The 115,343-nt window shown below is 39.7% G+C and carries 91 protein-coding genes and 4 tRNA genes (2 of these 95 running past the window's edge); 49 read left to right on the forward strand and 46 right to left on the reverse strand.

Annotated elements, in window-relative coordinates:
• From C9J42_RS03300 to udp, 3 genes are all read left to right on the forward strand, one after another.
• A protein-coding gene (locus C9J42_RS03300; protein WP_107206220.1) for a response regulator crosses the window boundary here: on the forward strand, window positions 1–95 show its final stretch. 379 nt of this gene lie to the left of the window's left edge; the window shows 95 of its 474 coding nt (coding positions 380–474); its start codon lies beyond the left edge, outside the window; the stop codon is at window positions 93–95.
• A gap of 125 nt (window positions 96–220) precedes the next feature.
• Complete coding sequence (locus tag C9J42_RS03305) at window positions 221–2,800, forward strand: zinc/cadmium/mercury/lead-transporting ATPase (protein ID WP_107259645.1); 2,580 nt, start codon at window positions 221–223, stop codon at window positions 2,798–2,800.
• Window positions 2,801–3,202: 402 nt separating this feature from the next.
• On the forward strand, window positions 3,203–3,970 hold the full coding sequence (gene udp, locus C9J42_RS03310; protein ID WP_005368660.1) for a uridine phosphorylase: 768 nt from the start codon (window positions 3,203–3,205) through the stop codon (window positions 3,968–3,970).
• 130 nt (window positions 3,971–4,100) lie between these two features.
• Here udp and C9J42_RS03315 read toward each other — a convergent pair whose 3' ends face one another.
• Entirely contained in the window at window positions 4,101–4,580 is a 480-nt protein-coding gene (locus tag C9J42_RS03315) for an outer membrane beta-barrel protein (RefSeq protein ID WP_107259643.1), read from the reverse strand.
• A gap of 282 nt (window positions 4,581–4,862) precedes the next feature.
• Between C9J42_RS03315 and C9J42_RS03320 the strand changes: the two genes are divergently transcribed.
• From C9J42_RS03320 to C9J42_RS03335, 4 genes are all read left to right on the forward strand, one after another.
• Entirely contained in the window at window positions 4,863–5,726 is an 864-nt protein-coding gene (locus C9J42_RS03320; RefSeq protein WP_107294244.1) for a hypothetical protein, read from the forward strand.
• Between the two features lie 102 nt (window positions 5,727–5,828).
• A complete protein-coding gene (locus tag C9J42_RS03325; protein ID WP_107206224.1) occupies window positions 5,829–6,083 on the forward strand; it encodes a hypothetical protein in 255 nt (84 codons plus the stop codon).
• 113 nt (window positions 6,084–6,196) lie between these two features.
• Window positions 6,197–6,856: a hypothetical protein gene (locus C9J42_RS03330; protein ID WP_107206225.1), complete on the forward strand. Its 660-nt coding sequence runs from the start codon at window positions 6,197–6,199 to the stop codon at window positions 6,854–6,856.
• 170 nt (window positions 6,857–7,026) lie between these two features.
• Window positions 7,027–7,935, forward strand: coding sequence for an aldo/keto reductase family oxidoreductase (locus C9J42_RS03335; RefSeq protein ID WP_107206226.1), 909 nt, complete (start codon window positions 7,027–7,029; stop codon window positions 7,933–7,935).
• A 65-nt stretch (window positions 7,936–8,000) separates the two neighbouring features.
• Here C9J42_RS03335 and C9J42_RS03340 read toward each other — a convergent pair whose 3' ends face one another.
• Together C9J42_RS03340 and C9J42_RS03345 are read right to left on the reverse strand one after the other, a co-directional pair.
• Window positions 8,001–9,173, reverse strand: coding sequence for a Card1-like endonuclease domain-containing protein (locus C9J42_RS03340; RefSeq protein WP_107301651.1), 1,173 nt, complete (start codon window positions 9,171–9,173; stop codon window positions 8,001–8,003).
• Window positions 9,174–9,450: 277 nt separating this feature from the next.
• Complete coding sequence (locus tag C9J42_RS03345) at window positions 9,451–10,101, reverse strand: LysE family translocator (RefSeq protein WP_107206228.1); 651 nt, start codon at window positions 10,099–10,101, stop codon at window positions 9,451–9,453.
• 272 nt (window positions 10,102–10,373) lie between these two features.
• On the opposite strand from C9J42_RS03345, the gene C9J42_RS03350 reads away from it, so the two are divergent.
• Window positions 10,374–23,489 (forward strand): retention module-containing protein, encoded by a 13,116-nt coding sequence (locus C9J42_RS03350; protein WP_146144295.1) that lies wholly within the window; start codon window positions 10,374–10,376, stop codon window positions 23,487–23,489.
• Window positions 23,490–23,575: 86 nt separating this feature from the next.
• Here C9J42_RS03350 and C9J42_RS03355 read toward each other — a convergent pair whose 3' ends face one another.
• A complete protein-coding gene (locus C9J42_RS03355; RefSeq protein ID WP_107206230.1) occupies window positions 23,576–23,770 on the reverse strand; it encodes a hypothetical protein in 195 nt (64 codons plus the stop codon).
• A 260-nt stretch (window positions 23,771–24,030) separates the two neighbouring features.
• Here C9J42_RS03355 and C9J42_RS03360 point away from each other — a divergent pair, with 260 nt between their 5' ends.
• Both C9J42_RS03360 and C9J42_RS03365 read left to right on the forward strand, forming a co-directional pair.
• Window positions 24,031–26,304 carry a peptidase U32 family protein gene (locus tag C9J42_RS03360; RefSeq protein WP_107245947.1) on the forward strand — a complete coding sequence of 758 codons (2,274 nt, stop codon included), beginning with the start codon at window positions 24,031–24,033 and terminating at the stop codon, window positions 26,302–26,304.
• 21 nt (window positions 26,305–26,325) lie between these two features.
• A complete protein-coding gene (locus C9J42_RS03365) occupies window positions 26,326–26,754 on the forward strand; it encodes a GNAT family N-acetyltransferase (protein WP_107206232.1) in 429 nt (142 codons plus the stop codon).
• A 68-nt stretch (window positions 26,755–26,822) separates the two neighbouring features.
• Here C9J42_RS03365 and C9J42_RS03370 read toward each other — a convergent pair whose 3' ends face one another.
• Both C9J42_RS03370 and C9J42_RS03375 read right to left on the reverse strand, forming a co-directional pair.
• Window positions 26,823–27,593 (reverse strand): hypothetical protein, encoded by a 771-nt coding sequence (locus C9J42_RS03370; protein ID WP_107206233.1) that lies wholly within the window; start codon window positions 27,591–27,593, stop codon window positions 26,823–26,825.
• A gap of 11 nt (window positions 27,594–27,604) precedes the next feature.
• Complete coding sequence (locus C9J42_RS03375; protein ID WP_107206234.1) at window positions 27,605–27,901, reverse strand: hypothetical protein; 297 nt, start codon at window positions 27,899–27,901, stop codon at window positions 27,605–27,607.
• 332 nt (window positions 27,902–28,233) lie between these two features.
• On the opposite strand from C9J42_RS03375, the gene C9J42_RS03380 reads away from it, so the two are divergent.
• Window positions 28,234–29,328 carry an efflux RND transporter periplasmic adaptor subunit gene (locus C9J42_RS03380; protein ID WP_107245952.1) on the forward strand — a complete coding sequence of 365 codons (1,095 nt, stop codon included), beginning with the start codon at window positions 28,234–28,236 and terminating at the stop codon, window positions 29,326–29,328.
• On the forward strand, window positions 29,325–32,402 hold the full coding sequence (locus C9J42_RS03385) for an efflux RND transporter permease subunit (RefSeq protein WP_107206236.1): 3,078 nt from the start codon (window positions 29,325–29,327) through the stop codon (window positions 32,400–32,402). Before C9J42_RS03380 ends, C9J42_RS03385 begins: the two co-directional genes overlap by 4 nt.
• Window positions 32,403–32,512: 110 nt before the next feature.
• On the opposite strand, the gene C9J42_RS03390 is transcribed toward C9J42_RS03385, so the two are convergent.
• Complete coding sequence (locus C9J42_RS03390) at window positions 32,513–35,155, reverse strand: molybdopterin-dependent oxidoreductase (RefSeq protein ID WP_107206237.1); 2,643 nt, start codon at window positions 35,153–35,155, stop codon at window positions 32,513–32,515.
• A 575-nt stretch (window positions 35,156–35,730) separates the two neighbouring features.
• Between C9J42_RS03390 and torC the strand changes: the two genes are divergently transcribed.
• Complete coding sequence (gene torC, locus C9J42_RS03395) at window positions 35,731–36,909, forward strand: pentaheme c-type cytochrome TorC (protein WP_107206238.1); 1,179 nt, start codon at window positions 35,731–35,733, stop codon at window positions 36,907–36,909.
• 311 nt (window positions 36,910–37,220) lie between these two features.
• Here torC and yccS read toward each other — a convergent pair whose 3' ends face one another.
• Window positions 37,221–39,404, reverse strand: a complete 2,184-nt coding sequence (gene yccS / locus C9J42_RS03400) for a YccS family putative transporter (RefSeq protein WP_107301653.1) — start codon at window positions 39,402–39,404, stop codon at window positions 37,221–37,223.
• A gap of 470 nt (window positions 39,405–39,874) precedes the next feature.
• On the opposite strand from yccS, the gene helD reads away from it, so the two are divergent.
• Window positions 39,875–41,956 carry a DNA helicase IV gene (helD, locus tag C9J42_RS03405; RefSeq protein ID WP_107287127.1) on the forward strand — a complete coding sequence of 694 codons (2,082 nt, stop codon included), beginning with the start codon at window positions 39,875–39,877 and terminating at the stop codon, window positions 41,954–41,956.
• Between the two features lie 72 nt (window positions 41,957–42,028).
• On the opposite strand, the gene glpD is transcribed toward helD, so the two are convergent.
• The 7 genes from glpD to torT form a co-directional block, all read right to left on the reverse strand.
• The gene (gene glpD / locus C9J42_RS03410) at window positions 42,029–43,573 is read right to left on the reverse strand and encodes a glycerol-3-phosphate dehydrogenase (RefSeq protein WP_107301654.1); all 1,545 of its coding nucleotides are present in this window, start codon (window positions 43,571–43,573) and stop codon (window positions 42,029–42,031) included.
• Between the two features lie 175 nt (window positions 43,574–43,748).
• Window positions 43,749–44,531, reverse strand: coding sequence for a DeoR/GlpR family transcriptional regulator (locus C9J42_RS03415; protein ID WP_107259625.1), 783 nt, complete (start codon window positions 44,529–44,531; stop codon window positions 43,749–43,751).
• A gap of 173 nt (window positions 44,532–44,704) precedes the next feature.
• The gene (gene glpK / locus C9J42_RS03420; protein WP_107206243.1) at window positions 44,705–46,222 is read right to left on the reverse strand and encodes a glycerol kinase GlpK; all 1,518 of its coding nucleotides are present in this window, start codon (window positions 46,220–46,222) and stop codon (window positions 44,705–44,707) included.
• A 49-nt stretch (window positions 46,223–46,271) separates the two neighbouring features.
• Window positions 46,272–47,129 (reverse strand): MIP/aquaporin family protein, encoded by an 858-nt coding sequence (locus tag C9J42_RS03425; RefSeq protein ID WP_107245958.1) that lies wholly within the window; start codon window positions 47,127–47,129, stop codon window positions 46,272–46,274.
• Window positions 47,130–47,441: 312 nt separating this feature from the next.
• Complete coding sequence (locus C9J42_RS03430) at window positions 47,442–48,422, reverse strand: zinc-binding dehydrogenase (protein ID WP_107206245.1); 981 nt, start codon at window positions 48,420–48,422, stop codon at window positions 47,442–47,444.
• Between the two features lie 181 nt (window positions 48,423–48,603).
• A complete protein-coding gene (locus C9J42_RS03435; RefSeq protein WP_107206246.1) occupies window positions 48,604–49,062 on the reverse strand; it encodes a methylglyoxal synthase in 459 nt (152 codons plus the stop codon).
• A gap of 164 nt (window positions 49,063–49,226) precedes the next feature.
• Window positions 49,227–50,297 carry a TMAO reductase system periplasmic protein TorT gene (gene torT / locus C9J42_RS03440; protein ID WP_107259621.1) on the reverse strand — a complete coding sequence of 357 codons (1,071 nt, stop codon included), beginning with the start codon at window positions 50,295–50,297 and terminating at the stop codon, window positions 49,227–49,229.
• A gap of 221 nt (window positions 50,298–50,518) precedes the next feature.
• Between torT and torS the strand changes: the two genes are divergently transcribed.
• Entirely contained in the window at window positions 50,519–53,434 is a 2,916-nt protein-coding gene (gene torS / locus C9J42_RS03445; protein ID WP_107206248.1) for a TMAO reductase system sensor histidine kinase/response regulator TorS, read from the forward strand.
• Between the two features lie 466 nt (window positions 53,435–53,900).
• Here the strand turns inward: torS and fusA are convergent, their stop codons facing one another.
• Window positions 53,901–55,988, reverse strand: coding sequence for an elongation factor G (fusA, locus tag C9J42_RS03450; protein ID WP_107206249.1), 2,088 nt, complete (start codon window positions 55,986–55,988; stop codon window positions 53,901–53,903).
• Between the two features lie 416 nt (window positions 55,989–56,404).
• Between fusA and C9J42_RS03455 the strand changes: the two genes are divergently transcribed.
• Together C9J42_RS03455 and C9J42_RS03460 are read left to right on the forward strand one after the other, a co-directional pair.
• Window positions 56,405–56,854, forward strand: coding sequence for an RNA-binding S4 domain-containing protein (locus C9J42_RS03455; RefSeq protein ID WP_107259619.1), 450 nt, complete (start codon window positions 56,405–56,407; stop codon window positions 56,852–56,854).
• A gap of 67 nt (window positions 56,855–56,921) precedes the next feature.
• Window positions 56,922–57,842, forward strand: coding sequence for a M15 family metallopeptidase (locus C9J42_RS03460; RefSeq protein ID WP_107287124.1), 921 nt, complete (start codon window positions 56,922–56,924; stop codon window positions 57,840–57,842).
• Here C9J42_RS03460 and C9J42_RS03465 read toward each other — a convergent pair.
• The 3 genes from C9J42_RS03465 to C9J42_RS03475 form a co-directional block, all read right to left on the reverse strand.
• Window positions 57,832–58,050, reverse strand: a complete 219-nt coding sequence (locus C9J42_RS03465; RefSeq protein ID WP_107245966.1) for a hypothetical protein — start codon at window positions 58,048–58,050, stop codon at window positions 57,832–57,834. The two genes, C9J42_RS03460 and C9J42_RS03465, sit on opposite strands and share 11 nt — an antisense overlap.
• Before the next feature lie 219 nt (window positions 58,051–58,269).
• Window positions 58,270–59,538, reverse strand: coding sequence for a rhodanese-like domain-containing protein (locus C9J42_RS03470; protein WP_233217673.1), 1,269 nt, complete (start codon window positions 59,536–59,538; stop codon window positions 58,270–58,272).
• A 243-nt stretch (window positions 59,539–59,781) separates the two neighbouring features.
• On the reverse strand, window positions 59,782–61,572 hold the full coding sequence (locus C9J42_RS03475; RefSeq protein WP_107206254.1) for an amidohydrolase: 1,791 nt from the start codon (window positions 61,570–61,572) through the stop codon (window positions 59,782–59,784).
• Between the two features lie 212 nt (window positions 61,573–61,784).
• Between C9J42_RS03475 and C9J42_RS03480 the strand changes: the two genes are divergently transcribed.
• Entirely contained in the window at window positions 61,785–63,002 is a 1,218-nt protein-coding gene (locus C9J42_RS03480) for an META domain-containing protein (protein WP_233220720.1), read from the forward strand.
• A gap of 62 nt (window positions 63,003–63,064) precedes the next feature.
• Here C9J42_RS03480 and C9J42_RS03485 read toward each other — a convergent pair whose 3' ends face one another.
• Together C9J42_RS03485 and mobB are read right to left on the reverse strand one after the other, a co-directional pair.
• Complete coding sequence (locus C9J42_RS03485; RefSeq protein WP_107287122.1) at window positions 63,065–63,577, reverse strand: NUDIX domain-containing protein; 513 nt, start codon at window positions 63,575–63,577, stop codon at window positions 63,065–63,067.
• A 4-nt stretch (window positions 63,578–63,581) separates the two neighbouring features.
• Window positions 63,582–64,112 (reverse strand): molybdopterin-guanine dinucleotide biosynthesis protein B, encoded by a 531-nt coding sequence (gene mobB, locus C9J42_RS03490; protein ID WP_107245969.1) that lies wholly within the window; start codon window positions 64,110–64,112, stop codon window positions 63,582–63,584.
• 279 nt (window positions 64,113–64,391) lie between these two features.
• Here mobB and C9J42_RS03495 point away from each other — a divergent pair, with 279 nt between their 5' ends.
• From C9J42_RS03495 to C9J42_RS03505, 3 genes are all read left to right on the forward strand, one after another.
• A complete protein-coding gene (locus C9J42_RS03495) occupies window positions 64,392–64,883 on the forward strand; it encodes a hypothetical protein (protein ID WP_107206258.1) in 492 nt (163 codons plus the stop codon).
• A gap of 103 nt (window positions 64,884–64,986) precedes the next feature.
• On the forward strand, window positions 64,987–66,126 hold the full coding sequence (locus C9J42_RS03500; protein ID WP_107206259.1) for an endonuclease/exonuclease/phosphatase family protein: 1,140 nt from the start codon (window positions 64,987–64,989) through the stop codon (window positions 66,124–66,126).
• Window positions 66,127–66,246: 120 nt separating this feature from the next.
• A complete protein-coding gene (locus C9J42_RS03505; protein WP_107301655.1) occupies window positions 66,247–67,326 on the forward strand; it encodes a DUF3541 domain-containing protein in 1,080 nt (359 codons plus the stop codon).
• Window positions 67,327–67,462: 136 nt separating this feature from the next.
• On the opposite strand, the gene amrA is transcribed toward C9J42_RS03505, so the two are convergent.
• On the reverse strand, window positions 67,463–68,080 hold the full coding sequence (gene amrA, locus C9J42_RS03510) for an AmmeMemoRadiSam system protein A (RefSeq protein WP_107206261.1): 618 nt from the start codon (window positions 68,078–68,080) through the stop codon (window positions 67,463–67,465).
• Between the two features lie 444 nt (window positions 68,081–68,524).
• Between amrA and C9J42_RS03515 the strand changes: the two genes are divergently transcribed.
• The 3 genes from C9J42_RS03515 to C9J42_RS03525 all read left to right on the forward strand — a co-directional run bounded on the left by C9J42_RS03515 (window position 68,525) and on the right by C9J42_RS03525 (window position 71,232).
• Window positions 68,525–68,842: a glutaredoxin domain-containing protein gene (locus C9J42_RS03515; protein WP_107206262.1), complete on the forward strand. Its 318-nt coding sequence runs from the start codon at window positions 68,525–68,527 to the stop codon at window positions 68,840–68,842.
• 58 nt (window positions 68,843–68,900) lie between these two features.
• On the forward strand, window positions 68,901–69,107 hold the full coding sequence (locus C9J42_RS03520; RefSeq protein WP_105059910.1) for a hypothetical protein: 207 nt from the start codon (window positions 68,901–68,903) through the stop codon (window positions 69,105–69,107).
• Window positions 69,108–69,657: 550 nt separating this feature from the next.
• Window positions 69,658–71,232: a BCCT family transporter gene (locus C9J42_RS03525; protein ID WP_107206263.1), complete on the forward strand. Its 1,575-nt coding sequence runs from the start codon at window positions 69,658–69,660 to the stop codon at window positions 71,230–71,232.
• A gap of 64 nt (window positions 71,233–71,296) precedes the next feature.
• Here the strand turns inward: C9J42_RS03525 and C9J42_RS03530 are convergent, their stop codons facing one another.
• On the reverse strand, window positions 71,297–72,046 hold the full coding sequence (locus C9J42_RS03530; protein WP_107287120.1) for a 3'-5' exonuclease: 750 nt from the start codon (window positions 72,044–72,046) through the stop codon (window positions 71,297–71,299).
• Between the two features lie 12 nt (window positions 72,047–72,058).
• On the reverse strand, window positions 72,059–73,936 hold the full coding sequence (locus tag C9J42_RS03535; RefSeq protein ID WP_107206265.1) for a DUF294 nucleotidyltransferase-like domain-containing protein: 1,878 nt from the start codon (window positions 73,934–73,936) through the stop codon (window positions 72,059–72,061).
• A 733-nt stretch (window positions 73,937–74,669) separates the two neighbouring features.
• Between C9J42_RS03535 and C9J42_RS03545 the strand changes: the two genes are divergently transcribed.
• From C9J42_RS03545 to C9J42_RS03565, 5 genes are all read left to right on the forward strand, one after another.
• Window positions 74,670–75,584 (forward strand): PfkB family carbohydrate kinase, encoded by a 915-nt coding sequence (locus tag C9J42_RS03545; protein WP_107206266.1) that lies wholly within the window; start codon window positions 74,670–74,672, stop codon window positions 75,582–75,584.
• Between the two features lie 173 nt (window positions 75,585–75,757).
• Window positions 75,758–75,831, forward strand: a tRNA-Cys gene (locus C9J42_RS03550).
• Window positions 75,832–75,851: 20 nt separating this feature from the next.
• A tRNA-Gly gene (locus tag C9J42_RS03555) sits at window positions 75,852–75,927 on the forward strand.
• A 66-nt stretch (window positions 75,928–75,993) separates the two neighbouring features.
• Window positions 75,994–76,080 (forward strand) — tRNA-Leu (locus C9J42_RS03560).
• 103 nt (window positions 76,081–76,183) lie between these two features.
• Window positions 76,184–76,270, forward strand: a tRNA-Leu gene (locus tag C9J42_RS03565).
• 90 nt (window positions 76,271–76,360) lie between these two features.
• Here the strand turns inward: C9J42_RS03565 and C9J42_RS03570 are convergent.
• On the reverse strand, window positions 76,361–76,543 hold the full coding sequence (locus C9J42_RS03570; protein ID WP_005368573.1) for a DUF3012 domain-containing protein: 183 nt from the start codon (window positions 76,541–76,543) through the stop codon (window positions 76,361–76,363).
• A gap of 246 nt (window positions 76,544–76,789) precedes the next feature.
• Here C9J42_RS03570 and C9J42_RS03575 point away from each other — a divergent pair, with 246 nt between their 5' ends.
• From C9J42_RS03575 to C9J42_RS03595, 5 genes are read left to right on the forward strand one after another with little or no spacing between them, the layout of a single operon-like run.
• A complete protein-coding gene (locus tag C9J42_RS03575) occupies window positions 76,790–77,545 on the forward strand; it encodes a 5-oxoprolinase subunit PxpA (protein WP_107245978.1) in 756 nt (251 codons plus the stop codon).
• Between the two features lie 9 nt (window positions 77,546–77,554).
• Window positions 77,555–78,253 carry a 5-oxoprolinase subunit PxpB gene (gene pxpB / locus C9J42_RS03580; protein ID WP_107245979.1) on the forward strand — a complete coding sequence of 233 codons (699 nt, stop codon included), beginning with the start codon at window positions 77,555–77,557 and terminating at the stop codon, window positions 78,251–78,253.
• On the forward strand, window positions 78,241–79,206 hold the full coding sequence (locus C9J42_RS03585; protein ID WP_107287119.1) for a biotin-dependent carboxyltransferase family protein: 966 nt from the start codon (window positions 78,241–78,243) through the stop codon (window positions 79,204–79,206). Before pxpB ends, C9J42_RS03585 begins: the two co-directional genes overlap by 13 nt.
• 4 nt (window positions 79,207–79,210) lie before the next feature.
• A complete protein-coding gene (locus tag C9J42_RS03590; RefSeq protein WP_107287118.1) occupies window positions 79,211–79,777 on the forward strand; it encodes a gamma-glutamylcyclotransferase family protein in 567 nt (188 codons plus the stop codon).
• Between the two features lie 37 nt (window positions 79,778–79,814).
• Window positions 79,815–80,066: a hypothetical protein gene (locus tag C9J42_RS03595; RefSeq protein ID WP_107206271.1), complete on the forward strand. Its 252-nt coding sequence runs from the start codon at window positions 79,815–79,817 to the stop codon at window positions 80,064–80,066.
• 49 nt (window positions 80,067–80,115) lie between these two features.
• On the opposite strand, the gene C9J42_RS03600 is transcribed toward C9J42_RS03595, so the two are convergent.
• Window positions 80,116–80,910, reverse strand: coding sequence for a DUF3108 domain-containing protein (locus C9J42_RS03600; RefSeq protein WP_107206272.1), 795 nt, complete (start codon window positions 80,908–80,910; stop codon window positions 80,116–80,118).
• A 400-nt stretch (window positions 80,911–81,310) separates the two neighbouring features.
• Here C9J42_RS03600 and C9J42_RS03605 point away from each other — a divergent pair, with 400 nt between their 5' ends.
• The gene (locus tag C9J42_RS03605; RefSeq protein WP_107206273.1) at window positions 81,311–81,532 is read left to right on the forward strand and encodes a hypothetical protein; all 222 of its coding nucleotides are present in this window, start codon (window positions 81,311–81,313) and stop codon (window positions 81,530–81,532) included.
• 168 nt (window positions 81,533–81,700) lie between these two features.
• Window positions 81,701–82,177, forward strand: coding sequence for a DUF2947 domain-containing protein (locus C9J42_RS03610; RefSeq protein ID WP_107287116.1), 477 nt, complete (start codon window positions 81,701–81,703; stop codon window positions 82,175–82,177).
• 53 nt (window positions 82,178–82,230) lie between these two features.
• Here the strand turns inward: C9J42_RS03610 and C9J42_RS03615 are convergent, their stop codons facing one another.
• Window positions 82,231–83,070 (reverse strand): pirin family protein, encoded by an 840-nt coding sequence (locus tag C9J42_RS03615; protein WP_107245984.1) that lies wholly within the window; start codon window positions 83,068–83,070, stop codon window positions 82,231–82,233.
• 239 nt (window positions 83,071–83,309) lie between these two features.
• Here C9J42_RS03615 and C9J42_RS03620 point away from each other — a divergent pair, with 239 nt between their 5' ends.
• The 3 genes from C9J42_RS03620 (at window position 83,310) to C9J42_RS03630 (ending at window position 89,644) form a co-directional block, all read left to right on the forward strand.
• Window positions 83,310–84,758 (forward strand): NAD-dependent succinate-semialdehyde dehydrogenase, encoded by a 1,449-nt coding sequence (locus C9J42_RS03620; protein WP_107245986.1) that lies wholly within the window; start codon window positions 83,310–83,312, stop codon window positions 84,756–84,758.
• Between the two features lie 94 nt (window positions 84,759–84,852).
• The gene (locus C9J42_RS03625) at window positions 84,853–86,367 is read left to right on the forward strand and encodes a phosphatase PAP2 family protein (protein ID WP_107287115.1); all 1,515 of its coding nucleotides are present in this window, start codon (window positions 84,853–84,855) and stop codon (window positions 86,365–86,367) included.
• 214 nt (window positions 86,368–86,581) lie between these two features.
• The gene (locus C9J42_RS03630) at window positions 86,582–89,644 is read left to right on the forward strand and encodes an FAD-binding and (Fe-S)-binding domain-containing protein (RefSeq protein WP_107287114.1); all 3,063 of its coding nucleotides are present in this window, start codon (window positions 86,582–86,584) and stop codon (window positions 89,642–89,644) included.
• Between the two features lie 70 nt (window positions 89,645–89,714).
• On the opposite strand, the gene aqpZ is transcribed toward C9J42_RS03630, so the two are convergent.
• From aqpZ to C9J42_RS03645, 3 genes are all read right to left on the reverse strand, one after another.
• Entirely contained in the window at window positions 89,715–90,404 is a 690-nt protein-coding gene (aqpZ, locus tag C9J42_RS03635) for an aquaporin Z (RefSeq protein WP_199187019.1), read from the reverse strand.
• A gap of 217 nt (window positions 90,405–90,621) precedes the next feature.
• Complete coding sequence (locus C9J42_RS03640; RefSeq protein ID WP_233219349.1) at window positions 90,622–91,293, reverse strand: UDP-2,3-diacylglucosamine diphosphatase; 672 nt, start codon at window positions 91,291–91,293, stop codon at window positions 90,622–90,624.
• A 211-nt stretch (window positions 91,294–91,504) separates the two neighbouring features.
• Window positions 91,505–92,389, reverse strand: coding sequence for a LysR family transcriptional regulator (locus C9J42_RS03645; RefSeq protein ID WP_107206280.1), 885 nt, complete (start codon window positions 92,387–92,389; stop codon window positions 91,505–91,507).
• Between the two features lie 158 nt (window positions 92,390–92,547).
• Between C9J42_RS03645 and C9J42_RS03650 the strand changes: the two genes are divergently transcribed.
• A complete protein-coding gene (locus tag C9J42_RS03650) occupies window positions 92,548–93,228 on the forward strand; it encodes a cation transporter (protein WP_107206281.1) in 681 nt (226 codons plus the stop codon).
• Between the two features lie 71 nt (window positions 93,229–93,299).
• Here the strand turns inward: C9J42_RS03650 and C9J42_RS03655 are convergent, their stop codons facing one another.
• Window positions 93,300–93,779 carry an NYN domain-containing protein gene (locus tag C9J42_RS03655; RefSeq protein ID WP_005368538.1) on the reverse strand — a complete coding sequence of 160 codons (480 nt, stop codon included), beginning with the start codon at window positions 93,777–93,779 and terminating at the stop codon, window positions 93,300–93,302.
• 221 nt (window positions 93,780–94,000) lie between these two features.
• Here C9J42_RS03655 and C9J42_RS03660 point away from each other — a divergent pair, with 221 nt between their 5' ends.
• Complete coding sequence (locus C9J42_RS03660) at window positions 94,001–94,744, forward strand: YggN family protein (protein ID WP_233217620.1); 744 nt, start codon at window positions 94,001–94,003, stop codon at window positions 94,742–94,744.
• Window positions 94,745–94,920: 176 nt separating this feature from the next.
• On the forward strand, window positions 94,921–95,076 hold the full coding sequence (locus C9J42_RS21590; protein ID WP_198038405.1) for a hypothetical protein: 156 nt from the start codon (window positions 94,921–94,923) through the stop codon (window positions 95,074–95,076).
• A gap of 61 nt (window positions 95,077–95,137) precedes the next feature.
• Here C9J42_RS21590 and C9J42_RS03665 read toward each other — a convergent pair whose 3' ends face one another.
• Together C9J42_RS03665 and C9J42_RS03670 are read right to left on the reverse strand one after the other, a co-directional pair.
• Window positions 95,138–96,103: a phospholipase A gene (locus C9J42_RS03665; RefSeq protein WP_107287210.1), complete on the reverse strand. Its 966-nt coding sequence runs from the start codon at window positions 96,101–96,103 to the stop codon at window positions 95,138–95,140.
• Window positions 96,104–96,314: 211 nt separating this feature from the next.
• Entirely contained in the window at window positions 96,315–98,681 is a 2,367-nt protein-coding gene (locus C9J42_RS03670) for a YgiQ family radical SAM protein (protein ID WP_107287112.1), read from the reverse strand.
• Window positions 98,682–98,917: 236 nt separating this feature from the next.
• On the opposite strand from C9J42_RS03670, the gene C9J42_RS03675 reads away from it, so the two are divergent.
• Complete coding sequence (locus C9J42_RS03675) at window positions 98,918–99,142, forward strand: YhfG family protein (RefSeq protein WP_233217621.1); 225 nt, start codon at window positions 98,918–98,920, stop codon at window positions 99,140–99,142.
• A gap of 2 nt (window positions 99,143–99,144) precedes the next feature.
• Complete coding sequence (locus C9J42_RS03680; protein ID WP_107245991.1) at window positions 99,145–99,735, forward strand: putative adenosine monophosphate-protein transferase Fic; 591 nt, start codon at window positions 99,145–99,147, stop codon at window positions 99,733–99,735.
• Window positions 99,736–99,821: 86 nt separating this feature from the next.
• Here C9J42_RS03680 and C9J42_RS03685 read toward each other — a convergent pair whose 3' ends face one another.
• Entirely contained in the window at window positions 99,822–101,081 is a 1,260-nt protein-coding gene (locus C9J42_RS03685; protein ID WP_107206284.1) for a mechanosensitive ion channel family protein, read from the reverse strand.
• A gap of 118 nt (window positions 101,082–101,199) precedes the next feature.
• Here C9J42_RS03685 and C9J42_RS03690 point away from each other — a divergent pair, with 118 nt between their 5' ends.
• Window positions 101,200–101,967 (forward strand): ribonuclease H family protein, encoded by a 768-nt coding sequence (locus C9J42_RS03690; protein ID WP_107287111.1) that lies wholly within the window; start codon window positions 101,200–101,202, stop codon window positions 101,965–101,967.
• Between the two features lie 13 nt (window positions 101,968–101,980).
• Here C9J42_RS03690 and C9J42_RS03695 read toward each other — a convergent pair whose 3' ends face one another.
• The 3 genes from C9J42_RS03695 to C9J42_RS03705 all read right to left on the reverse strand — a co-directional run bounded on the left by C9J42_RS03695 (window position 101,981) and on the right by C9J42_RS03705 (window position 104,995).
• Entirely contained in the window at window positions 101,981–102,319 is a 339-nt protein-coding gene (locus tag C9J42_RS03695) for a hypothetical protein (RefSeq protein ID WP_107206286.1), read from the reverse strand.
• A 109-nt stretch (window positions 102,320–102,428) separates the two neighbouring features.
• The gene (gene dcuC, locus C9J42_RS03700) at window positions 102,429–103,796 is read right to left on the reverse strand and encodes an anaerobic C4-dicarboxylate transporter DcuC (RefSeq protein ID WP_107206287.1); all 1,368 of its coding nucleotides are present in this window, start codon (window positions 103,794–103,796) and stop codon (window positions 102,429–102,431) included.
• 320 nt (window positions 103,797–104,116) lie between these two features.
• Complete coding sequence (locus C9J42_RS03705) at window positions 104,117–104,995, reverse strand: LysR family transcriptional regulator (RefSeq protein WP_107287110.1); 879 nt, start codon at window positions 104,993–104,995, stop codon at window positions 104,117–104,119.
• A gap of 158 nt (window positions 104,996–105,153) precedes the next feature.
• Between C9J42_RS03705 and C9J42_RS03710 the strand changes: the two genes are divergently transcribed.
• Entirely contained in the window at window positions 105,154–106,362 is a 1,209-nt protein-coding gene (locus C9J42_RS03710; protein ID WP_107290536.1) for an MFS transporter, read from the forward strand.
• 54 nt (window positions 106,363–106,416) lie between these two features.
• Here C9J42_RS03710 and C9J42_RS03715 read toward each other — a convergent pair whose 3' ends face one another.
• Window positions 106,417–106,833 carry a hypothetical protein gene (locus tag C9J42_RS03715; protein WP_107206290.1) on the reverse strand — a complete coding sequence of 139 codons (417 nt, stop codon included), beginning with the start codon at window positions 106,831–106,833 and terminating at the stop codon, window positions 106,417–106,419.
• Window positions 106,834–107,011: 178 nt separating this feature from the next.
• Here C9J42_RS03715 and C9J42_RS03720 point away from each other — a divergent pair, with 178 nt between their 5' ends.
• Window positions 107,012–107,194, forward strand: coding sequence for a hypothetical protein (locus C9J42_RS03720; RefSeq protein WP_107206473.1), 183 nt, complete (start codon window positions 107,012–107,014; stop codon window positions 107,192–107,194).
• A 6-nt stretch (window positions 107,195–107,200) separates the two neighbouring features.
• Here the strand turns inward: C9J42_RS03720 and C9J42_RS03725 are convergent, their stop codons facing one another.
• Window positions 107,201–107,557, reverse strand: a complete 357-nt coding sequence (locus tag C9J42_RS03725; protein ID WP_107301656.1) for a hypothetical protein — start codon at window positions 107,555–107,557, stop codon at window positions 107,201–107,203.
• Window positions 107,558–107,846: 289 nt separating this feature from the next.
• On the opposite strand from C9J42_RS03725, the gene C9J42_RS03730 reads away from it, so the two are divergent.
• Together C9J42_RS03730 and C9J42_RS03735 are read left to right on the forward strand one after the other, a co-directional pair.
• Window positions 107,847–108,515 carry a hypothetical protein gene (locus C9J42_RS03730; RefSeq protein WP_107290537.1) on the forward strand — a complete coding sequence of 223 codons (669 nt, stop codon included), beginning with the start codon at window positions 107,847–107,849 and terminating at the stop codon, window positions 108,513–108,515.
• A 134-nt stretch (window positions 108,516–108,649) separates the two neighbouring features.
• Window positions 108,650–108,838, forward strand: coding sequence for a DUF4250 domain-containing protein (locus C9J42_RS03735; protein WP_005368511.1), 189 nt, complete (start codon window positions 108,650–108,652; stop codon window positions 108,836–108,838).
• Between the two features lie 52 nt (window positions 108,839–108,890).
• Here the strand turns inward: C9J42_RS03735 and metR are convergent, their stop codons facing one another.
• The 7 genes from metR to pstA form a co-directional block, all read right to left on the reverse strand.
• Entirely contained in the window at window positions 108,891–109,802 is a 912-nt protein-coding gene (gene metR / locus C9J42_RS03740; RefSeq protein ID WP_107290538.1) for an HTH-type transcriptional regulator MetR, read from the reverse strand.
• A 380-nt stretch (window positions 109,803–110,182) separates the two neighbouring features.
• Window positions 110,183–110,632: an META domain-containing protein gene (locus C9J42_RS03745; RefSeq protein ID WP_107206294.1), complete on the reverse strand. Its 450-nt coding sequence runs from the start codon at window positions 110,630–110,632 to the stop codon at window positions 110,183–110,185.
• A gap of 335 nt (window positions 110,633–110,967) precedes the next feature.
• On the reverse strand, window positions 110,968–112,620 hold the full coding sequence (locus C9J42_RS03750; RefSeq protein ID WP_107290539.1) for a mechanosensitive ion channel family protein: 1,653 nt from the start codon (window positions 112,618–112,620) through the stop codon (window positions 110,968–110,970).
• A gap of 244 nt (window positions 112,621–112,864) precedes the next feature.
• Window positions 112,865–113,200, reverse strand: coding sequence for a DUF1971 domain-containing protein (locus tag C9J42_RS03755; protein WP_045084364.1), 336 nt, complete (start codon window positions 113,198–113,200; stop codon window positions 112,865–112,867).
• A gap of 25 nt (window positions 113,201–113,225) precedes the next feature.
• Window positions 113,226–113,861 carry an alternative oxidase gene (locus C9J42_RS03760; RefSeq protein WP_105059943.1) on the reverse strand — a complete coding sequence of 212 codons (636 nt, stop codon included), beginning with the start codon at window positions 113,859–113,861 and terminating at the stop codon, window positions 113,226–113,228.
• Window positions 113,862–114,038: 177 nt separating this feature from the next.
• Window positions 114,039–114,788, reverse strand: a complete 750-nt coding sequence (gene pstB / locus C9J42_RS03765; protein ID WP_107206297.1) for a phosphate ABC transporter ATP-binding protein PstB — start codon at window positions 114,786–114,788, stop codon at window positions 114,039–114,041.
• Window positions 114,789–114,804: 16 nt separating this feature from the next.
• Window positions 114,805–115,343, reverse strand: the 3' portion of a protein-coding gene (gene pstA, locus C9J42_RS03770; RefSeq protein WP_107206298.1) for a phosphate ABC transporter permease PstA. It continues 349 nt past the right edge of the window; 539 of the gene's 888 nt are visible here — the last part of the coding sequence; its start codon lies off the right edge, out of view; its stop codon occupies window positions 114,805–114,807.

Below are 115,343 nucleotides of genomic sequence, written 5' to 3' on the forward strand. Positions count from 1 at the left end.
CATTGCTTACGGAATACATTTTCGATATGGGGTTCGATTACCAAGCCTGGGGTGAGGTGTTAGACAACACAACGGTACTACGTCGATTACGTTAGGTATGCGTAGTAGAAATTGATTGCCAAAGCCAAACGATAAAAGTTTGGCTTTTTTTATTGACCTTAGACATTACTCCAAGGTTTATATTAGTTACAGATAATCAAAGCACTCAAGGAGAATGATTATGTGTGCTCAATGTAATAATAAAAAAATGCATGTTCATGCTGCAAAACCAACGGCAGTAACCAAAGCCACAGTGACAGTTGAATCTTGTGAGTCAGCGACATGCTGTTCATCAACCCCTTCTGAGAGTGTGCAAAAACACACCGAAGGGTGTGGTGAATCTGATACCGACGGCCCTGCTTCCTGCTGCTCATCTAAAAGTGACACAGCACTTAACGCTGCAAAACTATCAGCAATAGATGCCATCCATCCAAATAAAAAACCATCAACCTTTACAGTATCTTCTATTGGTCCATCAGACACTGAAATCGCTTCTCAACACGCGCACGTAGAGTCAGAGCACCAGCATTCAGGACATGACGACTCAAGTCATTCATCTTCAGTAAAAAGTTGTTGTTCAACGTCAACCTCATCAAAAGAACAAGATCAAGCGATTGAAGCGTCTTTAGCACAATCGGCTCATGGTCAAACATTTAGCTGGAAAGTGATTGGCATGGATTGTCCAAGCTGCGCGGCTAAATTGGAAAAATCAATTTCAAGTCTTGCTGAAGTTGAAACGGCAAAAGTGATGTTTGCGACGGAAAAGCTCATCGTCAACATGCAAGCCAATCAGCAAGCTGATAACAATAAATTAAAAAAACAGATTGAAGATAAAGCACAGGCAACGGGTTTTACCTTAGTTTCTAATGCTGCTGCGGCTGAAGCGTTACCAAAAAAATCATTTATTCAAGAACACTTAGAAGTCCTTGTGATTGCGGCAATGATGATTGCCTCTTTCTTAATTGATAAAGTGTCACATTCATGGGGTTTAGCGGCATTTACTTTAACCACAATTGTTGGCTTAGTACCGATTGTGAAAAAAGCCATTAGCTTAGGTAAATCAGGTTCACCATTCTCGATTGAAACCCTAATGAGTATTGCGGCTATTGGTGCATTGTACTTAGGGGAAACCGCAGAAGCGGCAATGGTGATTTTACTGTTTTTAATTGGTGAGCAATTAGAAGGGTATGCCGCATCACGTGCACGAAGTGGTGTAAAAGCGTTAATGGACTTGGTGCCTGAAGATGCCAATGTTGTGCTGCCAAACGGTGAGAAGAAAAAAGTTCCAGCAAGCGAATTAAAACCTGGTGATGTGATTGAAGTTGTACCCGGCGAGCGTTTACCTGCTGACGGCCAAGTTTTAGATGTGGTTGCGAGTTTTGATGAAAGCGCACTAACAGGGGAATCTGTGCCTGTTGAAAGAACACCGGGCCAGAAAGTCATGGCTGGTAGCATGGCATCAGACAAAGTTGTTCGATTAACGATTGTCTCTGCGCAAGGTGAAAATGCGATCGACCGTATTCTTCATCTCATTGAAGATGCAGAATCACGTAAAGCACCGCTCGAACGTTTTATTGATAAATTCAGCCGCTGGTACACTCCAGCAATGATGCTATTAGCAACACTTGTTATCATTATTCCGCCGCTTGTATTTGGTCAATCATGGGATGAGTGGATTTATAAAGGTCTAGCACTATTACTTATTGCCTGTCCTTGTGCACTTGTTATTTCAACGCCAGCAGCGATCACTTCAGGTTTAGCGGCAGCAGCGCGTCGCGGTGCATTAATCAAAGGTGGTGCAGCATTAGAACAGCTTGGTCATGTTGAAACTGTCGCGTTTGATAAAACAGGTACGCTAACGGAAGGTAAACCTGTCGTGACGGATTTAATTAGCTGGGATAACAATCCCGATCAATTATTACGTCAAGCAGCCGCTGTTGAATCCGGTTCGTTACACCCACTAGCAACGGCTGTGGTTAACCTTGCTCGAGAAAAATCATTATCTGTTGTTGAAGCAGAAAATCGTGAAGCACTAGCTGGCCGCGGTATTCAAGGTGTTACCGAAGGCGATAACTTTATGTTATGTGCTGCCGATCGCCTACCAGAGCACATTGTGCTAACGGATAACCAGCAACAGCAAGCGTTAGATCTAGAAAGCGAAGGGAAAACGCTGGTGGTTGCCGTTCGTAATCAGCAAGCGGTGGGTTTAGTTGCATGGCGTGATAATTTACGCAGTGATGCTTTAGAAGCGATCACTAAGCTGAAAAGCATTGGCGTGAACTCAGTGATGCTGACGGGTGATAACCCACGAGCAGCAGCTGCGATTGCTAAAGAAATTAATATTGATTTTCGTGCAGGGCTATTACCTGAAGATAAAGTGACAGAAGTACGCAAGTTAAGTGAGCTACATTCTGTTGCCATGGTGGGTGATGGTATTAACGATGCACCAGCAATGAAAACAGCAACAATTGGTGTGGCGATGGGCGGTGGTACAGATGTAGCATTAGAAACTGCCGATGCAGCAATTACCCATAACCGAGTTTCAGAATTGCCAGTGATGATTGAATTGTCTCGTGCGACATTGAGTAATATTCGTCAAAACATCAGCTTAGCATTAGGTTTAAAAGCGGTGTTCCTTGTTACAACCTTATTTGGTTTTACAGGGCTTTGGGTTGCAGTACTTGCAGACAGTGGCGCAACAGCGTTAGTAACACTGAATGCATTACGTTTATTACGCTTTAAACCGCAAAGCGAAAAGTAAAAACTAATCGCTCTGAGCATTAGTGATTAGTGATTAGTCTAAACGGCATGATACGAACAATGATGTATTGTTTATCATGCCGTTTTTTTTCGCTATAAGGCAGGTAAACAGAGTAAAGAGTACATGCGCGAGAAAACGAATTTTTGTGATTCCGGCAATAAGATATCGTTTTCGCGTGATTAATATCAGACTTTTATGTAACATATTTTTCAATTGCTTTTTATTGGTGTGACCATGCTCACTAAAAGTAATTGAATCATTGGTTATTGTTACCACATGTTTTTGATAGAGCATGTTGCAGTATGTTTGACTCTTTCTATCAAAAAATTGATTAAAATAGTAATAACTCATAAGAATCACTCTGAACCTACAACAGAGCTGTTTAAATTAAAGGGTAACATTATGTCTGATAATAAAGTCTTCCACTTAGGTGTTAATAAAGCTGATCTTAATGGTGCAGAATTAGCGATTATTCCCGGTGATCCAGCACGTGTTGAGAAAATTGCAAACTTAATGGATAACCCTGAGTTTTTAGCAAGCTCTCGTGAGTACACTGTATTTCGCGCTAAATTAGACGGTAAATCAGTGGTTGTGTGTTCAACGGGTATCGGTGGTCCATCAACCTCTATTGCTGTTGAAGAATTAGCACAGTTAGGTGTAACCACTTTCCTACGTGTAGGTACAACAGGCGCAATTCAGCCTAACATTAACCCAGGCGATATGATTGTAACGACAGGCTCAGTGCGTTTAGATGGTGCAAGTCTGCACTTCGCCCCTATGGAATTCCCAGCTGTTGCTGATTTTGGTGTTGCAACGGCAATGAAGCAAGCATGTGATGATGAGCATGCTGTAGTACACACGGGTGTAACAGCATCAAGTGATACATTCTACCCAGGTCAAGAGCGTTACGACACATTCTCAGGTCGCGTAGTTCGTCGTTTCCAAGGCTCAATGAAAGAGTGGCAAGAAATGGGCGTGCTTAACTTTGAAATGGAGTCAGCAACACTATTAACCATGTGTGCAAGCTCTGGTTTACGTGCAGGTTGTGTCGCAGGTGTTATTATTAACCGTACACAAAAAGAGATCCCTGATCACGCAACGCTAAAAGAAACTGAAGCGAAATCAATTAAGATCGTGGTAGAAGCGGCACGTAAAATGCTGGCTGAATAAGATTTAAGTCTTAAAGTGTTATATTAGAAAGCCGCTCTTAGGAGCGGCTTTTTTATTTTCAATAATACTGTCATGAATAAAAAGGTTTAAATAAATAGGTTTGTGACATGACCAGTAAATTACTTTTAGATTAAACGGCAAAGTCTAGAGAGATATAAAAAGTATCAAGTTGCGACATATTACGCTCTTTCCAAACACTTCTTGTATCATGAACTCTGTACCCCAATTCAGTATTAAAGTTCTTATTGATTCGATAATTAATCCCTGTTTGCGCGCCTAAAATAAGATCATCTTTGCTCGATTCTGCAATTTGTATTCCTGAGCTGGCTCCAATAAAGAAACGCCAATTCTTACTATTAGTTAGCGGTATAAAGTAATCATAAGAAGCGACAAAATTGTATGCATCCTTTTGAAATTCCAGGTAGCTGTATAGTCTATGATAATCGTTAAAGTTAGCACCGATCCTTACACTTGGATTAAATTCCCAACGATTATTGATACTACTGACACCGTCATTGATACCGACACCAATAAAGGCTTGTGGCTCTGAGGCCTGGGCAGACAGACTGGCAAATAAGCCAAATAATACAGGTGCAAATTTTAATTTCATTTATCCTCCAAATTGTTTCGTGGACAATACATTATTCTCTAAAGGGATGTTGTAGGTTTCTGTAAGATAATGTTAATGCGATGAATTTCAGAACAGTATTTAGATTGTTTAACTACTTGTTATTTCAGGTAACCTTGTAATCGTTCGCTTTTATCGTGTTATCTGGATTGATTCGGTAGTATTAAATATTCGTTTGACCTCAATATAACTTGAGGTTTTATCCTTGCATTATATCAATCTCGTTGGTGACGAAATTACAGAAATTAAAACAAGGAGAAAACAATGGAACAGTTTATTGATAAAGGGATGTTAGCGTTAGCCAATGTGGTGGAAGTTGACAGTACCGCATGGTTTCAAGGGCATACGGGGGCGGCATTATTGGCAGGTGATGCATTACTTAATGGCGGAGCACTCAACAATGTATCTACAAAGAGTTTACAAGCAATGTTAGTGCAGTTTACCGATGATAATCAGCATTTAATGAATCCATTATCCAATAGCCCTGAAACAACCGATTATAGTGAAGTTGTAAATGCTATAGCACTTAACGCGCAGCAATTATGTCATTCAGGTCATGGGATCATATATGGTGCATTATTTTTAAATGCTGTCGCTAATAATAACGTTGTTGTTACTCAGCGTATGGTTTCGAATATCGCTAAGCTAATTGTTAATTGTATGGATGATAATTGGGGACGTTATTACGGTTTAGCTGATTATCGTCAATATCAGCCATCCAGTTTATTAAATAAAGGTGAGATAGATATTCAGCAACATTGTGTTATTGCTGTTGAGCGAAGTACACAAGATATTTACCATAATAATGATGAGCATTTTTTCGCTGGCGATAAACTTCATGGTATTACTCATGCCCATGCAATATCTTTACTCGATAAACTGGGCCATAAAAAATTAGCGCAACAAGCGGCACAACAATCGCTTATTCAGTTAGAGCTTAATGATCGCAAACCCGAGTCAGGACTAAAAAAGGTAATACCCCAACATTTTGACTTATCAGATCCAAATATTTGGGGACATGACTTTAATGAGCACAAAATTAAGCTGGTACACAGTTATGTGGAATTATCGGCACAGAGTCATCAACCATTAGCGAAATTAGATAATTTATGGGGGGCAGTGGTGTAGCTTCATTGCTTTTACTTACACATTCCCCAACCACAATGTATTGGCCTAACTCTTGTTCAGAGCTATGATGTAATGCTTACGGATTAAAGAAAGGGATTGATTATGTTGTGGTTTTTAATGATTACGTTACCACTGATTTTGGTAGTAGCGCATGTGGTGTTACTGGCTACTAATCTTTATTCTTCAGTAAAACCTGCCTTGATTATTCCTGCCATTATTGTGGTGTACTGTGGGTATTCCATCATCAGTGTGTCCGATCGTGATGCATTACCTGCCATTGTGTTAGCGGCATATTATTTAGCGTTAACCATGTTTACACTGCGACGTACTTACCGTTGGTATCATCAATTGAGTTGAAAATACGACGTAGTAAAGTTGTTACTGTTATGATAATTATCACTTAAATATTTTTTTCTCTATGTTAACTTGCTTGCTCTATTTTGCTTGTAAATCTAAGGATGGAAGTTGACATGATTAAAATGAAGCACTTTTTGTTATTATTGGTAACGTTCTTTATTACTGGCTGTGTAAGTCCTATTCCCTTACATGAACAAGCGCCAGATACTAACTATAACGTTACGAAGAAAGTATTAATTTCTGTCAATGACCAACGTGAGCGAGTAAAAGAAGGCAAGCCAGAAGATTTTGTTGGTGTAGCTCATGCGACTTTTGGGATTCCCGTGGATTGGCATGTATCTCAAGTTTTAGCGACTGAAGAAGGCGATAAAGAGAAAACATTAGCAGATTTTCTTGAGCATCGAATTTTACATGGCTTACAAAAACAGGGTTGGAATGTTGAAGCTGTTAAGGTTCCTTCGGGTGCAAGTGATAGTGATATCATGGTGTTATTAGCTGATAATCAAGCAGATAAACTAATGCAATTAAACATTAATGAATGGTTTTTCAGTATTAATTTAAACTGGGTGTCTGCTTTTAATTTTGATACTGATACGTTAGTTAAAATTTATGAAGTAAATGATGGGCAGATCTTAGAAAAACAAATTGCAGGGCGTGATGTAATTGAAGAAAAAAGTGATGAGTCACCACAGAATAATGTACTTCGAGCCTACCGAGAGCAATTAGTTGAAATCTTCAGTGATCCTGAAGTGAAAAGTAAATTAACGGATTAATTTGCGAGTTAGATAGTTATGAAAAAGCACTGTTATCAGTGCTTTTTCTCTATTAACAGCATGTCGAACTATTCTCATTCTTTGAAACCTGTCACTTTAGTCATTGTATCCCTGTGTTACGTTCGGTGAGCGCAAATTGTGCTGACGATAAATACAAGATGGATGTAAAGATGACTGAGAAGAACCAACAACCACTTAATGACGCTTTGTTCTCTAACTTTATTCAAGGTTACTGGCGAATGGCTGAGTGGGGAATGACGGCGCAGCAGCGATTATCATTTATCAAGCAACATGTAGCACTTGGTGTAACGTCTGTTGATCATGCGCCTGTTTATGGCGCCTCAGCGTGTGAATCTTTATTTGGTGAAGCATTACAATTACAGCCAAGTATTCGTGATGAATTAACGATTATTTCTAAATGCGGCATCGTTGGCGGTAAAGAGGTCAACGGTACGTCGCAAGTGGCGTATTACGATAGCCGAGCAAGCCATATTCTTGCTTCAGTCGAGGGGTCTTTACAGCGTTTAGGTATCGAGCAACTGGATATATTGCTGATTCACCGTCCTGATCTATTAATGGATGCTGATGAGATCAATAGCGCTTTTGAGCAACTGCATCAGACGGGAAAAGTAAAACATTTTGGGGTGTCGAATTTCTCAAAAGATGAATTTTCATTGTTGCAATCTCGGGTAGAGTTTCCACTGATCACTAATCAAATTGAAATTAATCCATTACATACTGATGCGATTGAAGACGGTACATTAGCGCAGCTACAGCAGCATAGAGTACGACCAATGGCGTGGTCTTGCTTAGCTGGGGGTGATATTTATAACAGGACTTCAGAACAGGCTCATCGAGTACGTGAAACATTAAATGTATTAAAGCAAGAGCTCAATGCTGATTCTATTGATCAGGTGATTTATGCTTGGTTAATGCGTCTGCCTACACGTCCTGCTTTGCTATTGGGCACGGGTAAAATTGAGCGAGTGAAAACGGCAGTTGCTGCCGAGCAGTTACAATTAACTCATGAACAATGGTATCGCTTGTTAGAAGCGTCTAAAGGGCATGGTGTGGCGTAACCGTGTTATAAACAGAGAATAAAAAAGACCTCAATTGAGGTCTTTTTAAATAGTAACGTTATGCTTTAGGCTGGGTTATGAGAGTGATCTTCACCACCCGCACCTTTTAGCCACTCGTACAGATGGATGCGTAAGTCACCTAACTGATCAGGGCCAATAATCGCGAGGCCTAAATCTTGTGCTCGAACTAAATCGTGATGACGCAGGGGACGGAAACTGACAAGCATCGCACGTGCTTGTAAGCCACCTAATAAGTCACGTAGTGATTCTAGTTTGTAGAGTGTATCGTCACCATCATCACGCATACCTTTCGTCTTACATTCAATGATATGCAGCTTATTATTAACGATAGTTGCAACATCCAATTCATTACGTACCTCACGCTCACCAATTTTACGGTAAACCTGCACACCTAATGAGTGATCTTGAATTGTAGGCAGTTCATTTTGAATAGCGCGAACGGTGCTATGAACAAGGTTTTCTAACCATTCCCCATTTGCAAAACGGCGAGCTTCTTCGTGTTTAAAGGTTAAAACACCGTCATGGTACGTTGCTAAACCTGTTTCTTCTAAGTCTGATAGCAATGTGCCGAGCTCTTTGTAGCCTTGCTGTTTATCACTCAGCTCAACATGAAGAACTTGTTCTTTACGGCACGTGGTCGCGAGGTAATTCAAGGTTGCGAGGCCTGGACCTAATTCAAGTGCAGAACTTGCCCAGCGTTGACCTAACTCCCAAAGCTGATCGTTAAGTGATTCAGGCATAGGATTATCAGAAAGCTCGCAACGGGCACCGAAAATAGTTAAATAGTCGGTAATTTGGATCAGGTCTTGAACCTGTTGTTGCTCACGGTCAGCTGGGAACAACCAGCACATTTCATCACTGTAAGGTTCGATAACATAAATTGGCCAGTGATAAGAGCGGAAAACTTCGTAAGCAGAAAGAAGACGGTGACGTAAACCACAACTTGCGTTAAACCAAACTTCGCAGCCTGTTGCTTTAATATCTTCTGCGAGTTGATGAATCTCGCTTCTAATCAGCGTGATATTAATGCTGTCAGGGATCACAAAAAAATCAACATCTATGTTACGTGGCGTCAAAATAGACGCTAGGCGGTCATACTGTTCTCGCTGAAGCTCAGTACCAATAAATATCATTTTTGTAGCCGGAACGGCTTCATCTAGTAAAGGGGTGATCAAACGGACAGGGTCCTGATCGATAATACCAACATGAATAATCATAATAATCCTTAATGCGCCAAATTTGTTATGGGGCATATTATGTCTGCGCATTAATTAATAAGAAGTGAATCAAAGAGTGTACGCAACACTTATTATTAAGATATATGAGGATATTTAGGGTGAAATTCAAGGTGAAAATGGTGAGGGATTTTATATTTCACTATTAGATAGACATAAATGAGAGGTGTATTTTCATTATTGATAGTTAACAGACAAATACTTTTAAAATGATGATAGCGTCACCAAAATAGGTAACGCTACTAAACAGGGGGGGGAATTAGTGTGTTACAGGTGTTGGAAGTTGGGATGCTAATAGCCAAATGGCTAAAACAAAGAAGATCAAACCCATAAATTTATGCTGATTTGCACGGAATTTTTCACTTTTCAACAGTGATTTACCAAACGTGCCAACAGTGGTGACCAAGAATAAATTAAACAGTAAACCTAATACATTTAGTAACAAACCAAGCACTAACATTTGTTGGCCAGATGTTGCAGCAACGTGAGTCGAAACAAATTGAGGCAAGAATAGAACAAAGAAAATAAGTGCTTTTGGGTTAAGTAAATTAGTGAACACGGCACGACGGTATAGCGTTGCTGCCATTTTATTACTTTTAGTGAGCTCTTCCGGCGCATCGGCAGGTTGTGTTCGCATGCAGTCCCATCCCATCTTTAATAGATAAGCGCCACCAAGTAAGCGAAGAATTTGCAATGCTATAGGGTTAACGGCAATTAAGGCTGAGACACCTAAAGCTGCCAAAATAGTTAATAAAATACCCGATGTAGCATTACCTAAACTTGCAAAAATACCCACCTTGCGACCGTAACTGAGGCTTGAACTGGCAATCAGTAACATATCTGGCCCTGGAATTAATAATAAAGCGATAACAGCAGTGAGGTAGAGAGGTAATACATTTAAATCAATCATGGTTCTTTAACTAAATAGAGCAAGAGAGGATGTGTATTTTACCTACTGAGTAATATTAAATCATTCATTTTGTATCTTTATTGGTTTATATCTCTGTAATGTTATTACTTTGTGATTGTTATGTTCTGTACTTTGTAGTTTGTTTTAATGCTTTGTTTCTTGGGGCAAGGTGAAAAATACACAACATTCTTATATTTAAGACGCCCAGACGTGCCGAAATTTATACCGTTGATTAATACTTAAGGCATCCTTTTTACTGAGGGGAAGGAGCTGTGTTTAAGATTTATGTGGATCAAGCCATTGTCGTTGAACAAGTAAAAGGGCAGGTGTTTGTTCTTATGCCGGTAGGGGAATATTTTCCTGTTAAGGTAGGTGATGATCTTGCGATAGGAACAACGTTACTTTTTACTGATCGTAGTGAAGTGTTAGTGCATGTCGATGGTACGAATATATGGCTTAATCAACATTGTAAGGCATGCCTTTCTAATAATAAATTGGTTCATTTGCCCTTACCTGAATTGGATTTAGAGCCCAGTATTGCAGCTTTACAAGCAGCAATATTATCAGGTGAAGATCCGACTAAAATTCAAAAAGCAACAGCGGCTGGTATTACAACGGCTGGTATTAAGGATATTAGTTCATCAATTACTGATGGCTTAGTTATTCTTTATGACAATGACCAATTACTTGCAACCGCGGGTTTTAACACTGCATATAATCCAGAAATTAGACGACAAGACGATATCTCGCTTCCTATTTTATCGCCAGACGGTGGTGAATTTTATAATGATGTTTACTTTGTTGAAGGCGATCTGGTTCCTATTACTTATCCCGTTTCTGCTAGTGGTAGCGTTTCAGTTGAAGCTGCCACACTGCCACTTGATAGCAACACGGTAGCCTTCGATAGTTTACAAATTGATAGTTTACTCGCCACGATGAATCGTGAATTATCATCTAACGATCGCCCCATTATTTTTAGTTACGATATTGAAACGAATCAAATCATTGGTCGAAGTGATAAAGGCATTAGCCGTAGCGATGAAAGCATTGTTTTAACCATTGGATTAAGTGCTGAATTATTCAATGGTCGAGATGCTAATGTGATAATGACAGTGACACAGTTTCTTCCTTTAGATCATTTTGCAGGGGAATCTAACCGTGCACCGATTGTGATTAACGGAGAACAAATCCGCCTATCGCTTCCTGTTCAAATTGCAGATACCAACGGTAATCTAACCCAAACCCCAATTAATTTTTTAGCCGTGATAGAAGATGGAAAAATTCCTGGTTTAGGCATTGATAACGGCACTGAATTTACAGAACAAGATAGTGATATTACTACGCCACAAAGTGTTACTGGTGATATTCCTGTTTTTATCGGAAGTGATGAAATTGGTGTAATGACATTCGCCGAGCAGCAACCGTCATTGATTGGACTATTAAGTAATGACGTAGCAACAAGCTTTGCAGTACTAGGGAATAAAATCACAGTAATCAGAGTTGATGATCAGTCACCGGTTTTAGCAATAGAAGTCAGTACTAATGGTCAATATCGTGTGACTCAATATCAAGCACTCAATCAAGATAACGCGCTAGATCAAACACAATTATCCTTATTATTAACGACGACGGATCGAGATGGTGATATCAGTAATGAGGGTGAATTAGTCATTAAGATTAATGATGGTGTTGATCCTGTTTTAGGCATTGATAGCGGTACTACGATCATTGAACAAGACAAAGATATTGCTACGCCCCAAACCGTTTTAGGCAGCATTCCTATCAACGTGGGAAGTGATCAAATCAAGGCGATGTTTTTTGAACCTCAACAGCCTACCCTTGATGGGTTATTGAGTAATAGTAAACCGACTGTCTATCGCATTGAAGGTAATAAAATCATCTTGCAGTTGGCAGATGCACCACAGACTGAAGTATTAACGATTGAGATTAATACGTCTGGCGAGTATAGCGTTACCCAGTATCAGGCACTAAACCAACCTGTTAAAACGAATATAGATAAACTGACTTTAGGCGTTATTGCGATTGATACCGATGGCGATAAAAGTAATGTCGGTGAATTAAATATTACCATTGTTGATGGCCCAGATCCCATTTTAGGTAAGGATATTGCTACTAGTTTTATTGAAACCATGTCACCACAAACCTTTACCGGACAAATTACGGTCGATGTGGGTAGTGATGATATTGCTAGTGCAACTTTCAACCTCGAACAAACCACACTAAACGGTCTAACCAGCAATGGACAAGCAACGAATTATAGTACTGTTGGTAACAAGTTGGAGTTGTTTGTTCCTGCGCAAGGATCATCACCAAAACAACCCGTATTAACTGTGGTATTTGAAATTGATGGTCGTTACACAATAGAACAAAGCCAACCACTAGATCAGAATTTTACGACTAATGTAAATAATCTCGCTCTTGCTGTTATGGTCACGGATGCTGATGGTGATAACAGTAACGTAGGACAACTCATTATTAATATCACTGATGGTGAAAACCCAACAGGCGCGGGCATTACAGCACAAGTAAGTTTAACTGAAGGGGATCTGTCTCCTAAAAATATCGCTGATGCCTACCCTGTTGATGCTTCAAGCTCGTTTACTATCCCTGCGGTGAATGATGATTTGGTTGCGTCAAGTTTGAATATATCATCACGTGTACAAACACAATTAATCAGTGAGTTAGAGCAGCTCACGGCGACTGGATTAGCCCTACGTTTTACTCTTACAACCAGTAGCGTTGGCCTTGTTACGCTTATAGGGAAAGACAGTATTAATGCGGATGTGTTAATTGTTACTTTTTCACCAACTCAAGACAGCCATAACGTTACTGTCACTATGGATGTCGAGCAGTTAAAGCCGTTAGATCATGATCCAACGGTGTATTCAGGGGGAGAGTATGTCTCTCTTACAAGTAACGGGATAAATATTCGCTTACCACTAGAAATGCATGATAGCGATTTTGATCCTTTAGTCGAACCTGTGAATGCGTTAGTGATATTAGAAGACGGTAAAGCCCCCGTTATCGAAAGCCAAATCAAAACATGGACGGAAGCTTTCTCAGGTACCGTGGCAGAGCCACAATCTATTTCGGGGCAATTAGAGTTTGATGTAAATAGTGATGTGATCAAACAGGTTGTCATTGGTGATATTACAACAGCTTTTGCTGGCTTAACCAGTGATAGTATCGCGCTTGATGCGAAATTTGATGATGGCAAATCCAATCAAATAATGGTGTTTTTAACTGGCACGACAACCCCAGTTTTATCGCTGTCTATAGCCACTGACGGGTACTATAACATCACGCAATATTTACCGATTGATCAACCTGTCACACCTAATACCAATACGATTAGTCTGCCATTTCATGTGGTGGATTTTGATAACGACAGCAGCAATGATGCAACGTTAACTTTAGTGATTACCGATGGTCAAAATCCGACTGGTACGAATATTACTCTTGAAACGGTTGAAGGAGATCTCGCTTTACCTATCCGTGAACCGTCAACTTCGTTATACCCGGTTGAAAGTGAAAAAACCTTATCAATCATTGCGGCAAATGACAGTTTAGTTGCGACGTCATTGGTGATATTACCCGATGTATTAACGGCATTAATCACGGAGTTATCGAGTTTAACGTCATCTGACCAAGCACTAGAAATCAGCCACATCGCAGATCCTATCACTGCGGCGCAAACCATCACCGCAATAGATTCAGTTACTAAGCAAGATGTTTTTATCATCACCCTGACGCCAGCACAAATGGGGCGTGATGTTGATGTGAAAATAGCATGGCAGCAATTACTGCCGCTTGATCATCAAATTGATAGTAGTGGAACATACGTCTTACTCAATAATGATAAGCTTGCTATCGACATCCCATTGATGATGAATGACGGGGATGACGATCCGTTTTCTCAACCCGCCATCGTCACTATCAGCGTTGAAGATGGTGCCGATCCGCTATTTGAAATCGATACTGGAACAACGATAACCGATCCTAAAAAAGGCGCGGTAGCAACAGTGGCAGAAGGTGAAATAGGCTTAGAACTCGGTAGTGATGAGATTAAAACACTCACTTTTGATAGTACGCAAACAGGATTAATCGGTTGGTTAAGTAATAGCGCACCTACCTACGTGGAAGTGCTCGGTAATGAGCTAAATATACGTTTATCTAGCGATGATTCAGTGGTACTGAATGTTGTTATTGAGCTTGATGGTAAATATACCGTCACTCAGCATTTACCTTTAAATCAACCCATCGTATCAAACGAAGATCGCTTAACGTTAGCCGTTACCGCGCAAGATTATGATGGTGATAAAGCGCAAGGTGAGTTGCTTATTATCGTTAAAGACGGTGTTGATCCTGTGTTAGGCACAGATACCGGCACTGATTATACCGAGATCATGACAACCCAAATAGAGCAGGGGCACATTCCTGTTGATGTCGGCAGTGATGATATTGCTAATGCTTATTTTGCTATTGAACAACCTAGCTTGGCTGGCTTAACCAGTAATGCCGAAGCAACAGACTATCGCTTTAACGGAAATGTTTTACAGCTTTATGTTCCGGCTATTGGCAGTACACCTGAGCAAAATGTATTAACCATAACCTTGGATATAAATGGAAGTTATACCGTCGAGCAAAATAGACCTTTAGATCAGAACTTTACAACCAACGTTAATAATCTCGCTCTTGACGTTTTTGTCGTCGATAAAGATGGTGACGACAGTAATATTGGCCAGCTGATTGTCGATATTAATGATGGTGAGAACCCTACTGGTCAAGGTGTCATTGCAGAACTCGATATTATCGAGGGAGATTTAAACCCACCTGTGGGTGGGCAAGGTTATCCTGTTTCATCATCAAGTAATTTTGTTGTTACTGCTGTTAATGATGCTTTGGTTGCTAGTAGTTTAAATTTAACTGATGCCGTGTTTTTTAAATTAGGGGCAGAGCTGCTCAAGCTTACGACAGGTGGAAAAGGCGTTAGATTTGATATCACTAATGCACTGAGTGGTTTAATGACTTTAGAAGTAAAAGAAGCATCAAATAGCGCTGAGGTATTTGAGTTAGTGCTCACACCGATTCAACAAGATGATGATGTCAAAGTAGAAATGACCTTAACTCAATTTCAACCTTTAGATCATGATCCTTCTCATTTTGTCAGTGGAGAATATATTTCATTAGATGACGGAAAAATTGACATTACCATTCCGATCATTATGCATGATACTGACTTTGATCAATTAGTGGATCCTGTTGAGGTAAAGCTGGTTTTTGAAGATGGTGTTATCCCTATTATTAATGAGAAATCCATAACATGGACTGAAGGGTTTGATGGTGCTATTACAGCGCCTCAAGAGGTAACGGGAAGTTTAGTCTATGGCAGTCATAGTGATGAAATAAAACAGGTTCAGTTTATCGAACCAAGTCAGGCGTTTACAGGGATAACCAGTAATGGCACAGCATTAGAAGTGGTATTTGATCCGTCCATACCGAATCAATTTGATGTTCAGTTAGCAGGAACATCAACCCAAGTGTTAAGTATCGCTATAGATCCTGATGGGCAATATACGATTCAGCAATATTTGCCGATTGATCAGCCGCTATTGCCGAATCAAAATGTGGTGAATCTTGATGTTCAATTGATGGATTTTGATGGTGATAAAAGTAATGTTGCGAATCTGCAATTAATCATCAAAGATGGGCTCGATCCTAATGGAATTAATGCTGAATTTAACGTGGTTGAAGGTGACTTAGTCCCACCGACTATTGGGCCATCAACATCGGGAAACCCTGTTACTACAAGCAATACCACAATCATTCCTGCAACTAACGATATATTACTGGCCGATAGTGTATTACTGAGTAGTGACAATATCACGGCAATCAAAACGGCGTTAGAGCAAGTCACATCACAAGGTGATAATACACTTGCTACTATTATCCAAGATCCCACCAGCAAGATCATTTCAATTACGCTTAGTAAAGATAATCTTGCCCAAGACACCGTTTTTGAGCTGACTATTACACCGAGTCAAAATGGCCGAAATGTTGAATTACAATCGCAATTAGTTGAATCATTACCCATTGATCACCTTAACGGAGTACTGACAGCAGGGATAGTTACGATGACCCAAGCTAATTTAGCGATGGGAATTCCGCTCCAGATGCATGATGCTGATGATGATCCATTATTAAATCCTGCAATATTTACCGTGAATATTGCAGACGGTGATTTACCCAGTTTTGGTATTGATGCTGGAACTGAATTTACTGAAATTGATAGCGATAGCGGAAAAATAGCAACCAACATTGGTAGTGATGAGATCATCCACATTGATTTAACAGCGGTTCAGCCAAATTTAACTAGTTTAACGAGTAATGGTTACGCAACGGAATATAGCGTAGTTGGTAATACGGTTACTGTGGTAAGGCAAGATGATCCTACGCTTGAAGTATTAACTATTGAATTACTACAAAGTGGTGATTACAACGTCGTACAATCACAGCCGTTAGATCAGTCTGAAACCACCAATAAATTAGAGATTACCTTAGCTGTCACTGCAACCGATCAAGATTTAGATGTAAGTCCAACCGATGGTGAAATTAATATCACTATTATTGATGGACTCGATCCTACAGGTAATTTTAGCGGCATAACTGATTTAAGTGTGATTGAAGGTGATATTAGTGCCCCGACAGGTTCGCTTACTGGCTATCCAGTTTCTGATTCGACAACCTTTACATTAACCGCAGGCGTGGATCGTTTAGACCCCGATAAAGTTGGTTTTAGTGCTAATTATCTTACTGATTTACTGACAGAATTACGTGCAGAAATCACAGCATTGGGTGGACAGACACTCGATTATAATTTTGATCCTAGTACCCATGTTTTAACGGCTTCGTATAACAGCCAGACTTATTTCACACTAACCTTATCAGCCGTTAATGTCTTGAATTCTAAAGATGCTGATGTGACGGTAACGTATGAGCAATTCTTACCACTTGATCACAATAGTGGAGGAAATAGTAGTGGCTATATCAATGTTTCAGGTGCTCTCATTAGTATTGATCTCGAAGTCCAAATCCAAGATACCGATGGTGATTATTTAGAAACCCCAGTGGCCGTTACGCTTAATATCAGTGATGGGTTTGATCCGGTAATTATTAATACACAAGATATCACTGTTGAAGAAAGTGATATTCGTGCCGGTGGCCCTCATCATCAAGGCTCAACACCTGATGAAGATGGGGACCGCGCAACAGGCACATTAACGATTGATGAAGGCAGTGATTTAGTTCATCAGTACCGTTTAGATACCACGCAATTTACCACTTTAAATTCAACCTTAACAAGCCAAGGACAGGCGGTTACCTTATTTGAGCATTCTGTCGGAACGTACTCAGCATTTGCTGATTCTCGTACGATTTTTACTGTGGCATTTACGGCGGCGGGTGAATATACCGTAAACCTCTTTGGTGCAATTGATCACCCCGATCCCGGTAAAGACAGTAAAGATGTTTTTTTACCTGTGATTGCGATTGATGATGATGGTGATGAAAGTACATTTTCAACCATTAAGCTAACCATTGTTGATGATATTGCCGATGGTCGAAATATCATTATTCAAGCTGATGAAGGACAAGCAAATGTCGTTGGAGAGTCGTTACTGACACAAGCATTAGAAGGTGCAGATGGTGCGACTGTAGTGAGTGTTGTTGATCTTGCAGTAGAGCAACCATTAGTGGGTAACGGTTTTACGGTTATTCCAATTCATCAAGGAGGAGATACCATTTCTCCTGGCCAGCTATTAGGCGAGTTATCGATTAAGCCTAATGGTGAGGTTTCGTTCTCGGCAGCCACTGAAATAACACAAACTGAAGAGGTACTGGAATATACGTTTAACTATCGGGTCACAGATGGTGATGATGATACTGAATTACGGACGATTACATTACAAATTGATGATCAAGAAGCCAAGATCATTATCGAGCCCGATCCGATTGTCACTTATGAAGATGTAGGACGAGTCGAAGATCCTGATGAAACGATCATTGCTCCACCAAGTGGGGCGCCTGTATCACTTAAAATTGATATTGGTGATGATGATCGCGGTGAGTTTTTACAACAAGTATTGATCACGATTCCGACAGAGGTACACGGTTCATTTTATTTAAACGGTACCGCACTTGCGACCAGTGGAGATGGGTTATCTTACGTTGTGCCTGTCGGCGATTTCACCACGACAGATAATATAGTACACGAGTTAGTGGGACTCACTTTTATTCCCGATGCTGATTTCTCTACGGCAAATGGCAATTTAGTGTTTGAAGTTAAAGCGCAAGTTGGTGTGACTAGTGGTGCTCCATTGCCTGAAGCGATCACGTCGTTTGAAATTATTGTGGAAGGGATTGCTGATATCCCAACGTGGGATGATACTCAAACGCAAGTACATTACACCATTGATGAAGATTCAACAGGTGTTGATTTGCAGCTTAAAGCCGATCTTAATGATATCGATGGCTCTGAAACATTATCTTATATTATTACGCTAGAGCCAGATGCTGGTGGCAAGATCAATGGTGAGTTGAAAGGAAATAATCTTGTTGATCTTGGTGGTGATCAATATCAAGTATCAGCGGCAGATGTGGGGAGTTTATCTGTCACACCGACAGCGAATTACAGTGGTGACATAAAACTCACGGCCGTGGCGCAAAGTAAAGAAGACGTGGTTTTTGTGACGGGCAAGCAAACCGCTGATTCTGTTGAGCGTGAGATCATTATTAATGTTGAACCTGTTGCTGATGAAACCACATTAAAAGTTACCCGAATTAGTTCTGATGAAGATGTGTTAATTAATCTAAGCGATCACGTGACGTTAACAGAAACTGTAGATAAGGACGGCTCAGAAATAGAATGTGTTCGTTTTTCTAATTTACCCGTGGGGGCACAAATACTACTCAATGGCGCTGTTGTAGTTGAAAGCCCGTCAGGCTCCGGTGTGTATGAGGTTAACTATGCAGATATTGCTAATGTTCAGCTAAAACCAACACCTGAAAGCAATGTTGATTTTGAAATTACAGTGCAAGGTGTTGTGAAAGATAGCGCGAGTTTTACCAATAGCAGTAATGTCGTGGTTAATGCTAATGATGAATATGTCACGGCAACGCAACAGCTTGAAGTAAGCTTAAAAGGCGTGGCTGACGTACCGATATTTGATATCGATATTGATAGTAATGGTAATGGTGTGTTAGATGTCGGTGAGTGGGCTTATATCAACAACGATCCGACACAAGGTATTGAAACCTTAATAGATGAAGACAGTTCAGTCATTTCTGGAATCAGTATTATTAGTGGTGAAACGCCTTTAAAGCAATTAGATGATAACTCTGAAACGTTAAGTGTAGTGTTATCGGGTATTCCCGCAGGGGTCACATTAAAAGACGCTGAAGGTAATGATCAAAGTTTAGTGTTTACTGGTTATGATACTGAAGGTAAGCCTGTTTATGAGATTGAACTTTCGTCATTAAAAAATATTGAAATAATACCACCATTAAACAGTACTCAAGATATTGAACTAGAAGCTAAAATATTAGTCACTGAAAATGATGGTGATGTACATAGTTTTGATCGAAAAATTCTGATCAATATTCAGCCAGTTATTGATGCAGATAATTACACCTTAGTCAGTGATAACAATATATTAGAAGATCAAAATAATACGGTGCAATGGCGACCAACTGCAGCACAAGGATTTACTGATAGCAGCGAAACGATTACTCAGATACGTTTTGGTGGTATTCCTTCCGATTACACCTTATTGATTGATGGCATCCCTTTAACATTGGTCGCTGGAGAGATCACATTAACGGATAGTCAACGTGATGAGTTACTTGCTGGTAAACCATTACAACTTCGCGCGCCTCAAAATTCTGATCGTGATTTAACCTTTCAATCTTATTTAACGGTAGCGCAGACGGATAGTGATGGTGAAAATACTGCGATTAAAGAAATCACAGGACAGCTCGTTGTTGATATTCAAGCCGTGGTTGAACCTGATGGTATTCTTGCTGTTCGAGATTCAAGTGACGCGGTCTTAACCATGTTAACCAGTACCACAGGTGGCGTGATTGATCTATCAACAGATGCAGCATCGCTTGGACGTGTCTCCTTTACAGGAGAGAATACCCCAGTTGCTATTGATCATAGTGATGAAGTGATACGGCGTATTGTGGTGAAGTTTCCTCAATCAGTAGCAGAGCCTGGTGATTTTGTTGTGATAGGTGGTATCAGTGATGGAGCTGGGGCATGGACAATACCTGAATCGCAACTCGATAACTTGAAAATCACCGCACCAACGGGCTTTAACTCCACTATCGATATTACCATTAGCGCTGAAGTACAAGATTTAGGTGATAACGGTGAAGGTGATGTCAGTGCACTTGTGCCATTTACCACACCCATCACATTAGATTTTACCCCGAATACCAGCATGATCACTGAGCTTGCAGGGGATATTGTTTTCAATCCTGACGTGGTAACTGGCACTGAAGATAATGTCATTAATCTTGGTGACCAAATTGAAGATAATATCGTTATTGGCTCTGTTAATGGCGAACAAAATCATGACTCAGTGACGATTGTAATTAAAGCGGCGGATCTGCCTAGCGGGGTTACCATCTTAGGGACTAATTTTGACTTCATCGATGGTGAATACGTCATGATAGTACCTGTCGATGGGGCAGGAAAAGTTGATGTAAGTGGTATCTCATTAAATCCTGCAACCGACTTCGCGGGTGATTTTCAATTTGATCTTCACATTGTCAACACCGATACCACCAGTGGTAATACTAAAAATCTGATTAAGCCCGTTACAGTTCGTATAGAGCCTGTAGTTGATGTCCCACCTCATGGCGATCCGACGTTATCACTGGAAGTACTGCGCACAGAGAAACTCGGTGATGACGATCAACCGATTACCAATACAGGTAAGCCTGAAGTCATTAAAAATAATCATGCCTATGAAGATGGCTCGGTTATTTTAGGAATATCAGCGTCGTTAAAAGATATCAGTACCTCATTGACATCAGGGCTTGAAAGCCTAAAACAAGTCGAGTTAACCGTCGATGCTAGCCAAGGTTCCTTCATTCAAGCAGATGGAACGGCAGTACAAACGATCACCGTTAATAAAACGGAATTGGATAATATTCCATTTCAACCGGTAAAAGATTTTAGCGGTAATGTATCAATATCAGCGGTTGCTACCGTTGAAGATGATGTGACCTATACCTTAACGACACCAGCAACCGCGCAAGCGACAGGTACGTTTACTGCAACAGTCGATTTTGATGTGATCCCAGTCGATGACCCGGTCAAATTTACAGGTGTTGATACCACCATTAAAGGTAATGAAGATCAGGCGGGTGGTATCAGCCTTGGTAGCATCAGTTTTGATGTCGGAGATACTGATGGCTCAGAGCAAATTATTTCAGCCAAGATCACCAACGTACCTGATGGCTTTGTCTTAACAGGGCCTGTAGGTAATTTAGGGAATGGCGAGTGGAGTGTTACGTTACCTGTCGGTATGCAAACAGGCAGTCTTACTGGGGTTAATATTGTACCTGCTGAAAATTACAGTGGTACATTAGCATTGGGAGTGTTGGTCTTTACCAAAGAGGATTTATTGGATGATATTGCACAAAATACCGCAACCATAAATGTTGATATTCTACCTGTAGGCGACAAAATTGATTCTGATGTAACAACCTCTTATACAGGACAAGAAGATCAGCCTATTACACTGACACTCGATTTAGCAGTAAGAGATAATACGGATAGTATTGTACCGTCACATTCAAATGCAACAGAAAATGCCCCAGAAAAATTGCATGTAGTCGTCACTGATGTGCCTGATTCCAGTCTTTTTGATGCACCAGTCGGCGGCAGTGCAGAAAAGCAACCTGATGGCTCATGGATTATTATTTCAGGTGGTACAACGTTAGATACTTTGGTGTTTCACCCCGGTGATGCGAACGGTAATTTCACCATGAACTTTGACATGCGCTCATCTGATAATGGTGTGCTTGCGACCAATAGTCTTGCTGTGATTCAAACCCTGTCATTTGATGTAGCTGCCGTCAATGATGCGCCAGTAAATACGTTGCCTGCTGGTATTAGTGCCGAAGAGGATATAGGCGTTATTATTTCGGGGATCAGTGTAAAAGATGTCGATGCAACGGAAGATAATGGCAATATGACAGTTAACTTATCAGTTGTTCATGGTGCATTGAATGTATTGAGTACCACAGGGGTCACGGTTGATAACAACAATACATCGGATGTTATGTTAACGGGTAAATTAGATGACCTTAATGCAGCATTAGCAGCTGGAATCCATTATCAAAGCGATCCTAACTTTTACGGCGATGATACGTTAAGTATGTTAACCAACGATAACGGTAATTCAGGCTCGGGAGGGGCTAAAACAGACAGTACCCAAACCAGTATTACTGTTGCGCCCAAACCGGATGTACCGATTATTGAGCTTGATAGGCCGCAAACAGCCTCTATTCATACCGTACTTGGAACCATGCTGCCATTAATTGGCATTATGGCGTCGGTGGTTAACCCCGCACCTAATGAACTTTCAATTGTGGTGAGTGGCTTAAATGATGGCGATCTTGTTGATAGTAATGGCACAATCGTTGGCGATCTAATGGCAGCTGGCACCTATCGTGTGCCAGTTAGCCAATTAGATGATTTGTATCTCACTGGGTTATCAACGGGCAGCACCAGTTTAATTGTTGAAGCAGAATCGACCATCGACAGTAATAGTGTTTTATCAGCAACCTCTATTACACTTAATATCAATGTTGGTGAAGATACAACAACTGAGATTGATGCCAGCATTTCACCTAGTGGTAGCGGTGAATTGATTGTTGATGATGATCAAGACCGAACGCTTATCGGCAGTGATGATGATGATATATTTTATGCTGGTGGCGGTAATGATATTTTAACTGGTAATGCAGGGGATGATTTGTTCATCTGGGAGCTGGATAATATTGATGGCAGTATCGATGTCATCACCGACTTTGCATTAGGTGAAGATAAAATAGACTTAACGGATGTACTGGATGATAGTGCTGGTGATGGGTTAAAACTCGACGATTTATTAGCAGGTATTAGTGCTGATGCTTCAAGTGGCAAACTAGAATTGATGATCACCGCATCTAACAGCAATACGCAAACCATCACCTTAGATAATATTCAAGCTGCCGATCTTGGTTTAGCGAGCTCAGCATCAAGTACTCAATTGGTGACGGAATTGTTTAACCAATCAGGGTTTACCACAACCTAAAAGCTAAGCCTATTTTCTTATCTCAAAAAAGAAAAAGACCACTATAACGAGTGATCCTTTTTGAAATTCAATAACAAATAGACGTTTTATGCTTTATTGCTGTGAAAATGAAAACGCTTATGAAAATATTCTTTTAGGTGTTCTTCCATTTCATGTACTTTTGCATCAATCGCATCACACAAGACTTTATCGTTATTCATGGCATTAATACGATCAGTTACCATTGCTTCAATCGCTTCTTTTTGCGCATCTGTTAGTTCTACTGGGTTTGCATTTGTCATTATTTTTTATCCTAGTTATAGCTCGATAGAGCGATAGCAGAAGGGCTAAGTTGCCAAATTTTATTCATAATAGCGATATTGGTCTGGGGTTGGAATAACTGTAATCAGAAATTGCTTATCTGTACATTTCGATTAGTTGTGATTTCAATATCCTCTCAATCTATTATGTGATTTAACTCTCACTATTGGACTTTATTGAAAGCTTGCGCGTAAAATAGCCGTCCTCACATTTAATGCGGTTATACAAGGTACAATTGTTGATGAGCAATGTTGCGAAAACTAAGAATTTTGAGTTATTGGCACCCGGTGGCGATATCGAATCTATTAAAGCTGCCATTGCTGCTGGCGCTGATGCAATTTACTGTGGTTTAGATAGCTTCAACGCTCGAAATCGAGCCACTAACCTTACCTTTGATGTATTAAGTGGCATTATTCGTTTAGCACATCAGAACAATTGTAAGATTTTTCTTACCTTAAATATCGTCGTATTAGATAGTGAAATTCCTGCGGTTATTCGCTTATTGAATAAGTTGGTGAACACCAAAGTTGATGGTGTGATTTTGCAAGATTTAGGCTTGTTCCACATCATTAAAGAATATTTTCCAACTTTAGATGTCCATGCTTCAACTCAAATCAATACCCATAACGACGGTCAAATTCTGTTTTTAAAACAGCTTCAAGCAAGCCGTGTTAACTTATCTCGTGAATTGAACATTCGTGAAATTAAGCATCTGGCTCAATTTGGACATCAACATGATGTCCTTATGGAGGTGTTTGTTCATGGTTCTTACTGTATCGGTTTCTCTGGTTTGTGTTACATCAGTTCGGTGAAAAATGGTAACTCGGGTAACCGTGGTCGTTGTAGTCAACCATGCCGTGATCAATACCAAACCACTGCTGCGGGTAAAGATTTTCCATTAAATATGAAAGATAACTCAGCTTTTTCTAATATGGTTGAGCTGGCTGATGCTGGGGTATATTCGCTGAAAGTGGAAGGGCGAATTAAGAAATCACACTACGTGTATACCGTGGTCGATCAATGGCGTCAGCAGATCGATCGTTACTGTGAGCAAAAGCCGTTACTAACTGATACAACGTCACTGTTTACGGTCTTTAACCGCGATTTTTCTAACTCGTATCTCCAAGGTGATATCAATAAGAGCATGTTTATTGATAACCCTCGTGATAACTCTGTGAGTCATTTTACTCAGGTCTATCAAGCAACCACAATTGATGCAGTAAATGGCGTAAAACAGAAATTGTACGATGACAAAACAGCGATTATTAATACCGTTGAAGATGTCACGAAAGCCATGGATGTTAGCTCGCTACCCATGACCATGATTTTTAGCGGTAAAGAAGGTCAATGTTTAACGGTAATAGTGACAACGCCTGATCAAACGATAGAGTTACAATCAGAGTCAGCACTTATTGGTGCACAAAAACACGTATTAACTCATGAGTTATTAGAAAAACGTTTTCAAAGTTTGGCTAATGAAGGTGAGTATCAGATCACCCATGTTGATATTTCAGGATTAGCCGAAAATACGTCAGTTCCTTTTACGGAATTAGCACAATTAAAAGAACAAATTGGTTATCAGTTAAATGGTGAAAAAGCGTTAGTAGCGCCGATTGATACGCCAAAACCACGTAATAGTATCAATCACCGTAAACCAACAGGGATCACGCCAGAGCTGGCGATATTGATTTCTGATCCAAGTGATGTGGTATTAAATCAAGATAATAATGCCGTGCTGTATTATACCATTCCTGAAGGTTTAGCGATGGAATTGGAAAAAACGGTAGCATTATTTGAAGCACATCCTCATCTTGTGCCATGGTTCCCTGCGATCTTAATTGGTGAAAATTACCAAGCGGCAGTGGCGTTTATTGAGCGTGTGAAACCTAATTGTATTGTGACGAATAACAGTGGTATTGCGCATGTGGCTTATCAGCAGGGTATTGATTGGATTGCAGGGCCTTACTTGAACTTAACTAACTCATTTAGCCTACAGTGCATTGCTGATGAATTTAATGCGAAGGGGGCATTCGTTTCTAACGAGATCAATCGTAAGCAAATTAACCCAATGGTATGCCCTGAAAACTTTGAATTACATTACAGTATTTATCATCCATTAATGATGTTAATGAGCCGCCAGTGTTTATTCCATCAAACCGTAGGTTGTAAGAAAAAGCATTTTGATAATAAGTGTCTACGTAAGTGTGATAAGTCAGCGTCTATCTTGAGTTTAAAAGACGCCTCGTTTGTATTGGATAAACAAAGAGGCGCGCATAATGCGCTATATAGCCAGCAAAACTATATGAATTTACAGGCGGTTACAGATTTTCCTGATAAGTTTACTCGCTTTATGATCGATCTCCGTGATATTAAAACGGAAACGGAAGTAAATGCTGATAAAGCAATGTTAGTCTCTTTGTTTAATGCGTATATTCATGGTGATATCAATGCGAGAGCAACATTAGAGCAAACCATTATTGGCACTATTTCTCAGCAATATAAAAAAGGTCTGTGATTCAGATAAATAGGATATTTCATGGTAGATGTAAAAATTGTTGCTTTTGATGATGCGAATAAAGAGAGTATTCGCTTAGTACGTGAGCAGGTGTTTATTAAAGAGCAACAAATTGATCCTGAAATTGAGTTTGATGGCTTAGATACACAAGCGGTGCATGTACTTGTGGTCGATGGTGAACAGCCATTAGGCACGGGGCGCATTCTTGCTGATGGTCATATCGGTCGTATTGCTATCATGAAGGCTGCACGTGGGCAAGGCTTAGGTGTCAAAGTCGTCCAAGCTTTAGTGAACTATGCTAAACAGCAAGGTTATCCCCGAGTAGACTTAGGCGCGCAAACCCATGCTGTCGATTTTTACCGTAAACTGGGTTTCACTCCATACGGTGATGAATTTATGGAAGCCAATATTCCTCATCAGGCAATGGAGCAGAGGTTAAACAATAACTAACGTTATAATGTTTTGTTTAAGAAAATAAAAACGACCTTAATTTAAGGTCGTTTTTTGCATTAAAAGTATTATTCAGCAGATTGCGCTGTAAAGTTTCCAAATTGTACTAAGCCGTAGCCTTTACAGAAAGTACGAAACTCATCCACTAGTTGTAGTGTTTTTATTGCTCCCCATTCTAGCTGAATTGCGTGGTTTCGCCATGAAGCGTTATAAGTAACGATAATACAGTCTTCAACGGTAGTATCGCCCATTTTAAATGATGTTTTATCAATAACCGTTAGCTTTTGATAATCTGACTTATTTGTAATTTTGCCAACTTCGATTTTTGGATCGTTAGTGCTAAGAACTGTACTTGTGTAGATATCAGCACGAGACATACTTACGCCAATTTGTGCTAATGGGTATGAAGACGATGTAGTAAATTCATTTTTGTAAGTGGTAATAATCGGCGCTTCACCCCAGTCACTTAAAACAGTACGTTTATGTGCTAATGGTGAGGTTGTGCGATCTTCCCATGTTGTTGACCAAACAAGTTTTTCATTCGAGAACTCTTCTTCCTTATATTCTCTTCCAGTTTCGTCATAAGATATTTTATACGTGCTGGCAATGCCATTTTCATCCACAGGAGCGGCTAAAGTTACAACACGATTAGGTACTGCATTAGCATAATCATCAATGTTAATAAGATCGCTCTGATCTTGGATTAGGTTACCTTTATCATCAATAACCGTTTTACCGTTAATTTTAATCTCGCCATGAACATCGAGTGAAGCAGCAGAAGCGGCAGTTGATAATCCTGTCAGCAGAGCAATTGCAGAAAGAGGAAAAAGTTTAGTCATTATCAATGTCCTTATTTGATGATTAAATTGCCTTTAATCGTTAAATCCTTGTTTAAAACGTATGTCTCACCATCGGCAAGATCTAGTGTTATGGTTTGATCTTCTTTTATCTCTCCATTTTCAGCTATGTATTTGTCAAAGCCTTCAACTGAAGAGAATGTCTTATCTTTTTCAACTGGGACTTCAACTGGTGTCTCGGTTGGTGTCTCGGTTGGTATAGTGGTTGTGGATTCAGAACTTGAACCGTTACAACCTACGAGCAACAAAGTTGATAAGATGAGAGCGTATTTATCACGCTTACTGAACATGGCGTACCCTTATTAACTTAATGGTCTTGATAAGATAAATGTTAAAGAGTACAAGTAAATATGCGCTATTTACACATTGTTAACTATGTCATAACTTTTAATTTTCATTATTTATAAATTCGACACGTACAAAAAAACATACTGTAAATAATTGTTATTTTTCATTTATTGATGGAGTGCTGAATGTAAATAACTGTAAAGCAACATAGCTCTGACTTACCCTCACAAATATCCTTGTTAATATATAATTCTTTATAGGTATGTTTAGAGGTGCTGGCAATTAAGATAAGCGCCTTGCTTATATTGTTTAATTTCCAGATAAGTAGATGATAATGAAACATAAATACATTCCAGTCATAGTCTTCGCTGCTGTAAGTATTATGCTTATTGGTTGTAACCAAGAGATCCTGTCCGACTCTTCTCCTCATAAACAGCATTCATCGAAGGTCGTTCAAGTAGAGACCCAGCCCGTAACAGCTCGCACGTTGACGGAGCAGGTCATGGGCTATGGGGTAGTGAAAAGCCATAATTCGGTTGCGCTAAAAAGTTTAGAGACGAGTCAAATAACCGCTATCTACTTCAAGGCTGGGGAAGCAGTTAAGAAAGGCCAGCTATTAGTGCAGTTTGATCCTTCGTCGGCTAAAGCAAAAGTTGCACGAGATCAGGCACAACTTAACGCCACTAAACAAACATGGCTACGACAAAAAGAGTTAGTGAACAAAGGTGTCGTTGCGCGAAGTACTTATGATGACAGCGAAAGTGATTATAAACAGGCCTTAGCGCAACTAGAGCAAGATGAATCTCAACTTACAGAGTTGGCAATCAAAGCGCCATTTGATGGTGTGATCAGTCAAACTGATTTTCATGTTGGCGACGTGGTAACTGTGGGTAATACCCTTGCAACCTTATACACCCCAGATCAATTGTCGATTGAATATCAACTGCCAGCAGCACAAAAACAAGATTACCGTCTTGATCAAACAGTGACGGTTTATTCAGAGCTTACACCTTCTAAATATGCTCACGGCACGGTAAGTTACGTGTCTCCAAATATTGCAATGGGCCTTGTGACTTTAAAAGCGCAGTTACCTGACGCGAAACAGTTTTCACCAGGGCAAAACGTGAAAGTTGTTCAGCAAACACGACAATTACTTCAGCAAGTTACGATTCCCACCTCATCACTTATCACCAATATTCAAGGCGCACAGGTATTTATTGTTGTGAACAATAAAGCCAGATTACGCGATGTTAAAGTCGGTCAGTACTACGACGGTTATGTACAGATTCTGTCTGGGTTAGCGGTAGGAGATCAATTAGTGATTAATGGACAAAACTACCTACGAACTGACCAAAAAGTGGAAGTCACGTCCGCGCAACAGCCAACGACACAATCATCATTACAGTCAGTAACGGCAGGTAAAAAATGAAATTAACGGAGCTGTGTTTACGCCGTCCGGTGTTATGTACTGTATTGTGGTTGATCCCTGTATTCATTGGTCTGATTTTTTGTCAAAAGTTGCCTTGGCGCTATACCCCACAAATTAGCCAATCCAAAATTCAAGTGACCGTCCATGATAGTGCGTTAGCGGCACAAAATATGATGACTGAAGTGTTGATCCCGATTCAAAATGCTATTGCTGGTACAGAGGGAATCAGCCATTTATCAGCGACTGCACGTCAAGGGCGAGGCAATATCATTATCGATGTCGCATCGAGTGTTGATGACAGTGAAATCGATACCTTAGTCAGTGAAATTCATAATGATATTGGTAATATTGAAAACAAGTTACCTGATGATATTTCGCCGAAAGTGACCAAATCAGACGATCAGGGAATGCCTGCGATGTTGATTGGTTTAACACCTGGCCCCCATCAAGCGGAATATGAATTTCACCAGTATGGTATTGATACGCTATTACCACAGTTAGAACAATTACCTGCCGCAGGCGCGGTAAGTGTAGCGCCAAGCTCTAGTCAATCAGTGTTGATCACCCTAAATCCCGATAAAGTGTATTACTATGGTTTGACGCTGAATAATGTGATTAACAAAATCACTGACGTAAACAGCATTACAGCGATCAGCGGAAAAACATCCGGTACAGAAAGCCAGTATCAGTTGGTCTCAACTGGGGCGATTTCAAGTCTTGATGATATTAAAAAGACCATTATTGCGACTTATCAGCAGCAACCTATTCGATTAGATCAAGTGGCAGATATCACGATTGGTACACCAAGCAGCCAACGTGAAGTGAAACCGCTGGTGGATTTCTCGAAGAAAAATGCCATGCTGTTTGTGTTAAATCCTCAGTACACCGCAACGGCAAACCCACTGGTACTCTCTGAACAAGTTCACGGCTTGTTAGATTCAATGACCTTACCAAGCGGCATGCAAGCGAAAGTCTTGCTGGATAAATCGACCTTTATTATTACCGCACTAGAAGATGTGTATATTGCGATCGGTCTAGCGGTAATACTGGTTGCGGGTGTTATCTGGTTATTCCTTGGTAATTTGCGTATTGCCTTGATTCCAATTGTGACTATTCCTGTCTGTTTATCCTGTTCGTTCATCATTCTTAAATTGGCAGGTTTTAGCATTAACTCTTTGACACTCCTTGCGATGCTATTGGCGGTAGGGCTGGTGGTGGACGACGCTATCGTAGTGGTCGAAAATGTCCACCGTCAATTACGTTTCCATGATTCCGTATTTAAGGCAACAGCCATTGCTTGTCGCCAAATCGGTTTCGCTATTATTGCAACAACCTTAACCCTAGCTGCGGTTTATATACCGGTAGGTTTAGTCGATGGGATTACTGGACAATTGTTCCAGCAGTTCGCTTTTACTTTAGCGGGAACGGTGATTATTTCTGGTATTGTAGCGCTGACATTATCACCCATGATGTGCAGCAAAATGATGAATCATAAACCTGCAGGGCGTTTTGAAAATGGAGTGAATAAACAATTAGATCGCTTATCTAATGCTTATCATCGAATGTTATCAGTCACCATTGATTGGCGAAAAACGACCTTATTAGTGATGGTCGTTGTTTTGGCTAGTAGCTATTGGCCATTTACCCAAACGCCATCAGAAATGCTACCAGATGAGGATTCAGGGCAAATATTTTTATTTCAGCCCTTGGTGGGAAGTAGCGACGACACCAGTCAGCAAAAAATGATCGATAACATGAATACGCAGCTTAAGCATATTCCTGATATTGCGCATGTTGCGATTCTTGCTAGTACTGATTTTATTCGTGGTTTTGTGACCTTAAAACCGTGGCAAGAACGTGATTTATCAGCACAGAAAATCAGTGAAATGATCAATGCGCGATTAAAAGCAGGTGGCAACCGTGTTTATACCGGCGTTATTCCTGCAATTGAAACAGGTGGTGGCCGTCGTGGTAACAGTGGCGGTATCGATATCAATGTCAGTAGTAGTGTTGATGAGCAAGTGCTGGCAAAAGAGCTGACCGAAGTGACTTATAAAATCCAACAGTCACCGTTATTTTCTAATGCGCGTAGTAATCTTAAATTCGATCAGAACCAATTTAAGATTAATATTAATCGCGTATTAGCTTCACAATATGATGTGCCGCTCCGCAATATTCAGCAAATCCTCAAGTTGGCAATGAGTGGTAAGAGTTTCAGTAATGATATGAGCTATCAAGGAACCAATTATCCGCTGCATGTACAGTTGGAATCCTTGTTTACTCTGACGCCTGATTCATTAAAACAGCTGATGATTGCTAATAAGAAAGGGCAATTAGTGCCGATGTCTGCGTTGATTAGTATAGAGAATGAAGTAGGGCCACGCTCACTTGAGCAATATGACAGGGCGACCTCTGCCTCACTGGCTATTCGATTGGCTGATGGTGTCAGCATGGGCGAGGGCATTGCTGCCTTAAACCGTATGCTGCCAGATATTTTACCCACGAATGCTAATTACACCTATGTGGACGAAGCCAAACAGTACCTTGATGCAAACCAACAAATGCTGTTTGTATTTATCGCTGCATTAATCTTCATCTATATGGTATTGAGTGCGCAATTTGAGAGTGTCGTCGATGCGTTAGTGGTCATGCTATCACTCCCCATTACATTATCAGTGGCGCTATGGGCGTTGTATTTTAGTGATTTCACCTTAAATGTGTATTCACAAATAGGCTTAGTGACACTGATAGGTTTGATTTGTAAGCACGGTATATTAATCACTGAGTTTGCTAATGAATTACAAGCCGAAGGGTTAGCACCGCGAGAAGCGATCCTCAAAGCGACCAAAACCCGTTTGCGTCCAATATTAATGACTTCACTGACAATGATATTAGGCTCGTTACCATTATTGTGGGAATCAGGGCCGGGAGCTAATGCGATGGGCTCACTGGGGATCATTATTATCGCTGGTATGGCACTAGGTATTGTTGATCCATTATTTGTCGTGCCAAGTGTGTATTTGATGGTGCAAAAATTAAAGCGCAAAAAGAACATTAACGCTCACGAATCTTAACGCATCAGTGGTGCGTTAGAGATAAAGAAAAACGCAGCCAAGTTGGCTGCGTTTTGTTTTTATTATATTGTCACCGAAAATATTTCAGCGTTTAAAGTGAATGGGTTCAATCACTCTTTTTTTGCATTCTCTTTTAAGAAATCAAGTACAAGCTTACGGTCTTTATCGTTTAGACCTGCGCGTGGGAACATACTTGTTGTAATACCTTTCCACTGCTTGTAAGTGAAGTCACTTGGGTGTGGTGCTGCGTGACATAGAGTACAGCTACCGTAGAACAGTTTCTCACCCGGTGATTGCTGTGGACCTTGCTCTGCTGCAACCGCTTTTAAGCGCTTACCTAATTGTAGTGACCAAATATCCACTTGGAATTTAGACTTAACAATTTGCGGTGGCTCATACGCTTTGTTTGGTGTTAGTACATCAGTACATTTCTTGAAGTAAGCCAAACAGGTATTAGCACTGGTTGCCTGTGCTAAACCACTACTTGTTTTACTGCTGGTTAGCATGTTGATAGAGCCGGAGTTACAACGGCCTTTCTCATCAAGCTGTAGCCATGCACCTTCGTGAATGTAAATAACACCTGGCATTGCTTCATCAGTAATGCGTGCACCCGCAAGTAGCGCACCACGGTCGTTGTACACTTCAATCACATCGCCATCTTTCACGCCACGTGCTGCCGCATCATCTTTGTTGATAAGCACAATCTGACGACCATCAACAGACTCGTAGCTATTCACATCAGCGTTAGCCATTTGTGAGTGTAGACGCATCCATGGGTGTGGGCTTAGTACGTGAACCTGATCTTTCTTCGCATTACCTAACCATTCAAATGGGGGCATCCATTGTGGCATGGGTGGACACTCAAAGGCTTTAAACTTCGCAAGTGTTTCACTGTAAAGTTCGATCTTACCACTTGGCGTATGAAGTGGGTTTTTCTCAGGATCGGCGTAGAAATCACCATGACGAACAAAGCTGTTAGCATCAGCAGGTGTTGATAGGTGAGTAATGCCGTTTTGCCAGAATGTTTTGAAGTCATCTGTCGCATCAGAAGCTTCGTAAGAGGCTCTAATGTGTTGGTACATGGTTTTACCGTCAGTAAACTCTTTATGTACGTTAAACATGAAGGCAAGACGAGAGAAGATTTCGTAATCGTCTAGGCTTTCACCTACAGGCTCAACCACTTTACGCATCGCATAAATTTTGTTGTTGCTGTAAGTACCACCAGAAGTGATGTCGTCACGCTCTAGTGTTGTTGTTGTTGGGAGCACGATATCTGAGTATTTCGCCGTTGCACACCACCAAGGGTCTTGACAGATAATGGTGTCAATATTCTCGTTAAGCGCTTGGATTAACTCATTAGTATCTTGCTGGTGCGAAAGAAGGTTGTTACCTGCGTTATAGATCAATTTCGCTTTTGGTAACGTTAGGTTCGCGCCATCACGGGTGTAGGCTTTACCTGGGTTTTTCAACATATCTGAAATCATAACAACCGGACATGTTTTAGTGATTGGGTTACGACCTTGAGATAGACCGATAGGCATACGCTTACCAGACGTTGGCATACCACCGTTACCATAGTGCCAGCTAAAGCCTGTCCCTTCACCCGGCTTACCAATCTTACCTGCAATCGCAGCAAAGTTGATGATAGACCAGTGGATCATTTCACCGTGATCAGCACGTTGTAGTGCCCAACCCGCTGCGATTTGAGTACGTTTAGTTACACAAAGCTCTGCAATTTCAACGATTTTAGCGGCAGGAAGACCAGTGATCTTTTCTGCCCACTCTGGTGTTTTCTCAATACCGTCTTCTTTACCCATTAGGTAATCAAGGTACTTATCAAAACCTACAGTGTACTTATCTAAATAAGCTTGATCGTTCTTACCTGTTTTACATAGGTGGTAAGACATCGCAGTAAATAGCGCAGTATCCGTGTTAGGACGGATATTGATCATTTCACTGTCAAGAGCTTTGTCCGTTTGGGTTTTCTGAGGGTTAATAGAGATAAACTTAATGCCTTTCTCTTTAAACGCTTCCCAGTGCTTTTGCATTGAGTGGTCTGCAACACGGAATTCAACACGGTTTGTTTTCCAAGGATCACAACCAATGAATAGAACAGCTTCTGTATTATCTTCTATGATTTTCCACGCGGTTTGTGGTGAGTACACTTCCATATCACCAATAACGTGAGGAAGAATAACTTCAGATGCACCAGCGGAGTAATCACCCGCACAGATACTTTGACCGCCAATAAGGTTAAAGAAACGACCTTGTAGGGTTTGTGGACGGTTAAGGCCACTGTGAGACCAACCACCGTAAGAAGAACTGAATACCGCTTCATTACCGTGATTTTCGATTGTACGCGCAATACAGAAAGCCGCTAGGGCAATTGCCGTGTCCCAATCAACACGAACAAACGGTTCTTTACCACGTAAATGCGGATTGTGATTGCCTAATGGATCTTCAAGCAGAGACTTACGCACCATAGGGTATTTAATACGTGTGTCAGAATAAGTACGGCTTAACACACCTTTAGTCAACATTTCTGTTGGGAATGGGTCAACGTCGTTCAGTGGTTGAACGCCAATTAACTTACCTTCTTTAACAACCGCTTTAAAAGGACCATAGTGAGATGCAGATGGAATAACTTGCGTGTCAGCCGCAAATACCTTGCCTGCAGGAAAAAGTGTGAGTCCGTTGGCAGCAATCGCGGTTGCTACCGAACCTTTTAAAAAGTTTCGACGTGATAGGGTCATAATTATATTCCGAAGACAGTCCGAGTTATAAAAAATTAAGGCAAAATATGCGCCCAATATTTATTCGGTATTGATGCCTATTTTTTTAATAATTCTTGATAGGCTACACGGAAATGAGAAATATATTATAGGGCCAAATGGAAAGTAAGTTTTCAAAAAAGATCACCTAAGTTTAATATGTTTAATGGTCGATATAAATCCTAGAATATTTAGCGCATTAAGCAAAGGTTAATTGAAAATCATTATCAATAGCGACCTTGTTAAGATGGTATAATAATAATTGTGACAAGCATTAACCTGACAATTAGTTGATTATTAATAGATAAATGTGATTTTGTTTCAATAATTCTTGATTGTGTTACAAATAGTAAAAGACTATTGACAGATAAAAAACATTTAGAGCTCTAAATAATTCAAGTTAATAATCAATCACAAAATCAACGTAATGAATTATATTAATAAAAATTTATTTTTTATTAATAACTCGCATTGCCGTATTCATATTCGACTGCTATTTTTGTACGTAACATTTTCTTTTAACGTCATTTTGACGTTTAATTCATTTTGGAACATCAATGAAGAAGCTCTGGCACTTTCTTATAAAGCCAAGCAGTCGCTATTCCGTTTTAGCAATTGCTGTTGTTTGTGTATTAATTACACTTGCAGGCGTATTTACTTTCCACAAATCGATTGAATTCACTTCTACTAACGAGTTTTGTACTGCTTGTCACTCGATGAAGGAAAACTACAACGAATATAAAACAAGCATTCACTTTAAGAACGCTTATGGTGTTCGTGCACAGTGTCGTGATTGTCATATTCCTGAAAATAACCCAATTGCTTTCATGAAGGCGAAATTGGGCGGTATTGGTGATATCTATAGTGAGTTCATTAGTAAAGATATCGATACACCGAAGAAATTCGAAGAAAATCGTCTACGCATGGCACAGAATGTTTGGAAGATGATGAAAGAGACCAATTCAGCGACGTGTAAGAGCTGTCACTCTTACTCTGCGATGGATCATGCTAAGCAATCACCAGCAGCAGCGGCTGCAATGACAGGCGCTGCAGCGAAAGATATGAACTGTATCGAGTGTCACAAAGGTATTGCTCACCAGTTGCCACATATCAACAACGATTTCCAAGCAACGTTTAAGCAATTAAGCATTAATGCAGCGAAAGCGCCTGAAGCGACAACACTTTACTCTCTAACATCTAAGCAGTTGTTTGTGAAAGATGCAGCTTCTGATGATGCACAAGGTCAATTGTACCCAGCATCAGAAGTGAAAGTTGTTGGCCAAAGCGGTGACATGCTAAAAGTTGAACTAACCGGTTGGGAAATCAAAGGTTCAACAACTGGTATGTTAGTTCAAGATATGGCGAAACAAATCCAAACCGCGTCTATTGATCCTGAACTACAAAAAACACAGAAAGTGTTGAACACACAAACAGCGACTGATGGTCAAGTATGGCAGCAAGTTCAAGTTGAAGCGTGGATGACACAACGTGATATGCTTGCAAGCATCAAGCCTATTTGGGGTTACGGTAAAGAAATCCTAGATGCAAGCTGTAACCAGTGTCACGCAACGCCAGAGCCAAAACACCTAACTGCAAACGCATGGGTTGATGGCCTAAAAGCAATGCAACAGTACTACACACTTGATAAGAACGAAGAGCGTGTATTACTTAAATATCTACAAGCTCACGCTAAAGATGCACCAGCAGAATCAGCGGCAGAGCAAGCAACTGAGTAAGATCACTTGCTAAAAAATAGATAGCTTGCGGTAACGCAACACCGAAAGGGAATCTGAGAAATCAGGTTCCCTTTTTTAATATATTGATTATTTTCTCTGTTGACCTTGTCTCTTGAGACAATACTTTTATTTTTAGTGTTAAGCCTTTTGTTTCCTCAACAACACTAAATTGAATTTAGTGCCTATAGGGCTTCTTATTAAGCATGTGTACAAACGTTAACGCTGGCTTGAGAGTTGAATAAATAGTAAACATTAAAAAAGGACTGAATGTTTCCACTCAGTCCTTTTTGTGTTTTTCACAATATTAAATACTACGCAGGCACTTCTTGTTTTTTCTCTTTAGGTGCTAGCTGCTCCGCCAGTTTGTGCATTTCAGGGAGCATACGGTGGATCAAGTGAAGTTGCTGTAACACCATACGTACCGAGGTGCAGTCTTCATCACGCCATTGTCCTAAACGCTGATCCAAATCGAGATCTAATGCGGGTGCCTTTTGACATGTGTTACCTGTCAGTTGTGCCGCTAAACATTCTAAGTGGGCGTGAATAATACGGTGCGCTTCAGACACTAACTGATGGGTTTTATCGTCATCGAGCTGTGTTCGGTGTGCACCTAATGCCGAGATATAACTGAGCATGGCATGGTTTAAGGTTAAGAATCGGAAACTTTCATTAGCATCAATTTGGTAACGCTCAGGCTCTGCTAACATATTACTGATCGCCGTATTTAAATGGGCATCAGTATTGTGGGCGTCACGACGGGCGATACGATAGCTTAAACTGTCTTTTTTACCGATTCGGTACTGACCAATAATTTGTGCTAAGTAATCTTTATTGGCATTGATAGCGCCTGACATCGATTTGTGTAATCGCTTAGATTCCCAATCTGGCAAAATAAAGGTAACGGCTAAAACGGCTAATAAACAGCCAATTAAGGTATCGCCTAAACGCGGCAGAATAACAGCATACCCTTCACCTAATTGGTTAAAACAGAATAAGACGAGTAAGGTAATAAATGCCGTTGCCCAGCCGTATTTCACCATTCTAAAGGCAAAGAAAAGCACGCCTGCAGCAACCATCAATACCAGTTGACCTTCTTGTCCTGGGAATAAATAAAGCAGCGGAATACCTGCGAAGATACCTGCCAAAGTGCCAATAACACGTTGGCGTAGTTTTTGGCGAGTCGCACTGTAGTTTGGCTGACAGACAAAAAGGGTGGTCAGCAATATCCAATAACCCCGTTGCAGATCGAGTGCTTGAATACAGCCGTAGCCCACCGTTAACGCTATTGCCATACGTATCGCATGACGAAAAAGTATGGAGTCGGTATTGAACTGGGCGCTGATACGTTTACCTAATTCTTTAAAACCATGCGCTTCGTTATCTGATAACTGAATTTCGTCATTGTCCTCATTATAGGTTGCATCAGGGTTATTGATGTTCATTAACTGACGTTCAACCGTGGCGAGGTTGTTGAATAGGAAATCGAGTTGGATTAACAGCATTTTCCATTCTGGTTTATTTTGGCTATGGAGGTACTGTAATGAATCTTGCAGCTCATTTAAGGCTTTCATGCTTTTTTCATCGTGGGTGTACGATTTCCCCATTGCTAATGCAGTTGAAATATCACGGCAAGCAACGGCTTGAGAACGTAATAAACGTTGGAAACGAAATAGCACATCACTACGGTTAAAGTTGGCTGCTAAATCTTGGTAACGATAATGCGAAGAACTGGCACGTTCATGAATATCTTGTGCCATAAAATAAATTGTTAAGAATTTATCGCCTGTCGTGTTGGGTTGTCCGCGTCTTGCTCGGTGTAACAGGGTGGCTTTTGCTGAATTTAGCGCGTTAACGACTCGTGCGTTTTGGCTTGCAGCTTTTAATCGAAGAGGTTGCGGCACTAAGTCGGCAACAGGTTCAAAGAGTTGGCTTTTATGATCTAAATAATCGGCAAACTCGCTAAACACATTAGCAAGGCTGCGTTGTACGGGTTGGTTAGGCCAAAGGATGTGCCATGCTAAGGATAAACAGCCATACCAAAATGCACCGCCTAGTAACAACATCGGCTGGGACCATAAATCGACACTATGATCAGCACCTAGCATGGTGTAAACCGCCAGCAATAATGAAGCAAATGCAATACTTGCGTAGCGTGATCCCATTGCACCTAACATGATGAAACAAAATGTTGACGTGAACAGTCCTAATGCAAAAAAGAGAGGATAAGGGAATAGGACTTCAATCGAAACAGATGCAATTAAAAAACAAAGTAAAGTGAGCGAAAGCGCTTTAATTCTACCGAGAAAATTGTCATCAGTTTCAGCTAGCGCAGCAGCAATAACCCCTAGTACTAACGGTGTCACCTCGCTATTAGAATTGTAATACCAGCAAGGGAGTACGACGCCAACTAACGCAATGAGAACACGAATTGAGTAGTTTATTCTATCGTTCACCCAGTAACGGCGAAAATTTAGATGTAACTTGTTAGTTTGCATATAGATATTAACAATCTTCTGATAAATAATTACAGCGAACGGCTAGAATAACCTTGCCGTAAATTTGATCCAATGGAAGTTCTATAAAGACTTAAATTATTGGGTTATGTAGCTTAGAAATCGGCTTAACGATAACAGAATTTGGTGATAGATACTGCATCGACATCTCATGAAAGAACGTTCGTTTGATAAAAACGAGCAAGTTTTGTTCATTGGTTGAACTTTACTATTGAAGCTGAATCCAAAAATACATTTGTTTGTTCTGCTAGTGGAATTAATAAGTAAATAAATCTTAGAACGCTATGGCATAACAGGAGTTATTGGTACTCTATAGCGATATAAACCCAAGAAACTTGGGTAGACATCCGATCATAGGGTGATTGGACCTTTTCTATTTTAGCTGCACGTTTTTTTAAGCGGCTATGTTCAATATTACGCCCATATAAGAATATGGAAAAGTTGGTGAGATAATGCAATTAAGTGCCAGTTGGTTAGCACAATGGTTAGTGCAGGGTGATTATTACAGTATCGCTTTAGATGACAATGCATTGGTTTTAGATAGCCAAGTTGGCTCAGAAGTGATCTCGTTTGACGATTGGGATGGCTCAATTGAAATACATCGTGGTGTGTTATGGGGAGCGTTAGAGCTAACTTCTTCTGATCAGCAATATTGCTGGACTATTCATGGTTTGCCTTGGAGCGAATGTAAGCCGTTTGCCGCTTTTCTTATCCGCACGTATCAAGATTGGGCAAGAAATCGCGTTGATAAATTAGACGCTGTTTTACCTGAAATCTTACAGCGTATTGGCAAATTTTCATCACAGCCGGGCTATTTACGTGGCTCTGAGCATGAATCGTTACATACTTTCCTTCATCAATCGCTTGCTGATACAGATTTAACACCAGAGTTAGCGGCATCATTCCGTCCTCGTAGCTTTGAAAAAATTTCGCCTTGGCTAGAAGAACATCAAGATTGGGTTGAAGAACACAATAAGACTTGGATTAAGCAGCAATCTGAAAAATGGGGATCATGGTTTGATAGTTTTGAGCGTTCACCATTAAATGACTCTCAACGAGAAGCGGCGTTAATCAACCAAGATCATAACTTAGTACTTGCCGGTGCAGGTACGGGTAAAACCAGTGTTTTGGTGGCTCGTGCAGGCTACTTAATTGCGAGTCAGCAAGCCGTACCTGAAGATATTTTGATGCTGGCATTTGGCCGAAAAGCGGCAGAAGAAATGTCGGAGCGTATGGGGGAGAAAGTCAGCGATCGCGTGAAAGTTGCTACCTTCCATAGCTTAGGTTCGCAAATCATCGCAGAAGTAGAAAAAGAAAAGCCTAATGTAGCAGGTGTCGCTATTGATGCACGTGTTCGTTCAGCATGGATTGCCCGTATGTTGATTGAACAATGGAATAAATCAGCGTCAGCGAGCAAATGGCAACGTCACCTTACGCAATGGCGAGTTCCGGGTTTTAGCAAAGAAAACACGATGGAACAGCAGGCTGAAAATGAGCAATTGCAAGCTTGGGTTTGGCGCCATATTGAATTATTAGGTCAATCGACATTGTCGAAAGAAGCGCTAATAGAAGAAATTCAAAATAACAATAACCCAGCGATGCGCCCGCGCATGAAGAGCGAATTAGAGTTATTGTGGCCTTGCTATCAAGCTTATCAGCAGTACTTAAAATCAAAGAAACAAATCGACTTTAACAGTATGATTGATGTGGCAACTCAATATGTTAAAGAAGGTAAGTTTGTGTCACCTTGGCGCTTTATTATGGTGGATGAGTACCAAGATATTTCGCCACAACGTTTAGCGCTAATTGAAGCATTATGCGGCCAGAAAGTAGAAGGTAAGTCGACACCAACCTTGTTTGCCGTTGGGGATGATTGGCAGGCTATTTACCGCTTTGCGGGGGCTGATGTTAACCTAACGACTGACTTTGAAGGGCGTTTTGGTTCATCTCATATCACTGAGCTATCAACAACGTATCGCTTTAATAGCATGATTGGTGAAGTGGCAAACTTGTTTATTCAACAAAACCCAAGCCAAATTAAAAAGCAGTTAACCAGCTTTACGAAACAAAATAAGAAAGCGGTTACCTTGCTTGATAGTGATTTAATGCTGCAAGATTTAACCCGTTTAGCCAAACTTTATGATAATAAAGAAACGAGCGTGATGATCTTGGGTCGTAACAATAAGCAGAAACCAGCAAAGTTTGAAGACTGGAAAGCACAGTGGCCACAACTTAACTTGAAATACATGACATGCCACGCGAGTAAAGGGCGTGAAGCTGATTATGTCTTTATTGTTGATGTTAACAAAGGTATTTTCCCGTCTCCAGATCGTGAAACAGGTTTAGCTGCTGTGATGCAACCACGTACTGAAAACTATACTGATGCTGAAGAACGCCGTTTGTTCTATGTGGCGTTAACACGTGCGCGTAAACATGTATGGGTATGTGCTGGTTCACATAATACATCTTCTTTTATCAATGAGTTAATCGAAGATAAGTACCCTGTAAATAATAAGATTAAACGCATTAAGTAATGATGTGATTGTTAAAAAACCGACCTATTAAAGGTCGGTTTTTTATTTCTGTAAAAGTAAGTTGTGGCTTTATTAGCCGACTTTATGGAAACTAACGATGTTGTTTGATGGAGCATTGGCATCGATGTACTCTTTGACCTGTAATTGCTGCTCATCGGTTAGGTATAACCCCAATTTAGTTCGGCGCCATAAGAAGTCTTCGACCGTTTTCACATGTTCATGTGCGATAACATAATCAATTTCTTTTTGGTAAACACCATCAGCAAATTGAATGCCCATATCGTCAATACAAGCTACATCTGCCAACATCTTATAGCAGTAACTTCCAAATTGTTTTACATAACGTAGTGCTTGTTTATCACTTAGCCATGGGTAACGGCTTTGTAAGCTTTCTGCGAGTTGTTTTCGTGAACAGCTAAAATTTCCACCAGGTAGGGCTTGATTGGCTGTCCATGATTTGCCCATTTGCGGGAAGAAAGGTTCTAGGTGTTTCATCGCCGATTCTGACAGCTTTCGGTAGGTCGTCAATTTGCCACCAAAAATTGAAAGCAAAGGTGCTTGGTCGAGTTCTTGCTCAAGTTCTAGTGTGTAATCACGTGTGATTGCTTGTGGTGAATTTGATTCATCATCACACAGTGGACGAACGCCGCTAAACGTCCACACCACATCTTCTCGGTGGAGTTGATCAACAAAGTGTTGATTTACAATATCAATTAGGTAGTCGATCTCAGTCTCATCAATCGCGACATGACGAGGATCGCCTTTGTATTCCAGATCTGTGGTGCCAATGATTGAAAAGTCATCAAGGTAGGGAATAACAAAAACAATTCGGTTATCTTTGTTCTGAAGAATATAGGCTTGCTCTTCATTATGAATTTTTGGCACGACAATGTGAGAGCCTTTGATCAAACGAATGTTGCGAGGCGATGGCGTTTCTAAACCGTTATCAAAAAATTGTTTAACCCAAGGTCCTGCCGCATTAACAAGCGCTTTGGTTCGTCGCTCAAAGCGCTCACCTGTACGTTGATCAACCATTGTAACGCGCCAAATATCCCCTTCTCGTACCGCGCTTTCAACTTTGCAGTAGTTAGCAACCTCGCCGCCATTTTCTTCAATAGCCATAATGTTTAATAGCACTAAACGCGCGTCATCAACCCAGCAATCAGAGTACTCAAACCCCACTTTCATTTCTGGTTTAAGTAAACCAGATTGTGCCAGATTAATTTTTTTACTCGCAGGTAAGGTGGTTCGTTTGCCTAAATTATCATAAAGAAATAGACCACTGCGGATCATCCAAGCTGGGCGTAAAAAAGGACGGTGAGGAAGGCGGAATCGCATCGGCTCGGCAACATGAGGCGCTTTTTTTAAGAGCACCTCACGTTCAGCGAGTGCTTCGGAAACAAGGCGAAATTCATAATGTTCAAGGTAGCGTAGACCACCATGGATGAGCTTTGAACTTGCAGATGATGTGGCAGAGGCAAAATCATTTGCTTCGTATAAAGCAACATTTAAGCCTCGACCAGCCGCATCTGCTGCAATACCAGCACCATTAATACCGCCACCGATGACGATGATATCGAGAAGAGGGGTTGCGCTATTGTTTTTAGTGATATCCATAAAACGACCTTAAAAAATGAGCAAACGAACATAAGAGAGCATAATGTAAGCATAACTTAAGTTTCGTTTGTGATCATTTATTGTTTTCGTTTGTTGTTCGTTTTTGCTCGTTTATGTGATTTGTATAAAAAAATGCGCTTTTATATTGAATGAGTTTTGCGATTGTTAGCATGTTTTACTCATTATGGTCATGCTCTGAAACCACCTCAATTTGTAATTGATGTTCATTAATAATTGAAAGAATATTTTCAGGTGGGAGCTGATCGGTAAAGAGTGCATCCACTTGCGAAATACAGCCCAGTTTGACCATCGCATTACGTCCAAATTTAGAGTGATCCACAGCAAGAAATACTCGGCGGCTATTTTCAATAATGGCTTGCTTTACGCGCACTTCATGATAATCAAAATCAAGTAACGAGCCGTCATTATCGATACCACTTATGCCTAAGATGCCGAAATCTAAGCGAAATTGTTGGATGAAATCGAGCGTGGCTTCTCCAATGATACCGCCATCATGATCACGAACTTCACCGCCGGCGAGAATCACTTTAATTTCTGGGTTTGATAACAAAATCGTGGCAGCATTTAAGTTGTTGGTTACAACACGTAGTTGTTTGTGTTGGACACACAACGCACGTGCGACAGCTTCAGGTGTAGTGCCGATATCAATAAACAGCGATGCACCATCAGGGATATGTTTAACAAGACTTGCAGCGATTAAGTCTTTCTCGCTGAAATTAAGTGATTTACGGGTAATGTAAGAGGTATTTTCAGAGCTAAGTGGCGTCGTAGCTCCACCGTGATAGCGACGAATTTTATTAGCGTCGGCGAGTTCGTTCAGATCGCGGCGAATCGTTTGAGGGCTGACGTTAAAACGTTCGACTAACTCTTCTGTACTGACATAGCCTTGTTTTTTCACCAACTCTATAATTTCTTGGTGTCTTGGTATTTGTTTCACTAAAAATTTCCCTGTCTTACTTGGCATTGCCAGATATACATTTAAATATAATGCTATCTATTGTGCTTTAATTTTCCTTTCCATAGAAGTGATTCAATTCTCTTATCTGTATTCAAATAAAAAAGAGCGTTACAAAGAACGCTCTTTTTCTCTTTTATTCGTTTTATGAATAATTAATCTTCGCAATCATGCATTTCTGCCCATGTTTGCGCGCATTTAACTGCGCGTTTCCAACCTTTATAGCGTCGCTCACGCTTATCATCACAAGCGTGGGGACTGAAAGTGCGGTTAATTACGGCTTTATCTTTAAGCTCATCAATATTACTCCAGAATCCGACAGCTAAGCCTGCAAGATAAGCGGCACCTAATGCAGTGACTTCGGTGACTTCTGGGCGCTGAACTTCGGTATCTAATACATCAGACTGGAATTGCATTAGGAAGTTATTGGCTACGGCGCCACCGTCAACTTTCAATGTGGCAAGCTGAATACCTGAATCCGCTTTCATGGCGTCAATAACATCACGGGTTTGATAAGCAATACTTTCAAGCGTCGCACGGATAATATGGTTTGAGTTCACACCTCGGGTTAAGCCAACAATTGTGCCGCGTGCGTAAGCATCCCAATATGGCGCACCTAACCCCGTAAAGGCCGGTACGACATAAACACCGTTTGAAGTATCAACCTTAGTGGCAAAGTACTCGGAGTCTTTGGCATCAGCTAATAGTTTCATTTCATCACGTAGCCATTGAATCGATGCGCCCCCCATAAATACAGCACCTTCAAGTGCGTAGGATGCTTCACCTGATGGGCCACAGGCTAATGTAGTGAGTAGACCATGAGTTGATGATACTTTTTCTTGTCCTGTATTCATTAACAAGAAACAGCCCGTTCCGTAGGTGTTTTTAGCTTGCCCTGGCTCAACACACATCTGACCGTAGAGAGCGGCTTGTTGATCACCGGCAATACCCGCAATTGGGATACGTGTGCCGCCTTTACCACCAATATTGGTTTTACCGTAGACTTCCGATGAGCGTTTTACTTCTGGCATCATAGAGGCAGGAATACCTAACTCATCGAGCAGCTTTTGATCCCACTCAAGGGTATTGATATTAAATAACATGGTACGAGAGGCGTTGGTGTAATCTGTTACGTGAACGCGGCCTTGAGTCATTTTCCATACTAGCCAAGTATCAACAGTACCAAACAATAATTTACCGGCTTCAGCATCTTCTCGCGCGCCATCAACATTATCTAGAATCCATTTTACTTTGGTACCAGAGAAATAAGGGTCAAGGACAAGACCTGTATTCTCGCGTACATATTCTTCTAATCCACGTTGCTTTAATTCTTCACAGATCTCTGCGGTACGACGACACTGCCATACAATGGCGTTATAAACTGGCTTACCTGTTTCTTTATTCCAAACAATAGTAGTTTCACGTTGGTTTGTAATACCGATCGCTGCAATTTGATCGCTACGAATACCTGACTGGCCTAATACTTCGACTAAGGTTGAACTTTGGGTGGCATAGATCTCTAGTGGATCATGTTCAACCCAACCCGCTTGAGGATAAATTTGGGTAAATTCTCTTTGTGCGACACTTACGATATTGGCATCGTGGTCAAGAATAACTGCACGAGAGCTTGTTGTGCCTTGGTCTAACGCTACGATGTATTTTGGATCGTTCATGTTTTTGTCCTTTGTTTCAAACTATTATAATTATACTAGGTAGTAGAGGTTAAGCTTGCGTGCGAGCTTCTTCTTCTGTGTTTTTGTCACATTGATTTGGAATTGTACAACCTTGTCCTTGTTGAGGCAGATGCGCTGCAACAACTTTAGGGTATAACCAGCCACCAAAACAGGCGCCAGCAATGGGAGCTAAAATCGGCACAATAAAGTAAGGAATATCAAGGCCACCTGTCAGTGCTTTATCCCAACCGGCGAAATAGGCGAACAACTTAGGGCCAAAATCACGCGCTGGATTCATAGCAAAACCTGTTAATGGACCTAAAGAGCTACCAATTACGGCAATTAAAATTCCGATAAGTAATGGATTTAAAGCACCACGGGATGCGCCATTATTTTCATCACCAAGGGCTAAGATGGCGAACATCAATACTGCTGTGATCACAAACTCGACAGCAAATGCGCCGAAAAATGACAGACTGGCATGTGGGTAAGTCGAGAAGATCCCTGCGGTTGCCAATGCTTCATTACTGCTTCGTACAAATTGATGGGTAATTTCATATTGGGTAAAGAGGTTGCTATATAGGGCATAGATAAGCGCAGCAGAGCAGAAAGCACCAAGAAGTTGACTAATAATGTAAGGTGCGACTTTCTTTTTATCAAAACCGTGAAATGCAGCAAGAGCAATAGTAACGGCTGGGTTAATGTGAGCGCCAGACACGCCTGCAGTACAATATATGGCTATAGTGACACCTAATCCCCAGATAATACTGACTTCCCATTGACCAAAGTCAGCGCCTGTTAAGACTAAAGCGGCGACACAGCCGACACCAAAAAAGATTAACAAGCCTGTACCGATAAATTCAGCGATACATTCGCCGAGTAGTGAGGGGGCTTTCGTTATTGTCATTTTAATTATCCTTATTATTCACATCGAATGTTATTGTCTGGGAGCACGGCATATCTTCTACAATATTCGACATTTCGAAAACAAAGAAACATTAAAAGTGAGCGTTCGAGCATTAAATGAAAATAAAATGTATTTGTTTTGTTAAATGGCTCATATTTTTTAAACGAATAAATCCATATAAAAATATAAAACGAAAGGTGTTATGCGTATTTATATCTTTTATGAAGGTATGAAGTGGCGAGTATTGATGAGTTGTCGTCATAAAAAAGGACTCATATGAGTCCTTCGTTTTTGTTCTATTTGAAAGCTTAGTTAGGGATTAACATACACAATCACTTTACCGCTATGTTTTTTATTTTGAATATTAGTGAGTGCGTCAGGAAGTTTGGGAAAAGGGACGATTTTTTCTACCATACTTTTAAGCTCACCGTCAGCAACAAGTTCACTGAGTTTATTACCAATATCTGCAAGATGAGCAATATGTTCTGGTGCTCCGTGGGCATAGGTGCCATGTAAAGCCACTTCATGGATACTTAATGCTTTAGTCGTCGCTAATAGCGGCACTTGAGTAAACTGATCGGCGACCATCACAATATGTCCGTTATAACGGATTAGCGCGCTCATAAGGCTACCGGAACGTGCAGAGACACAGTCGATGACACCATGCAGCATTTGATCTTCAGTTAGATTGATTATCTCGAGGGCAATATTTTGCTCTGGCGAGAGTACTGCATCAAGTCCATAGCTTAATAAGCGTTGGTGGTGTTGACGTTCAGCAATCGCATAAACTGTCGCCCCTGCTTTTTTTGCAAGTTGCGCTGCAAATCCACCGACTCCGCCACCGGCTCCTGTAATAGCAATACGTTGGCCTTTCTGGACTTGTAATTTGTCGTGAACGGCTATCCATGCACTATATCCAGCACAGGGTAAAGCGGCGGCGTCAGTGAAAGATAAGGTAATAGGAATACGACTTGCGGCAGAGGCTTTGATGCAGGCATATTCGGCAAATCCACCTGCAGTTCGAGGATCGGCAAAGAAGATGACCCTGTCACCGATTGAAAATTGTTTTACATTCTCGCCTATACTTTCAACCGTTCCCGCAACATCTAATCCGATTATCTGAGGATAATTCCATGTTGCGTAACCCCATTCTGTTAATTTGTAATCCATGGGGTTTAACCCTACAGCCGCGACTTTTATGCAAATTTCGTCAGCGCTAGGAGTAGGCTTATCGGTTTCTTCGAGAGATAGTGCGCTTATTCCATTTGGCTGTTTTAACATCCACGCTTGCATTGGCAACTTCCTCTACTACATATAATCTATTTAACAATATAACGCATTACATGTATTTTCGTCATTTAGTTGAAGCAATTGTGCCAAAACGGAGGGATTTCAATTAATTGTTATTTTCTCGTAACGGTGAAGTTGTTTGAGCCTTTTACGATGAAGGCAAAAGGCTAAAAGTAACCAAGGATTAATTGATACGCTCTGCTAGGTAAGCATCGTAATCAGGAACTTCAATACTGACTTCTTGATCGAGAAGCGGTGAGGTGATCATGAAGTTTGCGCTAGCACGGTTAGTCGCAACAGGGATATTCCATACTGCTGAAATACGGAGTAACGCTTTTACATCTGGGTCATGAGGAACGGAATTGAGTGGGTCCCAAAAGAAAATCATCATATCGATTTTTCCTTCAGAAATCAGTGCGCCTAATTGTTGGTCTCCTCCCATTGGACCACTGATTAAGCAAGTGATCGGTAAACCTATTTCTTTTGATAAGAGGTGTCCTGTTGTACCTGTAGCGTATAGCTCGTGAGATGCCAGTTTATCTTTATGTTCTTTAACCCAACGAAGTAGATCAACTTTACAGTTATCGTGTGCAACGAGGGCGATATGTTTAGAGGATGCCATTGTGCGGGTTGTTCTGTGCATCATATTTCCTTGCTAAGATGTTCTGATCGTAATGATGAAATAAATAGATATCAGAACCTTATAAATGAGTAAAACACAATAATCTAATTATTAGCGGTGATACAAATATTATATTTGAGAACAAAATATCCTGCGTCAAAGAGCCTATGACGCAGGACAAAGCATTATTGTTTTACGTGGTGGTCTTTAACGTAAAAAGAAGGGCGGAACTCAGCGGGTGATAACGACTCTGCAATCACTTTTTTAGGTAAATATTCTGGTGTGAGATTGACAATTGAAGGTGCAATATCGAGTACGACTGGCTTATGTTCAAGATAACGAACAGCTTGGTCGATAGATAGCATGGCTTGTTCCGCCATTTTATCGGTAGGGGCAAATAATATGCGATGACGTCTTAAGCCTCGATAAACACCATGACTGAGGTAAGTTGATACAATTTTTATGTTGTGAATATCGTGAGTACGTAACTCACTTATTGCTACTTCTGCCGCCACAGCGCCACCAACAATGTAGTTAATATCTTCTTTCGATGCGAGGATTTGCTGAATCAAATTTCGTTGTAATTCTTTACTGTTATCGGCCCATAAGGTTGTCACAATTTCTACATCGCTGTTTTTAATCGCGTCTTTAAAACCACGAGATACAGGTTTGGTACCACCTTGGAGTTGAGGGCCTGGTAGCCAAGCGACTTTTACCACACCTGAACCTTTCGGGTGACGTTTAGCCAGGTATTCACCTGCAACTTTACCCATGTCATACCAATTTACGCCTACTTTGGCTTTCACATGTTGGCGAATATCAGGATCGGTAAAATCAATATTGTTCGTCATTAAAAATACAGGCGTATTACCGATGAGTTTAGAAAGTTTTCCGTTATAGGCTTTGTCATCTACCGTACCTAGGATAATCGCATCTGCACCCCATTGATGGCATTTTTGTAGCTGCAATGTTTGCTTATCTAAATTGGGATAACCGCCAGCTTCCATCACTTTTAATGTAATGCCTAATTTTTTTGCTTGTTTAACCATTCCATAATTGATCGATAACCAATATGAATCTTTTAAATGCGGGTAAACTGCACAGATCTTCCATGGCTTAGTAACGGAAGTTAAAAAATTATATTGGACTTCAGTTGCTTTTTTATCTGCCTGAAAAGGAGGTTGATAGGAGATCACTTCTTGTGCAGAAGCTGTTTGGATGGAAAGTAAAAACAAAACAAAACAAAAAATGCGCATTTATACCAACATTATTTTAGGTTTAAAGTCATATCGCTGGCAAAATAGTAGCGCTTTATTTTCTCTTGTGAAATAGCGAGCATACTGAGCAACGACAGATATACGATATTATATACCTAAGTAACCTTGAGATGTTCAATTGAGTGACAACACGCGGCATTAAATGCTTGAAGTCACTTTGGTATATATGGGTTGCAAACATTTTGATGTAGAGATTATTTATGACGTTTACCCTAAAAGGTATCGGAACGAAATTGTTAATAGCCTTTTCAGCAATGGCTAGCTTGATGATTATTGCAGTAATGATTGGTGTCGCAGGTTTTTCATTAGTGGCTAAAACTGAGCGTACGGTAATTAATTCTGCCGTGCCTGCATTAGCAGAAGCGCGTCAGTTATCAGATTTAAGTTCTCGTATTATTTTTAATGCACAAGTATTGGCAAAATCTAAAGCAGAATCTGAACGTATGCGACAAGGGCGTGCGTTAACCATTCATATTGAAGCATTAAATCGAAGCTTGCATTCACTTGAACAATTTTCTTTTGATCAACCGTTAATGGTGAAATTAGAAGAAGATGTAAAGCGCATTGTTGATAATTTAGCATTATTAGGTTTACTAGTAGGGCGTCAGATCGATCTTCAAAGTCAGTTAGATAAGCTAACAACAGAGATGACGAAAGCCACCCATCAAATTGATAATTTATCTCAATCTCAGGTTTCAAATGCCAATACCATTGCAGTGGCTAACGTGTCTCGCATCTATGATTTAGTTGCAGATGGAAATAAACCTGCTGTCTATAAAGCATTAGATAGTCTCGTTGAAGTGGATATGGACTTATCTGAACGTTTATTTGAACTGCGATTTTTATCGTTACAAGTGATCAATATGCTGGATGATTCTAGTCGTATTGTTGATATTAAATCTCTCGTGGCGCTTAAAAAACGCTATAACGACGCGGTAGGTATCATGAGTCAGCGAGTTAAATCCGTAGAAGATCCTAGCCGTTCAGAACAATTAGTTGAGCTAACTACTCAGCTTAATCGTGGCCGTTTGTTGTTTGGGGTTATTGAGCAACTAATTTATGCAAAGCAAGATGTCGAGCGCCTTGATCAACAAAATTTGGTGTTATTCCAGCAGTTAAATAATACCGTTGATGACATTATTGATGTTGCTAATGTGAATACTCAGCAAGCGGTTAAACGTGTTGATCATACTTTAACACTTGCCCGAAATACGTTAATAGTGATCTCTGCAATTGGTTTATTGGCGTTAGTACTCATTATGTGGCGATTTGTTTATGCAAGGGTGATTTGCCGTATTAACGAATATAGCCGTGCGTTATCAGCTTTAACCCGAGGCGATTTAGGGGTCAGAATTAACGTCAAAGGGGATGATGAATTAGCGCAAATGGGGCGAGCTATTTTAGTGGCTCGTGACACCGCTAATGAGCGATATCGTTTGGCGCAAGCAGAGTCAAAAGCTCGGCAAGAATTACAAGAGCATAAAGCTAGCCTTGAACGATTAGTTGCAAAACGTACTGGCGAGCTTGAGAAAATAAACAGTCGCTTAAATGAAGAAGTTTATAATCATTATAAAGCGCGCGATGAAGCCGAAAAAGCAAACCGCGCGAAGTCTTCATTTCTTGCAACTATGAGCCATGAGATCCGAACACCAATGAATGGTGTCTTAGGTACTGCATCGTTATTAGCAGATACACAATTAACATCACAACAGAAACGCTATCTCGATGTGATAAACCGCAGTGGTGAAACCTTACTTGATATTTTAAATGACATTCTTGATTACTCGAAAATTGAAGCTGGGCATTTAGATATAAGGCCAAGTAACTTTTCCGTTGTTCGGATGGTTACTGATGTGTCTAATATGTTAGAAGGGCGAGCGTTTGCAAAACGTATTGGTCTTGAGTGCCATATTTCACCACAAGTTGAAGGAATATGGTTTGGTGACGAGAGTCGCATACGTCAAGTGCTAGTAAATCTCGTAGGTAATGCGATTAAGTTTACAGATACGGGCAAAGTTTCAATTTTTGTAGAGCCTCATCCCGACATGCCAGATGAATTATTGTTCTCTGTAAAAGATACGGGTATTGGCATTGATGAAGAAGAGCAAAACCTTTTATTTAGTGCTTTCCAGCAAGCAGAAGCAGGACGAAAATCCATTGAAGGTACAGGTCTAGGCTTAGCAATTAGCAAACACATTGTAGCGGCAATGGATGGTGAAATTGGTTTAGAATCAGTAGTTGGTGAAGGGAGTTGTTTTTGGTTTGCATTGCCTCTTGAGCATGGCGAAGGGAATTTAGAAACCGATGATAAAAGAGTGATTATGCGTTCTGCTCATATTTTGCTGGTAGAAGATAACCCAGTAAACAGTATGGTTGCTGAAGGTTTCTTAACTCGTTTAGGCCATACTGTTGTCACGGCTGCTGATGGTGCTGAAGCTGAAGAAATATACAAAAAACAACGTTTTGATATCGCGTTATTAGATATTAACTTACCTGATACTGACGGTGTTCAGTTACTCAGTCGTTTACGCCGCTTAGAAGATAATAGCCATGAAGCATGGGAAGAGCCGACGCCGATGGTTGCGTTTTCTGCTCATGTTTTTCGTGAAGAAGTGGAGTTATATTTAAATGCTGGTTTTGCAGGATTCTTACCTAAACCGTTAGTTGAAAAGCAGTTGATTGATACAATGAGCAGTATCTTAAAAGGTGAGAAACGCGTGATTATCGAAAAAGGTATTGGAGAAGAGAGCGTGGAAGTGAAGCCAACAGAGAATACGATTCCACTATTAAAAGAGTCCGTATTAGGCAGTGATCTTCAAGTATTGGGCGAAGCGCAAGTGAAGCAGCTTATTCACTTATTTGGAGAATCATCGAGCTTAACGTTATCAAAACTACATCAGGCTATTGATGATAAGAATTTATCTGAAGTGGCTAAACAAGCGCATACCTTAAAAGGTGCAGCTGGAACCATGGGGCTAATGCAACTTCATCATATTTGCTCTGAATTTGAAAAAAATGCGAAAGAAGGTTCAATTAAAAGTTTAGATCTGAGCTCGCTACAAAAAGTCTTTGATCAATCTGTCGCGATATTAGAAACCACCTTTATCAGTGCATAATCAAAGCTATTTAGATGAGAAAAGGGCATATACAGTGCCCTTTTTTAATGTCTATGAAACGTTCAGTACTATTTAGTTCCTATTTGAAACGATATCTAGATCAGAAGAGATAGCAGCGCTAGCTGATCAGCATCTTCAACAAGGTCAGACAGAATGTTATACCTGTAGCGGAAACAGCGGTTATTGCGACACCGACAATAGTGAGAGATCGCGATAGGTGGTGTTGAGAGAATAATCGTAACTATTCTAATTAGAGTAAAGTTATAGCCTTGCTGTTTTTCATACACGATTACTTGTGATTGTTATCAATAGCGTTACAAGGTGTGCAAGATGCTCAACCTTTAAAGACGAGGAAAGATGAAATGATAGGAGGTGTATAGTGATGTGGAATGATTTTTACGTGATAAAAAATAACCCCGAGAGCAAAGCCCTCGGGGTTAAAAAGATTACTTAGAGTAATTAAAAATTACTTCTTAGCGTTCTTTTCTTTCTGCTCAGCGATTACTTTTTCAGCAACGTTTGCAGGACATGGTGCGTAGTGTGCGAACTCCATAGAGAACTGACCACGACCAGAAGTCATTGTACGTAGAGAACCGATGTAACCAAACATTTCTGAAAGAGGTACATCAGCCTTGATACGAACGCCAGTTGTACCAGCCATTTGGTCTTTGATCATACCACGACGACGGTTAAGGTCACCGATAACATCACCAACGTGATCTTCAGGAGTGAACACGTCAACGTGCATGATTGGCTCAAGAAGCTGTGCACCAGCTTTAGGCATAGATTGACGGAATGCGCCTTTCGCTGCGATTTCAAATGCTACAGCAGATGAGTCAACTGCGTGGAATGCACCATCAACAAGCTCAACTTCAACATCAAGAACAGGGAAACCAGCAAGAACACCAGTATCCATCATGCCTTTGAAGCCTTTTTCGATTGCAGGCCAGAATTCTTTAGGAACGTTACCACCGATTACAGATGATGAGAACGTAAAGCCTGAACCTACTTCACCTGGCTTCATGATGTAGTCGATCTTACCGAACTGACCAGAACCACCAGACTGTTTCTTATGCGTGTAGCTATCTTCAACAGGTTTAGTGATAGTTTCACGGTAAGCAACCTGAGGTTGACCAACGATAAGGTCTACACCGTATGTACGCTTAAGGATATCAACCTTAATGTCTAGGTGAAGCTCACCCATACCTTTAAGGATTGTTTCACCTGAATCTTCATCAGTCTCAACTTGGAATGATGGATCTTCTGCAACCATCTTACCGATCGCGATACCCATTTTCTCAGAACCGCCTTTATCTTTTGGAGATACAGCGATTGAGATAACTGGTGTTGGGAAGATCATTGGCTCAAGAGTACACTCGTGCTTAACATCACATAGAGTGTGACCAGTTTGAACGTTCTTCATACCAACGATAGCGATGATGTCACCAGCTTGCGCGTAAGTAAGTTCGTTACGATCGTTAGCTTGCATCTCAACCATACGGCCGATACGCTCAGTCTTACCAGTTGCACTGTTAAGAACTGTATCACCTTTGTTCAGTTTACCTGAGTAAATACGAACGAAAGTTAGGGCACCAAAACGGTCATCCATGATTTTGAATGCTAGCGCTTTGAATGGTTCGTCAACAGAAACTGTTGCAACTTCACCAGTTGGCTCACCAGTTTCTGGATCTGTTAGTGGTTGTGGATCTACTTCTGTTGGAGAAGGTAGGTAATCAACAACAGCATCTAGTACAAGCTGCATACCTTTGTTTTTGAATGCAGAACCACAGAATGTTGGGAAGAAATCACAAGTACGAGTACCTTTACGGATACAACGCTTGATGTCTTCGATAGAAGGCTCTTCACCTTCCATGTAAGCTTCCATTAGGTCGTCATCTTGCTCAACAGCAGTTTCAACAAGCTCTTCACGGTAAGCTTCAACATCATCAACCATGTCAGCTGGGACGTCTGTGATTTCGTAGTTTTCTGGAAGACCAGTGTCATCCCAAACGTACGCTTGACGGTTTAGAACGTCAACAACACCAACGAAATCATCTTCACGACCGATTGGAAGTGTCATGATTAGCGGCGTTGCGCCAAGTACACTTTTAACTTGGTCTGTAACGCGGAAGAAATCTGCGCCCATACGGTCTAGTTTGTTAACGAAGATGATACGTGCAACTTCAGATTCGTTAGCGTAACGCCAGTTTGTTTCAGACTGAGGCTCAACACCACCAGAACCACAGAATACACCGATACCACCATCAAGTACTTTAAGAGAACGGTAAACTTCAACTGTGAAGTCAACGTGTCCAGGAGTATCGATAACGTTGAAACGGTGATCTTTCCAGAAACAACTTACAGCTGCTGACTGGATAGTAATACCGCGCTCAGCTTCCTGTTCCATGAAGTCAGTAGTAGATTCACCATCGTGAACCTCACCAGTTTTATGGATTTGACCAGTTAGCTTAAGGATACGCTCGGTAGTAGTAGTTTTACCCGCATCAACGTGGGCGAAAATACCAATGTTTCTGTATTTAGATAAATCTGTCATTGTTTTTCTCTATCAACAATTACGGTCACATGTGAGGTCGCGGATTATAGCACTACTTATATCAACCAGAACATAGCTATGCGTAATAAAATCGTTATTCGCTTGCTTTTTACTCTAGCTGTTAGGCTTGTTGCCCATTTACACAGCAAATCAAGCTACAAAAAACAAGGTTAGTTCAGGTTTTTAGGAATTGTAAGTTGCTAAAGTTATATTTTTGTCATGTTTTTTGGGATGAGATTCTTATTCTTTATTTTCTTTTCTTTCAGAATTTGTGAACATTTAGATCTTTACTATCAATGATTTTTATCACTTTTTTACGAAGTACTGTTCTATTCGCTCATTTTTTTCCTTCATATTGTAATGTGGGGTAGAATTAGAAATATATTCCTTTTTGTTCTCTTATTTGAGTTATCGACATGTCTGAAGAAATTGAAGTTGAAGCAATTGGTGTTGAAGTTTCAGCTCAACCTATCGAATTATATAAAGTGTTAAAGATAGCCAACTTAGTCAGTGGTGGCGGTGAAGCAAAATATGCCATCTCTGAAGGTTATGTTGCAGTAAACGGTGAGCTTGAATTACGTAAACGTTGCAAGATATATGACGGTGATGTGATTGAGTTTAATGGTGAGTTTTACGTTGTGTTGTGCGACCAGCCAGTACAAGAAAAAATGATGCGTGTTGCAGAGGAAAAACCAAAAGCATCTCCTAAAGCGGCGTCAAAAAAAGCAAATAAAGCTGCTGATAAGAAAAAGAGTACTAGCAAACCGAATACTGCAGGAAATCGTTCTGTAACCAAAAAAGCGGCCAACAAAGCTGCTGATATAAAGCCAGATACAGCGACTGGTCGTAAGCCAATTAGTTTTTAAGATAAAACATTATTATAAACAAGGCGCGCAATGACGCGTCTTTTTCTTGCCTGATTAATGAGAAGGGATGATGAATAAACAATTTATTACGCTAGGTTTAGTGATTAGTTTTAGCTGTTTGAGTGGAAGTGTGTTGGCTGCAACTGTTTCATCGTTAACAACTGCTGAATGTCAGGCAATGTCAAAAGTTGGCGTGATGTCGAGCTCGGCACCAGTACAGTGCCAACGTTTGAAAAAAGTGACATTTAAATATCGTGATTTTTCTAATCGTATTCACACTAATGGTCAAATTATTGTAATGGATGCAACAGCGCCTTATGTGGGTAAAATTTTCGATGAATTATATCAACAAGGATTTCCAATTCATAAAGCGGTTCCGATTGAAAAATATCGCGGTGATGACACGGTATCGATGACAGATAATAATACTTCTGCTTTTAACTATCGCCCAGTAGAAGGGACGAGTAGTTTATCGCTTCACGCCTATGGTGCAGCGATTGATTTAAATCCGGTGCAAAACCCATTTGTGACTTTTGCGCGCGCAGGTCAGGCAAAATATAGCCCCGTAGAAGGGACAAAATATGCTAACCGTGAAATCTATCGTTATGGTAAACCAGATAGAAAAGGGATGGCTGAAACAGTCGTCGATATTTTTGCACGTAATGGCTTTTTATATTGGGGCGGTTTTTGGAATTCGCCAATTGATTATCAGCATTTCCAATTATCTAAAGATATGGCAGTAATGATGTCGCAGATGACAGCACAGCAAGCAACACTGTTCTTTAAACGTTATGTTGAGTGGTATAACAGTTGTAGTCGTATGTACCCCAAAGCCTATAGCCAGTATAAGTTTAATGATTACACTAATTACCTGAAACATAAGCTGGGTGTGTCTTCGATAAGTAAAGCGTATCAGGCTAACCCAAGTAAGGTTATGGCGCAGATTGAGCAAGTCCCTTTGCGTTCAGAGATTTGTGTTAAACGTTAATATTAATCGTACAGCCTTTAGTTGGCGCTTTAGGCTGTATTTCTCCACGATTATCGTAACCACTGAAAGTCATAATGGTAGAGATTTTTTTCTCTGAGTTTTCTTGGTTAACCCGAGGTTGGGTCGGCGGTATTTCGGCTTGCGCATAACGCATTTTTTTTGCGTTATTATTTACTAAATATACGGGAGCGATAGTAAACGTTGACATATGGCCTCCACAACTTAGTTTTATTTAAGATGTGCAAGGTTAATAGGTGGTTAGATGTCATTCAACGTAGTGGCTGTTAGGATATGGTCATTTGTTGGTCAGAGGAATGTTAGCTTCTTGTTCTTTAAGTAAATTAGTTTAACTTTGTGAATGTCATTACAGTTTGAATAAGTAAACGGCAGCTAAGAGCTACCGTTTTATGTCAGAGCTTTAACTATGTTATTTAGGTAAGCCTTCTGCAATAGGGTTGTTTTTATCTGCGCTCCATTGATACCACCCACCATCAAAGACACTGATATCTTTCCATCCCATAACATAAGCATAGAAAAATGCCTCAGATGCTCGCCAACCAGTACCACAGAAAAAGGCGACTTGTTGGTTTGGTTTAATATTCCATTTCGCCCATTGTTTCGCGATGAGGTAACCACTTTTCATTGTGCCATCTGGGTTATTAAAATCTTGCATATGGTAAGAGTCACTACCAGCGTGTCCCCATTTAGCCCCTTTGATACGACCTTTAGGCTTGATGTAATCATAGCCACTGGTTTTTCCAATATATTCTTGCCAAGTACGAATACTTACGAGTGAATGGGTACTTTGGGGTTCTTTTAGTATTGTTTTTGCTTGCTGGAGATCCGTCAGGTATTGAGGGTTTGCTGGAATCGTTTTACCAAAACTCACATCGTCGTGGTTTTCATTAATGAAAGCTTGGGTCGGGTAATGTGCGTTTTCCCACGCATTCCAGCCGCCATTGAGTAGTCTTACATCCTCAACGCCAGCATACATTAGAAAGTTAGCAAAGCGTGCTGCTGACATATTATTACGAGCATAGACAATGACAGTGGTGTTATAACGAATGCCTAAATCAGTAATGACTTTTTTAAGATCATTATTACTGACTTTATTCCACCAAGGCTTGCTTTCAATATCATTGGTATTGACATACAGCGAGTTGGGGATATGTGAAAGTAAATATGTGGACGGTGGACCCCATTCAACTTCAACAATTTTATAGCCGTGCTGTGGTGCGTACAATGGCTGCTGGTGATTGATTAGCTGATCTAACCATTGTGCAGATACTAAGTGTTTAAAGTTTTTAAGTGCTTTCAGTTTGCCTACATAGTCCGTAACGGGCTGATTAATTGTAGATATAGCGCTAAAACCTTGTTGTTTGAGTGCTTCACTCATTGCCGTCGTTGAGGTTTTATCGCCATACAGGACGGTTGGTACTTTCGGAGATAGCTGACGATTTTTAAGTAAGCTTGATAGCTGAATCGGTGTTAAAAGAGTGAGCCATTGACTATCAATATTGACAGCGTTAGGGATATGACCACCTCGAGTTGCATTTCGCTTTGGCCAACCGTTGAAGTAATTGCTGTCTCGACAATCAATAATTTGTATTGCTTGTTTCGTCTGCTGAGCTTGAGCTAGTTGCTCAAAGGTTTGAATAGGAGGTGTGACAGTGTTTGCTGCCGCTAAACATGGCATGCTAATCACAAAAAGGCACGTAATAAAAATTTGATTTAAAGAGCGCATATAGAACCTGTTTGATCTGCCATCAGGGCAAACGAGGCGACATTCTAGCGAAAATAATTTGTAAGACAATTGATGGCGATTAATTAAATCATCATCTGATTATAAAAATAGATGATGATGGGATAAAAAGTAAGTGGAATATAGAACAAAGCGAAGACACCAGTTCTAGTTTCAATTAAAGCTGGTGTGCATGAATTACTGAGTTATTTGGTACACTGTTTTGCCATCGTTAATCGTAGCTTGGATTTTAATATCTTCGATTTTTAATGGATCTATTTTCAGCGGATTATCTGATAATATAACGAAATCAGCTTCTTTCCCTACTTCAATTGAGCCTTTTTTATCTTCTTCAAAGTGTTGGTATGCAGGCCAAATTGTCATCGCTTTCAATCCAATTAATGGGCTTACACGTTCTGTAGGACCAATAATATCGCCTGTACGAGAACGACGATTAACTGTTGCAGATAATACGCGCATTGAATCAGGCAGAGCGACTGGCGCGTCATGATGTGACGAGAATTTAATTCCTTTATCGTAGACCGTTTTTGTCGGTGAAATAAATTCAGCGCGCTCAGGACCTAAAACAGAATCTCGGTGCCAGTCTCCCCAGTAATAAGTATGCATTGGGAATAACGATGGGAAAATTCCTAGCTCTTTTAAGCTATTGATTTGATCTGGACGAATGGTTTGTCCATGGATTAGGACTGGGCGACGATCTTTCTTGCCGTATTTATCTTCAGCTTGTTTTACTGCGGCGATAAAAACATCAATGGCAGCATCGCCATTGGCGTGAGCAAGTATTTGCCAGTTATTTTCAAAGGCTTGATCGACGTATTTGAAGGTATCGTTATTTGAAATAGCAGAATAACCGACGTAAGAGCCATCTTTGCCTTTAGGAGGCTCAAAGTAAGGCTGAGTTAACCATGCTGTTTTACCTTGTGGTGATCCATCAATCGTGAGTTTTGCACCACCGATACGGAAGTTATTCTTGTAGTCATTACTTAGGTAAGGGCCAGAAATGGTTTGGCTTGCGATCACGATATCAGGATAGGCAACGACATCAATTGGGGAATTACCTTCTTCCGAGACTTTTTGCATGATCGGCATAATGTTAGGAAATGCACGTCCTTCTTGGCCTGTGGTATAGCCAAATTGACTATAGAGTTCCATTCCCGCTTTGAAGATTTTTTCATTATCTTCATTACTCATATTAGCAAGTACTTTACCTAATACATAATAGAACGCATTTTCTTCTAACGTCCCATTAGGTTGTTGAGATCCTTTTTTACGTACAAAAACACCACCTTCAGGATCTTCAGTTTTATCCGTGACACCAGCAACTTCCAGCGCTTTATTATTTACTGCTGCAAGGTGGCCTGATTGGTGGATCAGAATAACGGGTAATTCTGTTGAGATTTTATCTAAATCTTCAGCTGTAGGGTGACGTTTTTCGGTTAGTTGTGAATCATCATAGCCAAAGCCAATAATCCAGCCTACTTTATCACTACGCTCAGGAAAGTCTTTATGCCATTGATTGGTTAATTCAATCAGGCTATTAATGTCACGACCTTCACCATCTGGTGGGGGTAGTAAGTTAGCGGATAATGCTTGTAAGCCTACATTGAAGACATGACCGTGTGCATCAACAAACCCTGGAATTAGTGTATTACCCTTTAAATCAACAATATTTGTTTCTGCATTCTTGTGCTTTTCAATATCAGAAAGACTACCTGTCGCCAGTATTTTTCCATTTTTAACTGCAACGGCTTCAACTTCAGGCTGTTTATCATTGATTGTAATAATATCGCCGCCGGAGTAAATCGTATCGGCATGATGCACTAATTTTGCTGGTAAAGTGGTTACAGCAGCAGAGGTAGGTTTAGTAACTTGCTGTGGTTCAATACTTTCAGTTTTAGTTTTTTGGTCGCATCCAGAAAGTGCCAAAATAGCTGGGATTGCCAAGCTGAGATAAGAGCGTTTAAACATATAATTTCCTTATAATTATCCGCAAAATAAAGTTTTTTTACTTTAGCATGCAAGCATAGACGATGAGGTTACTGATTTCACAATTAATATAACAATTCGTGATGTTATTATTTATTTAGTAACTTATTGAGAGTAAGGAACTAATTAATAAAATGTCGGTCGAATTAATCCAGTAACTGTTTATCTGATAACAGTAAGTGGAAAATAGAGGAATGAAAATGAGATGTTTGGTGCTCTTATTTGTAGGAGCTATCGCGACATTTAGTACAACGCTGATGGCAGCAAATAATGATGGCTCATACTGCCATTCCAAGACCTCTAATATTGATCAGTTAATTTGCAAAGATCCTAAATTAGTATTGTTACACAAGCAGATGTCGAAGATGTATCAGCAGGTGTTAACTCAGTCGATGGTAAGTGAAGCTTCTGTGATAAAAGAAACACAGAAAAATTGGTTAGAATCAAGGACAGGTTGCCTAGAAAAACCTAATGTTCAACGTTGCTTAGTGTCAACTTATGACTCTCGCTTAGAAAATCTTACTGCTATTAATGACACCATTCTTGCACCACTTGCAACCTATAGTTTTCATGATTTAAAAGATGCGCGCTACAGTGGCATAGAAGATATTGGCACGCCAATTCAATTACATCATGGTTTATGGGCTGGTGAACCGTATCAACCTGGTGGTTCCGTCATGCCACAAGTCATACTGCTTGATGATATCAAAGCGGTGGGATCGCTAACGGAAAATAATAAAAAAATGGCTGTAGTTTTATTAAATTACTCACCAGGCGGAATAGGGCAATATTTGTATATAGCTGTTGTTGATAAAGAAAGTGGTCATTTGAAAAATATTGCGACACAATTTGTCGGCGATCGTTTTCGAGTTAAAGATCTAAAAATAATGAATAAGAAAATTATTTTAGATGTTATTCAGCCGGGTAAAAACGATTCAGCTTGTTGTCCTGGTGATGTGGTTCAACATGTCTGGCATTTAGATAGTCATAATCAATTAATAGAAGAGCCGAACACACGAAAAATTGTTCGTTTAACCCCAGATATTTTATCTAATACTGAATGGAGACTAGAAAGCTGGCGTTATGGCGATCCGGTGAGTGCCGAAAACGATATTCGATTACGTTATATTAATGGACATTTTACTGGTTCAGTTGCCTGTAATAATTATACGGTTTCCGTTACATCAGAGCCGCGTCCGGGCTTTATTAATGTATTAAAGCAGCATACATTGGTGACTGAAAAACAGTGCAATAATCCTTTAGCTGCAGAACAACAACAACGATATTTAGAGCAATTAGGTGGGGTGAGTCAATTCACTTATTTCGCGGGTAAATTAGCGCTTTCATATCAAGTCAACGGCCAGTTGGGGGTAATGATCTTCTCCAAAGAGCCATCCTCATATAATCAATAATCTTTTGTAACCCATTGATAAGAAGTATCAATAGACGTTGATACTTCTTATTCTTAAACTTATTAATTATTCAACCATAACTCAACAGCGCGTTGCGTTGAGGGAAAAGCAAAATTTTCTAGTTTGATATCTTGTTTTTTTACCCACAGAATATCAGCAACATCATCCTGTGCCGTTAGTGTTGGTTTATCTAATAATTGATGACTAAAAAAAGTATCACAGGTTTTATATTCAATATTTTTGTAGCAATACGTATTACTGAATGAGCCTTGGTATGTGAAATCAGTCAGCGTTAAGTTGAGTTCTTCCTGTATTTCTCGTATTGCTGCTTGCTCTAAGGATTCATTAGGGTCAACAAATCCGCCAGGTAAATCCCATAATCCTAATCCTGGATTTCTACCTCTTATTGCTACCAGTAACTCATCTTCATATGACAGCGCAACCATAACAGCAGCCGCTGGGTTGTGAAAATAGGTAAAATTACAGGCGCTACAAGTAAATTGCTTATCGGTTAAACGGGTTAAGCTTGATTTGCCACACTGCGGACAAAAACGGGCTGTATTTATACTGGTCATCTTTCTAGTGACCATCTTTTTCTAACCAAGTAAGAATAAATTGCGCAATAGACTCAGGATCATTGATATTTAGCTGCGGTAGCGGACATAGTTGAGTATCTGCGTCAGTAGCAAATGCGATAATGTAAGGATCGTTAGGATACAATAAGGGTTTATTGTAAGACGGACGATGAATTTCTATTTTAGGAAAAGCTTGCTCTCTGAACCCCTCAATTAATACAAGATCGAGCTTGCTGTGATCGAGTTGCTCTAAACAGTCGTTAAGTTCAGGATCTTTACGTTCATCTTCTGGGTATTCAAAATAAAGCATGTGGCGTGATTTTGTTGCCAGTAATGTTTGCCCGCAACCCGCATGACGTAATCGATAAGAGTCCTTACCTGGTACATCAGGTTCAATGTCATGATGACTATGTTTTATTAAACCTAATCGAATACCACGTTGCTTGAGTAACGGGATTACTTTTTCTAATAACGTTGTTTTTCCTGAGCCACTAAAGCCCGCAAAGCCAATCAGAGGAGTGGGAGAAGTAATCATAGCTATTTTTAGGTCAAAATACAGTGTCAGTAATTATATCGTTAAATGATGGGGAAATGCAGCAATGCGCTGTATTTACTAACGATTAATTAAAGTAAGTCTTTTATTACTTATGTGTAGTGTGTCTTAAAAGTAATCCTTATCTATGAAAGTTTTGTTGTGTTATGAGTGACGGTCTAAAGTTAAAAGGTGTGGGCATTCTTTAAATAGTTATTGGGTTGTTGTCACAGTAGGGACATTGATGATTAACAGCATAGTTATAAATACAGGGAGTGTGAAATGTGGGCAATACTTGATTTTGAGGCATCAGGTTTATCTGAACATTCATATCCGATTGAGGTTGGGTATTCTTTACCAGATGGAACAAACAGTAGCATGTTAATTAATCCGCTATCTGCATCCGATAACTGGTCTCATTGGGATAAAGATGTTCAACACAATATCCATAAGATATCTCGGTCAATGATTGAAGAGACTGGGATGCAAGTAGTGGATGTTTGCCAACATTTAAATACGACTTTAGGTCAATATGATTTGGTTTTATGTGACAGTGAATGGGATCTATTCTGGCTGGGGCGTTTATACCATGCAGCACATATGCGTCCATCTTTTGTGCTTACAGAGGTAAGCCATTGGTTAAAAAATCAAAATGGACTGGGTCAGGTACACTTTAAATTGGCTTTAGATAACTTAGGGGCGATGAGGCATCAAGCAGGATATGATGCAAAACAAATCCGCTTAGCGATAGATACATTGGTTAAGTCATCTTAATTAAAATTTTATCTTTAGAAAAATTAAGTTACGAGGTTTGTATTTGTAAACATGGGTTGGATGTTTACAATGCCGTTTTCAATGATTGATAACGAGATAACGTGTGGCAGAGTTTTTATCAACCGTTTTAGAAACAAAACAATCCTTACGTGTGGCTATGTTTAATGTCGCGATGTCTGAGCCAGAACAAGGGCGTATTTTTCAGCAAACATCGGGTTTAACTAATAAAAGATTTCAGCGACTCGCCGCTATTATCCAGCATGTTAATGCTGATGTTTTGTTACTGTGTGAATTTGATCACCCTGGTAATGGGGGCGATGATGGTAGCCTTGATAATTTTTGTCAGCATTATTTATCTCATTCTCAATATCAACAATCTGCGATTGATTACCCTTATCGCTATTGCCCTTCATCCAATACCGGCCTAATAACCGAAATAGATCTAAACGGTGATGGTCTCTGCACGTTACCAGAAGATGCCCAAGGTTACGGTGAATTTCATGGTCATTTTGGTTTTGTTATTTTATCTAAATGTCCACTGCAGCAAGAGAATATTCGAACGTGGCAGCACTTTCTTTGGAAGGATATGCCGAATAACTTAATGCCTGTCGATTATTATTCAAAAGAAGCTCAGCAGATATTACGTTTATCTTCTAAAAATCATGTTGTTGTGCCTATTGTTGTTGAAGATAAAGAAATTAATTTACTGTGTTGTCATCCAACCCCTCCTGTGTTTGACGGTAACGAACGTCGAAATGCAAAACGTAATCATGATGAAATCCAGCTTTTAATCGACATCATTAATGATGAATCCTATTTAGTTGACGATAATGATCAAGTTGGTGGATTAAAACCTGATGATGCCTTTATTGTAATGGGGGATTTAAATGCTGATTTAGATGATGGCGACGGATTTAAGGACGCGATTAAACACCTACTGAAACTCGATAAAATAAATACAAGGGTTAGTAGTGGCAAGCAGACGCCTAAAAGTGAAGGTGCAAGGCATTATTATCCTTGGCAAAAGCGTACTGGCCGTAAAAATGAGTGGACGCATTTAGCTGGGTTGCGGTTAGATTATGTGTTGCCGTCAAGAAATTTAGATGTGATAAAAACGGGGGTTTTTTGGCCGGATAAACATGATTTATTACGTGAACTTATTTTAGATTGTAAAGGTAGAGAAAAGCCTTCTGCAGGATCAGATCATCGAATGGTGTGGGTTGATATTAATATTGCGGACTAAATGACGATGTGATCATGTTGGCATATTTATATTATAACAATTATTTAGAGATAAAAGTTAACAGAGATAGTAATACCTAATGTTACTCTTCACCCTGGTTATTTTTCGGGGGGAGTCATTATGCGTTTGGTACTTAGCCGCTATTGGTTTTTCTGTCTTTTATTTTGTTGGTCTGTTGCGGCAAATAGTTTACAGCTTAATCCGACATATCAACAAAGCGCTAATCAGATCCGCCAAACCTTTGAGCCTCAGTTATATACATTGCCAGCCTATACAGCGGGGCATTATGGCTTACGTATGTATCGGCAGTCGTTAGATCCTAAATACGCAGCCGCGATATGGCAGGACATGGCGCGAGTTGCGAGTAACTTAAATCGCTATTCAACAGAAGTTGTGACACCTGAGCAAGTACAGCGATACAGTTTAGCGCGATTAGCGAATTATAAAACATCACCTAAAGAGCGTAGCCAACGTCGATATAAAGCGACTCAAACGATGCCTGAATATGTATATTTAGGCGTTGGGTTGCTCGGCTCAATGGCGCGTGCCGATGAGTATGGATTAAAGCATCAAAATGATGCGCAATTAAGGCAGGTTCTTCGCCGTTATGATTTTAAAAAATATGTTACTGATCCTGAAATGATCCAAGCGTGGGCAGCACAACTTGCAAATCAAGTCTATTGGTTAAGACAACTGGGTGAACAAGATGTGGTGAATGATTTCATTATTGCTTTTCGTGAAACTTATCCTGATAGTCAAGACAATCAATTATCTTCTCTGCAATACAGCAATAAAATTTATGGGTTAACGCATATTATTTTTGCGGCATCGAAATACTATCAATTACCGCTCCATGAAAAAGATCATCAATGGATTTTTGATTACTACCGCAAAAATATCGATAAGATTATTGCTGAAACGAAAGAGGATGTTATTGCAGAGGTCGGGATTAACTTTTTATTGGCAGGGTTAGAGGCAGATCCCGTAGTAGAGAAAACCCGCAAGGTGATTCAGCAAGCAATAAATCCTCAGCATGGAATGATCCCATCAGTAACGGGTGATATAGATTTAGTCTCTGGTGAGCACCGCAATGTACTTGCGATAATGTTACTCGATTGGAAAGAAACGCATTTAGCGCCGACGCTAAGCGACCATCCTCAAATGTTCAAGCATATACCGTATGGATTGATTGCAAAATAGCATAGGAAGGGTAAAGGTATATTTACGCATAATAGAATTGATTGAGAATCAAACAATATCAATTAAATATTTTGACAAAGTACCGGAAAGGTTTGAATAAGCAAGCAACAGCAGTTACTGCTGCTTGCGTAGGCTGTTAGAAATATTTACTACGAATTTTGGCGTATTTTTCTTTCAGTGCGCTAGTTGTGAAGGTTTTAACAACCATATTGGGTGACCAATAGCTTGGTGACCACCCCGCTTTTTGTTTCAATTGCTGAATAAAATGATCTGGTGTGATCCCTTTTCTCCACGCACTTGGTAGCATTGTTGTTTGCGTGTAGCGATCAATTAATACAATACCTTGGCGATTGCTAGGTATTTGTAAGTGTTCGACTAAGGCCTGATGAGAGTGAATTGGCAACGTTTCAAGTGGCGATAATACTTCGATTTCGATTGTTAATTCATCAAGTTGTTCTTCAGAAAGAGGCATAAAGCGACGGTCTTCGTATGCACTAGCCACGGCTTTATTATGAACTTCTATGACTAATGGACGCGAAGCAATAGTTGTCCCCATAGAGCCTTGCAATGCATTATTCACCTCTAAGGTAACAAAACATGCTGCATGTTGTTGCATCTTTCGCGTGTAATGATTAAGCCGAGGTGCATTTATCGGACGATCAGAAAAATGGTCATGAATAGCATTGCGTGCAATATCCAGTAATTGAGTTAACTCACCTTTATTATATGTTTGTGGTGTAGCTATTATATCCACAACTCTCTCCTTAACTCTGTAATGACAGAGCAGTTAAATTCCGTGATAAAAGCGATTTATTATTGTTCATTGGGCTGCTTTTGATTATCCGTTAGTGTTTGAATGCAAAAGGACTGACGAAACAGTTAACGGTAGTGAGGTAATTAATATCATCTATTTTCGATGAATGTTCAACATGTGAAAGGTTAAAATTTGTTAACTTTTCTATCGTTATTTTATTCAGTATTTGTATTTTAATTTCTTATAAAACAAATTGTTATATTTTATCTGTTGGAAAGGGGTTTTACTAATTGACTATCAATGAGTAATTGCGAATAGAAAGTGAACAGTGCAACTAAAATTAAATATTGTTTAGATCGTAAACAGGTGTGAAGTAGATGTTTTACTATTAAGCAAGTTTCAATTATCTTGACCAACTTATCTTATAGAAGAAGTGGCATTGTGATGACTGAAGTAAAAAACCTAACAATCGAACAGCTTGAGCAATACGACAATTTAGTAATTACGCAGCCGAATTGTCCGTTTTGTGTGAAAGCAAAAGCACTACTTGATGAGCGTGGTATCGAGTATACAACACTTGTTTTAGGGCTAAATTTATCAAAATTAGTGATGGTTGATTTCATCGAACAAAAGGCAGGGCTAACGGTTCGTACTGTACCTCAAATTATTTTAGATGATAAATATATTGGCGGTCATGACGATTTAGTCGCTTTTCTTGAGCGCCAAGTTGAAGCAACTGAGTTTGATGATTTTGAATTATAAAAATGGGCTGAAAAGCCCTTTTTTATATCTATTAATAGTACATGTATGAGCTGATCTTATGAAACTCGATTTTTCTCAATTAAACAAACAGGCCAAACAATCGTTTGGTGACCAACAAGCTATTATTAAAAAAGTGATGCAAGGTAAAGTAGTTAACTGTAAAGAATGTGATCAATCATTATTCTTAGTTCCACCTGAAAAAAGCGAACAACCAGGGATTGCATGTAAAAAAGGCTGTACTCATATTCATTTAGATTTCGCCTAGTTAAGGGGATATTTTAATTGTAGGGTGTATAAAAAAGCACCATTGAATTGTTTTTTTTAGATAAGTATTCCCACATTACTGATAACGAGTGTTACGGAGTTGCACACTATTTCTGGCAAATCGGCATTCTCAATTTCTATTTTTATATTGCTAGTTAATGCAGTGATTAATAATAAAAAGCTATTTACGGAAGTGAGATAACTTTGATAGCTGATAATTTTATAAATTTAAGCTTAAGTTATAACATCATGAATTAAAGTATAAAAATAACTACGATGATAAAATTATATTTATCAGCCAACGATAAAAAAACAGTCTAAAGTTGATAGGGTAGTAGTTAGAGTACAATGAAAAGCATTATTAATTTTACACACTGATATCATTATTTTTTATGGGATATGGTGTTTTTTATAACAAATGAATTGTTTTTAGACGATTAAGCCATCTATTGACAGTTATTATGATGAAATGGTTATATATTGCCGCTCAGATTTTATTTACAGGACTAAGTATTGATGGTTTGAGTTGTAATCATAACGGGACTTTATAAATGAGTAAGCACGATAAATATAGTATTCATAATACCGACTATACAATTGGACAAGATAATGTCCAAAAATGGGGCTTTGATGTCCATAATGCGGTATTTGGTGTTAGTGCAGGATTAATTGTTCTCTTTTTAGCAGCAATTCTTATCAGCGATCCTGCAACAGCAAAAGCAGCGTTAGATAGTGTTAAAAATGCTATCGTAAATAAATTCGATACCATGTTTCTTTTGGCGGGAAACTTTTTTGTTATTTTTTGTTTAGGACTCATCATTTCTCCTTACGGCCGTATCCGTTTGGGCGGGAAAGACGCAGAAGCTGAACATTCCACCATGTCTTGGTTAGCGATGCTCTTTGCTGCGGGTATGGGGATTGGTTTAATGTTTTGGAGTGTTGCTGAGCCTGCCGCGTATTATACCGGATGGGGTGGTTCAACACCGCTAAGTGTGACCCCTGAAACGCCAGAGGCCTTTAAAGTCGCGATGGGTGCAACTATGTACCATTGGGGTTTACATCCATGGGCTATTTACGGTGTTGTTGCGCTTTCAATGGCATTTTTTGCTTATAATAAAGGTTTACCTCTTTCTATTCGTTCGGTGTTTTATCCTATCCTTGGCGATCGTACTTGGGGTTGGGCTGGGCATATCATTGATATCCTTGCTGTGCTTGCAACATTATTTGGTTTAGCAACATCACTAGGACTAGGGGCTCAGCAAGCAGCAAGTGGTATTAACCATGTATTTGGTACTCATGGTGGCTTGGGGTTACAAATTGGTATTATTATCGGTGTAACAATCATTACCATATATTCTGTTGCTCAAGGCATTGATTCCGGTGTTAAGTTATTAAGTAACATTAACATGTTAGTCGCCCTGACCTTATTAGTGTTTGTCGGTGCTGTTGGTTTCTCTGTGTCTATGCATACGATCCCAACGACGATTGTGGGTTACGTAGAAAACTTTATTCCATTAAGTAACCCATTTGGTCGAACAGATCAGGCTTGGCTTCATGGTTGGACTGTAGTGTACTGGGCGTGGTGGATTTCATGGTCTCCATTTGTAGGTTCATTTATTGCTCGTATCTCAAAAGGTCGAACTATCCGTGAATTCTTAATTGCTGTCTTGATTGTGCCTACCGTGGTTACCACTGTTTGGATGTCAGTATTCGGCGGTCAAGCAATTCACCAAGTGATGGATGGCATTGGATCTTTAGGTAAAAATGGTATTACTGAAGTTTCACTTGCTATGTTCCAAATGTTTGATGCCTTACCACTCGGTACTATCTTATCTTTTATTGGTATTTGTTTAGTTTTAGTTTTCTTTATTACTTCTTCAGACTCAGGTTCTCTGGTTATCGATAGTATTACTGCAGGTGGTAAAGTTGATAATCCAGTAACGCAACGTGTATTTTGGGCTATTATAGAAGGTTTAATTGCGATTGCATTGTTGTGGGTAGGAGGTACCCAAGCAATTCAAGCGCTTCAAGCGGGTACCATTTCAACGGCACTTCCGTTTACCATTATATTGTTGCTGATGTGTGTCAGCTTAATGCTTGGCTTTAGAACCGAAAAGTACAAGTAATTATCAAGGGTGATTTAGCCTAAAATGGTAATAAAAACCGCAGTGTTCATACTGCGGTTTTTTTTTATTCCCAAATTTGCTCAATTGGCGTATCGGGGGGGAAGTGATATGCGATTTGAGCTTGTAATAGCTCAGCTGTCGCTAAGGCATCTGTTAACGCGTGATGAGGTTGGTAAGCGGGTAATCCATATCGAATTCTACATTTCCCTAATCGAACTGAACCTGGCTTTTTCCCTTTTAATCTCGCCCAAATACTACTGTATTGCTGGTTTTGGATAAATGATTCAAGCGCTAAAGTATCAACAACAGGAAACTGGATACCTTCGTTTAATCGCACTCGTAATGCCTTATCCATAAACTGTCGTTCGATGGCTTTGTAATGCACCACTACGACTTTACCTGCTAAAGAATCTAATACCGCTTCTAAAATTCGACGTATATCTGGCGCCGTTTGTACATCTGAGTGTGTAATACCATGAATGATGACGGAGTCTTCATCTAGTTTTGCTTTTGGCTTTACCACCCAATGCTGTGATTGTCTGCAATAAATACGATTGATGGTGAAGGGAACAAGCCCGACACTAATAATGTCATCTTTGTTAGCATTGAGCCCTGTTGTTTCAAAATCTAAAGCAACAAATTCAATGTCCTTTAATGGGGTATCACCACTAAAAATACCATGTTGATAATATTGTTTAATTCGTTGGTCTTTAGCATCATGGGCAAGTTCCGCAAACTTTGTTTGCCAATCCACTATCGGAGTATTACGAATGAAGTGGGTTGATGATGTTTTTTTGAATACTTCTCTAAACATGCTTTCTCACCCTTATCGTGTTGCTTGATAGCGATATTTCACGAAGTTTTGGGCTTTACTTAAAATTTGAAAAGCATCTTTAAGATTACGGCGTTCAAAATCGGACATATTTTCAGGCTCAATACTATTATCAGGCTCTTGCCCTTCTTCAACATCCAACGCTTGATGGCGAATACGGACTAATGAAATATATTCCATGGCATCGCGAAGATCTTGAGCCCGTCCAGGTGGTAAAATTCCACTTTCAATAATATCGTCCAAACGTTCGAGCGAATTTTGTGAACGTGAACCTACCGCAAGGGCATGGACACGAATCAAATCTGCTAATGGCGCTGTACCACGACGTTTTAGATTAATCGAGTTATTATGACGTCCATCTTTTTCCATTACGAAATCTTTAAAGAAGCCTAATGGTGGCGTGCGATTGATTGCGTTGCGTGCAAGGCAAGCTAAAAAGCGAGGGCTGTTACGGGCACGACGAACAATAAAACCATTAAGTTGTTTAGCCCAACGTAATCTGCCCCAAACACCGCCTAAGTCAAAAAAGATAGAGCTATTTAATAACGCTTGAGGTTTTGGATTATCAATCCAATCAGCAAAACATTGTTCCCATTCATGTCGGGTTTTTCGCCATTCTGGATTTGTCGCCATAATGCCGCCAGTACAATAGGCATAACCACATGCAGCAAGGCCATCACAAACAAAAGTCGCAAGTGCTTCAAAGTACGCATTATGTTTATCATGATCGAAGGAATTATCTAAAATAATGGCGTTATCTTGGTCTGTGACGATGAGTTGTTCATCTCGTGCCATAGAGCCTAAGGCCAAGAAACAGTATTGAATAGGTGGTGGACCGAGCTTTTCTTCTGCTAATTCTAATAAACGCTGTTTAAAGCTGCGTCCAATTTCTGCCATTGCGCTGCCAATCATGTGCGAGTTAGCGTCTTCATTAACCATGCGCACAAAGCAGTCTTTAACTTGTGCTGATAATTGAATGAGCTCTTCTACAGATTGCTGCTGATAAATACTACTAACGAGAAGTAAGCTATTTTGCGATTCATAGCGAACAATATCAGAAACGCTAATAACACCTATTGGTTGTTTGTTTCTAAGTACAGGCAAATGGTGAATGTTATAACGCAGCATAGTCAGCATCGCTTCAAATACATAGGCATTATGATCGAGTGTAATGGGTTCTGCTGTCATGACTGAAGAAACAGGCTTTGAGGTTGAAATACCTTCGGCTAATACTCGGGTACATAAATCACGATCAGTAATAATTCCCGTGACATAATCGTTTTCATCATCGTCATCGGTAGCATTACTGTCACTGAGTAATAATGCAGAAACGCCTTCTTCAGCCATTGTTTGTGCTGCCGTTTGAATGGTTTCGTTTTGATCAATGATGACGGCATCACGAGTGATCAAAGTTCTTAGTTTTGATGTCGTCAGATCATTTTCATCATGTTGGCTTGATACGGCATGACGTAAACGAGCCCCATCTTCAACTTCAACGAAATCCGCAAAGCTATCGTATTTATCGCAAAGTTCAATAAATAGAGTATTGGGAATACAGTAGAGTAGAGTATCTTCTAGCGCTTTTGCTGGCATTCGGACTCGGTTGTTCATCAACAAGCCCATTTGGCCGAAAATATCACCTTCATCAAGACGATTGTAGAGCTCGCCCTTACGGCGGTATATTTCAACAGCACCACTTCGAATTAAAAACAGATCATGAATGCTATCGCCAGTATTCAATATCATGGTGCTCGCACGGTAATAAGCGACTTCGACTTCAAGAGCAAGTTGATGAAGTTGCTCTTCTGGCAAAGTATCAAAAGGCGGATACTGTGAGATAAAATTGAGAATTTCTATTTGTTCCGCTTCCATTACATCTTCCGTTATTTAAGGCAAGTATTTAGTTGGCGTTGGGTATTCAATGATCTATTGCTTATTAAAGCTAAGAAAGCGATTAAGTAATAGATAGATGAAAGTTTAACGTATAAATGAGGTTAAAGCATACGGAAGAGGAATTAAACGCTTGTCACGGCTACAAGCGTAAAAGATAGGTCAAATTATTCTGAAAATTGAATTACATCAAGAGATAAGCAATACAGCCGCTACCGATAGGCGCGCCCCAGAGAAAAAACACGCTTCAATTTTGCTTTCAGTTACCTCATCAATCTCATCATATTTTACTGTTAGAAACGAAACGGCAAAACCTACCGAAATTGCAAAAAGAAGAACAGCAAGATCAAATAAAAAGGCTTGAATCCATGTACATTACATACCTTAGTTAAATAACGTAATAATATATAATGATGAGATCTTGCCGACAAAAATAGCATAGATAATCATCCGTATTTAAGTCGTTTCTTTTAAATAATGAGACAAAAGTATCTTCGCAGTAGCTATCTATTTTCATCGAAGAGAGCTGATAAAACGTCATTAATAACGTTAATCATGGAGATTGCATTTATGCCATATAATGAACTGAAAATACTTTAAATCTAGATGATTGTATTATCAATATTCGTCGTATTTGTATTAGGCTTTAATAAACAACATAACGATGAATATGAATGGAAGCATAATCTTAGATATCTGACGATGGGGTATCCGTGTGAGAATTGTTTTCTTTGGTGAAGCGCTTGTTGAAATAAATAACACGACTAAGTATGCAACGTATGGTGGAGATGTACCCAATACAGCCTTGTATTTGTCTCGGCTTGGACAATCTCGAGCTATTTCTGTCAGTTATGCGACTGCCGTAGGGACTGATAAGTTATCACTATCATTATTATCGTGTTGGCAGCAAGAAGGCATTGATACGAGTTTAGTCCGGTATCTTTCGACTAAATTCCCTGATCTTTGTTATATCGAGACAGATAGAGAAGGGCACTGTTACCGCCATTTTTGGAATAAAGATAATGCTGCTCGTTATTACTTTTCAAGGGAGTCATCACCACTTGAAATAGCATTAAGTAACTATAACTATCATGCTATTTATATCAGTGCAGTAAGCTTTGCATTATTAACCGATGAAGCAAAAGCAGCGTTATTGGTACTGTTAGAAAAATATAAAATAGATGGCGGCAAAGTCTATTTTGATAATCGATATCGGCCTCATATGTGGACACCACAGCAAGCAAGATACTGGATATGTCAGTTATTACCATATATAGACATTGCTTTCATTGAGATAAAAGACGAACAACGAATCTGGGGCACTAGCTTTGACATTATTGAACGCTATAGTCACTCGAACTGCTGTGAATTAGTTATTAAACAATATAGCGACCACCCGATAAGCGATCTTAAAGCCCTTCATACTCAAATGAAGATATCTGTGATCCAACCAATAGGGCAGACGACGGATTATATTGCAGATAATGCGTTTATTGCAGGATATCTGGCCGGAAGGATTAGCGGTAAAAGCATTCGCCATTCACTTAATCTTGGAAAAGAGCTGACTTTAAAAGTACAGACTCATTCTAAAGCAGTGATCCCTGCTGCAGCAATGCGAGATATGATGTAACGCAATGATGTTTTTACATCTTATGATGACCAAATCACAGGCTGAATCATATAATTTGGTTGTAAAATAATCGCTTAGCATTATTTTTTAAAAAATAGTATTGACTCAAAAGCTACATTACGTAGAATGCACCCCATACCGAAGAGCAACTCACTCCTCGGTGTGAACAAAATGGCGCGTTGGCAGAGTGGCTATGCAGCGGATTGCAAATCCGTGGACCTCGGTTCGACTCCGGGACGCGCCTCCATTCTCTTTTGAGAATATTATGCGACACTAGCTCAGCTGGTAGAGCGCAACCTTGCCAAGGTTGAGGTCACGAGTTCGAACCTCGTGTGTCGCTCCAAATTAAAAGATATGGCGAATAAGCGGTATCTATAGATGGTGTCTTACCCATCGCAAGTAATTGCGTGCCCTGGTGGTGGAATTGGTAGACACAAGGGATTTAAAATCCCTCGGCGTTCGCGCTGTGCCGGTTCAAGTCCGGCCCGGGGCACCATCTTTATTTTACCTATTAGGTAAAAAAGAAAAAATAGAATTAAAAGATATAGCGAATAAGCGATATCTACAGATGGTGTCTTACCCATCGCAAGTAATTGCGTGCCCTGGTGGTGGAATTGGTAGACACAAGGGATTTAAAATCCCTCGGCGTTCGCGCTGTGCCGGTTCAAGTCCGGCCCGGGGCACCATCTATAAAGAAAGCTCATCATTAGATGAGCTTTTTTTTCGTCTGTAATGTGAGTACATCAAATAAAAAAGAGCCGAAAGGCTCTTTTTTGTTATTTATCGCTATCAGTGCCGAAACGAATGATGCAACTTTTAGCAAATTCGGTTGCTTCGTTCGCTGTCCAATCACCTTTTGGTTTTTCTTTTAATTGGTTACACCAATCTTCACTGCCCACTTCCGGTGTACATGCAGAAAGTAATGTTACAGCACCTAATAAAATAAATAACTTCTTCATAAACATCCTTTATTACTGATTAATTATCAGCTTCAGCGTTAAATTTCTGCGATTACTCACAATGCCGTAAGAATGGCTGAAAGGTCACGTATTAGCAAATTTTAAAAAGTGTTTTATGTGATAATTATGTAATATTTCAATAACAAAGTAAAAGGCTGGTTTGCTAAATACCAATACTCTGATGCTTCGGAGGGCTAAGATAATTATTGATAGTCCGTGATTTGGCATGATTGTAAGGAGGGCATGATGAAATTAAATTGTGATATGGGCGAAAGTTTTGGTGCTTGGAATATGGGAGATGATGCAGCAGTGATGCCATGGATCAATATGGCGAATATTGCGTGCGGTTTTCATGCATCCGATCCGACAGTGATGGCAAGAACGATTGCTTTAGCTAAACATCATGATGTGATCATAGGTGCTCACCCTGGGTATAATGATAAAGAAGGGTTTGGACGACGGCCTATTCCCCATACGTTGGATGAAATCAGTCATAGTGTGGCTTACCAAGTCGGGGCGCTAGATGCGTTATGTCGGCTGAATGCTGTATCTATTACGTATGTGAAGCCTCATGGCGCGTTATATAACCAAATGATGCAAGATCCTGAAATTTTCGAAGTCATTGTTTCAACGATCGCAAAACTTAATACTTCCCGTGTTCTTCCTCTTTCTCTTATGGTCCTGTCACGAGCAAATAATGAGGCATATATTCAAATAGCCAGACAAAAAGGTGTTTCTTTACTTTTTGAAGCGTTTGCAGATAGAGCTTACACAGCCGATGGATTATTAGTTCCACGACATGAAGCTGGTGCAGTACATCACCATCCTGATTTGATAAAAGCGCAAGTATTACAACTCGCTCAAGGTAAAGTGAGAACCCAGAGTGGGAAATTATTAACATTACAGGTTGATACCATTTGTGTGCATGGTGATAACCCTGAATCAATTGCAACAATTAAAGAGATCGCCCTGTTATTGCAGTCAGCAAATGATAATAAATAGGACGTTATTATGCTTATTAGTCGGTTAACTGAATCAGCCATGATGGTGGAATTTGGGCAGAAAATTACCGCTGAAACAACAGCCATGATTGCTGATTACGTGACGTTTATTAAAACACAATATAGTCGTGAATTAATCGATGTTACTCCCTCGTATACTAAAGTGATGTTACATTTTCGGCTGGACTGTAATTGTTATTCTTTATTGGTTGCGGCAAGTGAGCAATGGTTTGCTGATCATCGACTAAGTTATAAAGGCTCTCGCCATTCAACATCAAAACTGCATCAATTACCTGTTTATTATCATTCAGATGTTGCGCCAGATTTAGCTACTGTCGCCGCTCATAGCCAGTTAACAGAGCAACAAGTCATTACTCGACATAGTGATAAAATCTATCAGGTAGGTGCAATAGGTTTTACTGCTGGGTTTGCTTTTTTATCTTCGGTGGATGCTGAAATCGCAATGCCTAGACTGTTGTCACCTCGGCTTCAAATACCAGCAGGAAGCGTCGGTATTGCCGATAACCAAACCGCAATATATCCCGATCAAAGTCCAGGAGGTTGGCATATTATTGGTAATTGTCCGCAATCCTTATTTTTAGCTGATCAGTACCCGTTATCTATTTTTTCAATTGGCGATCAGGTGCAATTTTTTGCGATCACCAAACAAGAATTTTTAGATCTAGGAGGGCAGTTATGGAAGCGTTAGAGATCATTGAATCAGGGATGCTAATGCAGTTGCAAGATCTCGGTCGATATGGTGTGGCAGAGCATGGATTAAGCCAAGGTGGCGCAATGGATCTTCATGCTTTCTGCTGGGGGAATTTATTGTTAAATAATGATCCTAATGCAGCTCAAATAGAGATCACATTAGGGCAAGTCAGTTTTAACGTTCTTACCGATTGTACTATCGCTCTCACTGGTGCTGATATGCAAGCCAAGATTGATGGGAAAAAGGTTATGCCCTGGCAAACAGTACGCTTATTGCGTGGGCAAGTATTGCAGTTAGGCTATGCACGTCAGGGGTTAAGAGCATATTTAGCCATTGACGGTGGATTTTGTGTTAAAGAAAGTCTAGGTAGTGTATCGACAGTCGCTAGGAATCATCTGGGCGGTTTTGATGGTACGGGGCAGTCACTAAAAGAGGGGCAACGACTTTCTAAATATGGTGGAAATAACGTTTATCATTTTCAAGCAGTACCCGCACGCTATATACCCCATTATGCCGAAAAGTTAACGGTATCTATTATTGAATCATATCAAGCAGAGTGGTTTTCTTCACAGCAAAAGCAGCAGTTTTATCAGTCAGAATATCAAGTGAGTCAACATAGTGATCGCATGGGCTATCGGCTTGTAGGGGAAAAGATCCTCCCCAATAAGACGACATTGATCTCTCAACCTATAGCAAAGGGAGCGGTTCAATTTCCTGCATCAGGAGAGCCCATTATTTTACTCAATGATCGACAAACGTTGGGGGGATATCCTATTTTAGGTTGCATTACTCAGCGCGATCTTAATTTGGTTAGTCAATTAAAACCGGGAGATTCAATCCGATTTTCACCATTAAGCCCAGAGCTATTTGAACTTGAGTTACAGAAATGGTTTACTTTCTGTCGATTCTTTAATGTTTTCAATTGTGGTAACGAAAAGAAAGAAAGGTGATTGGATGTATATTTTCGGCTATGGAAGCCTGATCAATAAATACTCGCGAAACCGTACAGGTAATACTGGTAAATCTTATCCTGCATTAGTGCATGGTTTACAGCGTTCATGGGGTAATGTTGATGGCAGTTATCCTATCGCACCTTTAGTCGTAAAGCCGGGACAAGGTGTCTGTAATGGCGTGTTAATTGAAGTTGATGAAAAAGGTTTGAGAGACTTTGACCAAAGAGAACATGGTTATCAACGTATTCAAATTACTGCACAACAAATTGAATTGTTAGAAAATACGAAGCTCACATTATCAGAACCAGTTTGGGTGTATATCAATAATAGTGCTTTACCACCTTGTCAGCAGTTTCCTATTACACAAACCTATGTTGATACGGTTTTAGCGGGATGTTTATCTATTTCACATCAATTTGCAGAGATGTTTATCGCAACGACGACAGGCTGGCAATACCCTTATCAAAATGATCGTCATTCGCCTAAATACGGCAACTTAGCTGGCGTTTATGATGCTGATAGAAAGCAGATTGATATACTCATTGAAAATACGATTTCAGGTAATTAACGATCTGCTTATCGTTATCATTTAAGCGAGATCTACGGTGGCAAAACCGAATAAAAAAGGGCCGACAAAAACAGTTGATATCTTTTGTGCTAAATGTAAAACGCTCTTATTTAAATATCGAAAAGGTGGAAAAGGGGCGTTAGTAAAATGTTTTAAAGAAAGAATTGTAAAAGATTTTACGATTGAATCTGCAACATGCCCTGAATGTGGTGTGGTATTCGCACGAGATGCATTAGTAAGAGGTACACCTGCATTTAAAATCATTGGTGGCAAAGTGACGATGAAATAAATAAGAAGCCGAGTTATAAGTCAACTCGGCTTCTTGCTACCAATGAGGATTACTTTTTGAATAACTGCTTTGGTGGGCAATCAATCTTTTTACTCATAAGTACCGCTTCTAAATCGACAATTTTACGGTGATAAGTTGCCTTTACGAGTTGATAATCAAGTGATGGCGCAAACCATAATGAAAGTTGGCGATCGCTTTTTCTCGTTTGATTAACCCTAATGGTATTTAGAGTACCAAAATTAGTATCGATTGTTTCATTACCCACGACTGCAAAGTAGTAGTGGCTAGTTTCGTCACTATTTTGCATGATGAAATCAAAGTTCTTTTTACCTTCAATTAAATCAAGACGCATTTGGCTACCAATTGTGTCTCCATCAAGAATAGGCGCGAAAGCATTGGTATATTTCTGCGTTTTTCCATCATCAGTCACTGTAGAGTTATGGCCATCGTTACTAAACGTTACACTGACATTTCCTGCCATTAGTCCAGTGATCGTTCGTTGAAATTTATCCGTGATAAAGCGTTGAGCAGCATCTGACCAATGTAATTGAGTATGAGAGTGCATTTTTGATTTAGTGATTAAAACATCAACCTCACTGTTGGTATAAATATCAGCGTTATCACCTTTCCAAACAATGTGACGTTGATAATGACCAATTTTCTGACCTTTAAAAAAGATATTGTAATTTAATGTCTTTTTACATTGATGAAATTGGTTCGGAAAAGAATAGGTGGCATGACTTACTTTTTGTAGTGCTGTTGAAGGATTACTTGTCGGTGCTGCAATGGCTGTTACACTCAATAAAGATAAAACCGACGTAGTAAATAAAGACAATAAACGCACAGGTACTCCTAAACATTTAGATATAACGAACATTAGCGTTTTATAGTTTAACAGGTTTGGTAACAAGATGATCAAGTAGCATGTGTTTTATGCACCAAGCCACTTCGATTATATAGATCATTCTGCAAATGTCTTTTTCAGCGTAATAATTAATAATAGGACTGAAATGAAATAAAAAATTAATCTATTATTAACTCCTTTTAAATCATGTGGTTATGATTTTGATTGTAAACGGTCGTAAAGATCATCTTTTAATTAAAAAATAACGTGTTGTTATTTAAGAAATTTTATTTCGAGGTCTATACCTGTCTGTTGTGACACTAGTAATACAGTTATTTGACGTTTAGTGTTAGCGCGCCTATTTTTTATACGTTTATGTCTAAAGAAAGAGGAGTGTGTGATGAAAAAAATGAACTCGTCATATCGATTACAAATTATCAAAGAAGTTGCAACTCGGCATCAAATGAAATCGACAGGTGATCCTATGGCGATGCACATATCACAGCTACTAGAAAGTCATAATAATGAACACCCCATAAAGCCAATAACAACATTTGATGATAGTCATTATGATGACAATGCGGGCGGTTGGGTAAGCAATTTATGGGGTAACGAAAAATAAAACAGGATAATTATAATCACGGGAAGTGATGGATGAAGTACGATGATGATCGTAGCTTTTTTGATACATTGAGATCATCGATGAAGAATGCTTTTTTCTTAGCCTGTAACTGGAACAAATTTTGTGTCTGATGTACATTGCGGTGTCATTATATATTTAGGCTAATTGATGAATTACACCGAACTTGATAATTACACGCGTAAGTGGATTTTTACCCATGCTTCGATGCCTGTTCCTACGACAGATCTTGAGCAAATAAAACCGTTAACCCAAGCGCGTTCTTCGCAATTGTGGCAGGAACATATTAGTAAACAGAGTCCGGATTCTGATCACTTTGAGCACGGTGATTGGGCGGCAGATACAAAAAACTGGTCAGAGCCTGAAGATTGGCAAGATGCTTGGGATAACGATGATGATGCATCATTGCCAGCTGCTATTTTGACAGCTTTGCAATGGGAAGATAATACAACGATTTATTTTTGCTACGAAAAGTACAATATTGTAGAAACTAAATGGGGTGTATTTAAACGTAACTGGAAAAACTTTTTGTTTTTTGATGATGGTCCAATTCTATTGGGTCGCAAACAAAAACAAGCGCTGTGGTTTCAATCCAATGGTACTTATCAGTTAGCATCACGCCCATAATTTTCTAACGCCCTGTAATATTTATTTCTTTTTAAATTACAGGGCGTTGTTATTTATGTTTTTTCTTCAATGGGCTGTAATTGTTTTATGATCTGTTGAATATTTTTTAATGCGATGTGTAAATTATTGCTTGAAGAATGAACCGAGCCTTCTTTTGTTATTAAAGGTTGGTTTAATGGCTCGCCTAACGCAATAAAAAAACGTGCACTGTGGTTTGTGGTTGTGACGGTAATGGGTAATTGCGAGTGAGCAAAAATTCCCATTTGATTCGGATGTAGTTGATTATTTGCGATATAGGCGTGACCTGAGCGTAAATAAATAAAACCTGCAACATGGGTCTCTGGTGGTGTAAATGTCCAACTACCGTATGACGTGACAATAATATCAAGATAGATAATATTGCAGTTGTGTTTTATTGGGCTTTCAACACCATTGTAGTGACCAATGAGTACTTTTGTTGTCGCGTGTGTGCCTTCAACGAGAGGTAGTTTTTTACTGGCAATATGAGTGCTTGATGGCGCAGTCATTTCTCCTTCTTTCTCTGAAGGCGAAGCGGTCCACATTTGAAACGCTTCTGCGATCCCATTGTGTGGTTTCATCAGTGATTTATGTGCCATACCATAACCACAGGTGGTGAGGTGAATATCACCCGTTTGAATGTGATTTTTACCGTTAATACTGTCATCGTTTTGGATTGAACCGATAACGGGATAGCTGACAGCATCGATACCTGAGTGGCCATGAAAGCCTAGTTCATTATGTGCTCGGTTAGTAGATAAATAATGATCCCAAAGGATAAAGGGGTTGGTATCAGGAAGATGCGGGGTATCGATATAGGTGACGATGGCACCGTGTTTTATGCCGTGCCGAATTACTGCAATTTTTCTAGTCATTGCTATTGTTACCTGTTTTCGTAAGGCTAGAAAACAAGCCTATGTATCATGCCATTACAAATTAATATTCAACTCTTCTTTAGCCTAGTTGCTTACTCGCCGATCTGCCGCATTATTAGCAACAAAAATTTGGTTACTGGTAAAATGAAAGTTGAATATTAAACGTTTAACATTTATTTGTATTACAATAATCAACATTAAATAGATACTCAATATTGACGAAATAATAGGAAACACGAATGACTTTTTCTTTTGGTGGCTTGTTTAAACAGCAAGCATTTATTAATGGCCAATGGAGTGACGCCTTTTCTGGTAAAACGGTAAATATTACTAATCCGGCGACAAATGAAGTTATTGGTCATGTTCCACTTATGGGTGTAGAAGAAACCAATATTGCGATTGATGCGGCAGATAAAGCGTATCGATTGTGGTCAAAAACAACAGCGAAACACCGTTCGATGATCTTACGTCAGTGGTATGAGTTAATTGTTTCACACCGTGATGAATTAGCTCATATTCTTACTGCCGAACAAGGTAAGCCACTGGCTGAAGCGAAAGGTGAAATTGCCTATGCGGCGAGTTTTGTTGAATGGTATGCCGAAGAAGCTAAGCGTCTAAACGGTGAGATCATTCCAAGCCATAAAGAAGACGCCCGTATTTTAGTTTCTCGCCAGCCTGTTGGTGTGGTTGCTGCCATAACACCCTGGAACTTTCCTGCAGCAATGATCACACGTAAATGTGGTCCAGCTTTTGCTGCGGGTTGCTCCGTGGTATTAAAACCAGCCCCTGATACCCCTTATACTGCATTCGCCTTTGCAGAGCTCGCGCATCGGGCGGGTATTCCTGCTGGGTTGTTTAATGTTATTACGGGAGATGCCGTTAAAATTGGCGCAGAGCTTATGAGCAATAAGCGAGTTCGCAAAGTTTCATTCACAGGCTCAACGGCAATAGGTAAGCTTTTGATGGCACAATCAGCCGCTACTGTTAAGAAAGTGTCTTTAGAGTTAGGGGGGAACGCGCCATTTATTGTGTTTGATGATGCTGACTTATCTCGCGCGATTGATGGGGTAATGGTTTCTAAGTTTCGTAATGCAGGGCAGACATGTGTGTGCACTAACCGTATTTATGTTCATAGTGATGTGTATCTGCAATTTGTAGAAAAGCTAGCTGAAAAAGTGTCAGCACTAACGGTTGGCAATGGTGTTGATAATGGCGTAACTATTGGCCCGTTGATAAACCGAGCTGCGGTTGAGAAAGTCGAAAAACACATTAACGACGCCATAATGAAAGGGGCAAACTTAGTTATAGGTACACGAGAGCCTTCAACAAGCTGCTTTGTTCAGCCTACGGTGCTAAGTAATGTAACCGATAATATGTTAGTGGCGAGTGAAGAAACCTTTGGTCCGTTAGCTGCTGTGTTTAAGTTTACGGATGAGCAAGATGTTATTGCACGCGCTAATAATACCGATTCTGGGCTTGCAGCTTACGTTTATACTCAATCATTATCACGCGCTTTTCGTGTTAGTGAAGCGCTGGAATATGGCATGGTCGGAGTTAATGAAGGGGTAATTTCTACTGAACTCGCGCCATTTGGTGGGGTAAAAGAATCAGGTATTGGCCGAGAAGGTGCGCATCAAGGTTTAGAAGAATATACTGAGATGAAATACACCTTAATGGGTGGCTTATAGCATTTTGTTATTCTTTTAGCGTTATGTCTAGCGAGCTGAGTTACACTGCGTTTCTCAGCTTTCTTCTTTCTATTCTTCTTGGATACTATTTTCCATGGTACGTATTAGTACGACGCCTTCATTGTCTGCAATAAAGCCTTACAGGATTATTTTCACTTTATTTCTTATTCTCTTTTTTTCGTTCCCAGCTCAGGCTGTTCCATTGGTTGGCTCAGCATGTTTGATCCGTCACGGTAATAAAGTTGTCGTTATAAAAGAAGAAATATCAGGGAAATTGGCTTTACCTGGTGGTCGAATTGATCCTATGAATAGCCCTGAGCAGGCTGCTGTACGTGAAGTCTATGAAGAAACTGGCATTCATGTTGACGCGGTGAAGTTGCTAAAATTACGGGGTAACACAACGTTATTTGCGTGTGTAGCGAAGCAGCCCATTCCAACAACAGTGATCTCGCCTTATAACCAACCGTTAACAACGACAGAAAATGATGATTTGTTAATTAGTACTTGGCAAGCGAAGCATTTTACCAAAGAGGTGAAGTGTGCATATTTACTGTCAGCTGAAAACATTACGCCAAAGGATTATCGCTATCCTAATGATGTTCCACTGATCCAACACTTATTATCACAAGTACCCAATAGTGAAATTACGACCAATGCCGCAGATTACCAAGCGGTGAGTAGGTTACATCAATGGGAGCTGACACAGATTCAGTCATTTCAACAAGAAATCAAATCGCTGCCTGATAGTTACCAATCACTTTTTCAACGAGTGCTATCTGTGTTTAACTTACCCGGTGAAAAGCTGTTTATTGGCTTGTTATTGCTCGTTGTTACCGTCGGTTTTGGTGTCACAGCAATGTTGTATTTATCAAGCGTACTTGTGACTGTCACTTTTATTGCTTCGGTAATGAAATTAGCGCTAGCATCACCTCGTCCATTTTATATTTGGCCAGAGTTACAACAAACAGCAGCCAGTGGCTTTGGTTTGCCGAGCGGCCATACATTAATGGCAACGGTACTATGGGGATTACTTTGGTACAATTTGCCGTTGTTGATTCATCGCTATCGACCCCACTTGACTTCAAACCTAACGACGTTTCGCTTTAAGACACTGCCGCTGTTGATTATTGCGATTAGTTTACAAGCTATCGCAAGGGTTTGGCTCGGTGTGCATTTTATCTCAGATACCGTACTTGGCTTGAGTGTTGGGATAATGCTTTTAGCTTTGTTTATTTGGTGGCAACGTTCAGGCTCAGCCTATCTGCATGTGCGTAATTGGCGGTTTTGGGCGCTACTTAGCGTGATAATTGCTGTGGGTGTGAGCTATTTTCAAGTCCCTCAGCAAGTGTATTTATTAGCCTGTACGCTTGCAATGAGTGCCGCTGTCTTTATTGATAGAGGTCGATCACGACAGACAATCACTTATACTCAAAAATTGAAATTAGCAGTGATGCTACTTGGTTCTGTATTGGCGATTGGATTTTTGAGCTCATTATGGGTAGAGATCGTAATAAGTACAGTCGCTATATTATTGATAAAAACATTAGCTATTGTCGTCATGGTTATGGCGTGCGTATTGATGACTGCGCATAGCTATCGTTTGAAATAAGCACCTTCAAGGCGGAAGCGGAAGTGACAAGCAAGGATTGTTTGTTTTGTTCTATCGCGTTGTAAGGTAAAGTAAAGTGATAATAATATCTACAATTGATGTGCCGATGATCGAATTTATAACGATCAGGCTATAAATATTAAATGAGAGAAGGCCAGTAGTCGTAGGACACGACTCCGCTATAAGTGATAGCGTACACTGGAGAAGGAGCACAATGTTACCAGCATTAACCCATCAGCACAGTATCGAGCAACTGGTGCTTTCATTCCTTGACGATCTATCCGCGGCCGGTTTTCGAGGCGAGATAGAGAAAACCTATGCGAGTCGACTCGCTGTTGCAACAGATAATAGCGTTTATCAAGTTATTCCTCAGGCGGTTATCTTACCTAAAGATATCGATGATCTGGTGTTAATTGGTCAAATTGGTCAACAGAAAAACTATCAAAAAATCACCTTTTCTCCTCGTGGGGGCGGTACGGGAACCAATGGCCAATCATTAACGCCTGGTGTGGTTGTCGATATTTCACGCCATATGAATAAGGTACTGGAAGTTAATCCTGAACAAGGTTGGGTTCGAGTACAAACAGGTGTCGTAAAAGATCAACTTAACGATGCGTTACGTCCTCACGGTTATTTTTTCTCTCCTGATTTATCGACCAGTAACCGCGCTACCGTAGGCGGTATGATTAACACTGATGCCTCGGGTCAAGGGTCGTTAAAATACGGAAAAACGTCTGATCATGTATTGTCGTTAACGGCAGTCCTTGTTGATGGTTCAGTATTAAAAACCGAAGCGTTAGATGAAACGCAAATAGAGTCGATATCAGGTGATGACCTTGCTGCAAAAGTGGTTAAAACCTCTGCGCAAATATGTCGTGAAAAACGCCAACAAATTATCGATAAGTTTCCCCCTCTTAACCGCTTTTTAACGGGTTATGATTTAAAAAATGTTTATGACGATGAACTAACACAATTTGATATTGGTCGATTGTTGTGTGGGGCGGAAGGTTCGCTTGCGTTTATTGCAGAAGCGAAACTGAATATTACGCCGATCCCGAAATCACGAACGCTTGTAAATATTAAATACGATAGTTTTGATTCAGCGCTACGCAATGCGCCAATGATGGTTGAAGCTAAAGCGCTATCGGTAGAAACCATCGATTCCAAAGTATTGAATCTCGCAAAACAAGACATTGTTTGGAACACTGTTAGTGATTTATTAACCGATGTCCCTGGCAAAGAAATGCTTGGGATTAATATGGTTGAGTATGCAAGCAACGATATTGCCGAGAACCAACAACAAGTAAAAGCACTGTGTGAACGACTTGATGCCATGATAACGGCGAATGAAGCAGGCATTATTGGCTATCAAGTTTGTGAAGAGTTGGCGAGCATCCAAAAAATTTACACCATGCGTAAAAAAGCCGTGGGTTTATTGGGGGCGGCAAAAGGGAGTCAAAAACCTATCGCATTTGCTGAAGATACCTGTGTACCTCCTGAAAACTTAGCTGATTTTATTGCTGAATTCCGTCAGTTGCTTGATGATAAACAATTAAATTATGGCATGTTTGGTCACGTTGATGCGGGGGTTTTACACGTTCGTCCGGCACTTGATATGTGCGATCCAGAGCAAGAGCGCTTGATGAAAGAAGTCTCTGATCAAGTTGTTGAGCTGGTGGCAAAATATGGCGGATTGATGTGGGGCGAGCACGGTAAAGGCTTCCGCTCTGAATATGGTCCGGCTTTCTTTGGTGATGAGCTATTCACAGAATTACGTCGAATAAAATCAGCGTTTGATCCCCACAATCGTTTAAACCCAGGAAAAATTTGTACGCCATTAGAGAGCGATGATCAATTAGTGAAGGTTGATGATCGAAAGCGAGGTTTTTTTGATCGTCAGATCCCTATAACAACGCGAGATAGCTTTAAACAAGCGATGGAATGTAATGGTAATGGCTTGTGTTTTAACTATGACACCAGCTCGCCTATGTGCCCATCGATGAAGATCACCGCAGATCGTCGCCATTCTCCAAAAGGGCGAGCAGGACTGGTTCGTGAATGGCTACGTCAATTAGCAGAGCAGGGCGTTAATGCAGACGAGTTAGAACATAAGTTATTGACCACGACACCAACGATTAAACAGATCATCGATCGTCTCAAAAATACGTATGGCGAACGTCGTAAGCAATATGATTACTCTCATGAAGTGATGGAAGCGATGAATGGCTGTTTGGCATGTAAAGCTTGTGCAAGCCAATGTCCAATCAAAGTGGATGTTCCAAGCTTCCGCTCTCGCTTTATGAATATCTATTACAGTCGCTATCAACGACCAGCGAAAGATTATTTAGTCGCGTATGTTGAAAACTATTTACCGTTAATGGCTAAAGCGCCAGGGGTGATGAATGCCTTAACACGTCCGGAGTGGTCGAAAAAACTCACTGAAAAAGCGATTGGGTATGTTGATATGCCGTTATTGTCCTTGCCGACATTAACCGAGAAACTTGATGGACACCATGCGCTGCGTTTTGATCTGCAATGGTTACAAGCGCTGTCAGAGCAAGAGCGTCAGAATTATGTGCTGATTGTTCAAGATCCGTTTACCAGCTTTTATGATGCTGAAGTGGTAAAAGATTTCATTATTTTGGCTGAAAAACTGGGTAAAAAGCCAATTTTGGTGCCATTTAAACCAAATGGTAAAGCGCAGCATGTAAAAGGTTTCTTGCGTCAGTTTGCGAAAACCGCTCGTAACACGGCTGATTTCTTGAATCAATTAGCCGTGCTCAATATTCCAATGGTGGGTGTCGATCCAGCGCTTGTACTTTGTTACCGCGATGAATACGCTGAAGTATTAAAAGAAACCCGTGGTAACTTTGAAGTGTTAACCGCACATGAGTGGTTATTACCCTTATTGCCAGAGTTAAAGCAATATAAAGCGACAGAAGAACAACCTTGGTATTTATTTGCTCATTGTACTGAAAAAACCAAGATGCCTAATGCTGAAAAGCAATGGGAGACGATATTTAGTCACTTTGGTATAGCGCTTCAACCTGTTGCGGTGGGTTGTTGTGGTATGGCTGGAACATTTGGTCATGAAAAAGATAAGTTAGAGACCTCTAAAGGGGTGTATAACTTAAGTTGGAAACCAAAGATCGAGCAACTGGATAACTCACGTTGTATGGCAACAGGTTATTCTTGCCGAAGCCAAGTAAAACGTTTTGAACATATTAAGTTTAAGCACCCGGTACAAGTGCTATTAAAAACGGTGCAAGAAGCGTAATTATTAATAAAGCGAAGGCACAAAAAAGCGAGCTGATGCTCGCTTTTTTGTGTCTGATGTAATAAGAATATTAGTCGTTATTTGGTGCTAACCAACGGTATACCCAACCCGCTAGAACCGCGCCGATAAGAGGCGCAACCCAAAACATCCAAAGTTGAGATGTTGCCCAGTCGCCAACGAACAAAGCAGGACCTGTACTACGTGCAGGATTAACCGATGTGTTTGTTACAGGAATACTGACTAGGTGAATAAGTGTTAGCGCAAGACCAATAACTAAACCTGCCATTTGTGGTGATGCTAGTTTGTGGGTCGCACCTAAAATCACAAACAGGAACATAAATGTCATCACGACTTCAGTAACGAAAGAAGACAATAATGAATAGTGACCAGGTGAATGTTCGCCATAACCGTTTGATGCGAAACCGCCAGCGAGATCGAAACCTGCGTGACCACTTGCGATAACGTAAAGTACTGCAGCACCCGCGATAGCACCAAGTACTTGAGAAATAATATATGGGATAACTTCACCAGTAGGGAAGCGATTACCCGCCCATAGACCAACAGTCACTGCAGGGTTTAAGTGGCAGCCAGAAATATGACCAATCGCGTATGCCATAGTTACAACAGTCAAACCGAATGCTAATGCGACACCGAGAAAACCGATGCCTAAATCAGGATAAGCAGCAGCTAAAACCGCACTACCACAACCACCAAGCACTAACCAGAATGTACCGATAAACTCGGCAACCAACTTTCTCATCATATTTCTTTTTCCGGATATTATAAAAACGACGCACATAATGGATTAAAAACACCGTTCTATCTAGCTGTGTCCATATAATTTAAAGATAAATTATCATTATTTATCTGAATTCACAGAAGTGAATGACTAACTATAAGCGTAATTAAATGTAGTAATTGATTTATTACTAAATGCAATAAATCAGAGGGTTAGTTGCTACTTCAAGCGTGAATTGCTATGCGGCATTTTTTTTAAGTGGCTGTATTTTATTCTGATGAAATAAGCTACGGCTATCTGCAATTAATTCACAATGAGTATCAGTCCAGTGTCGTAATTGAATAGCACCATCATAGGTTTCAGTTAAAAGGGTACAATTTTCAACCCAGTCACCGCAATTAGCGTACATAATACCGTCACAATATTGAAGATCTGGCTGGTGGATATGGCCGCATATAATTCCATCAACCTGATTGTTTATTGCATGAGTAATCGCTGCTTGACGAAAACGAGCAATAGCCTGATGTGCTTTATCGACCCGTTGCTTTAAATATGTCGCTAGAGACCAATAAGGTTTATTCAATTTGCGCCGAATATGGTGTAACCAGCGATTGAGAAAAAGCAGGAAGTCATAGCCTTTATCTCCTAAATAATTATGAAAGCGATGAATGGTGATCAAATCATCAAATTCATCACCGTGTAACGCCAGTCTTTTGTTTCCAGTCGCAGTTGTATGGGTGTATTGGCGTTCGAGTTGTATATGACCAAAATCGTAGTGAAGAAAGTCACGGATTTTTTCATCGTGATTGGCTGGAATGTAGATGATCTTACAATCGTGGTGTGCTTTATCGAGTAATAGGTTTAGTAATGCATGGCCAATAAGAGCGATTTTTTTGAGGCAATAAATCAATAATATCACCCACTAAAATAATGGTTTCAGCTTGGTTATGTTTAAAAAGTTGAGGAGGTAATCAATTTTACAATCACGGTTACCTAAATGGAGATCAGATAGCCATAAGGTGCGATAGCTATTGATATTCATGATTCCTCAACACTCTGTTTAGGATGAATTTTAACGCTATCGCGGTTTTATGACTTTTAAGTGGCTATTTAATTAATTTCTAATCACTTTCATCAAACAAGTAAGCTTCTATTTGCTCTGAAAGCCATTTAATGACAGGTGTTCGGCGCGATTCGGTTTCTACAACCTCACCATAAGCTTGCCAGTTCATTGCTCGGTTATACTTGATGACTTTAAGTGTGCCGTCGCGCAAGTAATGATTAATTAGAATCGCAGGTAAATAAGACCAACCGGTTTGATCTAGCACCGCATCACGAAGGTGTTCGTAAAATGATAATGCAATGTATTTACCAGCCTTCGGCGTAACAATTTTCAGGTTTTCTTCGTCGATGTATGCTACGGCAATTTCAGTGAAACGCTCAAGATCGGCTGCTGTCACTTTACGTAATTGACTAAGCGGATGATCTTTATGGGCAACGGACATCATGCGAATTTGACCTAAATCGATCTGATTGACGCGTGACAGCTGATGGGTATCTGGTAATAATCCATAGGCGACATCAACAAGATTTTGGGTCACCATTTCTTCTAGTTCTTGTGGCGGAGCACTATAAATAGAGACACTGGTTTGGGGAAATTGTTTACGAATATCACGCAGTAGTTTACGCCACACAGCTTCTGGTAATGAATCATCACGTGCGATACGAATGCTGGATTCAACACCGGCTAAATGCTGATCACAGCGGGTTTCAATATCACGGGCAATGAGTAGCATTCTTTCGAAATCATTAGCAATTGCATCACCGATACTGGTGGGAATTATTTGGTTTCCTGTTCGATTTAAAAGCGCAATACCGAGTTCATCTTCCAGCGCACTTAAAGCGGCACTGACGGTAGTACGGCTTTTTCCTAATTTTCGTGCGGCTTCTGCAATAGACCCTGTCTTAATTGCATACAAATACATCTCAATTTGATTGGTTCTCATGCAGAATTTTGCCCGTTAAATATACAAACCTATATGCTCATATTAGCGACGAATAACTTGTCGCTCAGAGATTATATTATTAATCTAAGTCACAGTATTATGTACCTAGGATAATTCAACAACAAAAAACGACGAATAATTTGTCGATTGAGGTATATATGTCTAGCAAGATACAACAAGAGCGTGGATTGCTATTGTTGTCAACAATATCATCATTTTCATTTGCAGTAATAGGGATTGTTTTAGGGTCTATTGTTGGCTCGTTAGTAATTGTGTTTGATGGTGCCTATTCACTCGTCAGCTTAGCGTTAACCATGTTATCACTGGGTGCTGCGCATTATATTCATAAGCCTGAAGTGGATAAGACAACCCCTCAATTTGCGATGATTGAGCCTGCTGTTATTGCGATTAAAGGTTCTGTTATTGCCATTATGTGTTTATGGTCTTTTTATTCAGCCGTTGAAGCAATTTTAGCGGGTGGTCGTGATATTAATGCGGGCGTTGCACTTGCATTTGGTATGGTAAGTGTTACTGGCTGTTATGCGACTTACCGTTATATTAAGTTGAAGAGCGAGAATATTGAATCAGCGTTAGCCGATGCTGAAGCAAAACAGTGGATTATGGACACGGTGATCAGTGTTGCTGTACTTGCTGGTTTCTTTATCGCTAAATTATTAATGATGACGCAGTATGCTGGATATGCAGTCTATGCCGATCCAACAATGGTCGTATTAGCGTCGATTTATTTCATTATTGTTCCTGTAAAAATGGTATGGCTTTCAGTACACGAACTACTAGAAATTCATGGTCAGCCAATGGCACATGTAATGAGTAAATAAAGAGAGTAAACGAGATAAGGCCAGCTTTATTGTTTGATAGAGCTGGCCTTATTTATTATGCTATACAACGACTAACGTCCCAGTAAAAGGGTATCTTCAATTTCACGGTAATGTGTTGCGGTATTGATAAGTGATGTTGCTGTTAAGCCCGGTACGCCATACACTTCAACCTTGGTATTATATTTGGTCTGTACTTTATCAACTAACAAATCAAAGTCACCATCGCCTGAAAGTAAAATAATACGATCAGCATCTTGTGCATGTTCGATAACATCTAGTGTAATACCCACATCCCAATCTCCCTTAGCAGAGCCATCACTGCGTTGGATAAATGGTTTTAGTTTTACTTCAAAGCCAATCGCTCGCAGAATATTTTGAAATTGTCTTTGCTTTTCATCTCCTTTATGGATGGCATAAGCGTAAGCTGCGATGATTTCTCTATCTTGTGAAACTTCCGCCCAAAAAGCATTGTAGTCGAAGTTAGCACGATACTTTTCTTTGACGGTGTAGTAGATGTTTTGTACATCAACAAATATTGCCACTTTTTCCACGAGAATTCCAAATTGGTTGAATTTAAAAGCTATGTTGAAGAAATGACGAGGATAATTCAACTGTTATTGAACAATGTGTTGTTATTGTTGGTTTTTTATTCAAAGAAACATAACGAGTCGTTACAAGCAACAAATCGCGATGGAATATGGAGTAAAATTGGAAAACTATGGTCTTAATAAAAAGGCAATCACTCGCAGAGATAATTTTAAGAGATAAAGTGATGAACAAGATATTGATCGGCACACTGTTATTAAGTTCAAGCTCAGTATTGGCACAGAGTTGCCCTGTAGATGTGCCACATCCAATTCACATTGATAAGGGGAATATTTCTGTTTATGAGCAAGGTAAGCCTAAGTTACTGATTGATAAAAATAATGAAGTTTATATTAATGGTGAAAAAATTGATTTAACGGCAATGCAGCAAAAAGCAGTCGAGGCCTATAGCCACAATGTTCAGACTTACCTACCGCAGATGGCACAACTAGCACAAGAAGGCGTTGGGATGGCAACGGATGTATTGGGTGAAGTAGCCAATAGTTTTGATTCACAAGATGCTTTTAAAAACGTTGAAACGTTAATTGCTCAGTTTGGTCAGCAGGCTAATGAGAAATTTTATAATCAGCAGGGTGAGTTTGTTATGCCTGCTGATGTGTTTTCTAATATGGATACTAATTGGAAAACCGAGTTTGAATCGGCAATGAAACAAGTCAGTGTTCAATCAATAGCGAGTTTATTTGCGGCGCTTTCTGATGAAATGAAAAACGGTGATGTAGATTTTACGCAGCTTCAATCAAAATTTTCCGAATTAAAAGCACGCTTAGGCGAACAAATGGCCCAACGTAGTCAGCAAATGAAAGTAAAAGCAGATAGTTTATGTGGCTCTATTGAAGGTCTGGCTGAGCAAGAAAAACAACTTCAACAGGTGATACCGCAATTGAAAGGCATTCCAATGTTTGAGATTTAATTCTTTTTATTATTTACTTAAATAGCGCAGTTCTGCGCTATTTTTGTTTGTATGTTTTTTGTCCTAAAGATGAACTATGTGTTAAGCTAAAAAGAGAAAATAAGTAATAATATCGTGTAGTTAAAGGAAGATTTTTACATCATTAAATAACGCACTTTGACCAATAGGGGATAAATATGTTGAAGATTGCTGTGATAATTGGTCTGTTACTGTTTGCTTATTGGGTTATGCGCTATATGTCGCCTACGAACCAAAGAAAGGTTGTTGTTGGTCTTTTTTCCATATTAGGTAGCGCTGCAATTATCTTTATGGGGTTCGAGCTGTTCCGCTAGAGCAGCATGACGCTTATTTATTTAAATATGAAAACACTAAGCGTCATGATAGATCCAATAATTACAAAATATCAGTTAGAGCAATACCCACACCAATACGTTGCTGCTTGTGGTTATAATCAATCAGATTTTCGCCGTAGCCTGTTGAGTATTTAGTATAGCCGCGCAGTTTACCCCAGAGCGGGAAAGTTAAACCAACTTCACCATAGCCTTTATGAGAGGCAAAGTTTTCACGTCCAACAAAGCTGAATTCATAGTCATCCCACTTGTAAACCACACCGACTTGGTAATGCCCCATGTAATGTTCGATATCAGGGTTGTCATCACCAGATGGAGAGGTGGGTTCTTTTTTCTTATCTTCAGGAATACGCCACCATGGTCTAAATGAGAAGGCAAAATTTCCCTTTTCAAAGATGAAGTCGGTATATACACGGTTCCAACTACGAGATAACCCTTGAGTTCGACCATTTGATTGATGTTCGATACCTATTGTTGCCCATGTATTACCACCAAGAGGTTTCCATGGTGTAGGCGCTAAGTAAAACATTTCAGGGCGATAGTTGGTTTCTCTAAATGGGCGTGAAATGTCACTAGCATATACCTGCCAGTAAGAATTTAATGTGAAAGCAAGAAATACGCCATCGCCATCAATGAGTAAATCATCGTAGTTTAATGGTGTTTTAAAACTTATCTGGAATTCAGCTTCAGCATTCTTTAAGTGATTATCCCATTCTGTACCGTTATAAGCATCACGATTAATACTGTCAGTGAGGGTAACAGGAAGGAAGTAGTTCATACGGTGAGGTGTAATAACAAACGGATCAAACGTAGTCTCACGTTCACGTTGTAAACGCTGTGAGATCATAGGCTCGTTACTGATTTTTTTAGCCTCAGCTATTAATTTTTCACAACGACTACGGATTTGGCTAAGTTTTAAATCACCGCTTTGATTTTTTACAGCATACAATAAGCATGCCTCATAGTCGTCATTAGGTGCCGCTGTCACAACACAAGGGGCTGTAAACATCGCTAATAAACAGAAATTATATACTGGTTTCACAAGTAATTGACGTCCCTAATTATAAGTGCAGGCAAGTTACATAACAGTTAAGCAAGCTGATTTTAACAGTTTGTTTTGTATCAATTACTATCTATTATACATACCAAATGTCAATATTTGGTTAAATAAAACGCCACATAGAAGTGGCGTTTTTTGTAACGGGCTATGTTAATGAATATTAAGCGCCAGCTCGACTGCGTGTCGGTTTATTTGGTCGACCTGCCTTTCCGTTGCGATTTTTATTACCTGCAGGTTTGCCATTACGGACACCTGCATTGTTGCCGTTATTTGGGCGCTTATTGCCGTTTGTCTCACTTCGGTTACCTGTCCCTTCAGGTTTACCATTAGCCGTAGGTCTTCCATTGGCTGAAGGTTTACCTTTTACTGTTGGCTTTCCGTTACGGGGTGTTGGGCTGCGCTTTCCATCTTTACGGATATCTGGTTGATTTGGATGCTTAGTCGCAAATCGCTTAGAACCATGGCGACCTGAGCCACGACGCTCTGCTGGGGTTAGCTCAGCTTCAGTTCCTGGTGGTGGAACTAAACAGCTTGAACGATTACCGATTAAGTGCTTTTTGCCCATCGAAATGAGTGCATCACGTATCAATGCCCAGTTAGCTGGATCATGATAACGTAATAGTGCTTTGTGTAAGCGACGTTGACGTTCACCTTTAGCAACAGATAAATCTTCGCGGCCTTTATATTTTACTTTTTTCAGTGGGTTTGTTTCAGAGTGATACATCGCCGTTGCATTACACATTGGTGACGGATAGAAGTTCTGAACCTGATCACACTGGTAATCATTTTGCTTTAACCATAATGCAAGGTTAAGCATGTCTTCATCTGTGGAGCCCGGGTGTGCTGAAATAAAGTAAGGGATCAGGTATTGCTTCTTACCTGCTTCCTGACTGTATTGTTCAAACATTTCTTTAAAGCGATCAAAGGTACCCATGCCTGGCTTCATCATCAGATCAAGGGTGCCTTTTTCGGTATGCTCTGGGGCAATTTTTAAGTAGCCACCAACATGGTGAGTCACAAGTTCTCGAACATACTCTGGTGATTCAACCGCTAAGTCATAACGCACGCCTGACGCAATCATAATCTTCTTAATGCCTTTTAGATTACGTGCTTCACGATACAGATCGATAGTATGTTTATGGTCAGTATTCAGCTTTTCACAGATCTTAGGGAAGATACATGATGGACGACGACAGTTGGCTTCTGCACGTTCATCAGAGCAGCCTAAACGATACATGTTTGCTGTTGGGCCACCAAGATCCGAAATAGTACCCGTAAAGCCCGGCACTTTTTCTTGAATATCTTTAATTTCATTCAAAATCGATTCTTTTGAACGGTTTTGGATGATTCGACCTTCATGCTCAGTGATTGAACAGAAAGAACACCCGCCAAAACAACCACGCATGATATTCACTGAGGTTTTGATCATGTCATAAGCTGGGATCTTTGCTTTGCCGTAGCTTGGGTGCGGAACACGTGCAAACGGTAAGCCGAAAACAAAATCCATCTCTTCAGTTGAGAGCGGGATCGGTGCACGGTTTACCCAAAGCTCTCGATCAGCATGTTTTTGAATTAGAGCACGGCCAGAGTAGGGGTTGGTTTCTAAATGCATCACACGGCTAGCGTGGGCATAGAGAATACGGTCATTAGCTAATTTTTCATATGACGGTAAACGAACAACTGTTGTTTTTGCATCGTGACGTGACGGCTGTACACGTACTACTTTGGCTTCGTTTTTTTGTTCTTGTTTATTAGTGTCACAGTTTTCTTCGGTTGCGTATGGGTTTGGCATTACCATTGCGCGGCCGGGCTTTTCAATACGTGAAGAGTCAATTTCTTTATACTCTTCAGGAACTTCTTTCACCATTACCGCAGTACCCGCGATACGCGTTAATGATTTAATATCTTCGCCATTGCCTAAACGGTGCGCAACTTCAACCAGTGCACGTTCAGCGTTACCAAACAATAAAATGTCGGCTTTTGCATCCATTAATACTGAACGACGGACTTTGTCAGACCAGTAATCATAGTGTGCAAGACGTCGAAGGCTCGCTTCAATACCACCTAATACAATAGGAACGTCTTTAAATGCTTCACGGCAGCGCTGAGAATATACGAGTACTGCGCGATCGGGACGTTTGCCCCCTTCATTGTTCGGGGTGTAAGCATCATCATGACGAAGCTTACGATCGGCGGTATAGCGGTTGATCATCGAATCCATGTTACCGGCGGTAATACCAAAAAAGAGATTTGGTTTACCCAGTTTCATGAACTCATCTTTATTGTCCCACTTCGGCTGGGAAATAATACCAACGCGGAAACCTTGGGCTTCTAATAGGCGACCAATGACCGCCATACCAAAGCTAGGATGGTCAACATAGGCATCACCAGTAACAATAATAATGTCACAGCTATCCCAACCTAACGCATCCATTTCTTTACGAGATGTCGGTAAAAATGGTGCTGTGCCATAGCATTCAGCCCAATACTTAGGATAGCTATCAATAGGTGTTACTTTCGTGTGCATGTTTTGACCTCTATATTTTGAGGCGGGAATTATAACGGTTAGCGGTATCACTGACTAGCCCCTATAAAACCAGAGAATTTTTATGGATAAATCATTCCTGAAACATCATTTTTATAATAGCTAACTATGCTAAAAATATTTCATATAGAGCGTTAAATTAGATGTATTAAATGAACTGTGAATCATAAAACATAAAAATGTTTACAATGGACGAAAAAAGAGAAGTGAGAAAATGGATGAAGACTAATGAGCAGGAGAATAAATCGCTGCCGATATTAACAAGCTTTGAAGATAAGCATGCCTATTGTGAGCAAGTTAAAATGGCTAACTTTACGCAAAGTATGCGGTTAGAAGGCTATGACATTCGTGTGCCTTCACCGATAAAAAATACGCGAGAGCGTAATGCATTGCGCCTGCAACTGATTAGGTATTATCAACAAGAGAACACTGAAAAGGTGTGAATGTGGACGATAAGTACGGTACAGATCAAGATCCTTATACTTACGAAAATTCTTATGTATTGATTAATAAGCTCAATATTAGAGATGAAGCTTTATTTGATGAGGCAGAAACTCAATTTAATATATTGGCGGCGATGGGAATTGAATTTGACTCACCACCTTATGATTTCGCGTATTTTTGTCAGCTACACAAATGGCTTTTTGATGATTTGTTTGAGTGGGCGGGTCAGTGTCGTACGATTGATATATCAAAAGACGATACACGTTTTTGTCACGTGAGTCGTTTACCGCAAGAAACCACTCGTTTATTCAACCAACTTGAAGCTGAACGTTATCTGGTCGGGTTACCCTTTGAAGAGTTGATTGAGCGATTGGCACAATATTATTGCGATATCAATGTATTACATCCTTTTCGAGAGGGAAATGGGCGGACACAGCGAATACTGTTTGAACACATAGTAATTAATTGTGGCTATAACATTAATTTTAGTGGCGTAACCGCAGAGCAGTGGCTTAATGCGAATATTCAAGGGGTCGTGTGCAATTATAAGCCGATGCAGGATTTATTTAGGCGCTGTGTGGTAACGCCTTAATGTATTTGTAACTGTCGGAGTAAAACAGCAAGCTATAAACGCTGAGAGTATAGCGTTATATCGCTTGCCATTTCTAAGTTCGATAATTAAAAGTTTTGTTTTTCAGCGATAGACTGTTGTTCAATTGCCGTAAGTGGTTGCAAACTTCTAACATCTGATGCTGCTGGGCTTTGGTAAACCGCTAGACCGAACTTAGGGATCATTGCAAAGATATGGTCAAAAATATCTGATTGCACATCTTCATAAAAAGCCCATCGCGTATCATTCACAAAAACATAAATTTGGATTGGTAATCCATTGGGGGTCGGCTCTAATTCACGTACAAGAAAAGTCATATCTTGACGTATTTGAGGATGTTGTTTGAGATATACATCAAGATAACCACGAAATATCGCAACATTGGTTAAGCCAGTATTTGGTGGTAGGTTTTGCTTTTTCTTTGTCAGAATTGCAGGTACAAAATTTATTGTTGCTAACTGTGCTTCATCATTGCTGTCGATAAACTTGATGGTATCAATATCGATTAACACAGAGCGCTTAATGCGACGACCACCTGATTCTTGCATTTGGCGCCAGTTAATAAAAGAATCTTGAACCAGCGCATAAGCGGGAACATTGGTTACGGTGTTATCCCAGTTTTTCACTTTTACCGTGGTTAATGAGACTTCTTCAATACTGCCATTAGCACCATATTTATCCATTTGGATCCAGTCACCTACTTTTACCATTTGGTTTGCTGATAACTGGATACCAGCAACAAAGCCTAAGATAGTATCGCGGAAGACTAATAACACTAAACCTGTCGCAACACCTAAACCACTTAAGAAATAAACGGGAGAGCGATTGGCGAGTACTGAAATAGCAATGATAAAACCAATTAAAAAGATGATTAACTTAAATAATTGAACAAAACTTTTTATTGGTAGATCACGGCTCATTAATTTGATATCGGCAATATCATTACTGGCATCTAAAAAAGCATAACTACTTCGAATAAGAGCCAAAATAAGCCATAAACTTAGAAGACGGTCTATTAATCCACTAAGAATAATATGTTTATCAAGTACTAGTGGGATGAGTAAGTTAAGCACAACGGCAGGAATGATCAGTGACAGTTTTTCAAACACCGCATGTTTGACGATTACTGAACCCCATGAGGCCTTTGATCGCCTGAGCATGGTATTGACAATTTTCAGTAATCCCCAGCGAACGATCACATAAGTAAAAAAAGCGACTCCAACACATAACACTAAGAAAAATACTGTTGATATATTGTCATGCGGTTCAATATTGACACCAATTTCGGATAAAATGTGCGCGATATCAACTCTAACTTCTTTGCTCACAGACTCACTCCATTTGATTACATTTAATAATAAACTATTAGCGCATCATACCTGAAAAAAATAGCTAATGACTGTTAGTATATAACTGAATATTCAATGATGTGTGTTGGAGATTGACGTGGCGAAAAAGTTTTATGTTGTATGGCAAGGACGAGAGCCGGGAATATATACCGATTGGGCGAGTTGTAAGCAGCAAGTGGACAAGTTCACTGGTGCTAAATACAAGTCATTTCCTAGCCAAGAAGAAGCGCAAGTTGCTTTTGGTGGTAAAGTTCCCACATATAGAGCATCCGCTGCCACAAAAAATACCGCAAAAGCCGTTAAAACGAGTAAAGGCTCTTTGACCGCAGAGCAAGTACATGCAGTAAAAGCAGAGATTAAAATCTTTACTGATGGCGGTTGTGATCCTAATCCCGGTAAAGCAGGTTCAGGTTTAGCTCTGTATCGAGAAAACCAATTAAATGAATTGTGGTTTGGTTTATATAACCCGCAAGGTACCAATAATACCGCTGAGCTAAATGCGTTATATCAAGCCTTACTCCAAGCTGAAAAGTATATTGCAGGTGGCATAAGTGTCGCGATATTTTGTGATTCACGTTATTCGATTCAGTGTATTACTCAATGGGCGGTATCGTGGAAAAAGAATGGTTGGAAAAAAGCAGGGGGGGAGATCAAAAATCTAGATTTGATCCAACCAATGTTTGAGCGCTATCAGACAATTAAAGATATGATCCAAATTTACCATGTGAATGGACACGTCGGCATCGAAGGCAATGAATTAGCTGATAGGATGTCTATTCTCGCAGTAGATGAGCGCGAGGTTGCGTTTTCGCTATATCAGCAACCCTTAGATATTAAAGTGATTTTAGCCCTAAGAGTGGGCTAAAATCGGTGATAAATTATTCTTGATAATTGAGTAAAGCGAGCATACGTTCAATGTTCGCTTTTTTATTTCCGTGATTTCCCATCATTTCTTGATTGCCTAACGCAAAGAGCCAATCTTCAATCGCATCGCCATCAATATCGTCACGAAAATTGATCAAATTCGCCCATTGTTCAAGATCGTCATCATCAATCTCTTGCGTTAAGTATTTATTCAGTACTTGAATGAGCAAAGATTTAGTAACAATAAATGGTGTGTCTTGAGCCGATGACTCTGCATTAAGGTAGACAGAAAAGGCATTGTCACGTTCAGGGCCAAAACTCATAATTTGATAAATAGCTTGTTGTTTATCCACTGTAGTTAACTTTAATCGATGGTTGAGTGGTTATTCTGCCGTTTTAGAAGCAATAAAAAAAGCCTGTAGAGCGCTCTACAGGCTTGAGTATTTATCATATTAATTTCGATTAAGCGTACATAGGTACAAGCACGACAGTACCTAAAATGACGGTAATTAAGCCACACACCACAGGTACAACAGTACGTTTAACCACATCGAATGGGCTGATTTTCGCCATACCAGAGGTTGCAACAATAACACCTGATACCGGTGAGATAGTACGACCTAAGTTTGATGCTTGAAGCATAGGGATGATAAGGAATGCAGGGTTTAAACCTAACTTACCCGCAAGTTGAGGTGCAAGTTCAACAAAGGCATAGAAAGGCGCATTACCTGAGCCTGTTGCAATAGCAGCGGCAACCGTTAGTGCTGTTAGTAATAGCATTAGCGCGACGCCACCGGCACCCGCTTTATCAGCCAATGCGAGTAGGTTATCAATGGCACCAACAGACATTAAGCCTTGCGCAAACACACCAGCTGCGACCAATAGCATCACTACGCCTTTGAATGCATCACCCATACCTGCGTAGCAAGATTCTAGATTTTCAAGTGTAACTTTGCCGTTTAAGCGATTAGTCAGAAAATCGACAATCGCACCAATGGTAATAGATAACACAACAATGGTGTAAATATCGATTTTTAGGCCAGGGATAGTTTCACCATTAAATAGGAATACCCCAATGATTGGCATGAAAGGTAAAATTGAGTAATACCCAGGCGCTGTCACTTCCATTTCAGAAATATCAACACGCTCCATTGGTGTGTTGTTTTTCTTATCAAGATATTTGTTCCAGAAGAAAGCAGCGACCGCCATTACAATAATGGCACTGATAGAAACTGGTAATACGGTTTCAACGGCAAACACGTGTAATGGTAAACCTGCTTTTTCCGCAGCAACCACCACATCACCTGACGTTGGCGATAGGATGATCGCAGCAGGGGAGGCACAGACTGCCGCTGCCGCTGGGCGAGAAATACCCATAGCAGTCATCATTGGGAATAGTGTCGCCATTAATAGCACACCAAGACCAGTTGCAGAGCTCACGGCAAGAGACATTAAACAAGCAACAATATAAGCAGCAACTAATAGTACGTAAGGCGATTTAATTAATGACAAAGGTTTTGAAAATTGTTTTACCACGACATTATTAGCACCAATGTGGGTCATGTATGATGCGAAACCGCATAACAACATGATTTGTAGACCTAAGCCGCCACCACGGTACTGCAGCATGTATTTTACATACTCAAGAGAATCGGTGAATAAATTACCTGTTGATGCAACTTTTGCAGGTAAAACAGAATGACCTAATAAGCCTGCAATAATTAATAACGAAACTCCCGCGGTGAGTAATACTCCTGCAGCTTTATATCCTTTAACAATGTAATAGCCAACGGCGATGGTGATCACCAAGCCTATTAATAGCTCCGTCATGAAGACTCCTTATTTCATTTTAAATCTAATTGTAAAAAGTTATTACTATGTGGTGGTATTTTCTGCTAGTAATGTAACTAAAAATAAAATTATTAACGAGATTTAATCAGATAAGTTATGATCTAAAACAGTATTTACTGTTGATTGTTAATTTTATGATAAATAATATAGTGATTAATTGAATGTTGTTACTATCTAACTGTTAAATAACAATATTCATATTGTTTTCTATTAAGAGATAATAAGATTTAATATCAACTCGATTAATAAGATAAAGCGACTTAACTATTGCAGTGTTGAATGATATTTATAGAATGCAATTATTGTTGGCTGCAGTGCTGCTTTACATAATCAATAAATGCTTGATCAGCTAATGATAAATATCCTGTTTTACGCCATGCCATCACGATATCAAGTAAGATCGGTTGTTCAAAAGGAATTGGGACAAGCTTTGGTTCATACTCTGTCACCATCTCTAGTAATGTAGTGATGGCGAAATCTTGTCTCACGATTTTAAAAATCATCGCCAGTAAGTTAGTTTCAAATGAAATGTTAGGTGTGAAATGGTATTTCTCACAGATGCTATCGATTGTTTCTCGATGAAAATAGCCATGTTTAAACATGACTAGCTCTTGGTTGAAAAAATCAGAAAAAGAAAGGGATTTATATTTTGAGAATTCATGATTCTCTGAAACAACAGCAACCATTTGTGATTTCAATAGCGGCTCTGGATGCAATGAATCAGGCAGTTCATGATTAATGATCACACCAAAATCTAACTCACCATCAATGATCATCTTTCTGATTGATTGAGTGCCAGCCTCTACAATACTCAGTTTTAAATGTGGATATTGACTCTTAAAGCCCATAATGATTTCTGGAAAGAAATATGAGCCTAACATGCTTGGAATACCGACACGCACTTCTCCTTTTTCTAATCCTCGTAATTCAGCCATTGCGGTTTGTGCATCATTAATTTTCTGAATAATCGCTTTGGCGTGAAGAAGTAATACTTTTCCTTCATCGGTTAATTCTACTTTGCGTTCATTACGTGAAAATAAGCACAAGCCCAGTTGTTGCTCTAGTTTTTTGATTGTCATGCTGAGCGCGGGTTGAGCAATGTGTAACTTTTCAGCTGCTCGCGTAAAATTATTTGTTTCTGCTAGTGCGACAAAATAGGTAAGTTGTCGAGAATCCATAGCTATAAACCAAAGTTATTATGATTATATATATTATATATTTTCATTATTGCATGGCAATTGATACCGTAACTACTCTTTGATAGATAATTCTTCCCACGTTAATGCTTATCTCAATGATATGGGTAATGTATTGAGCATTATTTTCTGGTGAATATATGATTGAACTCCATTCGTCTCATTATAAAAAAGCTTGTTTTGCATTGGCATTAGGTTCTTTTATTGTGTTTTGTAACCTTTATTTATTTCAGCCTATGCTGCCACTTATGGCACAAGAATTTGGTGTGAGTGCGACAGCTATTAATTGGATACTAGCGGCAACGACATTAATGTTAGCCGTGTGCTTGATCCCTTGGGCGATTGCTTCTGAAATTGTCGGACGGCGTGTGATTATGTTAGTGAGTTTGTCATTATTACCCGTCGTTGGATGCATAATGGCTTTTAGCAATAGTTTAATCACTCTTACCATTTTAAGAGCTGTAATGGGGATTTCTGTTGCTGGCTTTATTGCTGTTGCTGTTGCTTATATGGCTGAAGAATTTACACCTAAAGCACTTATGGTTGCGGTGGGAAGCTATATTAGTGCGAATTCACTAGGGGGGATCGTTGGGCGATTATATGGCGGTATTGTCAGTGAGCACTATAGCTGGCATCTCGCCGTATTAGGATTGGCTGGTTTTAGTTTGGTTGGTGCAATCATTGTAATCAAGTTATTACCTAAACAGCAACACTTTAAGCCTAATCGCCAAGGCTTTCGCGTTCATGGCAAGCATTTGGTACAGCATATAAAGCAACCTATATTATGGATCGCTATGTTGATTGGCGGTATTAACTTTGCGCTATTTGTTAACCTTTATTCGGTATCTGGTTTTAGATTGGTCGCGGCACCGTTTAATTTACCATTGAGCTGGGCTGCTTTAATCTTCCTTTGCTATTTAAGTGGCACATTTACATCAAGATTCAGCGGTAAATGGGCTAACAGATTTAGTCCTGTGAGTGGCATATTATTAGGTGGAGTGATTAGTTTTCTAGGAATGTGGTTAGGTCTAATTGAATCACGTCCAATGATCATCATTAGCTTGTTACTGATTAGTTCTGGCGCTTTCTTTACTCATTCACTTGCTTATGCATGGGTCAGTAAACACGCACAAGTTGCTAAAGCTACAGCAACAGCGATGTATTTAGTGCATTACTATGTGGGCGGTAGTGTAGGGGGCTTCTTATTAATTTACTGTTGGCAGCATGGCCGATGGGAAAGTGTCGTTGCTGGTGGAACGGTACTTTATAGTGCAATGTTTATTTTATGTGGATTATTAGCCCGAGAAGCCGGAAAAAGTAAAGCGCAAATAATAGAACAACTTGGATAATGATCTAGTGGATATTGATAGTACGTTATAGACAGGATCTATAACGTACTTTAACTATTTTATTTCAATCAATAATGTGAAATCACTGTGCTCACCACGACGAGCAAAAGCACGATATTGACCAACTCGAATGGTGTATTTACCGCTGTATGGCAGAATATAAGCGCCTTGTTTATTGAGTGCTTCAGAGTATTCACTGAGATCAACGCCTGATTCTAAGTGCTTATTAGATAGGTTAATCCACAACTTCGTACTTTTTGTCAGAAGTTTTGCCGTTAGTGCCTGCCCTTTTTTTGCATAAAAAACATAATCGTTAAAATCGTAACCTTTTATTTTTGCAGGATATTCAGCGCTAGTTGCACCTTTTTGAAAATGTACGTCCTGTGTTTTATTTGCAGCCAAAGCAAGAGATGAAAATAAGCTGATACATAAAATACAAATAGTGAGTGATAAGCGGGAAAAGAATTTCATAGCCTTGTCCAGTAAAGTAAAGAGAGATAGACCTTATTTTATTAGTATATCAGGCTATTAGAATGATGATAAATCCATTCATAGTCAGTGATACTGATATTTAAAGTTTTATATATATTTTAGACGTGATTTAAGGTATCTTATATAAAACTTGGTGTATATGGATGGTGCATTAAAAATGGAAAATAAAATAAAAGATCTAACCGTAAAGCAGCGCTTGCTACTGGCTAAGCAAGGACGATTTATTCACATTTTATCGACAGATCCTGATCGCCGAGTTAGAGCCGCAGCAACAGAATATAATCTTGATATATTGATTGATGATGATGCTGCTTTTGATGCGCTTATGGAGTTAGATTAAAAACGATCATTTTATTTTCTCAATGACTGAATCTAATAATGTTGAACCATGATATATTTTAAAACTGAGAAAATTAACAAAAGGATATTGTTTATTTAAAATCGCTTTATCTGAGTGCATATTTTTTATCATTTCTTTCGCTAAACCATGCAACTGTTCTGAATTAAAAGAAGCTGGGTTATATTGGTAACTATAGGTTAAGGTTTGATCAGAACAATTAATGACATAAAAGGCATTAATTTCTGAGTTATTGGTTTCTAAGGTATTTCTTCCTGATGGTATGTCAGCACAAGAATAAATAGCGGAAAATACGGGTGAACTGCTAAGTAGCAATAACAGTGGGATAAGTTGTGATTTTCTCATATAAACCTCCTGCAGTTTGAATAATTATGATGATTAGAAGTTAAAGACTAAATAGCTAAACTTCTTTTTAATTTTATCGCTTTCACTATGAAAGATGGCTTAATTATTAAAAATTCTTATAGTTAAGAAGTTTTTAATAAAATATGCAAAATGCGTCTCAAATAGAATAAATGACATTATTGGTTTATTTTAAAATGTAGCCTCAATTTAGAAAATCTAGCCATATATTCACATCACAGAATAACTCGGTATAATCGCTGTACTTTTTATCTACTCAATGACGTTTATTATGGCAGGCTACTTAACCTTTCTTGTGCCCGCGCTACTTGGTGCGCAACTTATCCTTACCATTGTTTTGATGAAGGGCGAAATTTGCCCAGGTCAACGTGGTCGTGTTCATAAAATGTTACCAGTATTGCTTGTTGGTTGGTTACTCGCCGCTATAGCACAGCCTTTAGCCGTGTTACCTTTACTGTCATTAGCGTTCTTTACGATGAAAGTGAAAACAGGGAAAACACGTGATGCTGGGCCTATTAAAGTTTTATATGGTAGTGATGTATTAGCCTTTATTTGTTGGCTTGTGTTATTACCCACCTTAAATATGCCTGAAATTGCGATTAGCCTAGTTGCTATCGCATTATATGGTAGTGTATTAGCCCATGTTTTACTGACTTTTGCGCGTACGCGTTTACAGGCATTTCACCGCATATTACCGTTTGTCGGTTTTATTAGTGCAATATTAACGATTTTATTTATGATCTGGCAGATCATGACTCTCGGTCAGGCAACAACAAGCCACCATATGATAGAAATTATTACGGCGTTAGCATTAATGGTGATTGGCTTGGTGATTTGGTCAGGCCACATCTTATTAAATAAAAAAGTGAATAATTGGCAGTTAGTGATTGCGCTTGTAGTGTTGATGTTTTCTGCGGGCTTACAGTTAGTTTTGTTTTAAAACTATCGATATTAAAAACAATGAAATAGAGCCGCTTTTATAGCGGCTTTTTTGTATTGGTTATCTACGTCTATGCTTAATGAGTAACATGAACACTTTTTAATTAAGCCATTATGTAGGGAGCTGGAAGGTGTATGGAAATTAATAATCTACTGAGTATGGATGGCAATATTGTCATTGGGATAGTGAATGAACGCTTACGTTTAGAGTGCAGTAGCATGTCTGAATTATTAAGTCGTTATGAACTAGATGAAGGCGAATTGACAGATAAGTTGGCACAGCTAGGCTATCAGTATGATCCAATAACCAATCAATTCCGATAATACATTAATCCATAAATTAGCCTCATTAAGTGAGGCTTTTATTTTGTATGAATTATGCCGACTTAATACCTTCTAAATGGAGTTGGCATTGTTGCCTTGCCGTTGCGAAAAAAGCTTGTAGATAGTGACGTTGCTGTTCTGATGCTCTAATCGCAGCAAATAAACGTCGCCATAAACCTTGCTCTAACGGCTTACTTACGACTAACCCCTGTTGCGCAAAATCATGAATAGCCCAATTAGGTAGTACGGCAACGCCTAATCCAGCCGACACCATTTGCACAAGCATCAAAGTATTATCCGCCTGTTTCCAAGCTTTCGGCTCTATGCCAGCAGGTTGTAGGAAATGTTTGACGACATCTAAACGATTTTTTTGTACGGGATAACTCAGCATGGTGTGATCGGCAATATCTTGCGGTGTGATAAAAGGCTTTTCTGCTAAAGGGGAATTAACACTAACGATTAATCGCATTTCAAAATCAAATAAAGGTTCATAATGGATCTCGCTACGTGGCTGAATATCAGACGTGATCACTAAATCGAGCTCACCGCAAGCAAGAGCAGGTAATGGTTCGAAGCCAAAGCCTGAAGAGAAGTCTAGTGTTACAGCTGGCCACTGTCCCTGATATTCCTTCAATGCAGGCATTAGCCATTGAAAACAGGAATGGCATTCAATCGCCATATGTAAGCGACCATTAGCATCTTGTTTTATGTTAGCAAGTTCATGTTCTGCATGAGTGATTTGCGGAATAATTGTATCTGCAAGGTTTAATAAAATATCACCTTCTGCAGTAAATTTTACAGGTCGAGTTTTTCGTAAAAATAGCTGACCACCAAGACGTTGTTCCAGATCTTTTAATTGATGAGAAAGAGCTGATTGGGTCAAACACAATGTATTAGCTGTCGCGGTTAATGAGCCAGTATCTCGTAATACTGATAATGTTCTAAGATGTTTTAATTCAATCATGCTTGTCTACGTCCTTGTGAAAGCGTGTTCTTTTATCAACTTATCGTTTTTTACTATAACCCAAACATCTAGATGGCTACACGTCCATATTAGCGTGGATGAGTTTATATCGCCATACTATCAACATGAGAAATATTCATAATCAAAGTGAATATTTGGATGTCAACGTGTAGACAACAGAAAGCAAATCAAAAATTTTGCAACTCTGATTGTGGTTTGAAAACACATAACTAGCTTGAAACGGAAGCAGCACTTGAAAATATGGTTAGTACAGAAATTACTACGTCAATAGTTTATTAAAACAGTAGGATAAATAAGTAAAAGAGAGAAATAAAAAAGGCAGCTTCAAGGCTGCCTGTCTGTTTTTCTAAAGTAAATGCTTATTTAGTATCAGCAACTTTTTTCGTGAACGTTAATGTGTGTTTTGCATTTGTTAGTGTCAGCGTGTCGCCAGAAATAGCAACTTTGTTCCAGTCTGATAATGATTTTGAAAATGTTTGCTCAACTTTCATTGCATCGTCAGGACAAAGCATCATTGTCATCCCCATTTTTTCAATGCGTAGTTGTCCATCTTTAAGCTCTGCTTGACCAAAGTAACGGTTGCACCCTGCGTTACCGTTAGCGGCAAGATCCGAAGATAGTTCTAGACTAGGGGCTTGGAAAGGTGCTTGTAATGCAAGAGCTTTGTGATCGATTTGAACTAATTCCCAATTGCCATTGCTGATTTCGTTTGCAGTGACTTTATGTGGTGCTGAGTTCATAGCACTGTTACCTGCACAAGCGGTTAGCATCAAAGGAAGTACCAAAACTGATAAAAGACGCTTTTTCATAATAATCATTCCTGAATAAATTCTATTTTTAAGTCGGCGTTATTGTACACTGTTTCATTATATAAATAACTATAGCTTACATTACTCTACCAGAGTATTACTTTACATTTATTTACGTAACCAAATGTAATTCGTTATGCTAAGTATAAGATTATTTGAAGATTTAATTATTCCAAATCTCTCATATTGTAACGTGTTATTGCTGATGAATCATGTTTTAAGAGAGAAGGCATGGATATAACGTGATGGTTATAAAATGACGAATATAGCTAGCGCTAAAAAGGGCAGGTATTACAGAGATGAGGTAATACCTTGCCCATACTTATTTGGTCTATTTAAGCTTTTTTAGATTCAATTGCTTTTTCAACCATATGAAGATGCACATCTTGCTGTGGGAATGGGATTGAGATATTTTCACGGTCAAAGCGCATTTTTACTTCGCGTGTGATATCCCAGTAAACATCCCAGTAATCGTCTGTTTTCACCCAAGGGCGCACGATAAAATCAACAGATGAAGAGTTTAGAGTGTGTAATTTAATTGTTGGCTCTGGGCTACGTAGTACTGCCGGATGCTCAGAAACAATGTCATTTAACACACGTTCTGTTTTTTCAATGTCATCGCTGTAACCAATACCAAAGATCATGTCTACACGACGGACTTTTTCGTGCGTTACGTTCTTTATGATATCACCCCAAATTTTACTATTTGGGATCATTAGCATCTCGTTACTGAATGTTTTGATTGTGGTGTTTACAAGACTCATATGACTTACTTTACCCGTAATACCACCAGCTTCAACCAGATCACCGACATCAAATGGACGGTAAATCAGTAGCATCATACCTGCAGCGAAGTTTGATAGCGTATCTTGTAATGCGAAACCAACAATAATACCGGCAACACCGAAACCCGTTAGAATAGGGGCTAGGTTTAGGCCAATTTGAGATAAAGCAATAAGTAAACCAATAGCAAAAACGGCTTTCCCTGACATAGAGATAAAGAACTCTTGCATCAAGATAGACATGTTTAAGTTCTTTGTAGAAACTGCACGCTTTACCATTTTTCTTACAATGTTTTTCAATGTTTTGAATGCAAAGATGATCAAAACAAAAATAAACACTTTAAATAGCATTTGTGGCAGGTTGCTTAGTAACCAATCTTTTAGATCTGTTGTCCAACCCGATGCGATAGACCAAATAACTTTGCTATTTAGCAAATCATCAGTAACGTTACCGGTTTGTTCGAATAGTTGTTTTTTGTACTCAGCAGTATCAATACCTACCGTATCTGCAATCTCAATCAGATTTTCTAAGTTAGTCGTATCATTATCAACTTGACGTTGAGCTAGGATCTGGGAAAGTTGAAGTGTACTTTTTTCACTTTCACTGGCTGATTTTAATTGCTTATTAGCAACATCTAATGCTTGGCTATCAAAAGTTAGAGATGTTGAAGTAAATGCTAGGCGGTGCTCAATTTTGTCGGTTAATTCTTTTACAGCTTGTGGGGCTGGTTTCCCTAGCTTTTCTAGCCACTGATAATTTTGCCATTCTTCTTTTAGAATTGAAGTTGAAAACTGACGTGTTTCAGCTATTGTTTTTAAAGCAACAAGTTTGTCAGCATCTTTAGCTTTATCGAGAACTTCCTGATCTCGTGTTAATTTTTCATCAAGAAATTTATTGGCTTCTCTAACAAATACAACTTGTTTATCTACTTGTGTTAACAGCAACTTTTTATCGACATCGTTGCTTTTAATCATACTCGCGAGAATATCACGAAGTTCGTTATTTTTATTTAGTATTTGTAAGCGGACTACATCGAGAGAAGATCCCGTTAATGTAGTTGTCTCCTTAGATAAGGTTACTATTTCACTATTGAGTTGAAGCAGTTGCTCTACTTTAGGATTAACGGTTTGCTTGGACGTATCGGTCTTACTCTCGGCAAAGCTAAGAGAAGACACAAGTAATAATATTAATACCAGAAAGCGCATAATGCGGTTAACTCCTACTGGTGTAAACATAATCAAAGAAAAGCCATATATACAATTCAATTAATGCATATTTTTGCTGGCTAGAGAAAATAGGCGCAGATTATATATTAGTTTTAAAGCGGAAAGTTAGAAATTTGCAAGTAATCAACAAGAAGAATGGATGGTACAAATAATCGTTTAAGTTGATATGAAAAATAGAAAACCACGACAATTTAGTGACTTGTCGTGGTTTATTGTAACTTTATTATGAACGTTCATTTAAGTTTTGGCGCGCTATCTCACTGTCTTTGTCTGCATAGAAATGGACTTGAAATTGAGTATCAGGTGTCATTAATTCAACTTTATGCCAGTATTGAGGCGGGCTGATGAGTGAGTCATTTGCCTGAATAACAACCTCTTGTTCGATTTCTCCTCGTCTTTCTGTAAAGCCATAAAATTTCAGAGTCCCAGATATAACACTAATTTTTCCGTATACACCTTCACGGGTGTTGTGCTCATGAACTAACATTTTCGGCACAGTGTCACGATTAAATACTGAGGTTGATTTGTAGTTAATAAAGCTATTAGGAATAGATGCCATAAGTTCTCTCCAATATTATTTTTGATTAGGCTTGGTGAGCTGGTAAATCCTTGTTTTGATAACAATCAGCAAAGTTATGATTACGATCGCGATGTTTAGCTTCATCTTCTCTGATTCTTAATACAACATCTCGCAGTTTTGCATCATCATGTAACTCATAGTAGTTAATTGCAATTTGTGGCGCTGCGACATTTTCAAGTTCACCACTATCAATTTTTTCTAAAAATTCGGTATAGCTTTTACAAGCTTCCTCTTCAAAGTAACCCACGACACGGTGCGCAATCTTTGATGAAGTGAGGTAAATAATACTGTATACACAGATGAAAACGGCTTGCCCTAATAAGACGAGTCCACGTTCAACCCAGCTTGGTTTAGCGATATCTAAAAAGATCATTAAGTGCATACGTTCATTATCTGCTTCACTTAATAACTCTTTGATCCACCCCTCATCATCTTTCATTCGGCGAAGGGCTTTTAAATGGTTAAACATACCGGCAACCATACCTGGTACGGCAGCAATGGTTTCTAAAATCACAGCACGTTTAGCGTATTTTTTGCCATAGAAAATATTAAGAGAATACTTGAGAAGCTGTGTGATTTTATACGCTAGGCGCTCAGAAAATTTAGTGGTTTCTCTGTGTGTTAAAGCAAAATCTGACATTGGACTACTCGCTCTTTCTTAAACATGTATTAATAATAAATGTTTAAATTATTAAAACAAGTATTTCAAACGCAACATATATAAAAAAGCCTCTTCACAAGGAAGAGGCAAAAAGTACCATCGCTATTATTATTCTAAAAAATGCGAAGAGGAAGAACGTTAATTAACTTCTATTAATTAACCAAAATCACCATTTACATAACCACGAGTGCGTTCATCTTGAGGGTTATTAAATAGGTTTTGCGTTTCATCATGTTCTACTAATTCACCCATAAGGAAAAATGCAGTACGGTCAGAGATACGACGTGCTTGCTGCATTGAGTGAGTAACGATAACAATGGTGAAATCTTTCTTCAGTGACTCCATTAAATCTTCAATTTTTTTGGTCGCAATAGGATCAAGTGCGGATGTTGGTTCATCCATCAAAATAACTTCAGGTTTCATTGCGATTGTACGTGCAATACATAAACGTTGCTGCTGACCACCTGATAGGCCAAATGCGTGTGATTTCAAACGATCTTTTACTTCGTCCCATAATGCGGCACCACGAAGAGATTGTTCGACAATCTCATCAAGGGTCTTTTTATCTTTAACCCCTTGTGCACGTAGACCATAAGCAACGTTTTCGTAAATGCTCATTGGGAATGGATTTGGTTTTTGGAATACCATGCCGACTTTAATACGTAGCTGAGCGACATCAATATTGCCATAAACATCTTCACTATCCATGGTCAATGATCCTTTGATGTTTACGCCTTCAATAAGATCATTCATGCGGTTAAGGCAACGAAGTAGGGTAGATTTACCACAACCTGATGGACCAATAAGAGCGGTTACCTGACGATTAGGAATCGGTAAGTTAATTTGTTTTAGCGCTTGGTTCTGACCGTAGTAAAGATCTAGGTTTTCAATATTAAATTTATTCATTTTATCTTCCTCAAAATTAGTAAGTCGCAGTGTTGAAACGGCTCGCAATTAGTTTGGTAATTAAGTTAATGATAAGAACAATCACAATAAGAACAGTGGCAGTACCGTATGCCTGATTCCATTCATGAACGGTGTAAAGTTCTTGGGTTAACTTATAAAGGTGCACGGTAAGCGTTCGACCAGAGTCAAAAACACTTTCAGGTATACGTGCAACCATACCTGCGGTCATAAATACCGGTGCGGATTCGCCAATAACACGACCGACACTGAGGATGATAGCTGTTACAATTCCTGGCATTGCACTAGGAAGAATAAGTCGCCAGATGGTGTAAATTTTAGATGCGCCTAAACCATAAGAACCTTCACGGTAGGTTTGAGGAACAGCCATTAGTGCTTCTTCTGTGGTTCGAATAATAACAGGCAGAATCAAAATACTGAGTGTTAATGCACCCGATAAAATTGAATAGCCAAAACCCATAACAACCACGAAGAATGTCATACCAAATAAACCATAAATAATTGATGGAATACCAGCGAGTGATTCTGTACAGAATC

Origin of the sequence: Photobacterium sp. GB-56, from assembly GCF_003026105.1 — a bacterium.
Lineage (GTDB): Bacteria > Pseudomonadota > Gammaproteobacteria > Enterobacterales > Vibrionaceae > Photobacterium.

Excerpts from the sequence above, each read along its gene's own strand:
- C9J42_RS03305 (WP_107259645.1), top strand. The coding sequence starts at position 221 with ATGTGTGCTCAATGTAATAATAAAAAAATGCATGTTCATGCTGCAAAA.
- udp (WP_005368660.1), top strand. The coding sequence starts at position 3,203 with ATGTCTGATAATAAAGTCTTCCACTTAGGTGTTAATAAAGCTGATCTT.
- C9J42_RS03315 (WP_107259643.1), bottom strand. The coding sequence starts at position 4,580 with ATGAAATTAAAATTTGCACCTGTATTATTTGGCTTATTTGCCAGTCTG.
- C9J42_RS03320 (WP_107294244.1), top strand. The coding sequence starts at position 4,863 with ATGGAACAGTTTATTGATAAAGGGATGTTAGCGTTAGCCAATGTGGTG.
- C9J42_RS03325 (WP_107206224.1), top strand. The coding sequence starts at position 5,829 with ATGTTGTGGTTTTTAATGATTACGTTACCACTGATTTTGGTAGTAGCG.
- C9J42_RS03330 (WP_107206225.1), top strand. The coding sequence starts at position 6,197 with ATGATTAAAATGAAGCACTTTTTGTTATTATTGGTAACGTTCTTTATT.
- C9J42_RS03335 (WP_107206226.1), top strand. The coding sequence starts at position 7,027 with ATGACTGAGAAGAACCAACAACCACTTAATGACGCTTTGTTCTCTAAC.
- C9J42_RS03340 (WP_107301651.1), bottom strand. The coding sequence starts at position 9,173 with ATGATTATTCATGTTGGTATTATCGATCAGGACCCTGTCCGTTTGATC.
- C9J42_RS03345 (WP_107206228.1), bottom strand. The coding sequence starts at position 10,101 with ATGATTGATTTAAATGTATTACCTCTCTACCTCACTGCTGTTATCGCT.
- C9J42_RS03355 (WP_107206230.1), bottom strand. The coding sequence starts at position 23,770 with ATGACAAATGCAAACCCAGTAGAACTAACAGATGCGCAAAAAGAAGCG.
- C9J42_RS03360 (WP_107245947.1), top strand. The coding sequence starts at position 24,031 with ATGAGCAATGTTGCGAAAACTAAGAATTTTGAGTTATTGGCACCCGGT.
- C9J42_RS03365 (WP_107206232.1), top strand. The coding sequence starts at position 26,326 with ATGGTAGATGTAAAAATTGTTGCTTTTGATGATGCGAATAAAGAGAGT.
- C9J42_RS03370 (WP_107206233.1), bottom strand. The coding sequence starts at position 27,593 with ATGACTAAACTTTTTCCTCTTTCTGCAATTGCTCTGCTGACAGGATTA.
- C9J42_RS03375 (WP_107206234.1), bottom strand. The coding sequence starts at position 27,901 with ATGTTCAGTAAGCGTGATAAATACGCTCTCATCTTATCAACTTTGTTG.
- C9J42_RS03380 (WP_107245952.1), top strand. The coding sequence starts at position 28,234 with ATGAAACATAAATACATTCCAGTCATAGTCTTCGCTGCTGTAAGTATT.
- C9J42_RS03385 (WP_107206236.1), top strand. The coding sequence starts at position 29,325 with ATGAAATTAACGGAGCTGTGTTTACGCCGTCCGGTGTTATGTACTGTA.
- C9J42_RS03390 (WP_107206237.1), bottom strand. The coding sequence starts at position 35,155 with ATGACCCTATCACGTCGAAACTTTTTAAAAGGTTCGGTAGCAACCGCG.
- torC (WP_107206238.1), top strand. The coding sequence starts at position 35,731 with ATGAAGAAGCTCTGGCACTTTCTTATAAAGCCAAGCAGTCGCTATTCC.
- yccS (WP_107301653.1), bottom strand. The coding sequence starts at position 39,404 with ATGCAAACTAACAAGTTACATCTAAATTTTCGCCGTTACTGGGTGAAC.
- helD (WP_107287127.1), top strand. The coding sequence starts at position 39,875 with ATGCAATTAAGTGCCAGTTGGTTAGCACAATGGTTAGTGCAGGGTGAT.
- glpD (WP_107301654.1), bottom strand. The coding sequence starts at position 43,573 with ATGGATATCACTAAAAACAATAGCGCAACCCCTCTTCTCGATATCATC.
- glpK (WP_107206243.1), bottom strand. The coding sequence starts at position 46,222 with ATGAACGATCCAAAATACATCGTAGCGTTAGACCAAGGCACAACAAGC.
- C9J42_RS03425 (WP_107245958.1), bottom strand. The coding sequence starts at position 47,129 with ATGACAATAACGAAAGCCCCCTCACTACTCGGCGAATGTATCGCTGAA.
- C9J42_RS03430 (WP_107206245.1), bottom strand. The coding sequence starts at position 48,422 with ATGCAAGCGTGGATGTTAAAACAGCCAAATGGAATAAGCGCACTATCT.
- C9J42_RS03435 (WP_107206246.1), bottom strand. The coding sequence starts at position 49,062 with ATGCACAGAACAACCCGCACAATGGCATCCTCTAAACATATCGCCCTC.
- torT (WP_107259621.1), bottom strand. The coding sequence starts at position 50,297 with ATGCGCATTTTTTGTTTTGTTTTGTTTTTACTTTCCATCCAAACAGCT.
- torS (WP_107206248.1), top strand. The coding sequence starts at position 50,519 with ATGACGTTTACCCTAAAAGGTATCGGAACGAAATTGTTAATAGCCTTT.
- fusA (WP_107206249.1), bottom strand. The coding sequence starts at position 55,988 with ATGACAGATTTATCTAAATACAGAAACATTGGTATTTTCGCCCACGTT.
- C9J42_RS03455 (WP_107259619.1), top strand. The coding sequence starts at position 56,405 with ATGTCTGAAGAAATTGAAGTTGAAGCAATTGGTGTTGAAGTTTCAGCT.
- C9J42_RS03460 (WP_107287124.1), top strand. The coding sequence starts at position 56,922 with ATGATGAATAAACAATTTATTACGCTAGGTTTAGTGATTAGTTTTAGC.
- C9J42_RS03465 (WP_107245966.1), bottom strand. The coding sequence starts at position 58,050 with ATGTCAACGTTTACTATCGCTCCCGTATATTTAGTAAATAATAACGCA.
- C9J42_RS03470 (WP_233217673.1), bottom strand. The coding sequence starts at position 59,538 with ATGCCATGTTTAGCGGCAGCAAACACTGTCACACCTCCTATTCAAACC.
- C9J42_RS03475 (WP_107206254.1), bottom strand. The coding sequence starts at position 61,572 with ATGTTTAAACGCTCTTATCTCAGCTTGGCAATCCCAGCTATTTTGGCA.
- C9J42_RS03480 (WP_233220720.1), top strand. The coding sequence starts at position 61,785 with ATGAAAATGAGATGTTTGGTGCTCTTATTTGTAGGAGCTATCGCGACA.
- C9J42_RS03485 (WP_107287122.1), bottom strand. The coding sequence starts at position 63,577 with ATGACCAGTATAAATACAGCCCGTTTTTGTCCGCAGTGTGGCAAATCA.
- mobB (WP_107245969.1), bottom strand. The coding sequence starts at position 64,112 with ATGATTACTTCTCCCACTCCTCTGATTGGCTTTGCGGGCTTTAGTGGC.
- C9J42_RS03495 (WP_107206258.1), top strand. The coding sequence starts at position 64,392 with ATGTGGGCAATACTTGATTTTGAGGCATCAGGTTTATCTGAACATTCA.
- C9J42_RS03505 (WP_107301655.1), top strand. The coding sequence starts at position 66,247 with ATGCGTTTGGTACTTAGCCGCTATTGGTTTTTCTGTCTTTTATTTTGT.
- C9J42_RS03515 (WP_107206262.1), top strand. The coding sequence starts at position 68,525 with ATGACTGAAGTAAAAAACCTAACAATCGAACAGCTTGAGCAATACGAC.
- C9J42_RS03520 (WP_105059910.1), top strand. The coding sequence starts at position 68,901 with ATGAAACTCGATTTTTCTCAATTAAACAAACAGGCCAAACAATCGTTT.
- C9J42_RS03525 (WP_107206263.1), top strand. The coding sequence starts at position 69,658 with ATGAGTAAGCACGATAAATATAGTATTCATAATACCGACTATACAATT.
- C9J42_RS03530 (WP_107287120.1), bottom strand. The coding sequence starts at position 72,046 with ATGTTTAGAGAAGTATTCAAAAAAACATCATCAACCCACTTCATTCGT.
- C9J42_RS03535 (WP_107206265.1), bottom strand. The coding sequence starts at position 73,936 with ATGGAAGCGGAACAAATAGAAATTCTCAATTTTATCTCACAGTATCCG.
- C9J42_RS03570 (WP_005368573.1), bottom strand. The coding sequence starts at position 76,543 with ATGAAGAAGTTATTTATTTTATTAGGTGCTGTAACATTACTTTCTGCA.
- C9J42_RS03575 (WP_107245978.1), top strand. The coding sequence starts at position 76,790 with ATGAAATTAAATTGTGATATGGGCGAAAGTTTTGGTGCTTGGAATATG.
- pxpB (WP_107245979.1), top strand. The coding sequence starts at position 77,555 with ATGCTTATTAGTCGGTTAACTGAATCAGCCATGATGGTGGAATTTGGG.
- C9J42_RS03585 (WP_107287119.1), top strand. The coding sequence starts at position 78,241 with ATGGAAGCGTTAGAGATCATTGAATCAGGGATGCTAATGCAGTTGCAA.
- C9J42_RS03590 (WP_107287118.1), top strand. The coding sequence starts at position 79,211 with ATGTATATTTTCGGCTATGGAAGCCTGATCAATAAATACTCGCGAAAC.
- C9J42_RS03605 (WP_107206273.1), top strand. The coding sequence starts at position 81,311 with ATGAAAAAAATGAACTCGTCATATCGATTACAAATTATCAAAGAAGTT.
- C9J42_RS03610 (WP_107287116.1), top strand. The coding sequence starts at position 81,701 with ATGAATTACACCGAACTTGATAATTACACGCGTAAGTGGATTTTTACC.
- C9J42_RS03615 (WP_107245984.1), bottom strand. The coding sequence starts at position 83,070 with ATGACTAGAAAAATTGCAGTAATTCGGCACGGCATAAAACACGGTGCC.
- C9J42_RS03620 (WP_107245986.1), top strand. The coding sequence starts at position 83,310 with ATGACTTTTTCTTTTGGTGGCTTGTTTAAACAGCAAGCATTTATTAAT.
- C9J42_RS03625 (WP_107287115.1), top strand. The coding sequence starts at position 84,853 with ATGGTACGTATTAGTACGACGCCTTCATTGTCTGCAATAAAGCCTTAC.
- C9J42_RS03630 (WP_107287114.1), top strand. The coding sequence starts at position 86,582 with ATGTTACCAGCATTAACCCATCAGCACAGTATCGAGCAACTGGTGCTT.
- aqpZ (WP_199187019.1), bottom strand. The coding sequence starts at position 90,404 with ATGAGAAAGTTGGTTGCCGAGTTTATCGGTACATTCTGGTTAGTGCTT.
- C9J42_RS03645 (WP_107206280.1), bottom strand. The coding sequence starts at position 92,389 with ATGAGAACCAATCAAATTGAGATGTATTTGTATGCAATTAAGACAGGG.
- C9J42_RS03650 (WP_107206281.1), top strand. The coding sequence starts at position 92,548 with ATGTCTAGCAAGATACAACAAGAGCGTGGATTGCTATTGTTGTCAACA.
- C9J42_RS03660 (WP_233217620.1), top strand. The coding sequence starts at position 94,001 with ATGAACAAGATATTGATCGGCACACTGTTATTAAGTTCAAGCTCAGTA.
- C9J42_RS21590 (WP_198038405.1), top strand. The coding sequence starts at position 94,921 with ATGTTGAAGATTGCTGTGATAATTGGTCTGTTACTGTTTGCTTATTGG.
- C9J42_RS03665 (WP_107287210.1), bottom strand. The coding sequence starts at position 96,103 with ATGTTTACAGCCCCTTGTGTTGTGACAGCGGCACCTAATGACGACTAT.
- C9J42_RS03670 (WP_107287112.1), bottom strand. The coding sequence starts at position 98,681 with ATGCACACGAAAGTAACACCTATTGATAGCTATCCTAAGTATTGGGCT.
- C9J42_RS03675 (WP_233217621.1), top strand. The coding sequence starts at position 98,918 with ATGAAGACTAATGAGCAGGAGAATAAATCGCTGCCGATATTAACAAGC.
- dcuC (WP_107206287.1), bottom strand. The coding sequence starts at position 103,796 with ATGACGGAGCTATTAATAGGCTTGGTGATCACCATCGCCGTTGGCTAT.
- C9J42_RS03705 (WP_107287110.1), bottom strand. The coding sequence starts at position 104,995 with ATGGATTCTCGACAACTTACCTATTTTGTCGCACTAGCAGAAACAAAT.
- C9J42_RS03710 (WP_107290536.1), top strand. The coding sequence starts at position 105,154 with ATGATTGAACTCCATTCGTCTCATTATAAAAAAGCTTGTTTTGCATTG.
- C9J42_RS03715 (WP_107206290.1), bottom strand. The coding sequence starts at position 106,833 with ATGAAATTCTTTTCCCGCTTATCACTCACTATTTGTATTTTATGTATC.
- C9J42_RS03720 (WP_107206473.1), top strand. The coding sequence starts at position 107,012 with ATGGAAAATAAAATAAAAGATCTAACCGTAAAGCAGCGCTTGCTACTG.
- C9J42_RS03725 (WP_107301656.1), bottom strand. The coding sequence starts at position 107,557 with ATGAGAAAATCACAACTTATCCCACTGTTATTGCTACTTAGCAGTTCA.
- C9J42_RS03730 (WP_107290537.1), top strand. The coding sequence starts at position 107,847 with ATGGCAGGCTACTTAACCTTTCTTGTGCCCGCGCTACTTGGTGCGCAA.
- C9J42_RS03735 (WP_005368511.1), top strand. The coding sequence starts at position 108,650 with ATGGAAATTAATAATCTACTGAGTATGGATGGCAATATTGTCATTGGG.
- metR (WP_107290538.1), bottom strand. The coding sequence starts at position 109,802 with ATGATTGAATTAAAACATCTTAGAACATTATCAGTATTACGAGATACT.
- C9J42_RS03745 (WP_107206294.1), bottom strand. The coding sequence starts at position 110,632 with ATGAAAAAGCGTCTTTTATCAGTTTTGGTACTTCCTTTGATGCTAACC.
- C9J42_RS03750 (WP_107290539.1), bottom strand. The coding sequence starts at position 112,620 with ATGCGCTTTCTGGTATTAATATTATTACTTGTGTCTTCTCTTAGCTTT.
- C9J42_RS03755 (WP_045084364.1), bottom strand. The coding sequence starts at position 113,200 with ATGGCATCTATTCCTAATAGCTTTATTAACTACAAATCAACCTCAGTA.
- C9J42_RS03760 (WP_105059943.1), bottom strand. The coding sequence starts at position 113,861 with ATGTCAGATTTTGCTTTAACACACAGAGAAACCACTAAATTTTCTGAG.
- pstB (WP_107206297.1), bottom strand. The coding sequence starts at position 114,788 with ATGAATAAATTTAATATTGAAAACCTAGATCTTTACTACGGTCAGAAC.